Origin of the sequence: Paraburkholderia phymatum, from assembly GCF_040965635.1 — a bacterium.
GTDB lineage: Bacteria > Pseudomonadota > Gammaproteobacteria > Burkholderiales > Burkholderiaceae > Paraburkholderia > Paraburkholderia phymatum_B.
Window position 1 is genome coordinate 570076 of the sequence record NZ_JBFRCH010000001.1, and the last position, 113161, is coordinate 683236.

The 113161-nt window shown below is 64.2% G+C and carries 103 protein-coding genes and 2 pseudogenes (2 of these 105 running past the window's edge); 60 read left to right on the forward strand and 45 right to left on the reverse strand.

Annotation, left to right across the window (positions count from 1 at the left end; genetic code table 11):
• Positions 1-20, reverse strand: partial view of a branched-chain amino acid transaminase gene (locus tag AB4Y32_RS02595; protein ID WP_368719826.1) — the 5' portion only. Its footprint begins 904 nt before the window's first position; only the first 20 of its 924 coding nucleotides appear in the window; the start codon lies at positions 18-20; its stop codon lies off the left edge, out of view.
• 285 nt (positions 21-305) lie between these two features.
• Here AB4Y32_RS02595 and AB4Y32_RS02600 point away from each other — a divergent pair, with 285 nt between their 5' ends.
• The 9 genes from AB4Y32_RS02600 (at position 306) to AB4Y32_RS02640 (ending at position 10025) form a co-directional block, all read left to right on the forward strand.
• Entirely contained in the window at positions 306-1049 is a 744-nt protein-coding gene (locus AB4Y32_RS02600) for an AzlC family ABC transporter permease (protein ID WP_368719827.1), read from the forward strand.
• Positions 1049-1372, forward strand: coding sequence for an AzlD domain-containing protein (locus AB4Y32_RS02605; protein ID WP_368719828.1), 324 nt, complete (start codon positions 1049-1051; stop codon positions 1370-1372). The genes AB4Y32_RS02600 and AB4Y32_RS02605 overlap by 1 nt, the downstream gene beginning before the upstream one ends.
• Positions 1373-1578: 206 nt before the next feature.
• A complete protein-coding gene (locus AB4Y32_RS02610; RefSeq protein WP_368719829.1) occupies positions 1579-2772 on the forward strand; it encodes a phosphoglycerate kinase in 1194 nt (397 codons plus the stop codon).
• A 539-nt stretch (positions 2773-3311) separates the two neighbouring features.
• Complete coding sequence (gene pyk, locus AB4Y32_RS02615; protein ID WP_368719830.1) at positions 3312-4748, forward strand: pyruvate kinase; 1437 nt, start codon at positions 3312-3314, stop codon at positions 4746-4748.
• A 250-nt stretch (positions 4749-4998) separates the two neighbouring features.
• Complete coding sequence (fba, locus tag AB4Y32_RS02620) at positions 4999-6063, forward strand: class II fructose-bisphosphate aldolase (RefSeq protein ID WP_368719831.1); 1065 nt, start codon at positions 4999-5001, stop codon at positions 6061-6063.
• Between the two features lie 165 nt (positions 6064-6228).
• Entirely contained in the window at positions 6229-7119 is an 891-nt protein-coding gene (locus AB4Y32_RS02625; RefSeq protein ID WP_368719832.1) for a phosphoribosylaminoimidazolesuccinocarboxamide synthase, read from the forward strand.
• Positions 7120-7144: 25 nt separating this feature from the next.
• A complete protein-coding gene (purE, locus tag AB4Y32_RS02630) occupies positions 7145-7663 on the forward strand; it encodes a 5-(carboxyamino)imidazole ribonucleotide mutase (protein ID WP_368719833.1) in 519 nt (172 codons plus the stop codon).
• Between the two features lie 97 nt (positions 7664-7760).
• On the forward strand, positions 7761-8969 hold the full coding sequence (locus AB4Y32_RS02635; protein ID WP_368719834.1) for a 5-(carboxyamino)imidazole ribonucleotide synthase: 1209 nt from the start codon (positions 7761-7763) through the stop codon (positions 8967-8969).
• A gap of 12 nt (positions 8970-8981) precedes the next feature.
• Positions 8982-10025, forward strand: a complete 1044-nt coding sequence (locus AB4Y32_RS02640; protein ID WP_368719835.1) for an L-threonylcarbamoyladenylate synthase — start codon at positions 8982-8984, stop codon at positions 10023-10025.
• 208 nt (positions 10026-10233) lie between these two features.
• Here the strand turns inward: AB4Y32_RS02640 and AB4Y32_RS02645 are convergent, their stop codons facing one another.
• The 3 genes and pseudogenes from AB4Y32_RS02645 to dacB form a co-directional block, all read right to left on the reverse strand.
• Entirely contained in the window at positions 10234-11439 is a 1206-nt protein-coding gene (locus AB4Y32_RS02645; protein ID WP_368719836.1) for an SGNH/GDSL hydrolase family protein, read from the reverse strand.
• A 294-nt stretch (positions 11440-11733) separates the two neighbouring features.
• Positions 11734-12186 (reverse strand): annotated as a pseudogene (locus AB4Y32_RS02650) (sterol desaturase family protein); the annotation flags it as partial.
• 225 nt (positions 12187-12411) lie between these two features.
• Positions 12412-14037: a D-alanyl-D-alanine carboxypeptidase/D-alanyl-D-alanine endopeptidase gene (gene dacB, locus AB4Y32_RS02655; RefSeq protein WP_368719837.1), complete on the reverse strand. Its 1626-nt coding sequence runs from the start codon at positions 14035-14037 to the stop codon at positions 12412-12414.
• A gap of 422 nt (positions 14038-14459) precedes the next feature.
• Between dacB and AB4Y32_RS02660 the strand changes: the two genes are divergently transcribed.
• The 6 genes from AB4Y32_RS02660 (at position 14460) to AB4Y32_RS02685 (ending at position 20469) form a co-directional block, all read left to right on the forward strand.
• Entirely contained in the window at positions 14460-15122 is a 663-nt protein-coding gene (locus AB4Y32_RS02660) for a response regulator (RefSeq protein WP_368719838.1), read from the forward strand.
• Positions 15123-15126: 4 nt separating this feature from the next.
• A complete protein-coding gene (locus AB4Y32_RS02665) occupies positions 15127-16428 on the forward strand; it encodes an ATP-binding protein (protein ID WP_368719839.1) in 1302 nt (433 codons plus the stop codon).
• A 114-nt stretch (positions 16429-16542) separates the two neighbouring features.
• Positions 16543-18051, forward strand: a complete 1509-nt coding sequence (locus AB4Y32_RS02670) for a DegQ family serine endoprotease (protein ID WP_368719840.1) — start codon at positions 16543-16545, stop codon at positions 18049-18051.
• Positions 18052-18286: 235 nt separating this feature from the next.
• The gene (locus AB4Y32_RS02675) at positions 18287-18784 is read left to right on the forward strand and encodes a carboxypeptidase regulatory-like domain-containing protein (RefSeq protein ID WP_368719841.1); all 498 of its coding nucleotides are present in this window, start codon (positions 18287-18289) and stop codon (positions 18782-18784) included.
• A gap of 440 nt (positions 18785-19224) precedes the next feature.
• Positions 19225-19689, forward strand: a complete 465-nt coding sequence (locus AB4Y32_RS02680) for a DUF427 domain-containing protein (RefSeq protein WP_368719842.1) — start codon at positions 19225-19227, stop codon at positions 19687-19689.
• A gap of 33 nt (positions 19690-19722) precedes the next feature.
• On the forward strand, positions 19723-20469 hold the full coding sequence (locus AB4Y32_RS02685) for a CoxG family protein (protein ID WP_368719843.1): 747 nt from the start codon (positions 19723-19725) through the stop codon (positions 20467-20469).
• A 51-nt stretch (positions 20470-20520) separates the two neighbouring features.
• Here AB4Y32_RS02685 and AB4Y32_RS02690 read toward each other — a convergent pair whose 3' ends face one another.
• Positions 20521-21573, reverse strand: coding sequence for a helix-turn-helix domain-containing protein (locus tag AB4Y32_RS02690; RefSeq protein ID WP_368719844.1), 1053 nt, complete (start codon positions 21571-21573; stop codon positions 20521-20523).
• A 149-nt stretch (positions 21574-21722) separates the two neighbouring features.
• Here AB4Y32_RS02690 and AB4Y32_RS02695 point away from each other — a divergent pair, with 149 nt between their 5' ends.
• Positions 21723-22352 carry a cysteine hydrolase family protein gene (locus AB4Y32_RS02695; RefSeq protein ID WP_368719845.1) on the forward strand — a complete coding sequence of 210 codons (630 nt, stop codon included), beginning with the start codon at positions 21723-21725 and terminating at the stop codon, positions 22350-22352.
• A gap of 109 nt (positions 22353-22461) precedes the next feature.
• Here AB4Y32_RS02695 and AB4Y32_RS02700 read toward each other — a convergent pair whose 3' ends face one another.
• A complete protein-coding gene (locus tag AB4Y32_RS02700; protein ID WP_368719846.1) occupies positions 22462-23097 on the reverse strand; it encodes a TetR family transcriptional regulator in 636 nt (211 codons plus the stop codon).
• A gap of 426 nt (positions 23098-23523) precedes the next feature.
• Between AB4Y32_RS02700 and AB4Y32_RS02705 the strand changes: the two genes are divergently transcribed.
• The 5 genes from AB4Y32_RS02705 to AB4Y32_RS02725 all read left to right on the forward strand — a co-directional run bounded on the left by AB4Y32_RS02705 (position 23524) and on the right by AB4Y32_RS02725 (position 30641).
• Positions 23524-24774: an efflux RND transporter periplasmic adaptor subunit gene (locus AB4Y32_RS02705; RefSeq protein WP_368719847.1), complete on the forward strand. Its 1251-nt coding sequence runs from the start codon at positions 23524-23526 to the stop codon at positions 24772-24774.
• Between the two features lie 18 nt (positions 24775-24792).
• Positions 24793-27987, forward strand: coding sequence for an efflux RND transporter permease subunit (locus AB4Y32_RS02710; RefSeq protein ID WP_368719848.1), 3195 nt, complete (start codon positions 24793-24795; stop codon positions 27985-27987).
• Positions 27988-27997: 10 nt separating this feature from the next.
• Complete coding sequence (locus tag AB4Y32_RS02715) at positions 27998-29515, forward strand: efflux transporter outer membrane subunit (protein WP_368719849.1); 1518 nt, start codon at positions 27998-28000, stop codon at positions 29513-29515.
• Between the two features lie 236 nt (positions 29516-29751).
• Positions 29752-30090, forward strand: a complete 339-nt coding sequence (locus tag AB4Y32_RS02720; protein WP_368719850.1) for a hypothetical protein — start codon at positions 29752-29754, stop codon at positions 30088-30090.
• A 26-nt stretch (positions 30091-30116) separates the two neighbouring features.
• Positions 30117-30641 (forward strand): helix-turn-helix transcriptional regulator, encoded by a 525-nt coding sequence (locus AB4Y32_RS02725; protein WP_368719851.1) that lies wholly within the window; start codon positions 30117-30119, stop codon positions 30639-30641.
• A 111-nt stretch (positions 30642-30752) separates the two neighbouring features.
• On the opposite strand, the gene AB4Y32_RS02730 is transcribed toward AB4Y32_RS02725, so the two are convergent.
• A complete protein-coding gene (locus AB4Y32_RS02730) occupies positions 30753-32168 on the reverse strand; it encodes a nucleobase:cation symporter-2 family protein (RefSeq protein WP_368719852.1) in 1416 nt (471 codons plus the stop codon).
• Positions 32169-32240: 72 nt separating this feature from the next.
• Here AB4Y32_RS02730 and AB4Y32_RS02735 point away from each other — a divergent pair, with 72 nt between their 5' ends.
• The 4 genes from AB4Y32_RS02735 (at position 32241) to fghA (ending at position 36207) form a co-directional block, all read left to right on the forward strand.
• Positions 32241-32402 carry a hypothetical protein gene (locus AB4Y32_RS02735; protein WP_368719853.1) on the forward strand — a complete coding sequence of 54 codons (162 nt, stop codon included), beginning with the start codon at positions 32241-32243 and terminating at the stop codon, positions 32400-32402.
• A gap of 213 nt (positions 32403-32615) precedes the next feature.
• Positions 32616-34040: a xylulokinase gene (locus tag AB4Y32_RS02740; RefSeq protein ID WP_368719854.1), complete on the forward strand. Its 1425-nt coding sequence runs from the start codon at positions 32616-32618 to the stop codon at positions 34038-34040.
• A 203-nt stretch (positions 34041-34243) separates the two neighbouring features.
• Positions 34244-35350 carry an S-(hydroxymethyl)glutathione dehydrogenase/class III alcohol dehydrogenase gene (locus tag AB4Y32_RS02745; protein ID WP_368719855.1) on the forward strand — a complete coding sequence of 369 codons (1107 nt, stop codon included), beginning with the start codon at positions 34244-34246 and terminating at the stop codon, positions 35348-35350.
• A gap of 11 nt (positions 35351-35361) precedes the next feature.
• Positions 35362-36207, forward strand: a complete 846-nt coding sequence (gene fghA / locus AB4Y32_RS02750) for an S-formylglutathione hydrolase (RefSeq protein ID WP_368719856.1) — start codon at positions 35362-35364, stop codon at positions 36205-36207.
• A 66-nt stretch (positions 36208-36273) separates the two neighbouring features.
• On the opposite strand, the gene AB4Y32_RS02755 is transcribed toward fghA, so the two are convergent.
• Genes AB4Y32_RS02755 through AB4Y32_RS02770 form a run of 4 tightly spaced genes read right to left on the reverse strand, consistent with a single transcriptional unit; the run spans position 36274 to position 39488 of the window.
• Positions 36274-37065 carry a metal ABC transporter permease gene (locus tag AB4Y32_RS02755; protein ID WP_368719857.1) on the reverse strand — a complete coding sequence of 264 codons (792 nt, stop codon included), beginning with the start codon at positions 37063-37065 and terminating at the stop codon, positions 36274-36276.
• Complete coding sequence (locus AB4Y32_RS02760; protein WP_368719858.1) at positions 37058-37999, reverse strand: ABC transporter ATP-binding protein; 942 nt, start codon at positions 37997-37999, stop codon at positions 37058-37060. Before AB4Y32_RS02760 ends, AB4Y32_RS02755 begins: the two co-directional genes overlap by 8 nt.
• Positions 37996-38925 (reverse strand): metal ABC transporter solute-binding protein, encoded by a 930-nt coding sequence (locus AB4Y32_RS02765; protein ID WP_368719859.1) that lies wholly within the window; start codon positions 38923-38925, stop codon positions 37996-37998. Before AB4Y32_RS02765 ends, AB4Y32_RS02760 begins: the two co-directional genes overlap by 4 nt.
• A gap of 53 nt (positions 38926-38978) precedes the next feature.
• The gene (locus AB4Y32_RS02770; protein WP_368719860.1) at positions 38979-39488 is read right to left on the reverse strand and encodes a Fur family transcriptional regulator; all 510 of its coding nucleotides are present in this window, start codon (positions 39486-39488) and stop codon (positions 38979-38981) included.
• Between the two features lie 280 nt (positions 39489-39768).
• On the opposite strand from AB4Y32_RS02770, the gene AB4Y32_RS02775 reads away from it, so the two are divergent.
• The 7 genes from AB4Y32_RS02775 to AB4Y32_RS02805 all read left to right on the forward strand — a co-directional run bounded on the left by AB4Y32_RS02775 (position 39769) and on the right by AB4Y32_RS02805 (position 48021).
• A complete protein-coding gene (locus tag AB4Y32_RS02775) occupies positions 39769-40551 on the forward strand; it encodes an L-iditol 2-dehydrogenase (protein WP_368719861.1) in 783 nt (260 codons plus the stop codon).
• A gap of 93 nt (positions 40552-40644) precedes the next feature.
• Positions 40645-41967, forward strand: a complete 1323-nt coding sequence (locus tag AB4Y32_RS02780; RefSeq protein WP_368719862.1) for a sugar ABC transporter substrate-binding protein — start codon at positions 40645-40647, stop codon at positions 41965-41967.
• A gap of 186 nt (positions 41968-42153) precedes the next feature.
• Positions 42154-43098: a carbohydrate ABC transporter permease gene (locus AB4Y32_RS02785; protein ID WP_368719863.1), complete on the forward strand. Its 945-nt coding sequence runs from the start codon at positions 42154-42156 to the stop codon at positions 43096-43098.
• Entirely contained in the window at positions 43095-43961 is an 867-nt protein-coding gene (locus tag AB4Y32_RS02790) for a carbohydrate ABC transporter permease (RefSeq protein WP_368719864.1), read from the forward strand. Before AB4Y32_RS02785 ends, AB4Y32_RS02790 begins: the two co-directional genes overlap by 4 nt.
• The gene (locus tag AB4Y32_RS02795; protein WP_368719865.1) at positions 43958-44653 is read left to right on the forward strand and encodes an HAD family hydrolase; all 696 of its coding nucleotides are present in this window, start codon (positions 43958-43960) and stop codon (positions 44651-44653) included. The genes AB4Y32_RS02790 and AB4Y32_RS02795 overlap by 4 nt, the downstream gene beginning before the upstream one ends.
• Positions 44654-44807: 154 nt before the next feature.
• Complete coding sequence (locus AB4Y32_RS02800; protein ID WP_368719866.1) at positions 44808-45917, forward strand: ABC transporter ATP-binding protein; 1110 nt, start codon at positions 44808-44810, stop codon at positions 45915-45917.
• Between the two features lie 298 nt (positions 45918-46215).
• Positions 46216-48021: a tetratricopeptide repeat protein gene (locus AB4Y32_RS02805; protein ID WP_368719867.1), complete on the forward strand. Its 1806-nt coding sequence runs from the start codon at positions 46216-46218 to the stop codon at positions 48019-48021.
• A gap of 47 nt (positions 48022-48068) precedes the next feature.
• Here the strand turns inward: AB4Y32_RS02805 and AB4Y32_RS02810 are convergent, their stop codons facing one another.
• The 3 genes from AB4Y32_RS02810 to dalD form a co-directional block, all read right to left on the reverse strand.
• Positions 48069-49046 (reverse strand): sugar-binding transcriptional regulator, encoded by a 978-nt coding sequence (locus tag AB4Y32_RS02810; RefSeq protein WP_368719868.1) that lies wholly within the window; start codon positions 49044-49046, stop codon positions 48069-48071.
• Between the two features lie 111 nt (positions 49047-49157).
• The gene (xylB, locus tag AB4Y32_RS02815; protein ID WP_368719869.1) at positions 49158-50642 is read right to left on the reverse strand and encodes a xylulokinase; all 1485 of its coding nucleotides are present in this window, start codon (positions 50640-50642) and stop codon (positions 49158-49160) included.
• A gap of 287 nt (positions 50643-50929) precedes the next feature.
• Complete coding sequence (gene dalD, locus AB4Y32_RS02820) at positions 50930-52351, reverse strand: D-arabinitol 4-dehydrogenase (protein WP_368719870.1); 1422 nt, start codon at positions 52349-52351, stop codon at positions 50930-50932.
• Between the two features lie 551 nt (positions 52352-52902).
• Between dalD and AB4Y32_RS02825 the strand changes: the two genes are divergently transcribed.
• The 7 genes from AB4Y32_RS02825 (at position 52903) to AB4Y32_RS02855 (ending at position 61060) form a co-directional block, all read left to right on the forward strand.
• Entirely contained in the window at positions 52903-53925 is a 1023-nt protein-coding gene (locus tag AB4Y32_RS02825) for an AraC family transcriptional regulator (protein WP_368719871.1), read from the forward strand.
• Positions 53926-54012: 87 nt separating this feature from the next.
• Entirely contained in the window at positions 54013-54972 is a 960-nt protein-coding gene (locus AB4Y32_RS02830; RefSeq protein ID WP_368719872.1) for an ABC transporter substrate-binding protein, read from the forward strand.
• A 69-nt stretch (positions 54973-55041) separates the two neighbouring features.
• Positions 55042-56577 carry a sugar ABC transporter ATP-binding protein gene (locus AB4Y32_RS02835; RefSeq protein ID WP_368719873.1) on the forward strand — a complete coding sequence of 512 codons (1536 nt, stop codon included), beginning with the start codon at positions 55042-55044 and terminating at the stop codon, positions 56575-56577.
• Positions 56564-57565: an ABC transporter permease gene (locus tag AB4Y32_RS02840; RefSeq protein ID WP_368719874.1), complete on the forward strand. Its 1002-nt coding sequence runs from the start codon at positions 56564-56566 to the stop codon at positions 57563-57565. The genes AB4Y32_RS02835 and AB4Y32_RS02840 overlap by 14 nt, the downstream gene beginning before the upstream one ends.
• A gap of 52 nt (positions 57566-57617) precedes the next feature.
• Positions 57618-58706: an alcohol dehydrogenase catalytic domain-containing protein gene (locus AB4Y32_RS02845; RefSeq protein ID WP_368719875.1), complete on the forward strand. Its 1089-nt coding sequence runs from the start codon at positions 57618-57620 to the stop codon at positions 58704-58706.
• A 72-nt stretch (positions 58707-58778) separates the two neighbouring features.
• On the forward strand, positions 58779-60323 hold the full coding sequence (locus AB4Y32_RS02850; protein WP_368719876.1) for an FGGY-family carbohydrate kinase: 1545 nt from the start codon (positions 58779-58781) through the stop codon (positions 60321-60323).
• Positions 60320-61060, forward strand: a complete 741-nt coding sequence (locus AB4Y32_RS02855; protein ID WP_368719877.1) for an SDR family oxidoreductase — start codon at positions 60320-60322, stop codon at positions 61058-61060. The genes AB4Y32_RS02850 and AB4Y32_RS02855 overlap by 4 nt, the downstream gene beginning before the upstream one ends.
• A 708-nt stretch (positions 61061-61768) precedes the next feature.
• On the opposite strand, the gene kynA is transcribed toward AB4Y32_RS02855, so the two are convergent.
• The 3 genes from kynA to kynB all read right to left on the reverse strand — a co-directional run bounded on the left by kynA (position 61769) and on the right by kynB (position 64676).
• Positions 61769-62713, reverse strand: a complete 945-nt coding sequence (kynA, locus tag AB4Y32_RS02860; RefSeq protein WP_368719878.1) for a tryptophan 2,3-dioxygenase — start codon at positions 62711-62713, stop codon at positions 61769-61771.
• A gap of 9 nt (positions 62714-62722) precedes the next feature.
• Positions 62723-63973 carry a kynureninase gene (gene kynU / locus AB4Y32_RS02865; RefSeq protein ID WP_368719879.1) on the reverse strand — a complete coding sequence of 417 codons (1251 nt, stop codon included), beginning with the start codon at positions 63971-63973 and terminating at the stop codon, positions 62723-62725.
• Between the two features lie 70 nt (positions 63974-64043).
• On the reverse strand, positions 64044-64676 hold the full coding sequence (gene kynB / locus AB4Y32_RS02870) for an arylformamidase (protein WP_368719880.1): 633 nt from the start codon (positions 64674-64676) through the stop codon (positions 64044-64046).
• Positions 64677-64808: 132 nt separating this feature from the next.
• On the opposite strand from kynB, the gene AB4Y32_RS02875 reads away from it, so the two are divergent.
• A complete protein-coding gene (locus AB4Y32_RS02875) occupies positions 64809-65312 on the forward strand; it encodes an Lrp/AsnC family transcriptional regulator (protein ID WP_368719881.1) in 504 nt (167 codons plus the stop codon).
• Positions 65313-65391: 79 nt separating this feature from the next.
• Here AB4Y32_RS02875 and AB4Y32_RS02880 read toward each other — a convergent pair whose 3' ends face one another.
• Positions 65392-65904 (reverse strand): flavin reductase family protein, encoded by a 513-nt coding sequence (locus AB4Y32_RS02880; RefSeq protein ID WP_368719882.1) that lies wholly within the window; start codon positions 65902-65904, stop codon positions 65392-65394.
• Positions 65905-66268: 364 nt separating this feature from the next.
• Here AB4Y32_RS02880 and msrA point away from each other — a divergent pair, with 364 nt between their 5' ends.
• On the forward strand, positions 66269-66820 hold the full coding sequence (gene msrA, locus AB4Y32_RS02885; RefSeq protein ID WP_368719883.1) for a peptide-methionine (S)-S-oxide reductase MsrA: 552 nt from the start codon (positions 66269-66271) through the stop codon (positions 66818-66820).
• Positions 66821-66873: 53 nt separating this feature from the next.
• Here the strand turns inward: msrA and AB4Y32_RS02890 are convergent, their stop codons facing one another.
• From AB4Y32_RS02890 to pdxH, 3 genes are all read right to left on the reverse strand, one after another.
• On the reverse strand, positions 66874-68061 hold the full coding sequence (locus AB4Y32_RS02890) for a DUF72 domain-containing protein (RefSeq protein ID WP_368719884.1): 1188 nt from the start codon (positions 68059-68061) through the stop codon (positions 66874-66876).
• Between the two features lie 109 nt (positions 68062-68170).
• Positions 68171-69385 carry a class I SAM-dependent methyltransferase gene (locus AB4Y32_RS02895; protein ID WP_368719885.1) on the reverse strand — a complete coding sequence of 405 codons (1215 nt, stop codon included), beginning with the start codon at positions 69383-69385 and terminating at the stop codon, positions 68171-68173.
• 184 nt (positions 69386-69569) lie between these two features.
• A complete protein-coding gene (pdxH, locus tag AB4Y32_RS02900) occupies positions 69570-70211 on the reverse strand; it encodes a pyridoxamine 5'-phosphate oxidase (protein ID WP_368719886.1) in 642 nt (213 codons plus the stop codon).
• 209 nt (positions 70212-70420) lie between these two features.
• Between pdxH and tcdA the strand changes: the two genes are divergently transcribed.
• Positions 70421-71299 carry a tRNA cyclic N6-threonylcarbamoyladenosine(37) synthase TcdA gene (gene tcdA, locus AB4Y32_RS02905; protein ID WP_368719887.1) on the forward strand — a complete coding sequence of 293 codons (879 nt, stop codon included), beginning with the start codon at positions 70421-70423 and terminating at the stop codon, positions 71297-71299.
• Between the two features lie 83 nt (positions 71300-71382).
• Here the strand turns inward: tcdA and trxA are convergent, their stop codons facing one another.
• Both trxA and AB4Y32_RS02915 read right to left on the reverse strand, forming a co-directional pair.
• Positions 71383-72231, reverse strand: coding sequence for a thioredoxin (gene trxA / locus AB4Y32_RS02910; protein WP_368719888.1), 849 nt, complete (start codon positions 72229-72231; stop codon positions 71383-71385).
• 122 nt (positions 72232-72353) lie between these two features.
• On the reverse strand, positions 72354-73235 hold the full coding sequence (locus AB4Y32_RS02915; protein WP_368719889.1) for a pirin family protein: 882 nt from the start codon (positions 73233-73235) through the stop codon (positions 72354-72356).
• A gap of 165 nt (positions 73236-73400) precedes the next feature.
• Between AB4Y32_RS02915 and AB4Y32_RS02920 the strand changes: the two genes are divergently transcribed.
• Complete coding sequence (locus AB4Y32_RS02920; RefSeq protein WP_368719890.1) at positions 73401-74282, forward strand: EamA family transporter; 882 nt, start codon at positions 73401-73403, stop codon at positions 74280-74282.
• Positions 74283-74404: 122 nt separating this feature from the next.
• On the opposite strand, the gene AB4Y32_RS02925 is transcribed toward AB4Y32_RS02920, so the two are convergent.
• Positions 74405-75961 (reverse strand): N-acetylmuramoyl-L-alanine amidase, encoded by a 1557-nt coding sequence (locus tag AB4Y32_RS02925; RefSeq protein ID WP_368719891.1) that lies wholly within the window; start codon positions 75959-75961, stop codon positions 74405-74407.
• Positions 75943-76497, reverse strand: coding sequence for a tRNA (adenosine(37)-N6)-threonylcarbamoyltransferase complex ATPase subunit type 1 TsaE (gene tsaE / locus AB4Y32_RS02930; protein ID WP_368719892.1), 555 nt, complete (start codon positions 76495-76497; stop codon positions 75943-75945). Before tsaE ends, AB4Y32_RS02925 begins: the two co-directional genes overlap by 19 nt.
• 17 nt (positions 76498-76514) lie before the next feature.
• On the opposite strand from tsaE, the gene queG reads away from it, so the two are divergent.
• The 3 genes from queG to xerD are packed head-to-tail and all read left to right on the forward strand — an operon-like array spanning position 76515 to position 79263.
• Complete coding sequence (gene queG, locus AB4Y32_RS02935) at positions 76515-77810, forward strand: tRNA epoxyqueuosine(34) reductase QueG (RefSeq protein ID WP_368719893.1); 1296 nt, start codon at positions 76515-76517, stop codon at positions 77808-77810.
• A 38-nt stretch (positions 77811-77848) separates the two neighbouring features.
• Positions 77849-78331: a methylated-DNA--[protein]-cysteine S-methyltransferase gene (locus AB4Y32_RS02940; RefSeq protein WP_368719894.1), complete on the forward strand. Its 483-nt coding sequence runs from the start codon at positions 77849-77851 to the stop codon at positions 78329-78331.
• Positions 78328-79263, forward strand: a complete 936-nt coding sequence (xerD, locus tag AB4Y32_RS02945; RefSeq protein WP_368719895.1) for a site-specific tyrosine recombinase XerD — start codon at positions 78328-78330, stop codon at positions 79261-79263. The genes AB4Y32_RS02940 and xerD overlap by 4 nt, the downstream gene beginning before the upstream one ends.
• 113 nt (positions 79264-79376) lie before the next feature.
• On the opposite strand, the gene AB4Y32_RS02950 is transcribed toward xerD, so the two are convergent.
• Positions 79377-80960, reverse strand: coding sequence for a class I adenylate-forming enzyme family protein (locus tag AB4Y32_RS02950; RefSeq protein WP_439899713.1), 1584 nt, complete (start codon positions 80958-80960; stop codon positions 79377-79379).
• A gap of 152 nt (positions 80961-81112) precedes the next feature.
• Here AB4Y32_RS02950 and ybaK point away from each other — a divergent pair, with 152 nt between their 5' ends.
• Positions 81113-81604 carry a Cys-tRNA(Pro) deacylase gene (gene ybaK / locus AB4Y32_RS02955; RefSeq protein ID WP_368719897.1) on the forward strand — a complete coding sequence of 164 codons (492 nt, stop codon included), beginning with the start codon at positions 81113-81115 and terminating at the stop codon, positions 81602-81604.
• Between the two features lie 121 nt (positions 81605-81725).
• On the forward strand, positions 81726-82367 hold the full coding sequence (plsY, locus tag AB4Y32_RS02960; RefSeq protein ID WP_368719898.1) for a glycerol-3-phosphate 1-O-acyltransferase PlsY: 642 nt from the start codon (positions 81726-81728) through the stop codon (positions 82365-82367).
• A 105-nt stretch (positions 82368-82472) separates the two neighbouring features.
• Here the strand turns inward: plsY and AB4Y32_RS02965 are convergent, their stop codons facing one another.
• Positions 82473-82958 carry a YajQ family cyclic di-GMP-binding protein gene (locus AB4Y32_RS02965; protein WP_087739445.1) on the reverse strand — a complete coding sequence of 162 codons (486 nt, stop codon included), beginning with the start codon at positions 82956-82958 and terminating at the stop codon, positions 82473-82475.
• Positions 82959-83139: 181 nt separating this feature from the next.
• On the opposite strand from AB4Y32_RS02965, the gene murB reads away from it, so the two are divergent.
• Complete coding sequence (gene murB, locus AB4Y32_RS02970) at positions 83140-84180, forward strand: UDP-N-acetylmuramate dehydrogenase (RefSeq protein ID WP_368719899.1); 1041 nt, start codon at positions 83140-83142, stop codon at positions 84178-84180.
• A 96-nt stretch (positions 84181-84276) separates the two neighbouring features.
• Here murB and AB4Y32_RS02975 read toward each other — a convergent pair whose 3' ends face one another.
• The gene (locus AB4Y32_RS02975; RefSeq protein WP_368719900.1) at positions 84277-85503 is read right to left on the reverse strand and encodes an argininosuccinate synthase; all 1227 of its coding nucleotides are present in this window, start codon (positions 85501-85503) and stop codon (positions 84277-84279) included.
• A gap of 166 nt (positions 85504-85669) precedes the next feature.
• On the opposite strand from AB4Y32_RS02975, the gene AB4Y32_RS02980 reads away from it, so the two are divergent.
• Positions 85670-85795, forward strand: a complete 126-nt coding sequence (locus AB4Y32_RS02980; protein ID WP_368719901.1) for a hypothetical protein — start codon at positions 85670-85672, stop codon at positions 85793-85795.
• Positions 85796-85864: 69 nt separating this feature from the next.
• Here the strand turns inward: AB4Y32_RS02980 and argF are convergent, their stop codons facing one another.
• Positions 85865-86794, reverse strand: a complete 930-nt coding sequence (argF, locus tag AB4Y32_RS02985) for an ornithine carbamoyltransferase (protein WP_368719902.1) — start codon at positions 86792-86794, stop codon at positions 85865-85867.
• A 464-nt stretch (positions 86795-87258) separates the two neighbouring features.
• Between argF and AB4Y32_RS02990 the strand changes: the two genes are divergently transcribed.
• Positions 87259-87594, forward strand: a complete 336-nt coding sequence (locus AB4Y32_RS02990) for a DUF3579 domain-containing protein (RefSeq protein WP_368719903.1) — start codon at positions 87259-87261, stop codon at positions 87592-87594.
• A gap of 234 nt (positions 87595-87828) precedes the next feature.
• On the opposite strand, the gene rpsT is transcribed toward AB4Y32_RS02990, so the two are convergent.
• Positions 87829-88107 carry a 30S ribosomal protein S20 gene (rpsT, locus tag AB4Y32_RS02995; protein WP_054916931.1) on the reverse strand — a complete coding sequence of 93 codons (279 nt, stop codon included), beginning with the start codon at positions 88105-88107 and terminating at the stop codon, positions 87829-87831.
• 470 nt (positions 88108-88577) lie between these two features.
• On the opposite strand from rpsT, the gene murJ reads away from it, so the two are divergent.
• Positions 88578-90128 (forward strand): murein biosynthesis integral membrane protein MurJ, encoded by a 1551-nt coding sequence (gene murJ / locus AB4Y32_RS03000; protein WP_368719904.1) that lies wholly within the window; start codon positions 88578-88580, stop codon positions 90126-90128.
• Between the two features lie 5 nt (positions 90129-90133).
• On the forward strand, positions 90134-90976 hold the full coding sequence (locus tag AB4Y32_RS03005; RefSeq protein WP_368719995.1) for a SirB1 family protein: 843 nt from the start codon (positions 90134-90136) through the stop codon (positions 90974-90976).
• A gap of 103 nt (positions 90977-91079) precedes the next feature.
• Here the strand turns inward: AB4Y32_RS03005 and AB4Y32_RS03010 are convergent, their stop codons facing one another.
• From AB4Y32_RS03010 to lpxK, 6 genes are all read right to left on the reverse strand, one after another.
• A complete protein-coding gene (locus AB4Y32_RS03010; RefSeq protein WP_368719905.1) occupies positions 91080-91838 on the reverse strand; it encodes a 3-hydroxyacyl-CoA dehydrogenase in 759 nt (252 codons plus the stop codon).
• A gap of 245 nt (positions 91839-92083) precedes the next feature.
• Positions 92084-92749, reverse strand: a complete 666-nt coding sequence (adk, locus tag AB4Y32_RS03015) for an adenylate kinase (RefSeq protein WP_368719906.1) — start codon at positions 92747-92749, stop codon at positions 92084-92086.
• Positions 92740-92982, reverse strand: coding sequence for a hypothetical protein (locus tag AB4Y32_RS03020; RefSeq protein WP_368719907.1), 243 nt, complete (start codon positions 92980-92982; stop codon positions 92740-92742). Before AB4Y32_RS03020 ends, adk begins: the two co-directional genes overlap by 10 nt.
• 25 nt (positions 92983-93007) lie before the next feature.
• Positions 93008-93811, reverse strand: coding sequence for a 3-deoxy-manno-octulosonate cytidylyltransferase (kdsB, locus tag AB4Y32_RS03025; protein ID WP_368719908.1), 804 nt, complete (start codon positions 93809-93811; stop codon positions 93008-93010).
• Positions 93812-94050: 239 nt separating this feature from the next.
• Positions 94051-94254 (reverse strand): Trm112 family protein, encoded by a 204-nt coding sequence (locus AB4Y32_RS03030; RefSeq protein WP_007180583.1) that lies wholly within the window; start codon positions 94252-94254, stop codon positions 94051-94053.
• Positions 94235-95251 carry a tetraacyldisaccharide 4'-kinase gene (lpxK, locus tag AB4Y32_RS03035; protein ID WP_368719909.1) on the reverse strand — a complete coding sequence of 339 codons (1017 nt, stop codon included), beginning with the start codon at positions 95249-95251 and terminating at the stop codon, positions 94235-94237. Before lpxK ends, AB4Y32_RS03030 begins: the two co-directional genes overlap by 20 nt.
• A 635-nt stretch (positions 95252-95886) precedes the next feature.
• Between lpxK and xseA the strand changes: the two genes are divergently transcribed.
• A complete protein-coding gene (gene xseA / locus AB4Y32_RS03040; protein ID WP_368719910.1) occupies positions 95887-97266 on the forward strand; it encodes an exodeoxyribonuclease VII large subunit in 1380 nt (459 codons plus the stop codon).
• A 206-nt stretch (positions 97267-97472) separates the two neighbouring features.
• Positions 97473-98051, forward strand: a complete 579-nt coding sequence (locus tag AB4Y32_RS03045; RefSeq protein WP_368719911.1) for a superoxide dismutase — start codon at positions 97473-97475, stop codon at positions 98049-98051.
• Between the two features lie 153 nt (positions 98052-98204).
• On the opposite strand, the gene AB4Y32_RS03050 is transcribed toward AB4Y32_RS03045, so the two are convergent.
• Both AB4Y32_RS03050 and AB4Y32_RS03055 read right to left on the reverse strand, forming a co-directional pair.
• Positions 98205-99527, reverse strand: a complete 1323-nt coding sequence (locus AB4Y32_RS03050) for an NYN domain-containing protein (protein ID WP_368719912.1) — start codon at positions 99525-99527, stop codon at positions 98205-98207.
• A gap of 91 nt (positions 99528-99618) precedes the next feature.
• Positions 99619-100218, reverse strand: a complete 600-nt coding sequence (locus AB4Y32_RS03055) for an isochorismatase family protein (RefSeq protein ID WP_368719913.1) — start codon at positions 100216-100218, stop codon at positions 99619-99621.
• A gap of 48 nt (positions 100219-100266) precedes the next feature.
• Between AB4Y32_RS03055 and AB4Y32_RS03060 the strand changes: the two genes are divergently transcribed.
• Positions 100267-100878, forward strand: coding sequence for a TetR family transcriptional regulator (locus AB4Y32_RS03060; RefSeq protein ID WP_368719914.1), 612 nt, complete (start codon positions 100267-100269; stop codon positions 100876-100878).
• A gap of 32 nt (positions 100879-100910) precedes the next feature.
• On the opposite strand, the gene clpP is transcribed toward AB4Y32_RS03060, so the two are convergent.
• Positions 100911-101564 carry an ATP-dependent Clp endopeptidase proteolytic subunit ClpP gene (gene clpP / locus AB4Y32_RS03065; protein WP_368719915.1) on the reverse strand — a complete coding sequence of 218 codons (654 nt, stop codon included), beginning with the start codon at positions 101562-101564 and terminating at the stop codon, positions 100911-100913.
• A 180-nt stretch (positions 101565-101744) separates the two neighbouring features.
• On the opposite strand from clpP, the gene AB4Y32_RS03070 reads away from it, so the two are divergent.
• Positions 101745-102704 carry a sigma-70 family RNA polymerase sigma factor gene (locus AB4Y32_RS03070; RefSeq protein ID WP_368719916.1) on the forward strand — a complete coding sequence of 320 codons (960 nt, stop codon included), beginning with the start codon at positions 101745-101747 and terminating at the stop codon, positions 102702-102704.
• On the opposite strand, the gene AB4Y32_RS03075 is transcribed toward AB4Y32_RS03070, so the two are convergent.
• From AB4Y32_RS03075 to AB4Y32_RS03085, 3 genes and pseudogenes are all read right to left on the reverse strand, one after another.
• On the reverse strand, positions 102660-103931 hold the full coding sequence (locus AB4Y32_RS03075; RefSeq protein ID WP_368719917.1) for an EAL domain-containing protein: 1272 nt from the start codon (positions 103929-103931) through the stop codon (positions 102660-102662). The genes AB4Y32_RS03070 and AB4Y32_RS03075 overlap by 45 nt on opposite strands.
• 364 nt (positions 103932-104295) lie before the next feature.
• Positions 104296-105679, reverse strand: a pseudogene (mdtD, locus tag AB4Y32_RS03080) (multidrug transporter subunit MdtD).
• 232 nt (positions 105680-105911) lie between these two features.
• Complete coding sequence (locus tag AB4Y32_RS03085; RefSeq protein WP_368719918.1) at positions 105912-107324, reverse strand: PLP-dependent aminotransferase family protein; 1413 nt, start codon at positions 107322-107324, stop codon at positions 105912-105914.
• Between the two features lie 185 nt (positions 107325-107509).
• Between AB4Y32_RS03085 and AB4Y32_RS03090 the strand changes: the two genes are divergently transcribed.
• Positions 107510-107830, forward strand: coding sequence for a DUF2917 domain-containing protein (locus AB4Y32_RS03090; RefSeq protein WP_368719919.1), 321 nt, complete (start codon positions 107510-107512; stop codon positions 107828-107830).
• A 40-nt stretch (positions 107831-107870) separates the two neighbouring features.
• Here the strand turns inward: AB4Y32_RS03090 and AB4Y32_RS03095 are convergent, their stop codons facing one another.
• Positions 107871-109061, reverse strand: coding sequence for a citrate/2-methylcitrate synthase (locus AB4Y32_RS03095; protein WP_368719996.1), 1191 nt, complete (start codon positions 109059-109061; stop codon positions 107871-107873).
• Positions 109062-109254: 193 nt separating this feature from the next.
• On the opposite strand from AB4Y32_RS03095, the gene AB4Y32_RS03100 reads away from it, so the two are divergent.
• Positions 109255-110649: a CoA transferase gene (locus AB4Y32_RS03100; protein WP_368719920.1), complete on the forward strand. Its 1395-nt coding sequence runs from the start codon at positions 109255-109257 to the stop codon at positions 110647-110649.
• Between the two features lie 30 nt (positions 110650-110679).
• Here AB4Y32_RS03100 and AB4Y32_RS03105 read toward each other — a convergent pair whose 3' ends face one another.
• Entirely contained in the window at positions 110680-111426 is a 747-nt protein-coding gene (locus AB4Y32_RS03105; protein WP_087739424.1) for a GntR family transcriptional regulator, read from the reverse strand.
• A 176-nt stretch (positions 111427-111602) separates the two neighbouring features.
• Between AB4Y32_RS03105 and AB4Y32_RS03110 the strand changes: the two genes are divergently transcribed.
• The gene (locus tag AB4Y32_RS03110) at positions 111603-112448 is read left to right on the forward strand and encodes an aldo/keto reductase (protein ID WP_368719921.1); all 846 of its coding nucleotides are present in this window, start codon (positions 111603-111605) and stop codon (positions 112446-112448) included.
• A 115-nt stretch (positions 112449-112563) separates the two neighbouring features.
• On the opposite strand, the gene AB4Y32_RS03115 is transcribed toward AB4Y32_RS03110, so the two are convergent.
• Positions 112564-113161 carry the 3' portion of a hypothetical protein gene (locus tag AB4Y32_RS03115; protein WP_368719922.1) on the reverse strand. The gene runs 29 nt beyond the window's last position, so 598 of the gene's 627 nt are visible here — the last part of the coding sequence; the start codon falls outside the window, past its right edge; its stop codon occupies positions 112564-112566.

The window sequence follows — 113161 nt, forward strand, 5'->3', positions numbered from 1 at the left end:
TCGCGGTCGGCCATTGACATACGGTTCTCCAGGCAGTGCGGGTTCGGGTTCTAACGTTCCAACGTGATACGGACTTGTTGTGACGCGCAATGCGCGTGGCGCGCCGACTACACAAAGCGCCGGGGACACGCGGCAAACGCGATATTTTACCGTCATTTGCACAGGCAACGGGCATTCGCGGGCACCCTGGACGCTATAATCCGGCGGTCGCTGAAAAGAAAACCGCATGCGCCAGCGGCTGCCTCACGATCTGGCGCTGACCTCCAGCCGTCGCGGCGTTCATCGCGCCGCATTGCCTTCGCCTCATGCTCTCTCGCCTGTCCGATCTCGATCGCCGTGCCTTCCGTGATGGCATGCGCGCCTACTCGCCGACCTTGATGGCGATCTTCTCCTGGGGCCTCGTGACGGGCATCGCGATGAGCAAATCGGTGATGACGGTGCCGCAATCGCTCGGCATGTCGCTGCTGGTCTATGCGGGCTCGTCGCAACTGGCCGTGCTGCCGCTGATGCTCGCGAAGCTGCCCGTCTGGACCATTCTGCTGACGGCCGCGATGGTCAACACGCGTTTCATCATCTTCAGCGCCGGTCTCGCGCCGCATTTTTCGTATCTGCCGCTGTACCGGCGGCTGCTGGTCGGCTATTTCAACGGCGATGTCATCTATCTGCTGTTCCAGAAGAAGGCCTTCCAGACCGGCTATGTGCCCGGCAAGGAAGCGTATTTCTGGGGCATGGCCGTCTCCAGCTGGCTGTCGTGGCAAGTGTCGTCGATCATCGGCATTCTGCTCGCGAGCCTCTTTCCCGATAACTGGGGCCTGTCGCTCGCGGGCACGCTCGCGCTGATTCCCGTGATGGTGTCGGCGATCTCGTCGCGCTCGACGCTCGCGGCCGTCAGCGTCGCGGGCATCGTCGCGCTGATCGCCTTTGACCTGCCGTACCGGCTCGCGCTGCCGCTCGCCGTCCTGACCGCGATCGTCGCCGGCAGCGCCGCCGATGCGATGGTCGAGCGCGCCGACTTGCGCCGCATTCGCAACAGCACGGAGAACCCGTGATGACCACGCTGCAGATCTGGCTCGCGATCATCGGCATGACGTTTGTCACAGCGCTGACACGCGCGCTGTTTCTGATCGGGGGTGAGCGCACGGTTTTGCCCGAGCGCGCGCAACGGATGCTGCGCTACGCGCCCGCCGCGGCGCTCGCGGCCGTCGTCGTGCCGGACGTGCTGATGACGGACAGCGGCGTGTCCGTCGCGCTGTCGAATCACGAGCTGTACGGCACGCTCGCGGGCCTCGCGTGGTTCCTCTGGCGGCGCACGATGCTGGGCACGATCGTCGTCGGGATGCTGGTGTTCACGGCGTTGCGGCTGATCTTCTGACGCGGCGCACGGATGTTGCGGTGCAATAACCTGTCGGGCCCCACTGGCGCCGCCAAATACCGGGATTCTCGCGCCACGGGTTAGATCGGTCTGTCGATCGGTTAAAATAGCCGTCTCCCGGAACACGCGCGAAGCCGCCGGCACCGTTCGCGAGAGGCCGTTCGCGCAGCGTCCGCACCGCCTTCCAATCAACTCGCATACGAATCATGAAACAGGTATTGCGTCTTTCCGATCTGATCGCCGAAGGCAAGCTATCCGGCAAACGCGTCTTCATCCGCGCCGACCTGAACGTGCCGCAGGACGACGCCGGCAACATCACCGAAGACACCCGCATCCGCGCCTCCGTGCCCGCCATCAAGTCCGCGCTGGACGCGGGCGCGGCCGTCATGGTCACGTCGCACCTCGGCCGCCCGACGGAAGGCGACTTCAAGCCCGAAGATTCGCTCGCGCCCGTCGCGAAGCGCCTGTCCGAACTGCTCGGCCGCGACGTGCCGCTCGTGTCGCAGTGGGTCGAGGACGGCGTGAACGTCGCGCCGGGCCAGGTCGTGCTGCTTGAGAACTGCCGCGTGAACAAGGGCGAAAAGAAGGATTCCGACGAGCTCGCGCAGAAAATGGCGAAGCTCTGCGACGTCTATGTGAACGACGCGTTCGGCACCGCGCATCGCGCCGAAGCGACGACGCACGGCATCGCGAAGTACGCGAGCGTCGCGTGCGCGGGCCCGCTGCTGGCCGCCGAACTCGAAGCGCTCGGCAAGGCGCTCGGCTCGCCGAAGCGTCCGCTCGTGGCGATCGTCGCGGGCTCGAAGGTGTCGACCAAATTGACCATCCTGAAGTCGCTGGCCGACAAAGTCGACCAGCTTATCGTCGGCGGCGGCATCGCGAACACGTTCATGCTCGCGGCCGGTCTGAAGATCGGCAAGTCGCTCGTCGAAGCGGATCTCGTCGATGAAGCGAAGGCGATCATCGAATCGGCGAAGGCACGTGGCGCGTCGGTCCCGATTCCGAGCGACGTGGTCACGGCCAAAGAGTTCTCGCCGACGGCCAAGGCCGAAATCAAGAAGGTCGCCGATGTGCAAGACGACGACATGATTCTCGACATCGGGCCGGAAACGGCGAAGGCGCTCGCGTCGCAGCTGGAGAAGGCGGGCACGATCGTCTGGAACGGCCCCGTCGGCGTGTTCGAGTTCGACCAGTTCGGCAACGGCACGAAGACGCTGGCTGACGCGATCGCGAAGTCGTCGGCGTACTCGATCGCGGGCGGCGGCGACACACTCGCGGCCATCGCGAAGTACGGCATCCACGACAAGATCAGCTATATCTCGACGGGCGGCGGCGCATTCCTCGAGTTCCTCGAGGGCAAGAAGCTGCCTGCCGTCGCAGTGCTGGAATCGCGGGCCTGATAATGGCGACGCGCTCCCCCAACAAGCCTCAGAAGACGCGCAACGCGTCGCGCACGGCAGCGGCAGGGGAGCGCGCAGCGCGCTCCGCAAAAGCGCTGCAACCCGAGGCCGCCGCGCAGGCGGCTTCGCAACCTTGCGGCAACGCGCCAGCGGCAGAGACCGCAGCCATTGCCGCAGACCGCTCAGATCGCCTGGGTCGAGCAGAACAGAATACGGAACCGGCCATCGAAGCCGTCGCGGCGGATACCGCGACAGACGCGCAAGCAGAGGCCGGTTCGAGTGCAACGGTGTCTTCCGCCTCGCACACCGAAGCCGATGATGAGTCTTTGCACGCGTCCGATCAGCCGTCGCCGCAGGTTTATGCGCAGTTTCATGCGCAGTTTAATGATGTCGCAGCAGTCCCCCACGATACGACGCCGGGCCTTCAAGGTTCGAAGGGAACGAACGGCGCACTGCCCCATGTAGCACCTGTCGTTGCGCAGCCTCCGCATCCGACTCCTGACGTTCATCCCAGCGATCTCATCCAAACGAGGAGACTCATGCATCGCGCCACCAAGATTGTCGCAACCATCGGGCCGGCTTCCAGCACGCAGGAAATCCTGCAGCAAATGATCGAAGCGGGCGCCGACGTGGTGCGCCTCAACTTTTCCCACGGCACCGCTGACGATCACCGTCAGCGCGCGGAGTTCGTGCGTGCAGCGGCCCGGCAGGCAGGCCATGAAGTCGGCATCATGGCCGACCTGCAAGGCCCGAAAATCCGCGTCGGCAAATTCGAAAACGGCAAGACCACGCTGGTCGCAGGCAACACCTTCATCCTCGACTCCGACTGCGAGCTCGGCAACGACGAGCGCGTCGGCCTCGACTACAAGGACCTGCCGCGCGACCTGAAGGCCGGCGACACGCTGCTCCTGAACGACGGTCTGATCGTGCTGAGCGTGCAGCGCGTGATCGGCAACGAGATTCACACCGTCGTGAAGATAGGCGGCGACCTGTCGAACAACAAGGGCATCAACCGCCAGGGCGGCGGCCTGACGGCGCCCGCGTTGACCGCGAAGGACATGGAGGATATCCGCACGGCAATGTCGCTGGGCGCGGACTACGTCGCGGTGTCGTTCCCGAAGAACGCGACGGACATGGAAATGGCGCGCCAGCTCGCGAACATCGCGGGCGCGCCGTACGGCATCAAGCCCAAGATGATCGCGAAGATCGAACGCGCCGAAGCGATCCCGGCGCTGCAAGGCATTCTCGAAGCATCGGACGGCATTATGGTCGCGCGCGGCGATCTCGCCGTCGAAGTCGGCAACGCGGCCGTGCCCGCGCTGCAAAAACGCATGATCAAGATGGCGCGCGAGGCGAACAAGTTCGTCATCACGGCCACGCAGATGATGGAATCGATGATCAACGCGCCCGTGCCGACGCGCGCCGAAGTCTCCGACGTCGCGAACGCGGTGCTGGACGGCACGGACGCCGTGATGCTGTCGGCCGAATCGGCGGCGGGCAAGTACCCGGTGCAGACGATCGAAACGATGGCCGCGATCTGCGTCGAAGCGGAAAAGTCCGAGCACGTCGAACTGGACAAGGACTTCCTCGACCGAACCTTCACCCGCATCGACCAGTCGATTGCAATGGGCGCGCTTTTCACGGCGTATCACCTGGGGGCGAAGGCGATCGTCGCGCTGACGGAGTCGGGCTCGACGGCGCTGTGGATGTCGCGTCACTGGACGCACGTTCCCATCTTCGCGCTCACGCCGCGCGAGGGCAGCGAGCGCGCGATGCAGATCTACCGCAACGTGAACCCGCTGCATCTCGACACCAGCAGCGATCGCGACATCGCGCTCCAGCAGGCGCTCGAAGTGGTCGTCGGCAAGGGCTATGCGGCGCGCGGCGACATGGTCGTGCTGACGGTCGGCGAGCCGATGGGCCAGGCGGGCGGCACGAACACGCTGAAGATCGTGCGCGTCGGCGAGCCGGTCTGATTTCCACCGGCACGCCATCCGATCGCCGTAAGAGCGAGCAAATACGAGCCGTCGCGGAACCATGGCGGAACCGCGACGGCGAGCCGAACGGCGCGCGTGAAGCAGAGCGCCGTGTCCCCGGAAGAGAGGCGGCGCACGCAGTTTGGGAAGGGTGCGCTCGGGACACGGTCTGCTTCACGATAAAATTGCATGAAATTGCATAAATAGATGCCGTCGGCACAGGATTCGTTTCAATCTAAGGAGTACATCAATGCCTCTCGTATCAATGCGTCAACTGCTGGACCATGCCGCCGAACACGGTTATGGCCTTCCGGCATTCAACGTAAACAACCTGGAGCAGGTGCAGGCGATCATGGCGGCGGCCGATCAGGTCAACGCGCCCGTGATCATGCAGGCATCGGCAGGCGCGCGTAAGTACGCCGGCGAGCCGTTCCTGCGCCATCTGATCGAAGCGGCCATCGAATCGTATCCGCACATTCCCGTCGTGATGCACCAGGACCACGGCCAGTCGCCGGCAGTCTGCATGGCTGCGATCCGCAGCGGCTTCACGAGCGTGATGATGGACGGCTCGCTCGAAGCCGACGGCAAGACGGTGGCATCGTACGAGTACAACGTCGACGTGTCGCGCAAGGTCGTCGAAGCGGCGCACTCGATCGGCGTGACGGTGGAAGCGGAACTGGGCGTGCTCGGTTCGCTGGAAACGATGAAGGGCGACAAGGAAGACGGCCACGGCGCGGAAGGCACGATGACGCGCGAGCAGCTTCTGACAGACGTCGAGCAGGCAGCGGACTTCGTGAAGCTCACGCAGTGCGACGCACTGGCGATCGCAATCGGCACGTCGCACGGCGCGTACAAGTTCTCGAAGAAGCCGACGGGCGATATCCTGTCGATTCAGCGCATCAAGGAAATTCACCAGCGCATTCCGAACACGCACCTGGTGATGCACGGTTCGTCGTCGGTGCCGCAGGAGCTGCTCGCGGAAATCCGCGAATTCGGCGGCGACATGAAGGAAACCTACGGCGTGCCCGTCGAGGAAATCCAGGAAGGCATTAAGAACGGCGTGCGCAAGATCAACATCGACACCGATCTGCGTCTTGCGATCACGGGCGCGATCCGCCGCTACATGGCGGAGAACCGTTCGAAGTTCGATCCGCGCGACTACCTGAAGCCGGCTCGCGAAGCCGCGAAGAAGGTATGCGTGGACCGTTATCTGGCGTTCGGCTGCGAAGGCCAGGCGTCGAAGATCAAGTCCATCTCGCTGGACAAGATGGCCGAGAAGTACAAGGCGGGCGAGCTCGCGCAAGTCGTCCGCTAAGCGGCAGACGGGCGGGGTTTGCTCCCGCTCGCGCGCCGCACGAGCATCAGGCGCCTGGCCATCTGGCCAGGTTGTCGCCCGATCGCCGTTCCCGCATGATCCGGGGAACGGCGTTTCCCTTTTGTTCCGGGCCGTTTTTCAGCCCCATTTTAGTGAATCACGACGATGTCTACCCTTTACGAATCCACGCTTCGCTCGCTGCAGCTGCTCGGCCGCGGCAAAGTCCGCGACAACTACGCGGTGGGCAACGACCAGTTGCTGATTGTCACGACGGACCGTCTGTCCGCGTTCGACGTGGTCATGGGCGAGCCGATTCCGGGCAAGGGGCGCGTGCTGAACCAGATGGCCAACTTCTGGTTCGACAAGCTCAAGCACGTCGTGCCGAATCATTTGACGGGTGTCGCGCCGGAATCGGTCGTCGCGCCCGATGAAGTCGAGCAGGTGAAGGGCCGCGCGGTCGTCGTGAAGCGCCTCGAGCCGATTCTCGTCGAAGCCGTGGTGCGCGGCTATCTGGCCGGCAGCGGCTGGAAGGACTATCAGGCGACGGGCGCCGTGTGCGGCGTGACGCTGCCCGAGGGCCTGCAAAACGCGCAGAAGCTGCCCGAGCCGATCTTCACGCCGGCCGCGAAGGCCGAGATGGGCCATCACGACGAAAACATCACATACGAAGAGATGGAGCGCCGCATCGGCACCGAACTGTCGGCGACGATCCGCGATATTTCCATCAGCCTGTACAAGGAAGCCGCCGATTACGCGGCGACGCGCGGCATCATCATCGCGGACACGAAGTTCGAATTCGGTCTCGACGACAAGGGCCAGCTCTATCTGATGGACGAAGCGCTGACGGCCGATTCGTCGCGCTTCTGGCCGGCGGATCAATACCAGGTCGGCACGAACCCGCCGTCGTTCGACAAGCAGTTCGTGCGCGACTGGCTCGAAACGCAGCCGTGGAAGAAGGAGCCGCCCGCGCCGAAGCTGCCGGACGACGTCGTCGAGAAGACGGCGCAGAAGTATCAGGAAGCGCTCGAGCGCCTGACGGGCCAGAAGCTCGCCTGAGCACGCACACGGAACAAGCAACATCATGAGTGAAGTTCAGACAGCACATACCCATGACGCGCCGCTCGTCGGCGTGCTGATGGGTTCCAGCTCCGACTGGGAAGTCATGAAGAACGCGGTCGCCATCCTGCAGGAGTTCGGCGTGCCGTACGAAGCGAAGGTCGTCTCCGCGCACCGCATGCCGGACGAAATGTTCGCCTATGCTGAAAGCGCGCGCGAACGCGGCGTGCGCGCGATCATCGCGGGCGCCGGCGGCGCGGCGCATCTGCCGGGCATGCTGGCCGCGAAGACGACGGTGCCCGTGCTCGGCGTGCCCGTGGCCAGCAAGTATCTGAAGGGCGTCGATTCGCTGCACTCGATCGTGCAGATGCCGAAAGGCGTGCCCGTCGCGACGTTCGCGATCGGCGAAGCAGGCGCGGCGAATGCGGCGCTGTTCGCGGTGTCGATGCTGAGCGGCACGTCGCCGGAATATGCGGAGAAGCTCGCCGCTTTCCGCGTGCGCCAGAACGAAGCGGCTCACGCGATGACGCTGCCGCCGCTGTAAGCGCTTCAGATGCGCAGCGGCTAGCCCCCGATGAAGTTCAATGCAGTCCAACGCTTTGACCGGCCGATCCCCACATCGGCCGCGACCGACCACCAAGATGAATCCAGACAACACTCCGGTATCACCGATTCTGCCCGGCGCATGGCTCGGCATGGTCGGTGGCGGCCAGCTCGGCCGCATGTTCTGCTTCGCCGCGCAGGCGATGGGCTATCGCGTCGCCGTCCTCGATCCGGATGAAAACAGTCCGGCAGGCGCCGTCGCGGATCGTCATCTGCGCGCGGCCTATGACGACGAAGCGTCTCTCACCGAACTCGCGCGGCTGTGCGCGGCGGTGTCGACCGAGTTCGAGAACGTGCCGGCGGCGAGTCTCGATTTCCTCGCGCGCACGACGTTCGTGAGCCCGGCAGGGCGCTGCGTGGCCGTCGCACAGGACCGCATCGCGGAGAAGCGCTTCATCGCGTCGTCGGGCGTGCCCGTTGCGCCGCATGTCGTGATCGAATCGTCGGATGCGCTCGCCGCGCTCGACGATGCCGCGCTCGAAGCCGTGCTGCCCGGCATCCTGAAGACGGCCCGGCTCGGATACGACGGCAAGGGCCAGGTGCGCGTCGGCAACGCAGCGGAAGTGCGCGCGGCGCATGCGTCGCTGGGCGGCGTCGCTTGCGTGCTCGAAAAGCGCTTGCCGTTGAAGTTCGAAGTGTCGGCGCTGATCTCGCGCGGCACGAACGGCTCGTCGGCCGTCTATCCGCTCGCGCAGAATACGCATCGCCATGGCGTGCTGTCGCATACGATCGTGCCCGCGCCGGACGCCAACGCGACGCTCGTCGAACAGGCGCAACTGGCCGCGCTGCAGATCGCGGACAAGCTCGGCTATGTCGGCGTGCTGTGCGTCGAGTTCTTCATTCTCGAAGACGGCACGCTGGTCGCGAACGAAATGGCGCCGCGTCCGCACAACTCCGGCCACTACACAGTCGACGCCTGTGCGACGAGCCAGTTCGAGCAGCAGGTGCGCGCGATGACGGGCATGCCGCTCGGCGACACGCGCCAGCATTCGCCCGCCGTCATGCTGAACATCCTTGGCGACGTGTGGTTCCCCGTCAACGCGAAGGGCAAAAGGCCGAGCGCGGCCGTCACGCCGCCGTGGCACGAAGTCGCCGCGATGCCGGAAGCGCGTCTGCATCTGTACGGCAAGGAAGAGGCGCGTCCCGGCCGCAAGATGGGCCACGTGAACTTCACGGCCGCGACGCTTGAACGTGCACGCACGGCGGCCCGCGACTGCGCGCGCCTGCTGCATATCCCGACTAGCTGAGCGGTAGCTGTCATGCCGGATCAAACGAAACCTGCCGACACGGCGTCGCATGTCGGCGCCGACGAGATCGCGTACTCAGCGGCGCTGCTCGATGCAGGACAACTCGTGGCGTTTCCTACGGAGACGGTCTATGGGCTGGGCGGCGATGCGGAAAGTCCCGAGGCGATAGCGCGCATCTACGCCGCGAAGGGCAGGCCGGCGAATCATCCCGTCATCGTGCATCTCGCGCCGAACGGCGATCCGAATTATTGGGTCGAGCAATTGCCGTCCGATGCGCAGCGTTTGATCGACGCATTCTGGCCGGGTCCGCTTACGTTGATTCTCAAGCGCGCCGCACATATTCCGGCTGCGGTGAGCGGCGGTCAGGATTCGGTCGGACTGCGCTGTCCGTCGCATCCTGTCGCACAGGCGTTGCTCGAAGCATTCAGTGCGCTGCGCAACGGACATGGCGGCGTGGCCGCGCCGTCGGCGAACCGCTTCGGGCATGTCAGTCCGACCACCGCGCAACATGTGCGCGACGAGTTCGGCGATGCGATTCATGTGCTCGATGGCGGGTCGTCAGATGTGGGTATCGAATCGACGATCATCGATTTGTCGCGCGGGTTTCCTGCGCTGCTGCGCCCGGGTCACGTGACGCCGCAAGATATCGCCGACGTGCTCGGCGAGATGCCGCGTTTGCCGGACGGAACGGATGCAAGCGCGCCGCGCGCGTCCGGCACGCTGAAGGCGCACTATGCGCCGCGCACGCCGCTCGCGCTGCTGCCGTTCGACGTGCTCGAACCGATGCTGGCCGCGCGCGCGCCCGACGAGCGCGTCGCGCTGGTCGCGCGTGCCTCACGCGCGGGGCGCTGGGCCGACGCGGAAGGCGTGCATTTCGTCGCCGCGCCGGAAGATCCGCATCTCTACGCGCGCGATCTGTACGGCTTGCTGCGAGCGTTGGATCGCGCGAACGTATCGCGCATCCTGATCGAGAAGTTGCCCGATACGATCGAGTGGATCGCCGTCAACGACCGGCTCGGCAGAGCGGCGGCCGCGTTCGAGGCGCACGAGTCCTGACGGCTCAACGGTCCGTCTCCAGCGGTTCATTGCCAGCGCTTCGCGCGCGATGCCCAAAGCCAACGCGCAAGTAAAATTAACGCGCAAGCAAAATTAACGACCAAAAAGACAAAGCCCGACTCACAGAGAGCCGGGCTTTTTCGTATTGAATGGAAGTCCGGGAAGCCGTCAGCGGGAAGCGTGCTCCCGCCAGGCGCCGGATGCCCGCTTACTTGCCCAGACCCGTCGCCGCGATCTGTTGTTCGACGTACGTGGCGAATGCAGCGTACGCGTGGGTTGTCGGATGGAGCTGATCGGCGAAGACATACGACTGGTCCGCGCCCGCGACCGTCAGTGTCTGCGGCGAGCAGAACAGCGACGAGCCGAATTGCTGGCCGTACTGCTGCGCCGTCATGCCGCCGACCAGCACCGACGGGTTCGCCGTCGCATAAGCGGTTGCGTTCTGTTCCATCTGCGTGATGTTGCAACCCGTGCCTGTCGCGTTGGTGAATCCTTGCGACTGATAGCTGCCGAGCAACTGATGCAGCCAGATGAACGAGCTGACCTGAATCACCTTCGTATCGATTCCGGCCGTCTTCAGGCCGTTCGCAACCAGCGCGTTGTATGCGGATACGATGCCCGTGATCAGCGCCGGCAGTTGCGGAGCGTTGTTCGCTGCCGCCTCGCCCGTCGCAAGCGGCGTCAGGCCGATGTCCGGCACATCGACCACGACGACGTGCGTCGCACCGTTCGACAGCGTGGTGCCGACGAGGCCCACGAAGCTCTGAATCGTCGTCTGAAGCTGCGTTCCGACCGCCGTCCCGATGATCAGCTGCTGTTGCTGCACGGTGGTGGCCGTCGCGAGCTGGGTCTGGAGGTTGGTCATGAACTGTGTGTTCTGCAGCAGTTGCAAGATGTCGTTTGCGCCGCCGTTGATCAGCACGAGTTGATTCGAGTTGAAGCTGCCGTGATCCGTCAGGTACTGCGTGACCTGTGACTTGACGGGCACGGTCGTGGCCGCCATGTTGTTAGGCGCGAAGCCGATGCCGACCGGGTTCGCCACATCGGAGCCGCCTTGCGCGTAACCGAAGCCGCCATTGGCCTTCAGCGGCTGGCCGAAGCCGCCGACGTAGGCGGGCGTCAACGTATCGCCGTAATACTCGGCGACCTTCTGCGTCCACACTTCACCGGGGTTCGTCGTGAAGCGCCCGCCGCCGAAGTTCGCAGCGATCACGGGCGAATACGTACCGGCGTCCGACAGACTGTCCCCGAACGACACCACCTGCAGCTTGACCCCACCCGCGGGCGCGCTGCTCGCGTTGTTATTGTTGTTGTCACTGCCGCCGCCGCACGCGACGAGCGTCGCGAATGCTGCGCACGCGACCGCGATCCGTGCGAGGCGCACGATGCCGGCGTTGTTCGATGCTTGCTTCATAAGGTCCTTATCTCCTCGTATGTATTTGGCCTCGAGCGATCCGTCTCTTGAGCCACCTGATGCAGGCAGTGGCCAGCGTCGTGTGGACGCGGCGACGGCTTTGCAAAAACTTTCCTCTGCTATTCGATTCCTGGCGACTAGACGGCCGCATCGTTGTTCTGCCGCGTGTGTCCTGCCGATTCAAAAGCATTCATTGCGCCGCGAAGACTCGCGTGATGCTGCACGGCCCACGCAGGCGGCGCGAGCAGCGCGTTCAGCCGGTTGCGCCAGCCGTGCACACGCAAGACATCTCGCGCCATCGAACGCCAGCGGAACCCAGAAGGCCCACATGCCCGCGACGGGATACATGAGGCTCTGCCGGAACGCCGTCGAGAAGTTCATCCGTTCCGACGAGTGATGCACTACATGCGCGGCCCACAGCCAGCGCACGCGATGGCTGCAGCGATGAAACACGTAGTAGAGCAGGTCCTGCGCGACGAACAGTACGGCGAACGACAACCAGCCCGTGTGCCAGTCGAAGAGACGGTAATGCTCGTAGCACCACGCATAGACGGGAATGACGAACAACCAGGCGAGCTTGTCGGCGCCTTGATGCATCAGCGCGAGCGCGGTGTTGCACGACGTGTCGCGCCAGCTGTAGATGCGCGTTTCGGGATGCGTGCGCCGCACGTGCCACGCTTCCCAGCCGATGCACGCGAGAAAGACCGGCGCCATGGCGAGCAGGAGCAATTCGGCATCGAATTGCATTGACGTCTCCCTCCGAGGGTCCCTGCGGCCTCCTTCAGGAGGCCGGCATTGTCGTTATTGTTTGAATGCGCGTCGTTCGACGAGCGGCGCGCATCGTGTGCGGCTTGCGCGCGATGGTTGCCAGCTTGTGCCTGCTTGTGCTCGTTCGCCGACGCCATTTTCATACTGCCCGACAGCGTACAACGCCTCGCGACGCGCCGCGCAGCGCTTCGCTAGAAGGAATCCTCAGTGAGCGCCGCGCCGCTGAGGGTTTGTCCTGGTCTTGCGGTGGGGCGCCGCGCTGCGTTCCGCAGCGACCGGCGCGGCTGTTTCCGCGAGCATTGTCGAAGGTCCCTGGTACACCCATTCGAGCAGTTCGTCATGCGCGGCGCGCGCCGCTTCCGCATGCGGATCGTTGATCAGGCTGACCACCACGTAGCTCTGTCCATCTGCGGAAGCAACGTAGCCCGCGATCGCGCGCACGTCGCGCAGCGTGCCCGTCTTGATGTGCGCATTGCCGTTGACGGGCTTCGACGTCAGGCGGTTGCGCATCGTGCCGTCCACGCCGACCACGGGCAGCGAATCGACGAACACCTGCGCGACGGGACTCGCGTTCGCGCTTTGCAGCAGATCGGCGAGCGCGAGCGCCGTGATGTGCTCGTTGCGCGAAAGGCCCGAGCCGTTGTCGAGCGACAGGTATTCCATCGGCATCGCGCTGCGACGCAGGAACGATTCGATGGCCGCAGCCGACTTCGCGGGCGTCGCGGGCGGCTTGCTCGTGACGGCGCCGATCGTCAGGAACAGATTGCGCGCCATCGTGTTGTTGCTGAACTTGTTGATGTCGTGAACGATGTCCGACAGCACCGGGCCCTGGTGCGTCGCGACGAGCTTCGCATCGATGGGCACGGCGCCTTCGCGCGTCGTGCCTGTGAACGTGCCGCCCGTCTGCTGCCACAGCGCGAGGAAGCCGCCCGCGAAGAACGTCGTGTGATCGAGCACGGCCACGTTGACGGTGCGCTCGCCACAGCGCAGCGGATAGTCGCCGATGAACGACGCATTGACGACACCATTGGAAGCGGGCGTGACGGCGGGTGTCACGAGCTCGCCGCGGCACGGGCCGCGCGTCGCGCGCAATTCGTTGTCGATCTGCAATTGCGCGAGCGCGGGCAGCACGTCGATCTGCACCTTGCCGTCGTCGTTCGGCGACATCGTGAACGACAACGACTTGAACGCATACAGCAGCGGATCGGGGCCGACGTTGTACGGCGCGTTCACGTCGTCGTCGAACGCGGGCAGGTCGCGCGTCGACGGATCGAAGAAGCGCTTGTCGAGCACGAGCGCGCCGTCGATGCCCATGATGCCCGCCTTGTGGATCTTCTGGACCAGATCGATCAGCTCTTCGGGCACGAGCTTCGGATCGCCCGTTCCCTGGATGTACAGATTGCCGTGCAGCACGCCGTTGCCGTCGACGTCGCCGTGCGCATACGCAGTGGTCTTCCAGCGGTAGTCGGGGCCGAGCATCGAGAGGCCTGCGTAGGTCGTGACGAGCTTCATCGTCGACGCGGGCATCATCGGCTGGCCGGCGTTCAGCGCGAGGACAGGCGTGCGGTCGCCGACCTTTTCGACGACGACGCTGATCGACGACAGCGGCACATGCGCGCGCTGCAAGCCTGCCATGACGGGCGTGGGCAATACCGTGGTGACGTTGACGGCGGGATGCTGCGCTTTCTTGCGCGCCTGCGCGGGCGCGGCGACGGCGAGTGCGGCACAGGCGAACAGCACGACGGCGGCGCGCGAGACCGTCAACGATCTGAAGCGGCGCCCGAGCGAACGGGCATACGACGAAACAGGTGAAACGAAGGCGTGCGGCATGTAGAAGAAATTCGGCGAATGATCAGCGCAAGCCGGTGTCGCGGCGCACGGGCGGACGACGCAAACGCAGCGCGGCAAGCACCATGACAAGCAGCGTGGAACGAACGGCCCGGAAAGGCAAATGCAAGCACCGGCAAGGCGAAAGAGACGGCACGGCCGATGCAAAAGCGCTCATTGTAGAGAGTTGCCGTGACGCCGCGAACAAAAAGATGAGGCGCGTGTCGTGCGGCGCGCAGTTCGGCGTGAGCTCGGTGTATGGCGCGCGCCACGCCGCGTCCTGCGGCGCATCGCGAGGACATGCAGCGCGCATGCACCGGGCATCTATGCAGCGCTCGGGCGCTAGAATGCTGGCATCGGAAGACCATCCCTGAACACAACGGCCGGAACACAACAGCCGGAACAGCCGGAACGGATACAAAGCGATGCGCATACTTCTCGTTGAAGACGACCGGATGATCGCCGAAGGCGTCCGCAAGGCGCTGCGCGGCGAAGGCTTCGCGGTCGACTGGGTGCAGGACGGCGAGTCCGCGTTGAGCGCGGCGGCGGGCGAGCCTTACGATCTCATGCTGCTCGATCTCGGCTTGCCCAAGCGCGACGGCCTCGACGTGTTGCGCACGCTGCGCTCGCGCGGCCATCAGTTGCCCGTGCTGATCGTCACCGCACGCGATGCCGTCGCGGATCGCGTCAAGGGGCTCGACGCCGGCGCCGACGATTACCTCGTCAAGCCGTTCGATCTCGACGAACTCGGCGCGCGGATGCGCGCGCTGATCCGCCGCCAGTCGGGACGCAGCGAATCGACGATACGCCACGGCAATCTGACGCTCGACCCCGCGTCGCATCAGGTAACGCTCGACGGCGCGCCCGTCGCGCTGTCCGCGCGCGAGTTCGCGCTGCTGGCCGCGTTGCTCGCGCGGCCGGGCGCCGTGCTGTCGAAGAGCCAGCTCGAAGAGAAGATGTACGGCTGGGGCGAAGAGATCGGCAGCAATACCGTCGAGGTCTATATCCACGCGCTGCGCAAGAAGCTCGGCGCGGAACTGATACGCAACGTGCGCGGTCTCGGCTACATGATCGCGAAGGAAGCCTGACACGATGCGTTCGATTCGCCGTCAACTGCTGTTCTGGCTGCTTGCTATCGTGTTGCTCGGCGTCGGCATTGCGGGCTGGCTGATCTACCGTCAGGCGCTCGCCGAAGCCAACGAACTGTTCGATTACCAGCTGCAGGAAATCGCCGCCGCGCTGCCCGCCGAACCGTTCTCGCAAGTGCTCAGCTCGCGCGATACGGGCGACGAAGGCATCGTGCTGCAGATCTGGAATCGCAACGGCGTGCTGATGTACTACTCGCATCCGCGCGCGCCGCTCGCGCCGCGCGCCGAACTCGGCTTTTCGACGGAGCGCACCGAGCGCGGCGACTGGCGCGTGTATGGCGCAATCGTCGGCGATAACGTCGTGCAGCTTGCGCAGCCGGTGTCGGTGCGCAACCGGCTCGCGGCGAACGTCGCATTGCGCACGCTGTGGCCGCTGATCGTTCTGCTGCCGCTGTTGGGCGTGGCCGTGTGGGGCGTCGTCGGACGCGGGCTTGCGCCTTTGCGGCGCGTCACGGGCGCGCTTGACACGCGCCACCCCGAGGCGCTCGACCCGCTGCCCGACTCGCGTCTGCCGCTCGAAGTGCAGCCGCTCGTGCGCGCGTTGAACGGCCTGCTCGAACGGCTGGCGGGCGCGCTCGATACGCAAAAGGCCTTCGTCGCCGATGCCGCACATGAATTGCGCACGCCGCTCGCCGCCGTGCAGATTCAGGCGCAACTGGTGGCGCGCGCGCACGACGAAACGGAGCGCCGCGAAGCGCTCGACGATCTGCAAGCGGGCGTCACTCGCGCGACGCGTCTTGCCGAGCAGCTACTGGCGCTCGCGCGCTCTGAACCGGACGGACACGCGGCAACGGCCGCCGTCGATCTCGACGAGCTGGTTCACGAATGCGTGACCGCCTATCTGCCGCTCGCGCACGAGCGCAGCGTCGATCTCGGCATCGAGGCGAGCGAGCCGGCGACCGTCCCCGGCGATGCCGAAGCGCTGCGCGTGATGCTCAACAACCTGATCGACAACGCAACCAAATACACGCCGTGTGGCGGACGCGTCGATGTGTGTTTGCGCGTCGAAAACGGCAGGCCCGTCGTACAGATCGCCGATAGCGGCCCGGGCATTCCACGCGGCGAGCGGGAGCGCGTATTCGACCGTTTCTATCGCGTCGGCGCGGGCGCGAATCGCGCGCGCACCGATGTGTCGGGCAGCGGTCTCGGGCTCGCGATCGTACGGCGTATTGCGTTTCAGCACCACGCGACCGTCTCGCTCGACGATGCGCCCGCCGGCGGTCTGCAAGTCAACGTGCGCTTTTGAATTTGCCGCACGCGCAGGGCTTTCATCCCGTTAGCGTTGTTTAAGATTGATTTAAGCGACGCCACGTACTCTTCGAGACATCAGAGTCCAATCTCTCCCAGTCAGGAGTACGCGATGAAACCAAGAATGCTGACCCGTAGCGCCGTTGCAGCGGCCGTCGTTATTGCCTTGTCGGCAGGCTACGTCGCCGGCCACCGCAACGTACCCGCTCCGCAGGTGATCTCGCCCGCGCAGGCCGCCGCGATGATGCCCGCCGAGGCCGCGGCGAAAACGGGCATTCCCGATTTTTCGGGCCTCGTCGAAACGTATGGTCCCGCTGTCGTCAACATCAGCGCGAAGCACGTCGTGAAGCAGGCATCGATGCGCGGCAACGGCAATGGCAACGGCCAGTTGCCCATCGATCCGAGCGACCCGTTCTATCAGTTCTACCGCCACTTCTTCGGCCAGATGCCGGGCATGCAAGGCCCGAACGGCGGCGACGACGGCGATCAACCGAGCGCGAGCCTCGGTTCCGGCTTTATCGTCAGCGGCGACGGGTACATCCTGACGAACGCGCACGTCGTCGACGGCGCGAACGTCGTCACCGTGAAGCTCACCGACAAACGCGAGTTCAAGGCGAAAGTGATCGGCGCGGACAAGCAGTCGGATGTTGCAGTTCTGAAGATCGACGCGAAGGATCTGCCGACCGTGAAGATCGGCGATCCGCGCGCAAGCAAGGTCGGCCAGTGGGTCGTCGCGATCGGCTCGCCGTATGGCTTCGAGAACACGGTGACGTCGGGCATCATCAGCGCGAAGTCGCGCTCGCTGCCGAACGAGAACTACACGCCGTTCATCCAGACCGACGTGCCCGTGAATCCGGGTAACTCGGGCGGACCGCTCTTCAATCTGCAAGGCGAAGTGATCGGCATCAACTCGATGATCTATTCGCAGACGGGCGGCTTCCAGGGCCTTTCGTTCGCTATCCCGATCAACGAGGCGATCAAGGTCAAGGACGATCTCGTGAAGACGGGTCATGTGAGCCGCGGACGTCTCGGCGTCGCCGTGCAGGGCATGAACCAGACGCTCGCCGATTCGTTCGGCATGAAGAAGCCGCAAGGCGCGCTCGTCAGCTCGGTCGATCCGGGCGGTCCTGCCGCGAAAGGGGGCTTGCAGCCGGGCGACGTGATCCTGTCGGTGAACGGCACGGACGTGACGGATTCGTCGGATCTGCCGTCGCAGATCGCGGGCCTCAAGCCGGGCACGCAAGCCGATGTCAAGGTATGGCGCGACAAGTCGACGAAGGACGTGAAGGTGACGATCGGCTCGCTGTCGGATGCGAAGGTCGCGTCGAACGACGAAAGAGGCCCCGCGCAGATGCAAGGGCGCCTCGGCGTCGCCGTGCGTCCGCTGACGCCGCAGGAGAAGAGCGGCGCATCCGTCTCGCATGGTCTGCTGGTGCAGGATGCGGGCGGCGCGGCGGCCAGCGCGGGCATCCAGCCGGGCGACGTGATTCTGGCCGTCAACGGACGCCCCGTGTCGAACGTCGATCAGCTGAAGCAGGCGGTTTCGGCGGCGGGCAACAGCCTCGCGCTGCTGATCCAGCGCGACAACGCGCAGATCTTCGTGCCCGTCGATCTCGGCTGACGTTCGGATGACAATCGGCTGATGCTGGACTGATGATCGGCTGTGACCGGTAAAAGCTGCCGCTCCTGGAAAAAGGCGGCAGCTTTTTTTCATGCGCGCGCGGTGCGTGCCTGCCGTACGGGCACCGATTTACGGCGCTGCGAGGGAATGTCGGCAATGGCGAACGAACGGGCATACAGCTTGCGTGCGTACGCTCGTCAGGACTGTTTGGGATCGCCAAAAAAGGAGCCACGCAATGATCCATCGTCGTATCGTCGCACGCGCCGTGACGGCCGCGACCGCGACAGTTCTCACGCTCGGCCTCGCAGGCGGCGCCTTCGCGCAGCAGGCGAGCGAAACCTCGGGCGGCAGCACCACCGATAACACGAGCGCGGGCAACATCAACGGCGGCGGCCTGCCGCAGGTTCAGCAGCAGGGCGATGTGGCGTACACGTCGGGCGGCGTCGGTCTCGACGAATCGAAGGCGCTGCTTGCGGCGCAAAGCCAGTGGCCGTTGTCGCTGCGCTTCACGGGCCCCGGTTCCGACTACCTCGCGGACGTCAAGGTGAAGATCGTCGATGCGCACAGCGCCGACGTACTCGACGTGACTTCGCGCGGACCGTACATGCTGGTCAGGCTGCGTCCTGGCCGCTATACCGTGCACGCTTCCTACAAGGATCGCGACCAGTCGAAGGCCGTCACGGTGCCGGCGAGCGGCACGGCCAAGGCGGGCTTCTACTTCGCCACGCAGTAAGCTGGCCGGAGTCGCCCGCAAAGCGCGTCGGGAGCGACGGCAGGCGGGGGCGGGAGACTGTGCAGGCTGTGCAACGCGCGGCCCGACGCATGCCGAAGGGCTTACCTGAGACCGCGCCAAACGCCCCGTCCGAGCGCGGCGTGGGCACGGCGCAACACGTGCGCGCCGGCAATCGCGTCTGCAATCGGTAGAGACCCCATCCCGCCAACGAAGGTTGCGCAATCCGGCTGCGTTTGGTCAATAATGAAGCCACGAACACGCTCGTGGCTTCGTCGTATCGAAGTTCGCCATATCGAAGCGAAGCCCACGCTGCGTGGCCGAGGGAGACGCGCCCCGCAGAATCACAACGAGGCGGCGCGTGCCGCGAGTGCCGGGCTGACGGTTCAGCCATACGGCCAGTCGGACAGGATAAGCACGTGCCCATCAGCGGAGCGGACGACATGAACGATGCCCCAGCTAGCGGAAGCGCCGACGGCGCGGACGGCGCCGATGCCGTACGAGGCGGCCGCTCCGGCGATGCGTCCGGTGGTGCGCCAGCGCACGGCGGGCAAGGGCAGGCGCACCATACGATCCGTATTACGACCAATCGTCACCGGGTGCGCGTGATCCATCAGGGCGTGACATTCGCGGATACGTTCGGCGCGCTCACGCTGAGCGAAACCGGCTATCCCGACGTCTTTTATTTTCCCCGCGCAGACGTGAACATGGCGCGGCTCGAACGATCGACTCATAAATCGCGCTGCCCGTTCAAGGGTGAAGCGTCGTACTTTCATCTTCGCACCGAAGACGAGGTCATCGAAAACGCAGTCTGGTGTTATGAAAACCCGTTAGAAGAGGTCAAGCAGATCACGGGTTATCTGGCGTTTTACGCATCGCGCGTCGACCGCATCGATCAGACATCCTGATCCCGCAGTCGTGCGTATTTCGGGGAGGCTGCCATGGAATTGAACGACGCGTTGAGAGTGCCGCTCGCGCCGTCCGAAGTCTGGGACGCGCTGCAGGATCTCGCGTTGTTGCGCGCGAGTCTCGACAACTGCGAGTCGCTGCGCCGGCTCCAGGGCGGCGAATATCTGCTGACGATGACCGTGCCGCTCGGGCCATTGCGCGCGCACTACCAGATTCGCGCGCATGTCGCGAGCGAGGACGGCCCGGACAGCGACAAGCCGCACCGCACGCTGAATTTCAAGGCGCGCGCGGAGGGCGTCGGCTCGTTGCGCGGCCAGATCGACGTATCGCTGCGCACCGACGATGCGCTTCATTTGCCGGGTCGCGGCCCGAGCACGCGCATCGATTATTCGGTGTGGGCGACCGCGACCGGGCCGCTCTCGGAACTGCCTGCGCGCCAGATCGAAAACGCGCTGCACGAGCTCGCCGACGATTTCTTCACCGAGTTCTGCGCAGTCGTTCAGGCGAAGCACGGCAAAGGACCGAATCGCGCGACGGCCACGCAGGGGCGCCGCCAGCATGTATTTCTGCGGCCGATCAGCCTGAGCGGCGTCGCGCGCCGCGCGCGGCTGCACGACCAGCACCACGGCGGCACGCTGACGGGCCGCGCCGCGCATTCGCTCCTGCACGGCCTGCATCACGAGCACGATCCGCACGTGCTGCCCCACTGGGCATGGGCCGCGATGATTTTCTTCGTCGCGCTGCTGCTCTACATCGCGCGGTACTTCACCCAGGGCTGACGGCCTTCGTGGCTGTCGGCCCGACGAATCGCGGGCCGGGTCTGCCGCACGTCACACGCCGCGAAACTCCCGCCGCCATGCGGACGGCGATGTCCTGAACGCGTCTGTGAAATGCTGGCGAAGCGAAGCCGTCGAGCCGAAGCCCGCCATCCCCGCAATCGATTCGATCGACTCGTCGGTGCTCTCGAGCAATTGCTGCGCGCGGGTAAGCCGTTGCGCGAGCAGCCACGCGCCGACCGTCGTACCCGTCGCGGCCTTGAAGTGACGTGTGAACGTGCGGCGGCTCATCGCCGCACGGCCGGCGAGCGAATCCAGCGTATGCGGCGCGTCGAGCGTACCGTTCACCCAGTCGAGCAGCGCGGCGAGACGATCACCGCGCACGTCGTGCGGTATCGGCTGCTGCACGTATTGCGCCTGTCCTCCCTGACGATGCGGCGGCACGACGAGCCGCCGCGCGACATAGTTCGCGCTTTGCGCGCCGCACAGCTTGCGCACGACGTGCAGACAGCAGTCGAGTCCCGCCGCCGTGCCTGCCGACGTTAGGATGTCGCCGTCGTCGACATACAGGACTTGCGGATCGACCTTCACCTTCGGGAAGCGGCGCGCGAAGTCGCTGGCCCATGCCCAGTGCGTCGTCGCGGGACGCCCGTCGAGCAGGCCCGCGGCGGCGAGCACGAACGCGCCGAGGCACAAGCCGACCAGCTGCGCACCGCGCGAGTGGGCGGCGCGCAATGCGTCGAGCAGCGCTTCGGGCGGATCTTCGTGCGTGTCGCGCCAGGTCGGCACGATGATCGTGTCCGCATCGGCGAGCGCTTCGAGGCCATGCGTCGCGGCGATCGAGAAGCCGGCTGTCGTCGACAGCGGGCCCGGCTCGATCGAACAGACGCGAAAATCGAAAATGGGCACGCCGCCGTCACTGCGGTCCTCGCCGAACACGACGCAAGGCACGGACAGATGAAACGGGCTGATGCCGTCGAACGCGAGCGCGGCGATCACATGCTTGCGCGGCCTTTTCTCCGTGGCGTCGCGGGTGACGGTCCTGACGCGGCGGGGCGTTGAGACCACAGCGTGAGCAAGAGCGGAATGGGAAGCGTGGCGGGCCATTCGCGGCCTCCGGAGCGGAAATTCGGATTGGCCCAATCCTAGCGAAAATTGTCATTCGGGTCACTGTCGCTCGGCGCCCGGAAAGCGAAGAATGCGGGCATCGCGGCTGCAATCGCCAGCCGCCTAACGCCAGCTCAAGGAGACCTGCCATGTCGACGCCCCGTCGCGCCCTGATCGTCATCGACGTCCAGAACGAATACGTCACAGGCGACCTGCCGATCGAATACCCCGACGTGCAGACGTCGCTAGCGAACATCGGCCGGGCAATCGACGCGGCGCGCGCCGCGCGCATTCCCGTTGTCGTCGTGCAGAACCTGACGCCGCCCGGCGCGCCGATCTTCGCGCGCGGAAGCGACGGCGCGGAACTGCATCCCGTGGTGGCGTCGCGGGAGCGCGATCACTTCATCGAGAAAGCGCTGCCGAGCGCGTTCACGAACACGGACCTCGCCGACTGGCTCGCCGCGCGCGACATCGACACGCTGACGGTGGTCGGCTACATGACGCACAACTGCGACGCATCGACGATCAATCACGCGTTGCACATGGGGTTGGCCGTCGAGTTCCTGCACGACGCGACGGGCTCGGTGCCGTACGAGAACAGCGCGGGCTTTGCGAGCGCCGAGGAGATTCATCGCGTGTTCAGCGTCGTGTTGCAGTCGCGCTTCGCGGCGGTGGCGAGCACGCAGCAGTGGATCGTGGCGGTGGAGTCGGGCGGCCAGCTCGAGCGCGGTTCGATCTATGCGTCGAATCAGAAGGCGCGCGCGAGGGCGGCCGTCTGAACGAAATCGAAGTGAACATGAGCCGGCGGCGCGCTCCGGCATTTTCGCAGCCGATCAGGAGCGGTTTTATCCGCCGCCGCCGCGAATGGCCTGTTTGCGGCGCCCGTCCTCAGGCGCCCAGCCGCAGCGCCGGACTGCGCAGCCCATCGATCATGCTTTCGACCATCTGCCGCGCGTAATGGCCGAAGTCCAGCGCTTCGGGCACGAACAGCATGTCGCGCAGCGAGCCGCTTATGAACGCATGCACCATCGACGCGGCGACGGGCACGTTCAGGTCCGCCGGCAGTTGCCCTTTGGAGATCGCGTTGCGCATGGCCACCTGCATGCTGGCGAGACCTTCGCGCATGTTGTTCTGATAGCGCGCCATCACGGGGCCCATTTCCTCGACGAACTCGCACTTGTGAAACAGGATTTCGAACACGCGGCGGCGGTGTGGGTCGTTGGCCGTGTCGCGCAGACACACGGTGCAGATATCGATCAGGCGGCCGAGCGGATCGGCTTCGTTCGGGTCCACCGATGCCGCCTTGAGTTCGTCGAGCGGCAGCAGCACGCGGTCGAACATTACCGTGAAGAGTTCGCCCTTGTTGGCGAAATGCCAGTAGATCGCCCCACGCGTGACGCCCGCCGTCTGCGCGATGTCGGCCAGTGAAGTGCGCGACACGCCTTTCTCAAAAAAGACCTTTTCTGCGGCGTCGAGGATGCGGGTGCGCGTCTCCTGCGCTTCTTCCTTGGTTCTACGGACCATTCGTGTGACCTGCGGGTGATTACGGGGTTTCCCTGGCGTTTTTAAACGTGCGTGATAAAGATCATTTCTCATGCAGGTTATTGCCCGGTCGATCTTTCGGGAGAACGCTTTCTTTCGGGCTGAACGCTCTTTTACGTGCATTCATGAATGTATATATAATAGCACCCCATCGATCGGATAGCTCATGTCGGAGTGAACGGTTAATATCCGTCACTGTTGCCTTTTACAGGTGCCTTGCGCTGTCTCAATTATTGGGCGGCGCGGTGCTGCATTTCCCGGTTTCGCGCATTTCGCAATGGGTGCATCCGCAGGAAACGCATTCGTGAGCGTCCGGTCATGGCGTCGTCGAGACGCCGATGTGCGCAGCCTTCTCCGCAGAGAGATGCACGCACTTTTTCCTTCTCAGTCTTTGACAGAGGTCGCTCCATGCGCGTCGAACGGGTTCCATTCCGCTTACTCACTGCCGCGACGGCTGCCGTAGTGCTGGCAGCATGCGGACAAAAACAATCAGCACCTCCGCCACAAACTCCTGAAGTCGGCGTCGTCACGGTTCAGCCGCAGTCCGTGCCCGTCGTCACCGAGCTGCCGGGCCGCACTAGCGCATTCCTCGTCGCGCAGGTGCGCGCGCGGGTCGACGGCATCGTGCTGCGCCGCGAATTCACGGAAGGCACGCAGGTCAAGGCCGGCCAGCGTCTGTACAAGATCGATCCGGCGCCGTTCATCGCGTCGCTGAACAACGCGAAGGCGTCGCTCGCGAAGGCGCAAGCGAATCTCGCGTCGACGACCGCGCAGGCGAACCGCTACAAGGTGCTCGTCGCGGCGAACGCCGTGTCGAAGCAGGACTACGACAACGCCGTCGCCGCCGAAGGCCAGGCCGCCGCCGATGTCGCGGCAGGCAAGGCCGCCGTCGACACCGCGCAGATCAACCTTGGCTATACGGATGTCGTTTCGCCCGTGGCGGGCCAGGTCGGCATCTCGCAGGTGACGCCGGGCGCGTACGTGCAGGCAAGCCAGGCGACGCTGATGTCGACGGTTCAGCAACTGGACCCCGTCTACGTCGACGTGACGCAGTCGAGCCTCGCAGGACTGAAACTGCGCCGCGAAATCCAGCAGGGCCGTCTGAAGACGAGCGGTCCGAACGCCGCCAAGGTCGAACTGATTCTCGAAGACGGCCGTGTGTATTCGGAGAAGGGCAAGCTGCAGTTCACCGACGTGACCGTCGATCAGTCCACGGGCTCGGTGACGATCCGCGCGATCTTCCCGAACAAGGATCACGTGCTGCTGCCGGGCATGTTCGTGCGCGCGCGAATCGAAGAGGGCATGAACGACAACGCGCTGCTCGTCCCGCAAGTGGGCGTCACGCACGACCAGAAGGGCCAGCCGACGGCGCTCGTGCTCGATAAGGACGACAAGGTCGAGTCGCGAGTGCTGCAGACGTCGGCGACTTATGGCCAGTACTGGGTGGTCGATGGCGGCCTGAATGCGGGTGACCGCGTGATCGTGCAAGGCACCGACAAGGTCCGTCCGGGCGCACAGGCGAAGGGCGTGCCGGCGCAACTGCCGCCGGCATCCGCTGCGTCGGACGCGGCAGCCGCGGGCGCGCAGAGCTCGCCGGCTGCGGGCGGCGCGCAGCCAGCCAGCGGCGCGGCCGCGGCCTCCGCCGCATCGGGCGCGTAATCAAAGGGAGCCTGCTTCATGGCAAAGTTTTTTATCGATCGCCCGATCTTTGCATGGGTGATCGCCATCATTCTGATGCTGGCGGGTCTGGCGTCGATCTTCACGCTGCCGGTCGCGCAATACCCGACGATTGCGCCGCCTGCCGTGCAGGTCAGCGCGACCTATCCGGGCGCATCGGCAAAAACGGTTGAAAACACCGTCACGCAGGTGATCGAGCAGCAGATGAGCGGCCTCGACCACTTGCTGTATCTGTCGTCGACTTCGGACGATTCGGGCACGGCGACCATCACGCTGACGTTCGCGCCCGGCACGAACCCGGACATCGCGCAGGTGCAGGTGCAGAACAAGCTGCAGCTCGCGACGCCGCTCCTGCCGCAAGTGGTGCAGCAGCTCGGCACGAAGGTGACGAAGTCGAGCAGCAGCTTCCTGCTGGTGCTGGCGTTCGTGTCGACGGACGGCAGCATGAGCAAGTACGACCTCGCGAACTATGTCGCGTCGAACGTGCAGGACCCGGTGAGCCGTATCGACGGCGTGGGTACCGTCACGCTGTTCGGCTCGCAGTACGCGATGCGGATCTGGCTCGACGCGCACAAGCTGACCAACTTTGGGCTCACGCCTGTGGATGTCGAAACCGCGTTGCAGGCGCAGAACGTCCAGGTGGCGGGTGGCTCGCTCGGCGGCACGCCGTCGATTCCGGGCCAGCTGTTGCAGGCGACCATCACGGAAGCGACGTTGCTGAACACGCCCGAGCAGTTCGGCAACGTGCTGCTGAAGGTGAACCAGGACGGCTCGCAGGTCCGCATCAAGGACGTTGCGCGCATCGAACTGGGTGGCGAGAACTACAACTTCGACACCAAGTACAACGGTCAGCCGACGGCGGGCTTCGGTATCCAGCTGGCGACGGGCGCGAACGCGCTGGCGACGGCGAAGGCCGTGCGCGACAAGATCGACCAGCTGTCGAAGTACTTCCCGCACGGTCTCGTCGTGAAGTACCCGTACGACACGACGCCGTTCGTGCGCCTGTCGATCGAGGAAGTGGTCAAGACGCTGCTCGAAGGCATCGTGCTGGTGTTCCTCGTGATGTACCTGTTTCTGCAGAACCTGCGCGCAACGCTGATCCCGACGATCGCGGTGCCCGTGGTGCTGCTCGGTACGTTCGCGATCATGAGCGCGGTGGGCTTCTCGATCAATGTGCTGTCGATGTTCGGTCTCGTGCTCGCAATCGGCCTGCTGGTGGACGATGCGATCGTGGTCGTGGAAAACGTCGAGCGGGTGATGTCCGAAGAAGGTCTGTCACCGCGCGATGCAACCCGCAAGGCGATGGGCCAGATCACGGGCGCGCTGGTCGGCGTGGCGCTCGTGCTCTCCGCCGTGTTCGTGCCCGTGGCGTTCTCGGGCGGCTCGGTGGGTGCGATCTATCGGCAGTTCTCGCTGACGATCGTGGCGGCGATGGTGTTGTCCGTGCTGGTCGCGCTCATTCTGACGCCGGCGCTGTGCGCGACGATTCTCAAGCCGATTCCGCAGGGCCATCACGAAGAGAAGAAGGGCTTCTTCGGCTGGTTCAACCGCACCTTCGACAAGAGCCGCGACAAGTACCACACGGGCGTGCACCACGTGATCAAGCGCTCGGGCCGCTGGCTCATCATCTATCTGGTGGTGATCGTCGCCGTGGGTCTGCTGTTCGTGCGTCTGCCGAAGTCGTTCCTGCCGGACGAAGACCAGGGCACGATGTTCGTGCTGGTGCAGACGCCGTCGGGCTCGACGCAGGAAACCACGGCGCGCGCGCTGAAGGACATCTCCGACTATCTGCTGAACGACGAGAAGTCGATCGTCGAATCGACGTTCACGGTGAACGGCTTCAGCTTCGCGGGCCGTGGCCAGAACTCCGGTCTCGTGTTCGTGCGGATGAAGGATTATTCGGAGCGTCAGCATGCGGATCAGAAGGTCCAGGCGCTGGTCGGCCGGATGTTCATGCACTTCTCGACGTACAAGAACGCGACCGTGTACCCGGTGAATCCGCCGTCGATTCCCGAACTCGGCACGGCGTCGGGCTTCGACTTCGAGTTGCAGGACCGCGCGGGTCTCGGTCACCAAAAGCTGATGGAGGCGCGCAACCAGCTGCTCGGCATGGCGTCGAAGGACCCGACGCTCGCACAGGTGCGTCCGAACGGCCTGAACGATACGCCGCAGTTCAAGGTATCGATCGACCAGGAGAAGGCGGCGGCGCTGGGCGTGAACCTCGCGACGATCGACCAGACGTTCTCGATCGCGTGGGCATCGCAGTTCGTCAACAACTTCCTCGATACGGACAGCCGGATCAAGAAGGTGTATCTGCAAGCCGACGCGCCGTTCCGCATGACGCCCGAGAACCTGAGCGACTGGTACGTGCGCAACACGGCGGGCGGGATGGTGCCGTTCACCGCGTTTGCAAGCGGCCAGTGGAGCTACGGCTCGCCGAAGCTCGAGCGCTACAACGGCATTTCTGCGATGGAAATCCAGGGTCAGGCGGCGCCGGGCAAATCGACGGGACAGGCGATGACGGCGATGGAAGCGCTGGCGGCGAAGCTGCCGACGGGTATCGGCTACGAATGGACGGGTCTGTCGTTCCAGGAACGCCAGTCCGGCTCACAGGCGCCGATCCTGTACGGCATCTCGATCCTCGTCGTGTTCCTGTGTCTCGCGGCGCTGTATGAAAGCTGGTCGATTCCGTTCTCGGTGATCATGGTCGTGCCGCTCGGCGTGCTGGGCGCGCTGCTGGCCGCGACGCTGCGCGGACTGGAGAACGACGTGTTCTTCCAGGTCGGTCTGCTGACGACAGTGGGCCTGTCCGCGAAGAACGCGATTCTGATCGTGGAGTTCGCACGCGAGCTGCAGCAGGGCGAAGGCATGGGCCCGATCGAAGCGGCGCTCGAAGCGGCGCGTCTGCGGCTGCGTCCGATCCTGATGACGTCGCTCGCGTTCATACTCGGCGTGCTGCCGCTCGCGATCAGTAACGGCGCGGGCTCGGCGAGCCAGCATGCAATCGGTACAGGCGTGATCGGCGGCATGCTGACGGCGACCTTCCTCGCGATTTTCATGATCCCGATGTTCTTCGTCGTGATTCGCGCGAAGTTCACCGGCGAGAAGGAAGACCCCGACGAGGCGCTGAAACACTACAACGAGCACCATCCGCATGACCCGCAGGGTGGCAGCGGCCCGGGCAACGCCAGCTGAGGACAGTGAGATGCATAAATATTCTTTGATGGCAGTGGCCGTCGCGCTCTTCGCCGCGGGCTGCACGATGGAGCCGAAGTACGAGCGGCCGGCGGCGCCCGTCTCCGGTGCGTTCCCAAGCGACGGCGTCTATGCGACGCAGCCTGCGCCCGGCGCGGGCGCGCGCTCGGCGAACGGCCAGGCGGCCGTCGAAATCGGCTGGCGCGATTTCTTCGTCGATCAGCGGCTGCAACGGCTGATCGATATCGCGCTGAAGAACAACCGCGATCTGCGCGTGTCGGTGCTGAACATCGAGGCTTCGCGCGCGCAGTATCAGATCGCGCGCGCGGCGCTGATGCCGACGCTCGACGCCGTCGCGTCGCAGACGAAGCAGCGCACGCCGAAAGACCTGTCGTTCTTCGGCCGGACGATTTCCAACGAGTACTCGGTCGGACTGAACGCATCGTGGGAAATCGATTTCTTCGGTCGCATCCGCAGCCTGAAGGACCAGGCGCTCGCGCAATATCTGGCGACGGCGCAGGCGCGCAAGGCCGCGGAGATCGCACTGGTCGCTTCCGTCGCGGATCAGTATGTGACAGTGCTCGCCTTTGACGATTCGTTGAAGGTCACGCAGGACACGCTCAAGACCGCGCAAGAGTCCTACCGCATCACGAAGCTGCAGTACGACACCGGTACGGGTTCTGAACTCGATCTGCGTCAGGCTGAGACCGTGGTCGAGCAGGCGACTGCGAATCTGCAGGCGCAGGCGCGTCTGCGGGCACAGGCTGAGAATGCACTCGTGCTGCTCATCGGCGAACCGTTACCGACTGATATGCCGAGCGGACTTGCGCTCAACGACCAGGACCTGCTGACCGACATTCCCGCCGGTCTGCCGTCGGATCTGCTCACGCGTCGTCCCGACATCATGGAGGCCGAGCAGAACCTGCTGGCGGCCAACGCGAACATCGGCGCGGCGCGCGCAGCGTTCTTCCCGAGAGTTTCGCTGACCGGCAACTTCGGCACGCTGAGCCCCACGCTCGGCGGGCTGTTCAAGCCGGGTTCGGCGGCGTGGAGCTTCGCGCCGCAGATCACGCTGCCGATCTTCGAAGGCGGCAAGAACCGCGCAAACCTCGATCTCGCGAACGTCGAGAAGAACATCCAGATCGCGCAGTACGAGAAGACGATCCAGACGGCGTTCCGCGAAGTGGCCGACGGGCTCGCTGCGCGCGGCACGTACGATCAGCAGATCAAGGCGCTCGAACGCGACACGTTCGCGGAACAGCGTCGACTCGATCTGTCGGACCTGCGTTACCGGAACGGCGTCGACAGCTATCTCGCCGTGCTGACCGCGCAGACCGCCCTGTACGACGCGCAGCAGTTGCTGATCACGGCGCGCATGCAGCGTCTGACGAACCTCGTCGATCTGTACAAGGCGCTCGGCGGAGGATGGATCGAGCACGCTGGCGAGCAGCCGCGTCCCGCCGACGCACCCGTCGACTACGGCGCGGCCAGTGCGCCCGTCGCGGCATCGGCTGCGACATCGGGCTGAGTCTCTGGCTGCATCGACAGCAGCCTTTCCCTGCTTCACGCAAAACGCCACGGCATGCCGTGGCGTTTTTTTATTGTCGTCCTACAAACCTCGTCCGGATGGCCAATTCAGGTCTCCAGATCGTTCATGCGCATCGTGAGCCGCTAGTATCGGTATCTGATGGACCGAAACTGACGGTCCATTTTGAAGTTGTCAATTGACAACCATACGGCGGACACAATAAACTGGAGTTGTTCATGAATCGTCGAACTCATTCGAAGAAGGAAGTCGAGTCGGCACTCGGACATGCGGAAGAAAACGGCTGGCGTGTCGTGCCTGGCACGGGTTGCGGGCATGCGTGGGGGCGAATGTATTGTACTTACAACGACAGCGATTGCAGATGTGGCGAGTTTTGCATCATCAGCATCTGGTGCACGCCGCGCAATGCAGTCAGTCACGCCAGAACGTTGCGCCGCATCGTGGAGAATTGCGCGCCGCATCGGCACAAGGTCGTTTCTCTGCGCGTGATTGCCGAAGCGAAAAGGCGCGCGCAGGCGCAACAGCAGCACGGGCAGCAACAAGAGCAACAGGAGTAGTAACCAGGGAAGGACAAGGAGCAAACATGGAATACACCTTCACACTGAAGTACCGTCTGAGCGCTGACGACTGCGATCATGACGACATCGTCGAGCGTCTCGCGGCGCAAGGCTGCGACGATGCAACCGTGGGTGTCGGTCAGCCGGGGCGCCTTGCGGTCGCGTTCGCACGCGAGGCAAAAAGCGCGACGCATGCGCTCGTCAGCGCGCTGAAGGACGTGCGCCGCGCGGTGCCGACGGCACAACTGGTCGAGGCCGCGCCGGATTTCGTCGGGCTGACGGACGTTGCGGAAGTGGCGGGCGTGTCCCGCCAGAACATGCGCAAGCTGATGCAGTCGCATGCCACGGAATTTCCCGCGCCCGTTCATGAGGGCAGCACGTCGCTGTGGCATCTGTCGGACGTGCTCGAATGGATGCACGATCGCGGCGGCTATGACATCGCGCCCGACGTATTCGAAGTGGCGAGATCGGCGAAGCAGATCAATCTGATGAAGGAGGCTCGCGATCTTGAGCCGAAGGTGTCGCGACACTTCAACAACCTGGTCGCTTGAGGCGGGACGAAGGCGTCTGTTCTGCCGTTTGCGTGCGCACGATCGTAGTCATGCGCACGCGTGGGGCGGTGGTTGCTGCCTGGCGCCTGGTGCAGCGTTTTGGCGCGAGGCTTAGTGCACGTCGGCGGCGCGTAGCATTTCGTCGCCGGCGATGGTGTCGTCGTTGCTGCCGCGTCCGTCGAACTCATGCCCGGCGCGGTGAATATCGCGCTTCGCTGCGCGTTCGCCCTTCACGCCGTTGAAGATCAGGTTCAGTACGACAGCCGAAACGGATGCCAGCAGAATCCCGCTGTGCAGCAGCGGCGAGAGTGCGGGCGGGAGCTGCGAGAAGAAGTTCGGCGAGACCACGGGCACGAGACCAAGACCGATGCTCACGGCGACGATAAAGAGGTTGTGATGGTTCTTCACGAAGTCGACTTTCGACAGCACCTTGATGCCGTTGGCGGCCACCATGCCGAACATCACGATGCCCGCGCCACCCAGCACGAAGGCCGGCACCGATGCGACCACCTGCGCCATCTTCGGGAACAGGCCGAGCAGCACGAGGATCACGCCTCCCATCGCGCAGACGAAGCGGCTCTTGATGCCCGTCACGCCGATCAGGCCGACATTCTGCGAGAAGGATGTATGGGGGAAGGAGTTGAAGATGCCGCCGATCAGCGTGCCGAGACCGTCCACACGCAGACCCCGCACGAGCGTCTTCTGGTCGACGGGTCGGTCCACCATGTCGCCGACGGCGAGGAACATCCCCGTCGATTCGATGAACGTGACGAACATCACCGTGACCATCGTCGCGATCGAGAGCGGATCGAAGTGCGGCAGGCCGAAATGGAACGGCATCACGAAGCCGACCCACGGCGCGTTCGTCACGCCATCCATGTTCACGCGACCCAGCAGCGCGGCAATGACGAAGCCCACCACGATGCCGAGCAACACCGAAATATTCGCGATGAAGCCCTTGCCGAACTTGTTGATCAGAAGGATCAGCGTGAGCACGATGAGCGACAGTCCGAGGTAGACCGGGTTGCCGTAATCCGGATTGCCCACTCCGCCCGCGGCCCAGTTGATGCCCACTTCCATCAGCGAAAGACCGATCACGGAGATCACCACGCCAACCACGACGGGAGGGAAAAAGCGCAACAGCTTGCCGATCATCGGCGCGACGACGATGCCGATCACGCCTGCCGCGATCGTCGAGCCGAAGATGTCGAGAATGCCCAGGTTCGGGTTCGTGCCGATCGCGACCATCGGGCCGACTGCGGCGAACGTGCAGCCCATGATGACGGGCAGGCGGATGCCGAAGATCCACAGGCCGAGCGTCTGGATCAGCGTGGCGATGCCGCAGGAAAAGAGGTCGGCGCTGATGAGAAAGGCGATTTGCTCTTTCGGCAGCTTGAGCGCACTGCCGATGATCAGCGGCACGGCAACGGCGCCTGCGTACATCACAAGCACGTGCTGGATGCCGAGCGTCAGCAACTGACCGAAGGGCAGTCGCTCGTCGCACGGATGAACCGTGTTCGAGTGCATCTTGTCTCTCTCCACATCTGGTTTTGGGATGACTCCAAGGTATGCGGGACGAAAAAACGCGACAAGACCACGTTGTTCTATTTCAACCTTTGCCGCGACGATATGCGTGAAACCGATTTGGAACCCACGTCCCATGCGGAATCGGAAGAATCTGGCCGCAACCCTTGTGGCGTGGCGGCTCGCGGGATTTTCGTCAAAGGGGCGCTCAATGGTGACGTATCGGCGGCCATATGATGTGTATTGCGGTTCGCACATAATGCGTTTTCGGGCCGCGTTCTGCCGGGAGCGGGTTAACCCGCGCGGGCGGCCGTCGCGCATGGAAATGGCCGTTCGCAAGCTGTCCCGTTTCGACGCAAGATGTCCCATCTCGACGGAGTGCGGCGTGCCCCGGAAGCGCACGATCATCTTCAACATCCCCTTTCAAACCGCATCTAACCCATCGCATTCATGTCCTTTCTTGGCATCGATCTAGGTACAGGTTCACTGAAACTCGCGATCATCGACGACGAGGGCCGCGAGCAATGCGCGGCGAGCGTCGCGTATTCGATCGATACGCCGCAGCCGGGCTGGGCGGAAATCGATCCGGAGGTCTGGTGGCGCGCGCTCGGCGAAGCGGCTTCGCGCTTGCCGCAGGCTCAGCGCAGCGCCGTTCGGGCGATCGGCTTTTCCGGCCAGATGCACGGCGTCGTGCTGAGCGACGCGCAAGGCAACGCCGTGCGGCCCGCGATGCTCTGGCCCGATACGCGCGCGCTGCCATTGCTCGACGCATGGCCCGCGCCGCAGCCGAACCCCATCGCGCCGGGCATGGCAGGCCCGCTGCTGCGATGGATCGCGCTGCACGAGCCGCAGTCCATGCAAGCGGCTCGCTGGGCCTTGCAGCCGAAAGACTGGCTGCGCTTCAAGCTCGGCGGCGCGATCGCGACCGATCCTTCCGATGCCTGCGCGACAGCGCTCGCCAATCCAGCCGGCATATGGGACCGCGCCTTGCTGGAACGTCTCGGGTTGCCGCTCGACTGGTTCGCGCCGCTCACTGCGTCGTATGCGGCGAGTGGCTCGCTGTCCGACGACGCGGCGCGCGCGCTCGGCTTGCGCGCTGGCATCATGCTTGCCACAGGTGCAGGCGACACGCCTTGCGCCGCGCTCGGCAGTGGCCTCGCGAACGACGGCGACGCGCTGCTCACCACAGGCACGGGTGGACAGATCGTCGTGCTCGCGACGCGAGAGCCGAACGAGGCGCAGGGCCTGCATCGCTATCGGGACGCCTCCGATCACTGGTATCGGATGGCTGCGATGCAGAACGTCGGCGTCGCGCTCGAAGCGGTACGGGGTTGGCTGTCTTACGAATGGTCCGATGCCTATCGCGATGCGTTCGAATCCGGTCCGGCGTCGGGCCTGACGTTCTTGCCTTATCTGACGGGCGAGCGCACGCCTTGGCTCAATCCCTCGGCGCGTGGCGGCTGGCTCGGGCTCACGTTGGGCACATCGCGTGGCGCGATGATGCGGGCTGCGTTCGAAGGCGTCGCGTTTTCGTTGCGCGCGGGGCTCGACGCGATCAGGCAAAGCGGCGCGCAAGTGACGGCGCTGCGTCTCGCGGGTGGCGGTTCCGTCGATGTGCGCTGGCGCCAGTTGCTCGCCGACGCGCTCGAAGTGGAACTGCATGCCGTCGATTGCCCCAACGCGGCGGCGCGCGGCGCGGCGATGCTCGGCGCAATCGCGTGCGGCCATTGGCATGCAAGCGACCTGGCTGCGCTCGCGCCCGCAGCGACGCGCGTCGCTGGACCGCAAAACGATACGGCGCTCGCGTCGCGATACGCACGCTTTATCGATCTGTACGGCCGCGTCGAAGGCTGGTTTGCACCGCCATCCGCCTGAAGCGCGCCACGCGTCGCATGACGACAATCGCGCGACGCGGCGTGCCATGGGCGCGTCGCGATTGTCGGCGATGATGTCCGAAGCGCGGCGCGCGAACATGCGGGACAACCCGGGCCGCAATCGTTCACGGCAGTAGAGAACAGATTCAGATTCAGAGTCAAATTGATGGAACAGTCTTGGCGAACCACAGGAGAGCATTCACGATGAAGACGAAAGCAGCAATCGCATGGAAAGCCGGCGCACCGTTGACGATCGAAGAAGTCGATCTCGAAGGGCCGCGTGCCGGTGAAGTGCTGATCGAAGTGAAGGCGACGGGCATTTGCCACACCGACTACTACACGCTGTCCGGTGCAGATCCCGAGGGCCTCTTCCCGGCCATTCTCGGTCACGAAGGCGCGGGCGTCGTCGTCGATGTGGGGCCGGGCGTCGGCACGCTGAAGAAGGGCGATCACGTGATTCCCCTCTACACGCCCGAGTGCCGCCAGTGCAAGTTCTGCCTCTCGCGCAAGACGAATCTTTGTCAGGCGATCCGCTCGACGCAAGGCAAGGGCCTGATGCCCGATTCGACGTCGCGCTTCTCGCTCGACGGCAAGCCGCTCTATCACTACATGGGCACGTCGACGTTCTCGAACTACATCGTCGTGCCGGAGATTGCCGTCGCAAAGATCCGCGAGGACGCACCGTTCGACAAGGTCTGCTACATCGGCTGCGGCGTGACGACGGGCGTCGGTGCCGTGGTCTATTCAGCGAAGGTGGAGGCGGGCGCGAACGTGGTCGTGTTCGGTCTGGGCGGCATCGGCCTCAATGTGATCCAGGGCGCCAAAATGGTAGGTGCTGACAGGATCATCGGTGTCGACATCAACCCGGGCCGCGTCGAACTGGCGAAGAAGTTCGGCATGACGCACTTCATCAACCCGAAGGAAGTCGAGAACGTCGTCGACCATATCGTGCAGCTCACCGATGGCGGCGCGGACTATTCGTTCGAATGCGTCGGCAATACGACACTGATGCGCCAGGCGCTCGAGTGCACGCACAAGGGCTGGGGCCAGTCGTTCATCATCGGCGTGGCGGCGGCGGGCGAAGAGATCAGCACGCGGCCGTTCCAGCTGGTGACGGGCCGCCAGTGGAAGGGCTCGGCGTTCGGCGGCGCGCGCGGCCGCACCGACGTGCCGAAGATCGTCGACTGGTACATGGAAGGCAAGATCAACATCGACGATCTGATCACGCATCACCTGAAGCTCGACCAGATCAACGAAGGCTTCGACCTGATGAAGAAGGGCGAGTCGATCCGCTCGGTGGTCATCTACTAAAGGAGCGCGCGATGCTCGAACTGATCGAATCGCATGCGTCGTTCGACGGGACGCAGCGTATCTACCGGCATGAGTCGAAGGCGATCGGGCTGCCGATGCGCTTCTCGGTCTTCATGCCGAAAGAGGCGTCGCAGCGGAAGGTGCCGGCGCTTTTCTACCTCGCCGGCCTGACCTGCACCGAAGAGACGTTCCCGATCAAGGCGGGCGCGCAGCGCTTCGCCGCGCAGCATGGCATCGCGCTGATCGCGCCCGATACGAGTCCGCGTGGCGCGGGCGTGCCGGGCGAGAGCGCGTCATGGGACTTCGGCGTCGGCGCGGGATTCTATGTCGACGCGACACAGGAGCAATGGTCGAAGCACTACCGGATGTACTCGTATGTGCGGGACGAACTGCGCGAAACGGTCGTCAAGGAACTGCCCGTCGATGGTGAAAGACTCGGCATCTTCGGTCATTCGATGGGCGGGCACGGCGCGCTGATGCTCGCGCTGCGCAATCCGGACATCTATCGGTCGGTGTCCGCGTTCGCGCCGATTGCCGCGCCGATGCGCTGTCCGTGGGGCGAGAAGGCGTTCAGCGGCTATCTCGGCGCGGATCGCGAGGCGTGGAAGCAGTACGACGCAAGCGAGCTGGTCGGCAGGGCGACACGCAAGTTCGCGCAAGGCATCCTGGTCGATCAGGGCCTCGCCGATCAGTTTCTCGCCGAGCAGCTCAACCCCGACGTGTTCGAGGCCGCCTGCAACGCGGCGGGGCAGCCGCTCACGCTGCGTCGGCATGAAGGCTACGACCACGGCTATTTCTTCATCTCGACATTCATCGAGGATCATCTCGCGCATCACGCGAACGTGTTGCTCGGCTAATCGTCAACGCGTCGAGGCCGCTGGTGCCTGAAGCAAAACGGGGTGGCTTTCAAGCCACCCCGTTTTTTATCTGCGCATATGTTGCGCCATCAGGCTCGCGCCATACACCAGCGCCGCGAGCAACGTGATCCAGAAGCTCGTCGGCCAGTCGGTGTAGAAAGCGAGCGTCACGCCGATCCACGCCTGCGCGAGCGCGAGCAGTGCAGCGACCACGAGCCCGACGGAAAGACGTGTCGACAGGTTTTGCGCCGCCGCCGCCGGTCCGACCATCAATGTAAATACGAGCAGCACGCCGACGATCTGCGTGCATGCGGCCACCGCGAGCGCGGCAATCGCCAGAAACAGCACCGACACGAGCCGCAGCGACACGCCCTTCGCTTCCGCCAGTTCCGGCTGCAAAGATGCGAACAGCAAAGGCCGCATGATTGCCGCCAACGCCAGCAGGCTGACGACGCCGAGCGCCGCGAGCACGGCGAGCGTCGCTGAACTGACGCCGAGCACGTTGCCGAACAGCAAGGCCGTGACCTGCGTCGCGTACGCGGTGAAGAAGTGCAGGAAAAGCAAACCGAAGCCGAGCGCCACCGACAGGATCACGCCGATTGCCACATCGCGGCCCGCGAGTTTTTCGCCGAGCGCGCCCATGCCGACGCCCGCCGCGAGCGTGAAGCCGATCATCCCCCAGATCGGCGAGACGCCGATCAGCACGGCGCCCGTCGCGCCCGTGAAGCCGACGTGCGACAGCGCGTGTCCCGCGAAGGTCTGCCCGCGCATCACGAGGAAGTAGCCGACGATGCCCGACAACACCGCGACAATCCCCGACGCTGCAAAGGCGTTCACCATGAAATCGTATTCAAACATCGTGCGTGTGTCCGTCGCGTGAGGCGTAATCGTGCGCATGTCCGTGGCCGTGCGCGTGGTCATGTGCATGCCCGTGGCTGTGCGGCTCGCCGTGATGATGATCGTCGTCTTCGTGCTCGTGATCGTGCTTCTCGACTTCGACGTCGCCCGACATCACGAAGATACGGCCGTTCACGCGCATCACTTCGATGGTCGAGCCGTAGAGGCGCGAGAGCACCGGCTTCGTGATCACTTCATCGACAGTGCCGAGCGCGGCGACGCCATTGCCGAGATACAGCACGCGATTGAGCGCATGCAGCAGCGGATTCAGCTCGTGCGCGGAGAACAGCACGGCGATGCCGAGTTCCGTCTGCACGCGCTTCACCAGTTCGACGACCGACTTCTGATGATGCGGATCGAGGCTGATCAGCGGCTCGTCGAGCAGCAGCAGGCGCGGATGGCCGAGCAGACATTGCGCGAGCAGCAGCCGTTGCCGTTCGCCGCCCGACAGTTCGGACAACGGCCTTGCAGCCAGCGCGCTGCCGCCCACAAGTTCGAGCACGCGATCGACGTCGGCGCGCGTCTTCGTATCGGCGTGGGGCAGGCCCCAGCGGTGCCCGTCGGCCGCCATCGCGACGAAATCGCGCCCACGCACGCGCCGGCCGGCGAGCGCGCTGCGCGTCTGCGGCATGTAGCCGATCGACGGATTGCCGCGCACCACGGGCTCGCCAAGCACGCGCACCGTGCCGCTTGCAGCGGGGACGAGCCCGAGCACCGAGCGCATCAGCGTCGTCTTGCCCGCGCCGTTCGGTCCGAGCACGCCGATGAACTCGCCCTGATTGATCGTGAAGCTGGTGTCGCGCAGGATCTTGCGGTCGCCGAGTTCGAGCGTCACGCGGTCCAGTTCGAGCACGGGCGCGTTGCCAGGCGATGCGGCGCGGCGAGGCATGTTCATGGGGTCTTTCCTTGGTTCGCGCTGCCGCCGTTGCCTGCGGCGAGTGCGTTTCCGAGCGCATCGAGCTGCGCCAGCATCCATTGCTGGAAGGTCTTGCCGGCGGGTTGCGTCTCGGTGACGCTGAGCGTCGGCACGTGCGATTGCTGCGCGACTTTCAGCATGCGTTTCGTGAGGGCTTCCGTTGCCTGGCTGTTATAGATCAGAATGCGCACGCGTCGCTCGCGAAGATCGCGCTCGAATGCTGCGATGTCCGATGCACTCGCTTCTGTGTCGTTCATCGCGGCAAGCTGAAAGCGCTGGTTACGCATATCGAGTCCGATCGCATCGGACATGTAGCCGAACACCGGCTCGGTTGCCGTCACGCTCGCGTGCGCGTACTGGCTGCGCAGCGCGGCGATCTTGTCGTTCATCGGCTTGAGCGAATCGAGAAACTTCGCGAGGTTCGCATCGTATACGGCCTTGTGCGACGGGTCGGCTGCTGCCAGCGCCGCGCTCACCGCGCGGGCGACGGCGGGCATCGTCGCCGGGTCGTACCACAGATGTGGATTGTCACCGCTCTTTTTGCCGACGAGATCGGCCGCGACGATCACCTTGCGCTTGTCGCTCTTCGACGCGTTCAGCAGCTTCGCCATCCACGGATCGTAATCGGCGCCGTTGTAGACGACAAGGCTCGCGCGCTGCAACGCGCGCGCCGTTTTCGGGCTCGCTTCGAACAGATGCGGGTCCTGGTCGGGATTGCTCAGGATGCTCGTCACGTCGACGCGGTCGCCTCCCAGTTGCTGCACGACGTCGCCATAAAAATTCTCCGCGGCGACCACGGGAATCTTCGCATCCTGAGCATGCGCGGCATGAGTAAATGCGACGGCCATCAGCGTCGAAGCGGCGGCGCGCGTCAGAAACTTCCACATCGGGTTGTTCTTCTTCATATCGGATTGACCTGTGGCTTGAGAGGCGTCGGGTTGAACGAAACGTGCGGGTGTCATGGATGAGCGTGCTTGCACGCCGCGCACAGCCCGCTCAGTTCGACGACCTGGTGATGCACTTCGAAACCGGGTGCGCTGTGCGACAACTGCGCGGCCACGCCGTCGCCGGGGATCTCAACCGTTTCGCCGCACGCTTCGCACATCAGGAACTGGCTCTGATGCGGCTCGCCCATCTGGCAACACGCGAAGTACGCATTCTTCGATTCGATCCGATGCACGAAGCCATGCTCGACGAGAAACTCGAGCACACGGTAGACCGTGGTCGGTGGAACGCGGCCGCGCTGTGGTTCCAGCCCTGCGAGCAGGTCATATGCGCCGACGGGGCGCTCGCTCTGCGCGATCAGCGTATAGACCTGGCGGCGCAGCGTCGTCAGTGCGAGGCCGCGCTCGGCCGCGAGCGCATCGGCGCGGGCCAGCTTGCGCGCGAGCTTGTCGACAGACGGCGCGGCCTGACCGCCGGGACAGGCCGCGTCATGGAAAGCGCGAGCATCGGATGAGCGGGCCATGTCACGACCTCCGGGCAGCATCGGAATGAACGAAGGCGCAATGATATAACGTATCTCGAAAAATTGTCATTGCCCGTTGCAAAGTCATCGCCGATTCTTAGAAAGAAGCGCCTATATCGCGAGCCTTTTGACGCTGCCGCGCTGCACCATCGAAATTGCGCGACGCGCCTTGACATGACCGGACGTGTATCCGATCATTCGATCACAATGAGAGCAATTGCTCGGAAAATGAGCGTTCGCTCATGCTGATTCGAAGAAGCAAACGAACCGGAGACAGGTTGTGACAGCCCGACTGCAAGGCAAAGTGGCGATTCTGACGGGCGCAGCGAGCGGTATCGGCGAGGCGGTGGCCCGCCGCTATCTCGAGGAGGGAGCGCGCTGCGTGCTGGTGGACGTGAAGCCGGCTGGCGAGTTCGCGTACGCGCTGCGCGAAACGGAAGCCGAGCGTGTGCAGACGATCAGCGCGGACGTGACACGCCGTGAAGACATTGCGCGCATCGTCGACGGGACGGTGCAGCGCTTCGGCCAGATCGACATTCTTTTCAACAACGCGGCGCTGTTCGATATGCGCCCGCTGCTCGACGAATCCTGGGACATCTTCGACAAGCTCTTCGCCGTCAACGTGAAGGGCATGTTCTTCCTGATGCAGGCCGTCGCGCAGCGCATGGTCGAGCAGGGACACGGCGGCAAGATCATCAACATGTCGTCGCAGGCGGGCCGCCGCGGCGAGGCGCTCGTGTCGCACTACTGCGCGACCAAGGCTGCCGTGCTGAGCTATACGCAATCGGCCGCGCTGGCGCTCGCGCCTCACAAAATCAACGTGAACGGCATTGCTCCGGGCGTCGTCGATACGCCGATGTGGGATCAGGTCGATGCCCTTTTCGCGCGTTACGAGAACCGGCCGCTCGGCGAGAAGAAGCGTCTCGTCGGTGAAGCGGTGCCGCTGGGCAGGATGGGGCTGCCTGCGGATCTGACGGGGGCGGCGTTGTTCCTCGCATCTTCGGATGCGGATTACATCACCGCGCAAACCCTGAACGTCGACGGCGGCAACTGGATGAGCTGACCGTCATTCATTCACCGGCATCCGATTTCCGGCGTCCTGCGCGCACCCGCCGGCCACGTACCAAAACGCACGTACGAATAAAGGAGACAAATTATGAAGCCCACCTTCAAACCCGCGCTCAATGTGTTCGGCGCCGCGGCGCTCGCGTGCGCCGCGTTCAGCGCGAACGCGGCGACCGTGACGATCGCGACGTTGAACAACCCGGACATGATCGAGCTGAAGAAGCTGTCGCCGGCATTCGAGAAAGCGAATCCCGACATCAAGCTGAACTGGGTGATTCTGGAAGAAAACGTGCTGCGTCAGCGCGCGACGACCGACATCACGACGGGCAGCGGCCAGTTTGACGTGATGACGATCGGCGCCTATGAAACGCCGCAGTGGGGCAAGCGCGGCTGGCTCGCGCCGCTCACGGGCCTGCCCGCCGATTACGACTTGAACGATGTCGTGAAGACGGCGCGCGACGGTCTTTCATACAACGGCACGCTGTACGCGCTGCCGTTCTACGTCGAAAGCTCGATGACGTACTACCGCAAGGATCTGTTCGCGGCGAAGGGCCTGAAGATGCCCGACAACCCGACGTATGACCAGATCGCCCAGTTCGCCGACAAGCTCACCGACAAATCGGCGGGCACCTACGGCATCTGCCTGCGCGGCAAGGCCGGCTGGGGCGAGAACATGGCGTATGTGACGACGCTCGTGAACACGTTCGGCGGCCGTTGGTTCGACGAAAAGTGGAATGCGCAGTTGAAGTCGCCCGAATGGAAAAAAGCCGTCTCGTTCTATACCGACCTGCTGAAGAAGGACGGGCCTCCGGGTGCGAGCTCGAACGGCTTCAACGAGAACCTCACGTTGATGTCGTCGGGCAAGTGCGCGATGTGGATCGACGCGACGGTCGCGGCGGGCATGCTCTACAACAAGCAGCAATCACAGATCTCAGACAAGGTCGGCTTCGCGGCCGCGCCGACCCAGGCGACGCCGAACGGCTCGCATTGGCTGTGGGCATGGGCGCTCGCGATTCCGAAGTCCTCGAAGCAGGCCGATGCCGCGAAGAAGTTCATCACGTGGGCGACGTCGAAGCAGTACATCGAACTCGTCGCGAAGGATGAAGGCTGGGCCTCGGTGCCGCCGGGCACGCGCCAGTCGACGTATGCGCGTCCCGAGTACAAGCAGGCCGCGCCGTTCGCCGACTTCGTGCTGAAGGCCATCGAAACGGCTGACCCGAACCATCCGACGGCCAAGCCGGTGCCGTACACAGGCGTGCAGTTCGTTGGCATCCCTGAGTTCCAGTCGTTCGGCACGGTGGTCGGTCAGAGCATCTCGGGCGCCATCGCGGGCCAGATGTCCGTCGATCAGGCGCTCGCAGCCGGCAACGCGACAGCAGACCGCGCCGTCAAGCAGGCCGGCTACCAGAAATAACGATGAAGTGAAAAGGGGCACGTCGTTTGCGTTTCCCCTGGCGCAAGCGGCGTACCCAGCCCCTAGCCTCGAAACCAGGCCGTAACGATGTAACGCACCGGCTGACTGCGCACCGTCAGCCGGACCCTGGCAGCACAGCGAGTCGCAAGCCCCGCGACCCGCGCACTACCGAAGAGGTGGTCCATCATGCGTCTTCATTTGCGTCTACCCCTCATGCACGCACAACCCCAGCCCCAAACAGAACACGAGCGAGAGGAGCGCAAGGCCGCGCACGCGCGCTGGCTCGTTTCGCCATCCGTAGGCCTCCTCGTGCTGTGGATGACGATACCGCTCGCGATGACGATCTGGTTTTCGTTCTCGCGCTACAACCTGCTGAATCCGGATGAAAAAGGTTTCACGGGTATCGACAACTACAAATTCCTCGCCAGTGATCCTGCATTCGGTCCGTCGATCCTGCACACGCTGCAACTGATCGTCGCCGTGCTGGTCATCACCGTGGTCGGCGGCGTGCTGATGGCGGTGCTGTTCGACCGTAAGTTCTATGGGCAGGGCATTGCGCGGCTGCTCGCGATCGCACCGTTCTTCGTGATGCCGACGGTGAGCGCGCTGATCTGGAAGAACATGATCCTGCACCCGGTATATGGCCTCGTCGCGCAGGGCATGCGTTCGATCGGCCTCACACCCGTCGACTGGTTCGCCGACTATCCGTTGACGGCCGTGATCATCATCGTCGCGTGGCAGTGGCTGCCGTTCGCGTTCCTCATTCTGTTCACGGCGATCCAGTCGCTCGACCAGGAGCAGAAGGAAGCGGCGAAGATCGACGGCGCTGGTCCGTTCTCGATGTTCTTCTTCATCACGCTGCCGCACCTGAGGCGGGCGATCGCCGTGGTCGTGATGATGGAAACCATTTTCCTGCTGTCGATCTTCGCCGAAATCTACACGACGACGGGCGGCGGTCCGGGCAACGCGACGACTAACCTGTCGTACCTGATCTACGCGCTGGGCCTGCAACAGTTCGACGTCGGCCTCGCATCGGCAGGCGGGATTCTCGCCGTGGTGCTCGCGAATATCGTTTCGTTCTTCCTCGTGCGCATGCTCGCGAAGAACCTGAAAGGGGAGTATGAAAAATGAGCCAGGTTGCCGCTACACCCGTTACGACGACTCAGTCGTCGGCCGCTTCGCCGCTCGCCGTCATCCGGCGCAGCATTCCCGGCATCATCGCGTGGCTGCTCGCGTTGCTGCTGTTCTTCCCGATCTTCTGGATGACGATCACGGCATTCAAGACCGAGCAGCAGGCGTACGCGTCGTCGCTCTTCTTCGTGCCGACGCTCGACAGCTTCCGCGAGGTGTTCGCGCGCAGCAATTACTTCGGCTTCGCGTGGAACTCGATCCTGATCTCGGTCGGCGTGACGCTGCTGTGCCTGATCCTCGCCGTGCCGTGTGCGTATGCGATGGCGTTCTTCCCGACCCGACGCACGCAAAAAGTGCTGCTGTGGATGCTGTCGACGAAGATGATGCCGTCCGTCGGCGTGCTGGTGCCGATCTATCTGCTGTGGAAGAACAGCGGACTGCTCGATACCGTCACGGGCCTCGTGATCGTCTATACGCTGATCAATCTCCCGATCGCCGTGTGGATGGCGTTCACGTACTTCGCCGAAATACCGCGCGACATTCTCGAAGCGGGACGCATCGATGGCGCCGCGACGTGGCAGGAGATCGTCTATCTGCTGATGCCGATGGCGCTGCCGGGGCTCGCGTCGACGGCGCTCCTGCTCGTGATTCTGTCGTGGAACGAGGCATTCTGGAGCATCAACCTGTCGAGTTCGAACGCCGCGCCGCTCACTGTATTCATCGCGTCGTATTCGAGCCCTGAAGGCCTGTTCTGGGCGAAGCTGTCGGCGGCGTCGCTGCTGGCCGTCGCTCCTATCCTGATCGTCGGCTGGGTTTCGCAGAAGCAGCTGGTGCGCGGCCTTACGTTCGGGGCGGTCAAGTGACGGATATCAGAACCGACGCGAAGCTGGCTTTGATTTGCGATTGCGACGGCGTGCTGATCGACAGCGAAGCCGTCGCGGCCGCGATGCTCGTGCACGAGCTCGAAGCGCGCTGGCCCGACGCCGACGTGGCGCCCGTCGTGATGCCGTTGCTGGGCTTGCGCATCGAGAGCGTGCTGCAAGGCACGGCGACGCAACTGGGCAAGACGTTGACGCCCACGGACATCGCCGCGATTCGCATCGCAGTCGAAGCCGCAGCCGTGAAGGCGCCGATGGTCGACGGCATCGAGGCGGCGCTCGCGAGCATTCCGCTCACGAAGGCCTGCGCGAGCAACAGCTTTCGCGCGTACGTCGAAGCGGCGCTGGCGCGCACGGGCCTCGTCCGGCATTTCGGCAACCGGCTGTTTTGCGCGGATGCCGTCGCGCAACCGAAGCCCGCGCCCGACGTCTATCTTGCCGCCGCGCGCGGACTGGGCGTGAGCGCCGACGCATGCCTCGTCATCGAGGACAGCGTGACGGGCGTGACGGCGGCGACGGCGGCGGGCATGACGGTGTATGGATTCATCGGCGGCGGCCATGCGAGCGACGAGCAGATCGGCGCGCTGCACCGCGTGGGCGCGCAACAGGTATTCGACGACATGAGGCAATTGCCGGGACTGGTCGCGGACTGGATGCAGCGCATAACGGTCGCGTGAAGATCGCATGAAGGTCGCGTGATGATCGGACGGGCATCGCACGAAGCACGCTTTCCGGCAAAGCGATTGAACGTAGTAGAGAAGCAGCAACTATTTTGCATGGGACGGAAGTAGACGCTAAAGCGCGAACGTCCGTCGACAATGGAGACACATCATGGCAAGCGTAACTCTGCGCAACATCAGAAAGGCCTACGACGACAACGAGGTGATGCGCGACATCAACCTCGACATTCAGGACGGCGAGTTCGTTGTGTTCGTCGGGCCGAGCGGCTGCGGCAAGTCCACGCTGATGCGGATGATCGCCGGCCTCGAAGACATCACGGCCGGCGATCTGCAGATCGACGGCACGCGCATGAACGACGTGCCGCCCGCCAAGCGCGGCATTGCGATGGTGTTCCAGTCGTACGCGCTGTATCCGCATATGACGCTGTACGACAATATGGCGTTCGGCCTCAAGCTCGCGGGCACGAAGAAGCCGGAGATCGACGCCGCCGTGCGCAACGCCGCGAAGATCCTGCACATCGATCATCTGCTCGAACGCAAGCCGAAGCAGCTGTCGGGCGGCCAGCGGCAGCGCGTCGCGATTGGCCGCGCGATCACGCGCAAGCCGAAGGTGTTCCTCTTCGACGAACCGCTGTCGAACCTCGATGCCGCGCTGCGCGTGAAGATGCGCCTCGAATTCGCGCGTCTGCACGACGAGCTCAAGACGACGATGATCTACGTCACGCACGATCAGGTCGAGGCGATGACGCTCGCGGACAAGATCGTCGTGCTGTCGGCGGGCAATCTGGAGCAGGTGGGCAGCCCGAACACGCTGTATCACGCGCCTGCTAACCGCTTTGTCGCGGGCTTCATCGGCTCGCCGAAGATGAACTTCCTCGAAGGCGTCGTGCAGTCGGTGTCGGCGAACGGCGTGCTCGTGAAGTACGAAACGGGCGAGACGCAGCTCGTGCTGGTCGAAGCGGGCCGCGCGAAAGAGGGCGACAAGGTGACGGTCGGCATCCGGCCCGAGCATCTGCATATCGACGTGGCGGACTATGGCGTGTCGGCGCGCATCATGGCCGTCGAATCGCTCGGCGATGCGGCGTATCTGTACGCCGAAAGCAGCGTCGCGCCCGATGGCCTGATCGCGCGCATTCCGCCGCTTGAACGGCACGAGAAAGGCGCGACGATCCGGCTCGGCGCAACGCCCGATCATTGCCATCTGTTCAACAGCGACGGCCAGGCGTTCCAGCGCAAGATCGTCGAGGTGCTTGCGGCCTGATTGAACGAGCCTGGTGCTGAACCAACGCTGTTCGAACGCATAGATACGGGCGCCGTTGTTCCGCTGTTGCCGCAAAGGTGACGGCGGACAACGGCGCCTCGCTTTTGCAGACTCAGACTTATCCGATATTTCCGCGACCTATTCCATATCAAAATTGTGCATCGTCTGACGGGACGCCTGAGGCCAAGCGGCCCGACGCGTTCTGTCGATTTCCCGTCCATCCCCGTCGAATACGCCTCAACGCGATTGCAATCCGAATCGCGCGTGCATGTGCGTGCCGCCGACGACCCGAGACGCCATGCACAACATCCCCGCCTTTCCGCAACAAGAAACCGTTACGACATCGACTGCCGGGAACACGGTCGACAATCCGGTCGAAAATGCGCTTGCGCTTCATCGCGCGGGCCGGTTCGATTGCGCCGAACAGGCATATCGCGCGATTCTGGACGCGCAGCCGTGCGACGCGAGCACGCTCTACATGCTGGGCGTGCTGTACCTGCAGCGCGAGGACATCGAGCGCGCGATCGAACGCTTCGATGCGGCGCTCGCGCTGGACCCGCACGATGCGGATTGCCTGATCGATCGCGGCATCGCGGCCCTCGCGCGCGGCGACGATGAAGGCGCGGAGCGATTCTTCAGCAAGGCCGTCGAGTACGCGCCGCAACATGCGCTGGCGCACAGCAATCTCGGCAAGGTGCGACGGCGCATGGGCAAGGGTGAAGAGGCGCTGGCCAGTTTCCAGCGGGCCGTTGAACTGGAGAGCGATCTCTTCGAAGCGGCGCTCGGCCGTGCGGATCTGCTCGAAGAACTATCGCGTCCGCACGAGGCGGTTGCTGCCTATCAGTATGTGGAGCAATTGGCGCCGCAGGACATGCGGGGGCTGCGCGGACTGGGCGTAACGTTGAACGCGGCGCGCCGGCATACGGAGGCGGCCGACGTTTTTCAACGCGCATTGCAGCAGGAGCCGCACGATATCCACGCGCTGTTCGGCCTCGCATTCGCAACGGATGCGCAACTGAAGTTCGACGACGCGCTTGCGATCTACACTCGCGCGCTGGAGATCGCGCCAGACTCGCCGACGCTGCACAACAACGTGGCCTTCACGCTGACGTGTCTGTCGCGCTACGACGAAGCCGACGATCATCTGCGCCGCGCGATCGAACTCAGTCACGACCTATCCAACGCATACAAACTGCTCGGCATGTCCGAATTGCGGCGCGGGAATTTCCGCCGTGGCTGGTCGTATTACGAGCATCGCAAGACCACGCCGGGCGGCCTGCTCGACTACCCGAAGCTCGGCATGCCCGAATGGCAGGGCGAGCCGATCGGCGGCAAGCGCTTTCTGCTCGCGCGCGAGCAGGGTGCCGGCGATCAGTTGCAGTTCATCCGTTATGCCGATGTGCTGCGCGATCTCGGCGCCACCGTCGACGTGTGGACCAGCAACGAACTGGCGCCTCTCATCTCCCGCATGCCCGGTGTGAACCGCGTGGTGACGAGCCAGCCCGACGGCGGCTACGACTACACCTGCCGCATGATGAGCGTGCCCGCGTGGCTTGCCGACGACACGATCCCGAACGCGGTGCCGTATCTGTCGGCGGATGCGGCGCAGGTCGCCGTCTGGCGCGAGCGGCTCGGGCAAGCTGCGGGCGAGCGCAAGAAGATCGGGCTCGTGTGGGCGGGCAATCCGCAGCACTATCTTGACGTGTACCGTTCGGCGCCTCTCGCGGCGCTCGAATCGCTCGCGTCGGTGCGCGGCCTCGCATGGTTCGCCATGCAGAAGGGCACGGCGGAGGCGCAGCTCGACGGGCTCGCGCATCGCTGGCCGATCTGCGCGCTCGGTCAGCTGCTGAACGACTTCGACGCGACGGCGGCCGTCATCGAGTGTCTGGATCTCGTCATCACCGTCGATACATCCGTTGCGCATCTGGCGGGCGCGCTCGGCAAGCCGGTGTGGGTGATGCTGCCGAAGCAGGCCGACTGGCGCTGGATGATGTCGGGCGAGAACAACCCGTGGTATCCGACTGCGCGTCTTTTCAGGCAGCAGGTGTTAGGCGACTGGACGCCTGTGATCGAATCGCTGCGCAGCGCACTCGAAGCGCCTTGAGCGATTCAGGCGCTCCGATCGCTTCGAGCCGCGCTAGCTTCCTCCCATCAAGCGCGTGACGCGACGGACACATCCGCGCCGTGATTCAGCGCGGTGCGCGCGCACAGCTCGTCGGTGACGAGTCCCGACAGCCAGCCGCCCTTGAGCGCGGCAATCACCGCATCGCGCTTGCGCTCGCCGCCCGCGAAACCGATCACGGGACGCTTCGGCGGCGAATCGAGCCGCAAGCTCGTCACGCGGCGGCCCGTCGGCGATTCGACGCGCGCGCCGTCGGCATCGATGGGCAGGCCGAGCAATTCGGCGACGGCGCCCAGCGACACCAGTTCCTCCACCTCATCCGACGTGATGAAGCCGTCCTCATGGAGCGGACAATGCAAGCCGATATTGCCGATGCCGACGAACGCCACATCCGCCTCGCCCGACAGCGACTCGACGATCCGGTACAGACGGTGATTGCACCACTGCGCGCGTTCCGCTTCGCTGTCGGCGATCAGCGGCGCGGGCAGCAGGAAGTGCTTGCCGCCTGTTTTCTCGGAGATGTGCAGGGCGACGTCGTAGCGGTTCGACGAGCCGTCCTGCGCGATCGCGCCGACCATCGACACGAGCCGATGCTGCGGCCGCTCCAGTTGCGCGACCTGATCGACGACGGCCTTCAGCGTACGCCCGCTGCTCACGGCGACGACCATCGGCCGTTCTTCGCCGAGATAGCGTTCCATCACCTGCGCGCCCGCGACGGCGAGCTTGCGGTCGATCTCTTCGGGGTTGTCGTTGTCGACGGGCACGACTTCGCACATCGACAGCCCGTAGCGCTTCGACAACTGCGCGGCGAGCGACAGGCAGTCCGCAAGCTGATGATCGACGCGCACGCGGATCAGGTTCTTCTCGACGGCGAACGCGACCAGCCGCTGCGCGACGGGCCGCGACACCTGCAGTTTTTCGGCGATCTCGTTCTGCGTATTGCCGGCGACGTAGTAGAGCCACGCGGCGCGCGTCGCGAGATCGAGCTTTTCAGTGGACTTGGGCACGATGGGTTCGCTCAGGATTGCGCCGAAGCGCGTAACACCAGGAAGCCCGCATCGGTCGTTCTGGTGTGCTGCATGCCGTACGCATTCGTCGTAGTGCGCATCACGGACTCACTACGCGGCGTTCGCGTCGCGCGCGGGCGCGAACATCGGCTTCACGTGCCGATACAGCGCGCGATAGCTGGCGAGCCGCTCGCGCAGCACGGCATGACGCCGCGCGTTCGGCGTGAATTCGATTTCGACGGGCGGCTTGGTCAGCACCGTCGACGGATCGCCGCCCGCCGCGAGCCAGCCCAGACGCGCCGCGCCCAGCGCCGCGCCCGTTTCGCCGCCGCCATGCTTGCGCGTCGCCGTGTTCAGCGAATCGGCGAGCAGTTGCGCCCAGTAGTTGCTGCGCGCGCCACCGCCCAAGAGCGACAGCGCGCTCACTTCGGTGCCCGCCGCGCGCAACGCGTCGAGCCCGTCCGTCAGCGCGAGCGTCACGCCTTCGAGCACCGCATAGCCGAGCAGCGCGCGATCGGTCGCGTGCGTCATGCCGAAGAACACGCCTTGCGAATACGGATCGTTGTGCGGCGTGCGCTCGCCGGACAGGTACGGCAGGAAGAGCGGCGCAGTCGCGAGCGCGTCGTCGGGCAGCTTTTCGACTTCGGCGAGCAGCGTCGGCTCATCAGTCGACGTCAGCTTGCAGACCCAGCGCAGGCAGCTTGCAGCCGACAGCACCACGCTCATCTGATGCCAGCGGTCGGGAATCGCATGACAGAACGCGTGCACAGCCGACTCCGGATTCGGCCTGAAGCTGTTGCCGATCACGCACAACACGCCCGACGTGCCGAGCGACACGAAGCCGTCGCCCGGCTGCGTCGCGCCGATGCCGATCGCGCTCGTCGCATTGTCGCCGCCGCCCGCCGCGACCACGACGGGCTCGCGCAAGCCCAGCTCGCGCGCGAGTTCGGGACGCAGCATGCCCGACGGCGCACTGCCTTCCGCGAGACGCGGCATATGCGAGCGATTCAGATCGCAGGCGGCAAGCAGCGTATCGGACCAGTCGCGCCGCGCGACGTCGAGCCATAGCGTGCCCGCTGCATCGGATGGATCGGAGACTTTGTCGCCCGTCAGTTGAAGGCGCAGATAGTCCTTGGGCAGCAGCACGCAGGCCGTCTGCCTGAAGATTTCCGGCTCGTGGCGCGCGACCCACAGCAGCTTGGGCGCGGTGAAGCCGGGCATCGCCAGATTGCCGGCGATGCGATGCAGGTCCGGCGCGCGCCGGTACAGCTCATCGCACTCCTCGACGGCGCGCATGTCGTTCCACAGGATCGCGGGACGCAGCACGCGGTCTTCGTTGTCGAGCAGCACCGCGCCGTGCATCTGTCCCGACAGCCCGATGCCGCGAATCTGCGCGAACTGTTCAGGGTAACGGTCGCGCAATGCGAAGAGGGCGGTGCGCGTGCCTTGCCACCAGTCGGACGGGTTCTGTTCCGACCAGCGCTGATGCGGACGCGAAACGGTGAACGGGGAGCCTGCCGTGCCGATCACGCGTCCGTCGGACGCGAGCAGCAGAACTTTCACTTCGGACGTGCCGAGGTCGATGCCGAGATACATGGGCGCGAAACCTTCGTCGGTAGGAGATGCGCTACTTTAGCCGCATGCCGCTGGCGATGCCATGCGCAATAGACCTGACGCATTGCAGGCTTCGAAAGCGGCGATCAATGGGAACGGCCGCGCGTGGAGGCAGCATCACGCGCGGCCATGCTGTCGTGTGTCGAGCAAGGCGACGTCGACGGCCTCAGCGACTTCGTTCAGCCGAGTTCGGCAAGCCAACTTCAGCCGGCCGAGTTCAGCCGGCCGAGTTCAGCGAGCCAACTTCAGCCGGCCGATATCAGCCAGCTTCAAGCGCCGCGCCTCGCGAGCCACGCATCGACGCGTTCGAGCGCCGCACGCACCACTTTTTCGAGCGAAGCCGTGCCCGCCATGCTGCCCCAGAGCAGACGGTCCGCGCAATAAGCCTGCACCGGATCGGATGCCTTGAAGAAGCCGCGCGCAACGCTCTCGTCCATCACGCCGTCCTGATACGTGTACGTCAACTGGCCGCGCTGCCATCTGTCGAGAAAGCGGAAGAAGAGGGCGGGCAACATCGCCGTCGCGTTCGGCTCGACTTTGCGCTCGAAGCACTCGGACAGCGTCGGCGCGATGAAGCCGGGAATCTTCGAGAAGCCATCGGCGGCGACGCGCTGATTCGTGTCCTGGATATAAGGATTGCCGAAGCGTTCGAGCACGACATCGCGGTACTTCGCGAGATCGAGCGGACTCGGCGTGAGGCAGGGGATCACGTCTTGCGTCACGTAGTCGTGCGCGAACTGGCGGATCTCGGGATCGAGCGTGCCCTCATGGATATACGAGAGACCGGCCAGCGTGCCCGCCCACGCGATGCAGCTGTGCGTTGCATTCAGAATGCGGATCTTCGCCTCCTCATACGGCAGCACCGATTCGACCAGCTCCGCGCCGACCAGCTCCCACGCCGGCCGCCCGGCGACGAAGTGATCCTCGATCACCCATTGGATGAACGATTCGCCCATCACGGGGCACGCGTCGTCGATGCCCGTCGCCGCCTTCACGCGCTCGCGTACATCGGGTGTCGGGCGCGGCGTGATCCGGTCGACCATCGAGTTCGGGCATGCCGTGTTCGCATCGAACCATTGACGCAGCGCGCTCGAGCCGCGCCGCTCCAGGAACTCGGTCATGCCCGCGCGGAAACGCTCTCCGTTGCTGCGCAGGTTGTCGCAGGTCTGCAGCGTGACGGGGCCGGCGCCGCGCTGCATACGCGCTTCGAGAATCGCGGCGAGCGCGCCGTAGATCGTGGTGCGCGCGCCGCTCAGATCGGCGGACAGATCGGGATTCGCCGTGTCGAGCTTGTCGTGTTCGTCGAGGTAGTAGCCGCCTTCCGTCACAGTGAACGCGATGATCCTGCACGCGGGATCGGCGCCCGCTTCGACGAGCCCATCGAGATTCGCCGACCACGGCACCACACGCTTGATCGAGCGGATCGTCTCATAGTCGCGCTTGCCTTGCGGCGTGACGGTTTCGAGCGTGTAGGCGCCGTTTTGCGCGGCCAGCGCATCGGCGACGGCATTCATGTCGCTGCGGATATTGCCGACCGTGAGCGACCAGTGCGTGTCGCCAGGCTGACTCGCTTCGTTGAGCCGGTGCAGATACCACGCCTGATGCGCGCGATGAAACGATCCCGCGCCGATGTGCAGAATCACCTGCGCGCTTGCCTCGTTACTCGCGCCGCTGCTTTGGCCGCTGTTCATGTGCGTCTCCTGTGTCGACCCGGGTTGGCATGTCGACGGGCGTTGGCGCTTTCGCGCTGACTCCCGTTCCGTGCGTTGCCCGGGTCCGATGCTAGTGAAGTCTTATGTGCACGGTCTTTCGCGTGCGTTACTTGGGATAAGTCTAGAAGCTGTCTCTCGGCGGCATGAGCCGACGACTCGAAGCGAAGAGCATTTGCTCTCAACGTGAACTAATGATCGTATCCGGCCGATCGAAAGTCAAGGCGAAGGACGATGCTTTTTTACGGCGAATCGTTGCGCAGCGCGGCGGGACGGGATTTTCAACGGCTCATGCGCTACCCGTCAGACGTTGGAAAGCGGTCGATCGGCCAGCTGTTGCATTGCATCAAATTTGACAGCCAGAAGGCCAGGACTAACCCGAATGCAAAAAAGTATCAGTAGGCGGTCTCATTTCTAGTGGCCGCGACTGCGCTCGGGGTCTAACTTTCGCTACACAAAAGCAATGAACCCGATGGCGCTCGCGCAAGACCTGAACGCAATGCGCCGGACGAAGCAACAGGAGGAGGACCGACGTGCAACCCGATCTCGAACTGGTGAGCGTGCGCCGCGACGAGTCGTTCAAGGCGTGGTATCACGGCTTTCCGTACCGCACGGTGCGCTGGCATTTCCATCCGGAATTCGAAATCCATCTGATCGTCGCGACGACGGGCAAGATGTTCGTCGGCGACTACATCGGCAGTTTCGCGCCGGGCAATCTCGTGCTGATGGGGCCGAACCTGCCGCACAACTGGGTCAGCGAAGTGCCCGAAGGCGTGACGATCGCGCAACGCAATCTCGTCGTGCAGTTCGGCCAGGACTTCGTCGCGCATTGCACTGAGAGCTTCCCTGAATGGCGCACGCTCGAAGCGCTGCTCGCCGATTCACGGCGCGGCGTGTCGTTCGGCGCGCAGACGAGCGCCGCGATCCAGCCGCTCTTCATGGAGCTGCTCGAAGCGCGCGGCCTGCGCCGCATCGTGCTGTTCCTGTCGATGATGGAAATCCTGCTGAACGCGAGCGACCGCGAACTGCTCGCGAGCCCCGCGTATCAGAGCGACCCGACCAGCTATGCGTCGACGCGCATCAACCACGTGCTGTCGTATATCGGCAAGAACCTCGCGTCGGAGCTGCGCGAATCCGATCTCGCGCAACTCGCGGGGCAGAGCGTGAGCGCCTTCTCGCGATACTTCCGCCGCCATACGGGACTGCCGTTCGTGCAGTACGTGAACCGCATGCGCATCAATCTCGCGTGTCAGCTGCTGATGGATGACGAACTGAGCGTCACCGACATCTGCTACAAGGTCGGCTTCAACAACCTGTCGAACTTCAACCGGCAGTTTCTCACGGCGAAGGGCATGGCCCCGTCGAAGTTCCGACGCTTCCAGCAACTGAACGACGCGAGCCGCACCGCTTCCGAAGCCGCGGCGGCGCTCGGCAAGGGCATCGCGAACGCGCCTTCGATCGTTCCCGCCGTGCAGGCGCGCAGCCATGCGCACGCTCAGCCACGCGCCGCGCCCTCGGCGTATCCGCCTCTGGGTTCGCCCGTCGCCACGACATAGAGCACTTCAGCATCACCGACGTTTCACCTGCTCATCGCGCTGCAAACCGCGCGAGGGACGCACTCATCCTCATAAACGGAGACAACCATGACGCACACCACTTCGCACCCTTCGCACCCTTCGCGCACATTGCGCCTGCGTGCCGCGCTGACCTTCGCCGCCGTGATGCTCGGCGCGCCGCTTCTTGCACCGGCGAGCGCGAACGCCGCGCCGCTCAAAATCGGCATGACGTTCCAGGAACTCAACAACCCGTACTTCGTGACGATGCAAAAAGCGCTGAACGATGCGGCCGCATCGATCGGTGCGACGGTCGTCGTCACCGATGCGCATCACGACGTGAGCAAGCAGGTGAGCGACGTCGAAGACATGCTGCAGAAGAAGATCGACATTCTGCTCGTGAATCCGACCGATTCGACGGGTATCCAGTCGGCCGTGACGTCGGCGAAGAAAGCGGGCGCCGTGGTCGTCGCCGTCGATGCGAACGCGAACGGTCCCGTCGATTCGTTCGTCGGCTCGAAGAATTTCGACGCGGGGCAGATGTCGTGCGAGTACCTCGCGAAAGCGATCGGCGGCAGCGGCGAAGTGGCGATTCTGGACGGCATTCCCGTCGTGCCGATTCTCGAACGCGTGCGCGGCTGCAAGGCGGCGCTCTCGAAGTTCCCCAACGTGAAGCTCGTCGATACGCAGAACGGCAAGCAGGAGCGCGCGACCGCGCTGTCCGTCACCGAGAACATGATCCAGGCGCATCCGAACCTGAAGGGCGTCTTCAGCGTGAACGACGGCGGCTCGATGGGCGCATTGTCCGCGATCGAATCGTCGGGTAAGGACATCAAGCTGACGAGCGTCGACGGCGCGCCCGAAGCGATCACCGCGATCCAGAAGCCGAACTCGAAGTTCATCGAAACGTCCGCGCAATTCCCGCGTGATCAGATCCGTCTTGCGATCGGCGTGGCGCTCGCGAAGAAGTGGGGCGCCAATGTGCCGAAGGCGATTCCCGTCGACGTGAAGCTCGTCGACAAGGACAACGCGAAGGGCTTCAGCTGGTAAGCGATGTGTTGCGTATGCAGTGACGCTTGTTTCTTCAAGCAAGCGTCACTGCATGAACAAGGAAACGCGATGGACACGGTTCTCAAACTCGACAACATCACGAAGAGCTTTCCGGGCGTGAAGGCGTTGCAGCGCATTCATCTCGAGATCGCGCGCGGCGAGATTCACGCGCTGCTCGGCGAGAACGGCGCGGGCAAGTCGACGCTGATGAAGATCCTGTGCGGCATCTATCAGCCCGACGACGGCACGATCGTGATCGACGGCGAAGCGCGACACTTTGCGAACTATCACGATGCCGTCGCGGCGGGCGTCGGTATCGTGTTTCAGGAGTTCAGCCTGATTCCGTACCTGAACGCCGTCGAGAACATGTTCCTCGGACGCGAACTGCGCAATCGCTTCGGCATGCTCGATCGCGCGCGGATGCGGCGCGCGGCGGCTGAGATATTCGAGCGACTCGGCGTCGCGATCGATCTGTCCGTGCCGATTCGCGAGTTGTCCGTCGCGCAGCAGCAGTTCGTCGAAATCGGCAAGGCGCTGTCGCTGAACGCGCGCATCCTGATTCTCGACGAACCGACCGCGACGCTCACGCCCGCCGAAGCCGAGCATCTGTTCACGATCATGCGCGACCTGAAGCGGCATGGCGTCGCGATGATTTTCATCTCGCACCACCTCGAAGAGATTTTCGAAGTGTGCGACCGCATCACGGTGCTGCGCGACGGTCAGTATGTCGACATGACGGATGTGGCGAAGACGGATGTCGGCCGGCTCGTCGAGATGATGGTGGGGCGCAAGATCGAAAGCAGCTTTCCGCCGAAGCCCGCGCTGCCCGCCGATGCGAAGGTCGTGCTCGAAGTGAACGCATTGCAGTTGCACAAGGACGGCCACGTGAACCGCTTCACGCTGCGCGAAGGCGAAATACTCGGCTTTGCGGGACTCGTCGGCTCGGGGCGCACGGAGACGGCGCTCGCCGTCATCGGCGCGGATGCGGCGCACGTGAAGGACATTCGCATCAACGGCGCGCCGGCGAATCTGTCCGATCCCGCCGACGCATTGAAATCGGGCATCGGCATCCTGCCCGAAAGCCGCAAGACGGAAGGGCTGATCACGTCGTTCTCGATCAAGCAGAACATCTCGATCAACAACCTCGGCAAGTACCGCACCTCGCGCTTCTTCATCGATCACGGCAGCGAAGCGCGCGCAACCGCGGACATCATGAAGCGCGTCGGCGTAAAGGCACCGACGATGAACACCGAAGTCGTGACGCTGTCGGGCGGCAATCAGCAGAAAGTGGTGATCGCGCGCTGGCTCAATCACCACACCAACATACTGATCTTCGACGAACCGACGCGCGGCATCGACGTCGGCGCGAAAGCGGAAATCTATCTGCTGATGCGCGAACTCACTGCGCGTGGCTACTCGATCATCATGATCTCGTCGGAACTGCCGGAGATCGTCGGCATGTGCGATCGCGTCGCCGTGTTCCGGCAAGGGCGCATCGAAGCGATGCTCGAAGGCGACCAGATCGAATCGAATGCCGTGATGACTTATGCAACCGCTGGTGCAACAGCCGGCACTCGTGGAGCAACACAGCATGAACACGCCTGACACTTCCCCCAAGACATCGACCGTCGCGTCCAATACCCCAGGTGCACCGTTACGCCTGAACTGGTCGAGCATCAAACGCTCGACGCTGTTCTATCCGTTCATCGGTTTGCTCGTCGTGTGCATCGCGATGGTGTTCGCGAGCGACAGCTTTCTGTCGGCAGCGAACCTGGAGAACGTGCTGCGTCAGGTGTCGATCAACGCGATCATCGCAGTCGGCATGACGGCCGTGATCCTGACGGGCGGCATCGACCTGTCCGTCGGTTCCGTGATGGCGCTCTCCGGCACGCTCGCGGCGGGCCTGATGGTGGCGGGGCTCAACGGCGTTGCGGCGATCGCGATCGGCATTGCCGTCGGGCTCGGCTTCGGCTTCGGGAACGGCTTCTTCGTTGCGTTCGCGGGCATGCCGCCCATCATCGTCACGCTCGCGACGATGGGCATTGCGCGCGGCCTCGCGCTGATCTACACGGGCGGCTATCCGATCGACGGCCTGCCCGATTGGGTGAGCTTCTTCGGCAGCGGCAAGGTGTTCGGCATTCAGGCACCCGTGCTGATCATGCTCGTCGTCTATGCGATCGCGTGGCTGCTGCTCGAACGCATGCCGTTCGGACGCTACGTGTACGCGATCGGCGGCAACGAGCAGGCGACGCGTCTTTCCGGCGTGCGCGTCGCTCGCGTGAAGCTGATCGTCTACACGCTTGCGGGGCTCACTTCATCGTTCGCGGCCATCGTGCTCACGTCGCGCTTGATGAGCGGCCAGCCGAATGCAGGCGTCGGCTTCGAGCTCGATGCGATTGCTGCGGTCGTGATGGGTGGCACGTCGATTTCGGGCGGACGCGGCTCGATCATCGGCACGCTGATCGGCGCGCTGCTGCTCGGCGTGCTGAACAACGGGCTCAACATGGTCGGCGTGAATCCATACGTGCAGAACGTGATCAAGGGCGGAATCATTCTGCTCGCGATCTACATCAGCCGCGACCGCAAGAAGTGAATTCCCTTTCCACTCTTTCACCACTCTTCTCCATTCTTCGCAGGGCAATGCAATGACCTCTCAGGACATCACCAAAAGCATGACGGCGATCGTGTGCCACGCGCCGAAGGACTATCGCGTCGAACGCGTGACGAAACCGCAGGCGCGCGCGCATGAACTCGTGATTCGCATCGCGGCATGCGGCATCTGCGCGAGCGACTGCAAATGCCATTCGGGCGCGAAGATGTTCTGGGGCGGCCCGAGCCCGTGGGTCAAGGCGCCTGTGATTCCCGGCCATGAATTCTTCGGCTACGTCGAAGAACTCGGCGAAGGCGCAGCCGAACACTTCGGCGTGAAGAAGGGCGATCGCGTGATTGCCGAGCAGATCGTGCCGTGCGGTAAATGCCGCTACTGCAAGTCCGGCCAGTACTGGATGTGCGAAGTGCACAACATCTTCGGCTTCCAACGCGAGGTTGCGGACGGCGGGATGGCCGAATACATGCGCATTCCGCCGACGGCCATCGTCCACAAGATTCCCGACGGCATCTCGCTCGAAGATGCAGCGATCATCGAGCCGCTTGCGTGCGCGATTCACACGGTCAATCGCGGCGACATCCAGCTGGACGATGTCGTCGTGATTGCGGGCGCGGGGCCGCTCGGTCTGATGATGACGCAAGTCGCGCACCTGAAAACGCCGAAGAAACTCGTCGTCATCGATCTCGTCGACGAGCGTCTCGAACTCGCGCGCGAATACGGCGCGGACGTGACGATCAATCCGAAGAAGGACGATGCGCTCGCCGTCATCCAGTCGTTGACGGAGAACTACGGCTGCGACGTCTACATCGAAACGACGGGCGTGCCTGCAGGCGTGAATCAGGGCATGGACCTCATTCGCAAGCTCGGGCGTTTTGTCGAGTTTTCCGTGTTCGGAGCCGAGACTACAATGGACTGGTCGATCATCGGCGACCGCAAGGAACTCGATGTGCGCGGCGCGCATCTCGGGCCTTACTGCTATCCGATTGCGATCGACCTGCTGGCGCGTGGGCTCGTCACATCGAAAGGCATCGTCACGCATGGCTTCTCTCTCGAAGAATGGAACGAAGCGATCAAGGTCGCGAACTCGCTCGATTCGATCAAGGTGCTGATGAAGCCGGCCCGATAGTCCCGTGCCTGATCCGTCATTCCGAAGGAAAACAGACAGTGCGCGTCGCAAGGACGCGCACACGGAGACACTATGAATTACGTCATCGGCGTCGATATAGGCACGCAGAGCACGAAGGCCGTGCTCGTCGACCAGAACGGCGCAATCGTCGCGCAGCATTCGAGCAGCTATCACCCGGATACGCCGAAGCCGTTGTGGGCAGAGCAGTGGCCGACGGTGTGGATGAAGGCCGTCGTCGAGTGCATTGCGCGCTGTGTCGCGAAAGCGCGCGACGCGGGCGTCGCGTCGAATGCGATCAAGGCCGTGTGCGTGAGCAGCCTGTATGGCGGCTCCGGTATTCCCGTCGATAGCGAAATGAAGCCGTTGTATTCGTGCCTGATCTGGATGGACCGGCGTGCGACGGCTCAGGTCGAGTGGGTGCGCAACAACGTCGATCTCGAACGTCTCCATGCGATCACGGGTAATGGCGTCGACAGCTATTACGGCTATACGAAGATGCTGTGGCTGCGCGAGAACGAGCCGAACGTATGGGCCAATACGCGCTTCTTCCTGCCGCCGAATGCGTACGTGATCTATCTGCTGACGGGCGAAGTGGCCGTCGATCACAGTTCGGCGGGCAACATCGGCGGCGTGTATGACATCGCGAAGCGCGACTGGTCAGATGAAGCGCTCGACATGCTCGGCATTCCCGCCACGATGATGCCCGAGCATCTCGTCGAATCGTCGGAAGTGGTGGGCGGTCTGCTGTCGCAATGGACGGAGCAGCTCGGACTCGAAGCCGGCACGGCGATCGTCGCGGGCGGCGTCGATGCGGCAATGGCTACCTACGCGGCGGGCGTCACGCGCGCGGGCCAGCATGTCGCGATGATCGGCACGAGCATGTGCTGGGGCTATATCAACCAGAGCGTCGATGCGCGGCACGGTCTCGTCAGCATGCCGCATGTATTCAACGGCCAGCACGACATCTATGTGTTCGGCGGTGCGATTACGGCGGGCGCATCGGTGACGTGGTATCGCGAGCAGTTCTGTCAGGCGGAAATCGAAGCGGCGAAGGCGATACCGGATGGCGATCCGCATCAACTGCTCGAAGAAGACGCGGCGCACATACGGGCGGGCTCGGACGGCGTGATGTTCCTGCCGTATCTGATGGGCGAGCGCAGCCCCGTGTGGGACGCGAAGGCGAGCGGCGCGTTCGTCGGCCTGAGTCTTTATCACACGCGCGCGCATCTGTATCGCGCGGTGCTCGAAGGCGTCGCGTTCGCGTTGCAACACAACATCGTCGCGGGGCGCAAGGGCGCGAAGTCGCTCGACGACAAGCTGATCGTCGTCGGCGGCGCGGCGCATTCGGACCTGTGGATGTCGATCATCGCGGACGTCACCGGCTTTCCCGTCTACACGATCGAACAGGAGGTGGAAGCGCCGTTGGGCGCGGCGCTGCTGGCTGCATACGGCGTGAAGCTGATCTCGCAGGAAGCGGCGCGCGGCGGGTGGGTCAGACTCGTCGAGCGTGCGAAACCTGATCTTGCGCGCCAGGCCTTGTACGCGGAGCGCTTTTCCATCTACACGGATCTGTATCCGGCACTGAAGCCCGTCATGCATCGGCTGCAAGCGAAATGAACGCGACCTTCGATTTTTCCGGACGCTCGTACCTCGTGACGGGCGCATCGAGCGGCATCGGCCGCGTGACCGTTGAGCTACTGCGCGCGAGCGGCGCGCAAGTCGTCGCGGCGGCGCGCAACGTCAACGAGCTTGCGAGGCTCGCGGAGGAGACGGGCTGCGAGCCGCTGGTTTTGGATGTCGGCGATGAAGGTGCGATTGATGACGCGCTCGGGTCGCTCGATGTCGTCTTCGACGGTCTCGTGAATTGTGCCGGCACGACGGTGCTCGAACGCGCGATCGATACGACGGCGGCGAGCTTCGACAGCGTGATGAACGTGAACGCGCGCGGCGCGGCGCTGGTCGCGCGACATGTGGCGCGCGGGATGATCGATGCGAAGCGGTCGGGCAGCATCGTCAACGTGTCGAGCCAGGCGGCGCTCGTCGGACTCGACGATCATCTGAGCTACTGCGCGTCTAAGGCGGCGATGGATGCGATCACACGTGTGCTGTGCGTCGAGCTTGGGCCGCATGACATACGTGTGAACAGCGTGAATCCGACCGTGACCTTGACGCCGATGGCCGTGAAGGCGTGGAGCGAACCGGCGAAACGCGATCCCGCATTGCAGGCGATTCCGTTGAAGCGTTTCGCGCAGCCGCGCGAGGTGGCCGAGCCGATTTTGTTTTTGCTAAGCGATGCGGCTTCGATGATCAGCGGCGTGACGTTGCCGATCGATGGTGGGTATACGGCGAGGTGATGCTGTTGGGGTTTTTGCATTTATCGCTGGCATCCGCGATGCGCCTCGCGGCGCGGGCGTTGCCCCTGTGCGGGGCTGCACCTACTTTTCTTTGCAGCGGCAAAGAAAAGTAGGCAAAAGAAAGCCGCTCACACCGCTAATGCTCTGTACTACCCACGTGCTCTCAACGTCCCCATACTTCAGCCGGCAGCGTGTTGGCCTATGTTCCTTGCCAACGTACTACTAAGCGCCACACCCGCTTCATGCCCCTGCGTTGCGGCCCGCGACATCGAATATTCCCACGCCCCTTTGCGGCAAACTGTGTGTAGGCATTCGCGCCGCGCAGGAAACCCTCGCTACGCGATGCGGCTCAAGTGCGGGCATTGCCCTGTACGGTACGGCAACCTCCATTCACTACCGACATGCGGCGCGGAAACGTTCGATACGCTTGGCCGTGCCACACGTGCATGTAGTGGGTGAGGCGTTTAGCCGGAGCATTGGCAACGAACGCAAGCAAGCACGCTATCGCGCGAACTATCGGGACGTTAAGAGCCCGTGGATAAACGTCAAGCACTGGCGGTGTGAGCGGCTTTCTTCTGCCTACTCTTCTTTGCCGCGGCAAAGAAGAGTAGGTGCCGCCCCGCACAGGGGCAACGCTAGCGCCGCGAGGCGCAAACGCGGATGCCAGCAGCAAGCCATAAAAACCAAAACAAGCCGTCGCAGACAAAATCACAAAACAGTCCGCACATGCCACAACTCAGGAAACAGCACCACGTCCAGCATTTTCCGCAGATATGGCGCACCGCTGGTACCACCCGTACCCTGCTTGAACCCGATGATGCGCTCGACGGTAGTCACATGCCGAAACCGCCACTGCCGAAAGGCATCCTCAAGATCGACGAGTTCTTCCGCCATCTCGTACAGATCCCAATGCTGCGACGGATTGCGATACACCTCGAGCCACGCCGCTTCGACTGACGGATCGTGCCGCGTCGGCTGTGTCCAGTCGCGATCGAGCCGCGACGGATCGATCGCGAAACCGCGCCGCGCAAGCAGACGGATCACTTCGTCGTAGAACGACGGCGCTTCGAGCGCCGCCTTCACTTCGGCAAACACGTCGGGGTGATGCGCATGGGGCTTGAGCATCTGCTCGTTCTTGTTGCCGAGCATGAACTCAAGCTCGCGATACTGATACGACTGAAACCCCGACGAGCTGCCGAGGAACGGCCGCATCGACGTGTATTCCGATGGCGTCATCGTCGACAGTACGTTCCAGGCCTGCACGAGCTGCTCGAGAATCCGCGACACGCGCGCAAGCATCTTGAACGCGGGCGGCAATTCATCGCGATGCACGCACGCGAGCGCCGCACGCAATTCGTACAGCGCGAGCTTCATCCACAATTCGCTCGTCTGATGCTGGATGATGAACAGCATCTCGTTGTGATCGGGCGAAAGCGGATGCTGCGCATGCAGGATCGCGCCGAGCGACAGATAGTCGCCATAGCTCATCGACTTCGAGAAATCGAACTGCGCGTCGTGCCAGCCTTTGTCTTCGTCGGCGGCCATGTGCGACGCGTGCCCGCTGTGATCGGGGTGCGCCGTCTGCGTACCGCCGTGTCCGAACGGACAGCCTTGTGCCGGCTTCTCTTCCATCATCTTCATGTGATCGGTCATCGTCTTTCCTCAGGTCACGGCGCCGCGAGCGGCAAATTCGGGCGCACGCCAGGTCTCATGCGCAAGCACGTCGCGCAGATGCTCGACGGCATCCCACACATCGACATAGCGCGTGTACAGCGGCGTAAAGCCGAAACGCAGCACATGCGGCTCGCGATAATCGCCGATCACGCCGCGCGCGATCAGCGCCTGCATCACTTCATAGCCGTGCGGATGCTCGAAGCTCGCATGCGAGCCGCGCTGCGAATGCGCGCGCGGCGTCACGAGCTTGAGCGGAAACTCGTTGCAGCGAGTTTCGACCAGCTCGATGAAGAGATCGGTCAGCGCGAGCGATTTCTTGCGGATCGCCTGCATGTCGGTTTGCAGGAACACGTCGAGCCCGCATTCGACGAGCGCCATCGACACCATCGGCTGCGTGCCGCACAGGAAGCGGCCGATGCCGTCGTCGGCGGCGAACGTCGGGTCCATCGCGAACGGCGCGCGATGACCCCACCAGCCCGACAGCGGCTGTTCGAAGTCGCTCTGACGGCGATGCGGCACCCACGCGAACGCGGGCGAGCCCGGGCCGCCGTTCAGGTACTTGTACGTGCAGCCGACGGCGCAATCCGCGCCGACGCCGTTCAGGTCGACGGGCACGGCGCCCGCCGAGTGCGCGAGATCCCACAGCGCGAGCGCGCCCTGCTGATGGATCAGCTGCGTGAGCGCGGCCATGTCGTGCATGTAGCCCGTGCGATAGTTGACGTGCGTGATCATCGCGACGGCGACATCGTCGGTGATCGCGGCGGGCAGCTCGGACGGATCGTCGACGAGGCGCAGTTCATAGCCGCGATCCAGCTGCTTGATCAGCCCTTGCGCGATATACAGATCGGTCGGGAAATTCGAGCGCTCCGACACGATCACGCGGCGCTTCGGGTCGCGATTGTCCTGCATGCGCAGCGCCGCCGACAGCACCTTGAAGAGGTTGATCGAAATCGTATCGGTGACGACGACTTCGTTGTGCGCCGCGCCGATCAGCGGCGCGAGCTTGTTGCCGAGGCGCTGCGGCAGCGAGAACCAGCCGGCCGTGTTCCAGCTGCGGATGAGTCCTTGCGTCCATTCGGCGCCGATCACCGTCTGCGCGCGCTGCGCGGCCGCGGCGGGCGGCACGCCGAGCGAATTGCCGTCCAGATAGATGACGCCCGGCGCGAGCGCGAACTGGTCGCGCAAGGGCGCGAGCGGATCGGCTGCGTCGAGCGCGAGTGCTTCGTCACGTTGATTCATGATGGTTCGGTTGGGTTGATCGAAAGAGTGTGTCGAGGCGCGAGGCCGTCGGTTGTCGTCAGGCTTGTCGTCACGCTGGCAATGCTCGCAGCACGGCGCGTACCGGGCTCGCGTCGAGCGACGTCAACTTGAGCGGCAGCGCGATCAGTTCGTAGTCGCCCGCTTCCACTGCGTCGAGCACGATGCCTTCGAGAATCGCCATTCGATGCGCGCGTATGCGGCGGTGCGCGTCCATCGTCTTCGACTCCTGCGGATCGAGCGACGGCGTGTCGATGCCGATCAGCTTCACGCCGCGCGCGGCGAGCAGATCGATCGTGTCGGGCGCAACGGCGCAGAAGCCGCTGTCCCAGGCGGTCGTCGGCGCCGCGCGATAGGTGCGCAGCAGCACGCGCGGCGGCACGCCGTCGAGCGATGCCGCGACGTGCTCGGGCGTCACCAGCGGCTTCGCGCCGATGCAATGAATCACGCGGCAGCGGCCCAGATATGCGTCGAGCGGCACCGCGCCGATCGCCGCGCCTTCAGCGTCGTAGTGAAGCGGCGCGTCAGTGTGCGCGCCCGTGTGCGGCGAGATCGTCAGCCGTGCGACGTTGACGGGCGAACCCGCCTCCATCCGCCACACGCGCTCGATGCCGACGGGTGTGTCGCCCGGCCAGACGGGCGTCGCCGTATCGACGGCGGGCGTGATATCCCAAAGCATCTCCATGCGCCTGTCATGTCGTTGTATGTCCATCCTTGGATGATAGGCGGCATGAAATGAAATGTGCTTGCTAAAAAAACTGTTTATTTCGACCCCTTTGGAACATAATTTGAGGCAAACGGGAAAGGGAGACCGAAAATGAACGCGATCTCACTCGACGCCACCGATTGCCGTATCTTGACGGTGCTGCAGCACGAAGGACGAATCAGCAATCTCGATCTGGCGGAGCGGATCTCGCTTTCGCCGTCGGCGTGTCTACGCCGTTTGCGACTGCTCGAAGAGCAGGGCGTGATCGAGCGTTATCGCGCGTGTCTGAACCGCGAAGTGCTCGGCTTCGAACTGGAAGCGTTCGTGCAGGTATCGATGCGCAACGACCAGGAAAACTGGCACGAGCGCTTCGCCGAAGCGCTGCGCGACTGGCCGGAAGTGGTCGGCGCGTTCGTCGTGACGGGGGAGACGCACTATCTGCTGCGCGTGCTCGCCCACAATCTCAAGCACTATTCGGATTTCGTGCTCGGCCGGCTCTACAAGGCGCCGGGCGTGATGGACATCCGCTCGAACATCGTTCTGCAGACGCTCAAGGAGGATTCGGGCGTCCCGGTGTCGCTGGTGACGGACGCGAAGGTGCAATCGCACGGATAGCGGCGCAGGCGGCGGAAACTTCGCGCGGAAAGCCTGCGAAGTCTTCTTTCCCGCGCCCCCGCTGAAATGACGCAATCCGTTAGCCCAGCGGCTTCAGCCCATGGAAATCGCCGTTCTGAAACACGAGCGGCTGGACCCTGCCGGCGCTGTCATGGATGCCGCAGCGCTCCACTTCGCCGACGAAAATGACGTGGTCGCCTTCCTGGTAGCGGCTGCGGTTATGGCATTCGAACCATGCGAGCGCGCCATCGAGCACGGGCATGCCCGTGTCGCCCGCCGCATGCGAGACGCCTTCGAAACGGTCGCCCTTGACGGTCGCGAAGCGCTTGCACAAATCGAGTTGCGACGCGGCCAGCACATTGACGACATAATGACTGTTCGCCTGGAACACGGACATCGACGCCGAACGCGTCGCGAGACTCCACAGCACGAGCGGCGGCGTCAGCGAGACGGAATTGAACGAACTGGCCGTAATGCCGATCAGCGCGCCGGACGGCGCGCGCGTCGTGATGACGGTGACGCCCGTCGCGAACTGGCCGAGTGCGCGACGAAAGGTGGCATCGTCGAAATTGGGCGGGGCGGCGCGTTTCATCGCGTGAGGCATTCCGGCGAACGGACCGCTTGATGAAGCGACCAGATGGAGAAAATCGGTTTGAAGGTCATGTAGAAATTCGGCGAATTGTCCCAATTTTAACTGCAATCGCAGAGGGCCTGGCGCCGCGGGCGGTCGGCGTGGCAGCGCAGTCTGCCGTCGCGCGCCGGGGCTTGCGCCTGATGTCACGAATCGCGCATGGTATGGATGGTGCGTGCGTCACGTGCTGAACAGAAGGGCGGTGCCGTACGAGCGCCCCGCCAGCCGGATGCGATGAAGCATCGGGTTTCAAGGTGACTGTGGCGAGTCAGCCCGTTCCGCGCTTCGACGCGGACGGCGCGGCGAGCCAATCCAAGGAGCGAACATGAGTCAGTCGGTCGAGACCGCCACGTTGGGCGGCGGATGTTTCTGGTGTCTTGAGGCGGTGTTTCTGGGCGTCGATGGGGTGACGTCGGTGGAGTCAGGCTATGCAGGCGGGCAGGTCGAAAGCCCGTCGTACGAACAGGTGTGCGACGGCGACACGGGGCACGCGGAAGTCGTCAAGGTCGAGTTCGATTCGGCGCGCATCAGCTACCGCGAGGTTCTGGATATTTTCTTCGCGATCCACGATCCGACGCAGCTCAACCGTCAAGGCAACGATGTCGGCACGCAGTACCGGTCGGTGATCTTCGCGCACTCGGATGCGCAGCGCGAGACGGCCTTGCAGGCGATCCGCGAGATCGGCGCGGAAGGCATCTACGACGGTCAGATCGTCACGCAGGTGCTGCCGCTCGGCGGCAACTACTGGCCCGCCGAGGCGTATCACCAGAACTACTTCGCGCAGCATCCGGATCAGGGCTATTGCGCGTTCGTCGTCGCGCCGAAGGTGGCGAAGTTCCGCCAGAAGTTCGCTCATCGGATCAAGGCGGGCGCCTGATCCTTAAGCGCGCCAAGGCGCGTTTTTAACATTGCGCGTGTGCAGTGCGGGCCTCAGGCGGCCTGCTCTGCGTTTTTGCTGCTCAGCCAGGCGGCCTGTGCCGCGTTTTCCCTTTGCGCATTGCGAAGCCGCTCGCAGGCAGCCGCGATCTGCGCCGCAAGCTTCACGCACGTCAGCGGCGCCGAGCCTTCGGCCTTGTTGTTCGCGGCGATCAGCACCGGCTGGCCGGCGATCGCGTAGCGCGCTGCGAGTTCGGCGAGCGCCGTGCGCGTTTGCGGATCTTCGTCGACGAGCTTGTCGAACGGCTCGTACTTCGCTTTCGCCTGTTCGTACTTGAAGCCGCCATGCAGGCTCCAGCGCACGATCAGCGGACCCGACGGCGCGTCGTCGAGCATCGCGAGAGCGGCCGCCTGGCGCGAAGCATCGGGCATCCGTGCATGAATGCCGACGCAGTAGCGCACGCCCGCCGCCTTCAGCGCGCGGATGAGGCGCGGCGTCAAAAGGCACGCGTCGCGGATTTCGACGGCATAGCAGGTGTCGCCTTCGAGCGGCGGCAGCGCCGACAGGAACGCCGCCAGCCGTTCGATGAAGAGCGCAGGCTGCGCGAGCATTTCATCCGGCAGCGGCGAGAACTGGAACACGAGCGCGCCTGCCTTCTTGCCGAGACCGTCGATGCACGGGCGCACGAATTCGTCGATGGCCAGTTGCGCGTTCAGAAAGCAGGGATTCTCCGACACCGGCTCGCCGCGCTCGGCGCGCACGGTCGCATCGGTGACGAGCGCGGGCGCCTTCACGATGAAGCGGAAGTCGTCCGGCACCTGCTGCGCGTAGCGCAGATAGTCGGTGAGCGTGAGCGGCGCATAGAACGAGCGGTCGATGCTCACCGTGCGCAGCAGCGGATGCGCGCCGTATGCCGCGAGGCCATCGCGCGACAGCTTGCTGTTGCTGTAATCGTCGCCGTAGACGATGCCCTTCCAACCCGGAAACGACCACGTCGACGTGCCCAGATGCACGTGCGACGGCAGCTGGCTCGCGAGTTCGACGATATCGGCGGACGGCTGCGCGGCGAGCACATCACGGGCGCGGCGCTTTTTCGGCGCCGCGCCCGTCTGCGCGGAGGATGTGTCGGAAGCGGTATCGGATGCCGCCGTGGGCGGCGAAGCGTCGGCGGCAGGCGTTTCGCCGACGGGGTTGCCGAACATGTCGAGTTGCGCGGAGTGCTCCGGCGTTTCTTCTTTCATCGATGCGTTGCGAGAGAGAGTGCGCTGATGTGAACCGCGCCTGCTTCGGGCCGACCCGGCGGAACAGGCATGCCGCGCTAGCCGGTTCGAAACGGAATGCTGCGCGATTCTACAGCGCCTTCTCGTACATGTAGCGGCGCGACCACGGCAGCGTCTTCGCGCTGCGTCCCGCCCTGCGGCACACGACCTGAAAGATCGATACGTCGTCGTGCTCGAACGCGTACGCGCAGCCCGCGAGGTACACACGCCAGATACGGAACTTCTCGTCGTCGACGAGCTTCTTCGCTTCTTCCGCGTTTGCCTCGAAGTTTTCCGTCCAGATTTCGAGCGTGTGGGCATAGTGGCGGCGCAGGCTCTCGACGTCGATCGCTTCGAGCCCGCCGCGCTGCATCGATTCGAGCGCGAGGCTGATATGCGGCAGCTCGCCGTCGGGGAACACGTATCTGTCGATGAATTCGCCGCCGCCGAGAGCCGTTTCGCCGCTGTCGGAGTCGGTCGACGTGATGCCGTGATTCATCGCGATGCCGTCGTCCGTGAGCAGATCGTGAATCTTCTGGAAGTACGTCGGCAGATTCTTGCGGCCCACGTGCTCGAACATGCCAACGCTCGTGACGCGGTCGAACTGGCCTTCGATATCGCGGTAGTCCTGCAGACGGATTTCAATCTGGCCTTCGAGGCCTGCGGCTTTCACGCGCCGCGTCGCGAGATCGAACTGGTTCTGCGACAGCGTCACGCCCACGCACTTCGCGCCGAACTTCTGCGCCGCGCGCAGCACGAGCGCGCCCCAGCCGCAGCCGATGTCGAGCAGACGCTGGCCCGGCTGCACCTGGATCTTCGTGAGGATGTGATCGATCTTCTTGATCTGCGCGGCGGCGAGATCTTCGTCGCCGCTCTCGAAGTACGCGCACGAATACACCATGTTCTCGTCGAGCCACAGCTTGTAGAACTCGTTCGAGACGTCGTAGTGATACTGGATCGCTTTCTTGTCGGACGTTTTCGTGTGATTGAAATAGCGCCGCACGCGGGCGAGCTTGCTGGCGCTCGTCACCGTGCTGCGCGCAAGCGAATAGCCGATGTTGATGATGTCCGACAGCTTGCCTTCGATGTCGATCTTGCCCTTCACGTAGGCCTCGCCCAGATTGTCGAGGCTCGGTTCGAGCAGGAGGGGCAGCGCGGAAGCGCTATTCACTTTCAGCGTGACCTGCGGCGCCGCGAACGTGCCGAAGTCGTGTTGCTGGCCATCCCACAGCACGAGGCGCGCCGGAATGTTGGCCTTCGTTTTTACTTCTTCTACCCACTGCGCCAGCTTCTTCTCCCAGAACATGTGATCTCTCCGTGTCCAATGAATCAAAGCAAAGCTTGTCGGATCGCAGTGCGCTGCGCGTGCCTCCCCGGTCCGCGTTAGTCGCGCATTCGAACGTCGGGCAGCGCGCGATCCAGCCGTCCGCGCATTGCGCCGCCGTCGCGCATCGGATTCGCGACGGCGCGCGGGCCGGCCTTTCGACGAGTCAGGGCGACAGACGGGCGATAGTCCAGTCGGCGCCGCCGCTGCTGCGCGTGTAGAGCAGCCGGTCGTGCAAACGCGATGGCCGTCCTTGCCAGAATTCGATCGCATCGGGGATCAGCCGGTAGCCGCCCCAGTGCGGCGGACGCGGCGGGTTCTCTCCGTATTGTGCGCTGAATTCACGTTCGCGCGCTTCCAGAAGCGCACGGCTTTCAATCACCTTGCTCTGGTCCGACGCCCATGCGCCAATGCGCGAGCCGAGCGGCCGCGACGCGTAGTACGCGTCGCTTTCCGCATCGCTCGTCTTGACGACGGTGCCTTCGATGCGCACCTGGCGTTCGAGTTCGATCCAGTAGAAGAGAAGGCTTGCGTGCGGGTTCTTCGCGAGCTCGCGGCCCTTGCGGCTTTCGTAGTTCGTGAAAAAGACGAAGCCGCGTTCGTCGACACCCTTGATGAGCACGATGCGTGCCGAAGGCCGGCCGCGCGCGTCGACCGTCGCGAGTGTCATCGTGTTCGGCTCGGGCAGTTGCGCATCGACTGCCTGTTTGAACCACTTGTCGAACTGATGGAACGGATTGGGATCGACATCGGCGATGTCGAGAGAACCGAGCGAATAGTTTTTGCGGAGGTCGGCAAGAGTGCTCATATTTTTATGCAAGCGCTACAGTGGGGCCAGTATAGCGAAGGACGCGAATCTCTGTCTTGAGTCCTGTCGTACCGATGGCTCGAGCGCGAAGAGGCGACGGCGCACGTTGGGCGCTTGCGGGCGCGATCAGGCAAAATACGGGCTTGGATGCATGCGGATATCCGCGCGATATCGGCACGCACACGCCTGAATTCGCCAAGCCACACATCATGTCCACCTCTCTCGTCACCGAGCAATCCGATCTTACTACCGACCACACCACGCACGAAACGCACCATACGCACGATGCGGCCGACCGCGCGCGACGCTTCGGAGGCGTCGCGCGTCTGTATGGCGCGGATGGGCTGGCGGCGTTCGAGCGCGCGCATGTCGCCGTGATCGGCATTGGCGGCGTCGGGTCGTGGGCGGCGGAAGCGCTCGCGCGCACGGCGATCGGCAGGATCACGCTGATCGATCTCGACAACGTGGCCGAGAGCAACACGAACCGGCAGATTCACGCGCTCGACGGCAACTACGGCAAGCCGAAGGTCGACGCGATGGCCGAGCGCATCAGGCTGATCGATCCGCAATGCGATGTGCGCGTGATCGAAGATTTCATCGAGCCGGATAGCTTCGACGCGGTGCTGGGCGGCGGCTTCGACTATGTGATCGACGCGATCGACAGCGTGCGCACGAAGACGGCGCTGATCGCATGGTGCGCCGGGCACAAGCAGTCTTTGATTACGGTTGGTGGCGCAGGCGGGCAACTCGACCCGACGCGCATTCGCATCGACGATCTCGCGCTCACCATTCAGGACCCGCTGCTGTCGAAAGTGCGTGGCCAGTTGCGCAAGCAGCACGGCTTTCCGCGCGGGCCGAAAGCGAAGTTCAAGGTGAGCGCCGTGTATTCGGACGAGCCGCTGATCTACCCGGAAGCGGCCGTCTGCGATATCGACGAAGAGGCTGAGCACATCACGACGTCGCCCGGTCATCATGGGCCCGTGGGCCTGAACTGCGCGGGCTTCGGATCGAGCGTGTGCGTAACGGCGAGCTTCGGGTTTGCCGCCGTGTCGCATGTGTTGCGAGCGCTCGCGAAGCAGGGGGCCTGAGGCGAATCTCTTGCATCAACGAAAAACGCGGCCATGTGGCCGCGTTTTTTTCATGCTGCATCGGAAACGAACGATCCGCGCGATCAGTTCAGCGACGCGCTCAGCCTGCGCCGCCACTTCGACACCAGTTCCGGCTGATGCGCGGCAAGGTCGAACACCGACAGCATCGTCTTGCGGCCGATGTCGTCGCGGAACGTGCGGTCGCGCTGCACGATCGCGAGCAGATGCTCGAGCGCCGGATCGTACTTGCGCCGCGCGATGAGCGCGCTCGCGAGGTCGAAACGCGCTTCGAGGTCGTCGGGATTGTCGGCGACGCGGGCTTCGAGCGCATCCGTGGGCGGCAGGTCGGCGGCGGCGTCGACGGCATCGAGCCGCGTCTTGATCGCGTTGTAGCGCGCGTCGATGCCCTGCGTCGTTTTCGGCGACAGCAGATCGTTTTCCTTCTGCGCTTCCTCGACGCGATGGTCTTCGAGCAGCAGTTCCATCAGATCGAGCCGCGCTTCGTCGTAGCCCGGATCGAATGCAAGCGCCGCCTTCAGCGCGTCGTACGCATCTTCACGGCGGCCTTCGGAGACGGCCACGGCCGCTTCGGCGCGCGCCGCTTCCGCGCTGTCGGGCACGAGGCGGTCGAGAAACTGGCGCAACTGGCCTTCCGCGAGCACGCCGATGAACTGATCGACGGGGCGTCCGTCCGCGAAGGCGACGACGTGCGGAATGCTGCGAACCTGGAAGTGCGCGGCCAGTTCCTGGTTCTCGTCGACGTTCACCTTCACGAGACGCCATTTGCCTTCGTACTCGGCTTCGAGCTTTTCGAGCATCGGGCCGAGCGTCTTGCACGGTCCGCACCACGGCGCCCAGAAGTCGACCAGTACGGGCGTGAGCATCGATGCGCTGATGACGTCCTTTTCGAAGGTGGCGAGTGTGGTGTCCATTGCGATCTCTTCCTGAATCTGTACTTGAAGTAAATAGGGGCGGCCGGCGCGGTTTCAACGCGCGTCGTCGATTCGTCTGGTTTCAGGTGCTTTCGGCGTCGCCCCTGCCGATGCTTGCGAGTCTAGCGCGGCTTGCGCTCCGGCAACGGAATCCATTCCGTCTCGCCCGGCACCTTGCCCATTTCCTGATTCGTCCAGGCGGCCTTTGCGCGCTCGATCTTCTCGCGCGAACTGGAAACGAAATTCCATTCGATGAAGCGTTCGCCGTCGAGTTTCTCGCCGCCGAGCAGCATCACCGTCGCGCCTTTTGCGCTCGCGAGCGTGACGGTTTCGCCGGGCGCGAGCACGGCCATCTGTTCGGCTTCGAGTGGCTGGCCGTCGAGCGACAGATCGCCGTCGACGAGGTACACGCCGCGCTCGTCGTGCTCCGGTTCGAGCGCAAGCGCGCTGCCGGGCGAAAAGTGCGCGGCAGCATACAGCGTGCCCGAGAACGTGCGCGAGGGTGCCGTCTGGCCGAACGACGAGCCCGCGATGATGCGCAAGATGACGCCGTTTCGCTCGATCTCGGGCAGCGTCGAGCCGGGATGGTGTTCGAACGACGGCTCGGCGTCCTCGTCGGCGAGCGGCAGCGCGATCCAGGTCTGGATGCCGTGCACTGTCGAGCCGTTCGCGCGTTCCGGTTCGGGCGTGCGCTCCGAATGCACGATGCCACGGCCGGCCGTCATCCAGTTGACGTCGCCGGGGACGATCCTCTGTTCGGAACCGAGGCTGTCGCGATGCATGATCGCGCCTTCGAACAGATAGGTGACGGTCGCGAGGCCGATATGCGGATGCGGACGCACGTCGAGTCCTGTTCCTGCGGGCAGCGTCGCGGGGCCCATGTGGTCGAAGAAGATGAACGGACCGATGAGACGCGCGGCCATCGCGGGCAGCACGCGCCGTACGGCCAGATTGCCGATGTCGCGGACGTGGGGCTTGAGAACCGCTTTGATCGATGAGGGCATGAAGGGGCTCGATGGGGGGACAGGGCAGGTCATTCTACTGCCCATGCCGGCAGGCTGCGCGCGAGGGATTGCGTGACGAGGGCACGCGTCTGGCAAAGCAGAAGATGCCTTTGCCGCCGCTCCGCTAAACTCTTTTCTTTCAGAACAAGTAGAAGAGGAGTCCAGATGTCGCCGAAAGACCTGCTGCTGGCGCTGGTCGTCGTTCTCGCGTGGGGCGTGAATTTTGTGGTGATCAAGGTCGGCCTGCACGGCGTGCCGCCGATGCTGCTCGGCGGGCTGCGCTTCACGCTCGCCGCGATTCCCGCCGTGTTCTTCATCAGGCGGCCGAAGATGCCCTGGCGCTGGCTCATTGCATATGGCGCGACGATCTCGCTCGGCCAGTTCGCGTTCCTGTTCTCGGCGATGTACGTCGGCATGCCCGCCGGTCTCGCGTCGCTCGTGTTGCAGGCGCAGGCGTTCTTCACACTTGGGTTCGCCGCGCTGTTCCTGCACGAACGCTTTCGCGCGCAGAACGTGCTCGGTCTCGTGATCGCGGCGATCGGGCTCGCGGTGATCGGCATGCAGGGCGGCCACGCGATGACGCTCACCGGCTTCATCCTCACGCTGTGCGCCGCCGTGATGTGGGCGCTCGGCAATATCGTCACGAAGAAGGTCGGCAAGGTCGATCTGGTCGGGCTCGTCGTGTGGGGCAGTCTCGTTCCGCCCGTGCCGTTCTTCGCGCTGTCGTATCTGCTCGAAGGGCCGCAGCGCATCGAGGCGGCATTGACGGGCATCGGCATGTCGTCGGTGTTCGCGATCGTCTACCTCGCGTTCGTCGCGACGCTGCTCGGCTATGTGCTGTGGAGTCGCCTGCTGTCGCGTTATCCGGCGGGGCAGGTCGCGCCGTTCTCGTTGCTCGTGCCGATCATCGGGCTCGCGTCGGCGTCGGTGCTGCTCGGCGAGTCGCTGTCGGCCGCGCAGATCGGCGGCGCGGCGCTCGTGATGGCGGGCCTTGCCGTCAACGTGTTCGGCGGCTGGGTCGTGCAAAGACTTGCGCCTGCGCGTTGATCCGTGTTGTTCTGCATTGGTCCGCGTTGACCTTCGGTGACGCGTAAAACGGCAACGGCCGCACTTCGCAGTGCGGCCGTTTTGCTTTGCTTGCAGCGCGGGTTTCGCGGAAAGCCTGGGCCTCAGGTCATCCGGCTCTTCGCGAGCGGCGGGTTCGCCGCAAAGTAGCGCTTGATGCCGCTCAGGATCGCGTTCGCCATCTTCTCGCGATACGCGTCGTCGTTCAGACGGCGCTCCTCGTCCGGGTTGCTGATGAACGCGGTCTCGACGAGGATCGACGGAATGTCGGGCGCCTTCAGCACGGCGAAGCCCGCCTGTTCGACGCTGCCCTTGTGCAGCTTGTTGATCCCGCCGATTTCCTTCAGCACGAACGTGCCATAGCGCATCGAGTCGCGGATCTGCGCCGTCGTCGACATATCGAACAGCGCGCGGTTCACGCTCGCATCGGCGGACTTGATGTTGATGCCGCCGATCTGATCCGACGAGTTTTCCTTGTTCGCCATCCAGCGCGCGGCCGCGCTCGACGCGCCATGCTCCGACAGCGCGAACACCGACGAACCGCTTGCTTCCGGCGTCGTGAACGCGTCGGCGTGAATCGACACGAACAGGTCCGCGCCGACGCGCCGCGCCTTCTGCACGCGCACGTTGAGCGGCACGAAGAAGTCGGCGTCGCGCGTCATCATCGCCCGCATGTTCGGCTGCGCGTCGATCTTTGCGCGCAGCTTCTTCGCGATGTCGAGCGCGACGTGCTTCTCGTAAGTGCCGCTGCCGCCGATCGCGCCGGGGTCTTCGCCGCCGTGGCCGGGATCGATCGCGACCGTCAGCAGGCGCACTGTCGTGCTGCCCTTCTTCGGCGTGGTGAACTTGTACGTGTCGTCGCCGTTGTCGGCGTCGTTGTCCGTATCGTTGTCGTTGTTGCGCGCGATGACGGGCGGCGCGGGCGCCGGCGTGGGCTTCGACGGCGTGTGCGGCGCCGGCGCCGCATGCGCGGGCGGACGCGGCGCCGGCGCAGGAGCCGAAGACGAAGGCGCGTTGTTCTGCGCGTACTTCTCGAAGAAGGCGTCGCTGTTGTCGGCAGGCGGCGTGGTCGGGCCGCTCAGCGTCGCGGCGGGCGGCGATGACTGTTCGTTGAGCTTGTCGAGTTGCTGCTGCTTGCGCTCCGTCTGCGCGAGCAGGTCCATCAGCGGATCGGGCGCGACGGCGGGGTACAGGTCGAACACGAGACGGTACTTGTACGTGCCGACGGGCGGCAGCGTGAACACCTGCGGTTTCACCGAGCCCTTCAGGTCGAATACCATCCGCACCACATGCGGCTGGTACTGACCGACGCGCACCGATTGAATCTGCGGATCGTTCGGCGCGATCTTCGAGACGAGATCCTTCAGCGCCTGATCGAGGTCGAGACCGTTCAGATCGACCACCAGCCGATCGGGCCCTTGCAGCATCTGCTGCGTGTTCTGCAGCGGCTGATCGGACTCGATGGTCACGCGCGTGTAGTCGCGCGCGGGCCACACGCGCACGCCGAGCACCGACGACGCCCACGCGAAACGAGGAGCGGCAAGCCCGAGGACGAGCGTGGACGCGCCCGCGCGAAGAATCTGCCGGCGACGCCAGTTATGCGTCGCCGTGGCCGCCGATTCGATTGAGCGGAACGGTTTGATCAACATCTTTCGAGACATGCCTTTCCTGATTCGCTGTACGCCCGGGCGACCAGCCTGCGGCCATCGCCGTCGACGTCGAGCGAGAACACGAGATCCGGCACGCCTAGCAGACTGCCCGCGCGTTGCGGCCATTCGACGAGGCAGATTGCGCCGCTGTCGAAGTACTCGCGAAAGCCTGCATCGGCCCATTCGGCCGGATCGTTGAAGCGGTAAAGATCGAAGTGATACAGCTCGAGTTCCCCATCCGGCCGTTCGACCGCATAAGGCTCGACGAGCGTATAGGTCGGGCTGCGCACGCGGCCCGTGTGTCCGAGGGCGCGCAACGTGGCGCGGACGAGTGTCGTCTTGCCGGCGCCCAGGTCGCCGAAGAGCTGCACCTGAAGACCGTCGAATGCTAGGTCGCCCGACACGCTGCTTGCGTTGCGCACGCCGTCGATTGCATGCGCGAAGCGTTCGCCGAATGCCATCGTGGCGGCTTCGTCCGCGAGCGCGAAATGGCGCTCCAGCAGGACGGCAGCGGACGATTGATTCGCGAGACGGGATTGATCGGGCATTCTCGTAAAATGGCGTTATGAACCAGAGCCAGCAGCACCCCAACGCTTCGTCGGAGCAACATCGGGAGCGACGTCCCGACGCGCATTCGCCACCCCGTGCGGCGAACGACGAAGCACCCGCCACGCGTCATTACGATGAAGCGCAACTGGCGGCGCTTGCGTCGCGTATCCGGAGCTGGGCACGCGAACTGGATTTCGGCGCAGTCGGCATCAGCGATATCGACCTGTCGAACGCCGAAGCGGGCCTTGCTGCATGGCTCGACGCGGGTTGCCACGGCGAGATGGATTATATGGCCAAACATGGGATGAAACGTGCGCGGCCAGCCGAGCTTGTGGCCGGAACGCGACGCGTGATTTCCGTGCGCATGGACTATTTGCCCGCGCATTTGCGTCGTTCTTCGGATGCGCGAAAGGATGATGAAAGTGCGAGCGCGGACTCTCGAAGCGTTCAGCACGACTGGCGACTGGAAGAGCGCGCGCGTCTCGACGATCCGTCGGCGGCTGTCGTGTCGATCTACGCGCGCGGCCGCGACTATCACAAGGTGATGCGCAACCGTCTGCAGCAACTGGCCGGGCGGATCGAAGCGGAAGTCGGCCCGTATGGCCATCGCGTGTTCACCGATTCAGCGCCCGTGCTCGAAGTCGAGCTTGCGCAGAAGGCGGGCACGGGCTGGCGCGGCAAGCATACGTTGCTGCTGCAACGCGATGCGGGGTCGCTGTTTTTCCTCGGCGAGATCTTCGTCGATCTGCCGTTGCCGACGGATGCCGAGACGGCCCCCGAGCGCGCGCCCGAAACGCCGGGCGCGCATTGCGGCAGTTGTGCGCGCTGCATCGGCGCATGTCCGACAGGGGCGATCGTCGGACCGTATCAGGTCGATGCGCGGCGCTGCATTTCCTATCTGACGATCGAACTGAAGGGCAGTATTCCCCAGGACTTGCGGCCGCTGATCGGCAATCGTGTGTATGGCTGCGACGATTGCCAGCTTGTGTGTCCATGGAACAAGTTCGCGCAGGCCGCGCCTGTCGACGACTTCGATGTGCGTCATGGACTGGATCGCGCGTCGCTCGTCGAGCTGTTCGGCTGGAGCGCAGAAGACTTCGACACGCGCATGCAGGGCAGCGCGATCCGCCGCATCGGCTATGAATGCTGGCTGCGCAATCTCGCCGTCGGCATGGGCAATGCGCTGCGGGCCTCGCCGCAGAGTATTTCCGCCGACGCGCGCGCCGCCATTGTCGACGCGCTGCGCAAGCGTGCCGGCGATCCATCGCCGCTCGTGCGCGAGCATGTCGAGTGGGCGCTGGAAGCGGCTTAGCAGCGTTGAATGGACCTTCCGATAGAGGTGAGCACATCATGTTCGATGCAGTGATCGATGCGCCGTTCGGCAAGATCGGCTTGCGAGTGCAGCGCGGGCCCGATGGCGAGACCGTGCGCGAAATCGTCTATCTGCCTGATTCGGTGGCGAACGTCGAGCCGCAGTCGCCGCTCGCGAAGCAGGCCGTCGAGCAGATCGAGCAATATCTGCGGCGCGCGTCCGCGACCTTCGATCTGCCGCTCGCCGATATCGGCACGCCTTTTCAGCGGCGCGTGTGGCAAGCGATCTGCGAGATTCCGCCGGGGGCGGTGCGGACCTACGGGCAGCTCGCGAAGAGCATCGGCAGCGTGCCGCGCGCCGTCGGCCAGGCGTGCGGATCGAACTTCTTTCCGATCGTGATTCCCTGTCATCGCGTGGTGGCGTCGGGCGGCATCGGTGGCTTTGCGCATACGGGCGGCGAGGGCTACTATCGCAACGTCAAACGATGGCTGCTGAAACACGAGGGCGTACCCTACGCATGACTGATGTGCTGACCGAAGACGCGCGTCCCGCGTCGCCTCTGCTGCTGACGAGCGGTGCGTCGATCGACGCGTTCTGCGACGCACTGTGGCTCGAACACGGCCTCGCGCGCAACACGCTCGATGCGTACCGGCGCGACTTGCGGCTCTTCTCCGAATGGCTCGCGGATAAGCGCGATGCGTCGCTGGATACGGCGAGCGAAGCCGATCTGACGGCCTACAGCGCCGCGCGCACGAAGGACAAGTCGACGTCGGCGAACCGGCGTCTGTCCGTGTTCCGCCGCTACTACGCGTGGGCCGTGCGCGAGCATCGCGCGGCGGCCGACCCGACGCTGCGCATCCGCTCGGCGAAACAGCCGCCGCGCTTTCCGTCGACGCTGACGGAAGCGCAGGTCGAAGCGCTGCTGGGCGCGCCGGACGTGACGATGCGGCTGGGCTTGCGCGATCGCACGATGCTCGAGCTGATGTACGCAAGCGGCTTGCGTGTCAGCGAACTCGTGACGCTGAAGACGGTGGAAGTCGGCTTGAACGAGGGCGTCGTGCGCGTGATGGGCAAAGGCTCGAAGGAGCGTCTGATTCCGTTTGGCGAGGAGGCGCATGGGTGGATCGAGCGCTATCTGCGCGAATCGCGGCCCGCGCTGCTCGGCCAGCGTTCCGCCGATGCGCTGTTCGTCACCGCGCGCGCCGAAGGCATGACGCGCCAGCAGTTCTGGAACATCATCAAGCGCCACGCGATGACGGCGCACATTCATGCGCCGCTGTCGCCGCATACGCTGCGTCATGCGTTCGCGACGCATCTGCTGAACCACGGCGCGGACTTGCGCGTCGTGCAGCTGCTGCTCGGCCACACCGATATCTCGACGACGCAAATCTACACGCACGTCGCACGCGAGCGCCTCAAGACGCTGCACGCGGCGCATCATCCGCGCGGGTGATCGCTTTCTTGCTGATGACTTTTCTTGTGGCTGACTTTCTTGCAGCTGAGTTTCCTTGCGGCTGACCTTATCGCGCTGCTGACCCCATCGCACTGCTGACCTTATCGCGCGATTCACACGAGATCGCGCAGCCGATGCTTGAGAATCTTGCCCGTCGACGCGGCGGGCAGCGCCGCTAGCACCCTGATTTCGGCGGGACGCTTATACGGCGCGAGCCGCGTTTCGCACCATTCGGCGAGGTTCGCGGGTGTCGTCGTGGCGCCGCCGATCAGCTCGACGAAGGCCACCACTTCTTCGTTGCCTTCCACCGCGCGCCCGATCACCGCGGACTGCACGACGTCGGGATGCGCGTTCAGCGCCTGTTCGACTTCTGCCGGATAGACGTTGAAGCCCGAGCGGATGATCAGCTCCTTGCTGCGCCCGGCGATATGCAGCGCGCCGTCCGCATCCTGGCGCGCGAGATCGCCCGTCTTGAGCCAGCCGTCTCCGGTGACAGCGGCTTGCGTCTGCTGCGGGCTGCGGTAGTAGCCGAGCATCACGTTCGGTCCGCGCACCCACAGTTCGCCGACTTCGCCTTGCGCGACATCCACTCCATTTATGCCGACGAAGCGCACCTCGATGCCCGGGATCGGCTGGCCGACGGAGCAATCGGCGCGCGGCATGTCGATAATCGTTTGCGAGACGGTCGGGCTGCTCTCGGTCATCCCATAGCCGTTGTGAAGCGTGACGCCATACACGGCTTCGACGCGCGCCTTCAACGCGGCGTCGAGCGGTGAGCCGCCCGAGTACGCAAAACGCAGTTGCGGCGCGGACCATGGCAACCCGTTCGCTTGCAGGTATTCGAGCAGCTTCGCGTGCATCGCGGGCACGCCCTGGAAGATCGACACGCGTTCTTCGGCGAGCGCGTGGCACACGGCTTCAGGCGAGAAGCGCGGCGCGAGCCTGAGCGTCGCGCCCGCATACAGGCTGCCGAGGCACACGGACGCAAGCCCGTACACATGCGAGACGGGCAGCACGGCGTAGACGACATCATCCGCATTGACGCGCCTGAGCGTGCTCGACATTGCGGCGATAAACAGCAGGTTGCGATGCGACAGCATCACGCCCTTCGGCGCGCCCGTCGTGCCCGTGGTGTAGATCAGCGCGGCGCATTGACGGTCCGAGTCGGCTTCGACGGGCTCCACTTGCGCTTCGTCGTCGATCGCGCAGGACCACGCGCCGATGTCGATATCGATGCCGTGCGCGGGCTTCGCGCCATGGCGTTCGGCGTGCTGCCGCGCATCGGGCGATGCGTCGACGGCATACGCGACGACGCGCGGCTTCGCGTGCGCGCGGATCGCATCGAGTTCGGCCGCCGACAGCCGCGCGTTCGACACCAGCGCCCACGCATCGAGCTTCGCGGCCGCGAACAGCAGCACGATCTGCGCGATGCTGTTTTCCGCGACGATCATCACGCGGTCGCCGGCGCGCACGCCTTGCTCGTCCAGCAGCGCGGCGACGGCCTCCACGGCTTGCGCGAGTTGCGCGCGCGTGAGTCGCCGTTCGTCTTCGATCAGCGCGGCACGCTGCGGATCACGCGTGGCAATCAGCGCCGGAATATCGGCGATGCGCGCGGGGAGCGAGGCGAGCAGGGCGGCGGCATCAACGGACTGCGCCACATCTCCTGCGACGGCAGACGACTGCGGGGCTGGCTTCAACGATCTCTCCTTGATGGACGATCCGTGCGCCTGAATCTGCTGCATGCCGCTGCGCCGGAAGGTTTTTGAACGAGCGTGCCATAATCCGCAGACGCGCACAATTGGCCATCCGGCAAATGGTCGTTGCGTCGCGCGGACATTACAATGCGCCGATGATCAAATCCAGACACGTCTCCGAAACCCCCGCCACGCAGTTCTTGCGCCGTCATCAGGTCGAGTTCGGCGAGCATCCGTACGACTATGTCGACCACGGCGGCACGAGCGAATCGTCGCGGCAGCTTGGCGTCGACGAGCATCACGTCGTCAAGACGCTCGTGATGGAGGACGAACAGGCCAAACCGATGATCGTGCTGATGCACGGCGATCGCACCGTGTCGACGAAGAACCTCGCGCGGCAGATCGGCGCGAAACGTGTCGAGCCGTGCAAGCCGGAAGTCGCGAGCCGGCATTCGGGTTATCTGATCGGCGGCACGTCGCCGTTCGGCACGAAGAAAGCGATGCCCGTGTACGTCGAATCGACCATACTCGAACTGGACAGGATATTGATCAACGGTGGGCGGCGCGGCTTTCTCGTCAGCATCGCGCCGGGCGTGCTGACGTCGCTGCTGTCCGCGAAGCCGGTGCAGTGCGCAAGCGTCGATTGACGCGCGCATCTGTATCTGTAAAAGCGAGTGAAGGCTTCGGTAGAATGTGCGCCGTTGCGCCTGCGCCGCCAGGAGACCCGCGCCGCTCGCTGCGCTTTCCAATACTGATAAGAGTTTCAACATGGAAAACCTGATTGTCGCCGTCGTGGCTTATCTGATCGGCTCGGTATCGTTTGCCGTGATCGTCAGCGCCGCGATGGGACTCGCCGATCCGCGCTCATACGGCTCGAAGAACCCCGGCGCCACGAATGTGCTGCGTAGCGGCAACAAGAAGGCCGCGATTATCACGCTGGTCGGTGACGCGTTCAAAGGCTGGATAGCCGTGTGGCTCACCGGGCATTTCTCGGCACGTTTCGGACTCGACGACACGTCCGTCGCGATTGCCGCGATCGCCGTTTTTCTCGGCCACCTCTATCCCGTCTACTTTCGCTTCAAGGGCGGCAAGGGCGTCGCGACGGCGGCGGGCGTGCTGCTCGCGATCAATCCCGTTCTTGGCGTCGCGACGCTGCTGACCTGGCTGATCGTCGCGTTCTTCACGCGCTATTCGTCGCTTGCTGCGCTGTGCTCGGCCATTTTCGCGCCGCTGTTCGACGGCTTTCTGTTCGGAGCGAACGTGATTGCGCTGGCGATCGTCGCGATGAGCGCGCTTCTGATCTGGCGTCACCGCGCGAACATCGCGAAGCTGGTGGCAGGGCAGGAAAGCCGCATCGGCGACAAGAAGAAAGCGGAGGCGGGTACTCGGCCAGCATCGCACAAGCATTGAATTTGCAACAGCGGCGAGGCCGTATCGCCGCTTTTTGCTCGAGCCGTATCTCGAGCGATCAAGCGATGGACATGCGCCGTCCGGCGGACGGCGCATGCCGGCACATCAGTCGCGGAAGTTGTTGAAGTCGAGCGGCGTATCGGTCACGTCCTTGCGCAGCAGCGCGATCACGCTTTGCAGATCGTCGCGCTTCGTGCCCGACACGCGCACCGCATCGCCCTGAATGCTCGCCTGAACCTTGATCTTGCTGTCCTTCACGAGCTTGACGATTTTCTTCGCGAGATCGCCGGACACGCCCTTCTTCACAGTGACGACCTGCTTGACCTTGTCGCCGCCGATCTTCTCGATCTTGCCATAGTCGAGGAAGCGCACGTCCACGCTGCGCTTCGCCATTTTCGACACGAGCACGTCCTTCACCTGGCCGAGCTTGAACTCGTCGTCGGCGTACGCGGTGAGCTCGCGCTCCTTCTGCTCGACGCGGGCGTCCGAGCCCTTGAAGTCGAAGCGCGTCGAGATTTCCTTGTTGGACTGCTCGACGGCGTTCTTCACCTCGATCATGTTGGCTTCGCAGACGACGTCAAACGATGGCATTGCATTCTCCCATTTGTATCGAGCGGTGGCGCCCCGCCTAACGCCAGGCGGCCGCGCGCGACGCACTCGCTATAATCACGAACCGGTGTCATTTTACCGACCCCTTTCCCTTTTGCCCAAGGCTCGCGAACCGATTGCGCCGTACCGTTCGCGCTATGCCGGGCGCTTGCCAGAACACCTGATGTCCGAGTCCGATCTGCTCCCGTTCGTCGCCGGCTTCCCGCTGAAGTCGCGCAACACCTTTGGCTTCGATGTGCGCGCGCGTCTCGCATGCCATATCGAAAGCGAGGCGCAGCTGCTTGCGGCCGTGCGCGATCCGCGCGTGGCCGGCTTGCGGCGCCTCGTGCTGGGCGGCGGCAGCAACGTCGTGTTGACGGGCGATTTCGACGGCCTCGTGCTGCTGATCGGGCTGCGCGGCCGCAAGCTGGTCCGCGAGGACGCCGATGCGTGGTACGTCGAAGCCGCTGCGGGCGAGAACTGGCACGACTTCGTTTCGTGGACGCTCGCAGAGGGCGTGCCTGGCCTCGAAAATCTTGCGCTGATTCCGGGCACGGTCGGCGCGGCGCCGATCCAGAACATCGGCGCGTACGGGCTGGAAATGTGCGAGCGCTTTGCGTCGCTGCGCGCAATCGAGCTCGCGACGGGCGAGACAGTCGAATTCGATGCCGACGATTGCCGTTTCGGCTATCGCGACAGCTTTTTCAAGCAGGAAGGGCGCGACCGTTTCGTGATCACGTCGGTGACGTTCAGATTGCCGAAAGCGTGGACGCCGCGTGCCGGTTATGCCGATATCGCGCGCGAGCTTGCCGCCTGTGGCCTCGGCGATGCGGCGCCGACGCCACAGGCGATCTTCGATGCCGTCGTCGCCGTGCGCCGCGCGAAGCTGCCCGATCCGCTCGCGCTCGGCAACGCGGGGAGCTTCTTCAAGAATCCCGTTATCGACGCCGCGCAGTTCGACGTCTTGCTCGCGAAGGAGCCGGAGATCGTCTCGTATCGGCAGACGGATGGACGTGTGAAGCTCGCGGCGGGCTGGCTGATCGACCGCTGCGGCTGGAAGGGGCGCGCGATGGGCGCGGCGGGCGTGCATGAGCGTCAGGCACTCGTACTCGTGAATCACGGCGGCGCGAGCGGGGCGCAAGTGCTGGCGCTCGCGAAAGCGATCCAGCAGGACGTGGCGCAGCGTTTCGGCGTCGAGCTGGAGGCCGAGCCGGTTTGTCTTTGAGTTCGAACGGCTTCGCTCGGACGCGAGCCTGAGCGAGCATAAAAAAGCGCCGGGTTTGAACCCCGGCGCTTTGTTTTTGCAGCAGCGTTCTATCGCTTAGCCGCGCTTGCGGCGTGCGTTTTCAGCGATACGCATACGCAGCGCGTTCAGCTTGATGAAGCCGCCGGCATCGGCCTGGTTGTAGGCGCCGCCGTCGTCGTCGAACGTCGCGATGGTCTTGTCGAACAGCGTCTCCTTCGAGTCGCGCGCGACGACCGACACGCTGCCCTTGTACAGCTTCACGCGCACCCAGCCGTTGACCTTCTCCTGCGTGTGGTCGATCAGCACCTGAATTGCGCGGCGCTCCGGGCTCCACCAGTAGCCGTTGTAGATCAGCGAAGCGTAGCGGGCCATCAGGTCGTCCTTCAGGTGCGCGACTTCACGGTCGAGCGTGATCGATTCGATGCCGCGGTGCGCCTTCAGCATGATCGTGCCGCCCGGCGTTTCATAGCAGCCGCGCGACTTCATGCCGACGTAGCGGTTCTCGACGAGATCCAGACGGCCGATGCCGTGCTTGCCGCCGAGGCGGTTCAGCTCGGTCAGCACTTCGGCGGGCGACGTGCGCTTGCCGTTCAGCGCGACGGGGTCGCCGTGCTCGTACTCGACGTCGAGGTATTCAGGCTGATCCGGCGCTTCTTCCGGCGACACCGTCCAGCGCCACATTTCCGGTTCGGCTTCCGCCTTCGGGTCTTCGAGGTGACGGCCTTCGAACGAAATGTGCAGCAGGTTCGCGTCCATCGAATACGGCGCGCCGCCTTGCTTGTGCTTCATTTCGATGGGAATGCCGGCTTTTTCTGCATACGCGAGCAGCTTTTCACGCGACAGCAGGTCCCATTCGCGCCACGGGGCGATCACCTTGATGCCCGGCTCCAACGCGTAGTAGCCGAGCTCGAAGCGCACCTGGTCGTTGCCCTTGCCCGTCGCGCCATGCGATACGGCCTGCGCGCCGCTTGCGCGCGCGATTTCGATCTGACGCTTCGCGATCAACGGACGCGCGATCGACGTGCCGAGCAGATACTCGCCTTCGTAGATCGTGTTCGCGCGAAACATCGGGAACACGAAGTCGCGCACGAATTCTTCGCGCAGGTCTTCGATATAGACGTTTTCCGGCTTGATGCCGAGTTGCAGCGCTTTCTTGCGAGCCGGTTCCAGTTCTTCGCCCTGGCCGATATCGGCCGTGAACGTGACGACTTCGGCGTCGTAGTTGTCCTGCAACCACTTCAGGATGACGGAGGTGTCGAGACCGCCCGAATAGGCGAGCACGACTTTGTTGATATCGCTCATGGTGAACTCGTAGCTGGGAGAACTGAGCGCGTCGGCCGGTCCGGCGCGCGGAAAAACCATATTTTGACACTAAACCGCCACACGTCCCGCGATTTCGGGTGCGACGGCCGATGAACCGAGGCATTTTCGCTGGGCGAGGCGCCTCGCTGGGGAGGCGGCGCGGGACATGGCCGATGCCGCGTTTCTGCTTGCCGCCTGTCTTCCGCCGGTTTGCTGCCCGGCTTTTTATCTGCGTATCGAGTTGAACTGCGGAATTGAACTGCGTATCGAGTTGAACCGCGTGCTGCTTTGAACTGCGTGTCGCGTTGAACCGCTTGCCGCCAGATCGCTCCGGCGGCTTGTGCTGCGTTCGCCCGGTTGCCTAGTGATTCAGCTTGCCGAGCAGCAGAAATTCCATCAGAGCCTTCTGCACGTGCAGACGGTTTTCCGCTTCGTCCCACACGACACTCTGCGGCCCGTCGATCACTTCCGCGCTCACTTCCTCGCCGCGGTGCGCGGGCAGGCAGTGCATGAAGAGGGCATCCTTGTTCGCGCGCGACATCATGTCGGCATCGACGCACCAGTCGGCGAACGCCTTCTTGCGCGCTTCGTTTTCGGCTTCGAAGCCCATGCTGGTCCACACGTCCGTCGTGACGAGATCGGCGCGCCTGCAGGCTTCGTTCGGATCGTCGAATTCTTCGTAGAACGGCGCGCTTTCCGGCGCGACCAGTCCATGGTCGAGCTTGTAGCCGGGCGGTGTGGACAGGCGCAGCTTGAAACCGAGGATCTGCGCGGCTTCGATCCACGTATAGAGCATGTTGTTCGCGTCCCCGACCCAGGCGACCGTCTTGCCGCGAATCGGGCCGCGATGCTCGTAGTACGTGAAGATATCGGCGAGCACCTGGCACGGGTGGTATTCGTTCGTGAGACCGTTGATGACGGGCACGCGCGAATTTTCGGCGAAGCGCTGGATGATGTCCTGGCCGAACGTGCGGATCATGATGATGTCGACCATCCGCGAGATGACCTGCGCTGCGTCTTCGATCGGCTCGCCGCGGCCAAGCTGCGTGTCGCGCGTGCTCATGAAGACGGCGTGACCGCCCAGCTGGAAGATGCCCGCTTCGAACGACAGACGCGTGCGCGTCGAGTTCTTCTCGAAGATCATCGCGAGCGTGCGGTCGTGCAGCGGATGATACGTCTCATAGTTCTTGAACTTGCGCTTCAGGATACGGGCGCGTTCGAGCACGTACTCGTAGTCTTCCAGCGAGAAATCGTTGAACTGCAGATAGTGGCGGATTGTCTTGGAGGTCATGAAACAAATACGGCGGATTCACCCGGGCGAAATTGCCGGACTGGGCCGCCGTCGTTTGTGGTAACTCAATGCAGCATAAAGGATTTTGAATGTTTTGACGAGTCGGCCAAAAGGCATGGGCAATGCGTCGGAACGCGCAAAGGACTGTTCCAGAGTGCCTGTGTGCAGTGCGGAAAAACCCTGGCTGCGCTATAATCTCAGAGTTTTCTCAAAGCCCGGCGGGCAGGCTTAACGCTTGCAGGACACGGCTCTCGCACAATCCGGTATGCGCCGTACCGTGCGCCATCTGATCGCTGCCCGAAGCGCCCTCGCTGGCTCGCTGCGGCGGCGGGACTCCAGGGCTCGATGCAGGATTCACTGTGGGTTCCGGTGGTCGCGAGACGTGTTTGAACGGCTTTTTCAGGCAGGCATCTTTCGCCGGCCGTCACGGGCAGTTCACCGGGCAGTCACACAGGGTTTCGTACATGGCCGATACACCCCCAACCGAGTATTTCATTCAAGGCATCACGTCGTCTGGGCGAAAGTTTCGTCCGAGCGACTGGTCGGAGCGACTGGCGGGCGTGATGTCGTGTTTTGGTCCGGGCGCGAAAGGGCCCAACGCCCGTCTTCAGTATTCCCATTACGTGCGTCCGACGATGATCGGCGACCTGAAGTGCGTGATTCTCGATTCGCGGCTGCGGGACATCGAGCCGATGGCTTTCGACTTCGTGATGAATTTCGCCAAGGACAACGATCTGATCGTCACCGAGGCGTGCGAGCTTCCGCCGGAGCATGAGGCGCAAAAAGCGCCGTCGCGTTGAGTCTGGCGCCGCGTCCGAACGGCATCGGCGGCATGCCGGATGAGCAATGGAACCCGCATCGGCGGGTTTTTTTGTGCCCGCGTTTGCATCGGCTCCGCGCAGCCATTGATCGAAGCGCGACGTATGGCGCGATGCGCAGCAGGGCGAAAAACAAAAAAGCCCGCGATGGCGGGCTTTGATGACGCAGCGGAAACAGGAAGCAGCTCGCGCGAGCGAGCTGCCGGATTCGATAATTTACTGCGCTGCGGGCGCTTGCAGACCCTTGATGGCTGCAGCGAGGCGGCTCTTATGACGAGCTGCCTTGTTCTTGTGAACGATTTTCTTGTCGGCAATGATGTCCAGCGTCTTTGCCGATGCCTTGAAGATTTCAGCAGCTTGTGCTGCGTCGCCGGCTTCGATTGCCTTGCGGACAGCCTTGACAGCCGTGCGGTACTTCGAGCGCAGCGCCGAGTTGTGCGAGTTTGCCTTGGCGGCTTGACGGGCGCGCTTGCGTGCTTGTGCGGAGTTAGCCATGACGGTTCCTTATCCTGTTCCTGTTTCCAGTGCCTGCCTTTGACGGCGGCGGGCGCTGCTTTTAGATCGAACCCCTGAGAGCGATTGCCCAAGGGCGCAAATAGACAAACAACTGAGAACTACGTGAAATCCCGCTCGTTCCGACTCCGATGGAGTACGGCACAAAGGTGAGCGAGCTTCGAAACGGGCGATTATAGCAACAAAATCAGACACGTGGCAACCGCGTGCAGTCCAGGCCTCGCTGGCTCACGAGCGCTGCCCGGCGGCGCGTGCGCCAGCGAAGGCCCATTCGGTGTCGTGTGCTGGCGGCCTGGCGAGCCCCGCGACGGCTCGAAACACGCCAATCTCCCCACAAATTCGCCGTCGAACCGAACGTACTTCGCGCAAAGCGGTCCCATTCGGTCCCGATTACGAGGAATCTCACCCTGTCATGCTGACCGCCCTGGACGCACCCGTATAATGAGCGCCCCATGAATCTATTCCGAGCCCTGCTGACGGTCAGCGGCTTCACGCTGCTTTCGCGCGTGACCGGACTGGCCCGCGAGACCCTGATCGCCCGCGCATTCGGTGCGAGCCAGTACACCGATGCGTTCTACGTCGCTTTCCGAATCCCGAATCTGCTGCGCCGGATTTCCGCCGAGGGTGCGTTCTCGCAAGCCTTCGTGCCGATCCTCGCCGAGTTCAAGAACCAGAAGGGCCACGACGCGACGAAAGCGCTCGTCGATGCGACCTCGACGGTGCTCGCCTGGGCGCTGGCGATTCTCTCCCTGCTGGGCGTGGCGGGCGCGACGTGGGTCGTGTTCGTGGTGGCGTCCGGTTTGCGCAGCGACGGCCAGGCATTCACGCTGGCCGTGTCGATGACGCGGATCATGTTCCCTTACATCGTGTTCATTTCGCTGACGTCGCTGGCGTCGGGCGTGCTGAACACGTACAAGAACTTCTCGCTGCCCGCGTTCGCGCCCGTGCTGCTGAACGTGGCGTTCATCGTCGCGGCAGTGTTCGTCGCGCCGCACATGAAGGTGCCCGTTTACGCGCTCGCGTGGGCGGTGATCGCGGGCGGCGTCGCGCAGTTCGTCGTGCAGTTGCCAGGCCTGAAGAAGATCGACATGATCCCGCGCATCGGGCTCGATCCGTTGAAAGCGATCGCGCATCGCGGCGTGAAGCGCGTACTCGCGAAGATGGTGCCGGCGATGTTCGCGGTGTCGGTTGCGCAGATCAGCCTCATCATCAACACGAACATCGCGTCGCACATCGGGCCTGGCGCCGTGTCGTGGATCAACTATGCGGACCGCCTGATGGAGTTCCCGACCGCGCTGCTCGGCGTCGCGCTCGGCACGATCCTGCTGCCGAGCCTGTCGAAGGCGCACGTCGATGCCGACGCGCACGAGTACTCGTCGCTGCTCGACTGGGGCTTGCGCGTGACGTTCCTGCTCGCGGCACCGAGCGCAATCGCGCTGTTCTTCTTCGCCGAGCCGCTCACGGCGACACTCTTCCACTACGGCAAATTCGACGGCAACGCGGTCGTGATGGTGGGGCGCGCGCTGGCTGCGTACGGCATCGGCTTGATCGGCCTCATTCTGATCAAGATCCTCGCGCCCGGCTTCTATGCGAAGCAGGACATCAAGACGCCCGTGAAGATCGGCGTCTTCGTGCTGGTCGTCACGCAGTTGAGCAACTACGTGTTCGTGCCGATCTTCGCGCATGCGGGGCTGACGCTGTCGGTCGGGCTCGGCGCTTGCGTCAATGCGCTGTGCCTTTTCATCGGCTTGCGGCGTCGCGGCATCTATATGCCGTCGTCGGGCTGGACGGTGTTCTTCGTGCAGATGATCGGCGCGTGTCTCGTGCTGGCAGGCGTCATGCACTGGTTCGCGATCAGCTTCGACTGGATCGGCATGCATGCGCAGCCCGTGCGGCGCATGGTGCTGCTCGCAGCGTGCCTGGTGCTGTTTGCCGCGCTATATTTCGGTATGCTGTGGTTGATGGGCTTCAAGTACGCGTATTTCAAAAGGCGAGTGAAGTGATCACGATGACGCGGGTTCTCGATTATTTCAGCGCGCTCGTCGCCGAAGACGATGGGTTTCCGCTCACGGAAGCGGCGCTGTCGCTCGCGCAGGACGCCTATCCCGACCTCGATCTGCAAGCGGCGCTTGCGGAGATAGACGAACTCGCGCTGCGCGTCAAACGCCGCATTCCCGACGACGCCGACATCCAGCAGCGCGTCGGCATTCTCAATCGCTACTTCTTCCGCGAACTCGGCTTCGCGGCGAACGTCAACGACTACTACGATCCCGACAACAGCCACCTGAACATGGTGCTCAAGCGCCGGCGCGGCATTCCGATCTCGCTCGCGGTGCTGTATCTGGAGATGGCGTCGCAGATCGATATTCCAGTGCGCGGCGTGTCGTTTCCCGGGCATTTCCTGTTGCGCGTCACGCTGCCCGAAGGCGACGCGATGATCGACCCGACCACGGGCCATCCGCTGACGGAACACGAGATGGTCGAGATGCTCGAGCCTTATGTCGCGAAGGCGGGTGAATCGGTGGGCCGCGCGCTGCGCATGCTACTGCAGCCGGCTACGCGCCGCGAGATCGTCGCGCGCATGCTGCGCAACCTGAAAGCGACGTATCTGCAGACGGAACGTTGGCAGCGGCTGCTCGCCGTGCAGCAGCGTCTCGTGATCCTGTTGCCGGAGAACATCGAGGAAGTCCGCGATCGCGGCTTCGCATATGCGCGGCTGGATTACCTGCGGCCCGCGCTGGAGGATCTCGAACGCTATCTCGACGACAGGCCTGATGCCGAAGACGCAACGGTCGTCGAATCGCAGCTGAGCGAATTGCGGCAGCGCACGCAGCACGACGATCGCGATTGATCGACTGACGCGTCGCTCCGACCCAAACGAAAACGCCTGCGCAGAACATGCGCAGGCGTTTTTCATTGCAGCGGTCACCGTTCGTGTACGGCGCGCGTTGCGCTCACTTGGGCTGCATGCGGATCGCGCCGTCGAGACGGATCACTTCGCCGTTCAACATCGGGTTGTCGAAGATCTGCTTGACGAGCATCGCGTACTCGTTCGGCTTGCCGAGACGCGAGGGGAACGGCACCATCGCGCCGAGCGCGTCCTGCACTTCCTGCGGCATGCCGAGCAGCATCGGCGTTTCGAAGATGCCGGGCGCGATCGTCATTACGCGGATCGCGTTGCGCGACAGATCGCGTGCGATCGGCAGCGTCATGCCCGCGACGCCTGCCTTCGACGCCGCATACGCAGCCTGGCCGATCTGTCCGTCGAACGCGGCCACGGATGCCGTGTTGACGATCACGCCCCGTTCGCCGAGCGCATTCGGCTCGTGCTTCGACATTTCGGCGGCCGCGAGGCGAATCATGTTGAACGTGCCGACGAGGTTGATCGAGATCGTGCGCGCGAACGAGTGCAGCGGATGCGGGCCGTCCTTGCCGACCGTTTTCATCGCGGGCGCGACACCCGCGCAGTTGACGAGACCGCGCAGTGTGCCGAGCTTCGTCGCCGCTTCGACAGCCAGCACCGCATCGTCCTCACGGCTCACGTCGCACTTGACGAACACGCCGCGCAGTTCCTGCGCGAGCGCATCGCCCGCTTCGTGATTCAGGTCCGCGAGCACGACCTTGCCGCCGCTTTCCGCGATCATGCGCGCCGTCGCGGCGCCGAGCCCCGATGCGCCGCCCGTGATCAGAAACACGTTGTCCTTGATGTCCATGTCTTCTCCTTGATTGGATGCGTTGATCGCGTGATTCGAATATTTATCGCTGAACGATTTTAACGGCTCGACCCGACGCGTCAAACCACGCAAAACGGCAATGGCTGTCACGCGTGCGTCGATTTCCGATGCGTCCGCTCAGTGCTCCGAATGAGCAGCGACGTCGACGAGCAAAGCGCAATGCCAAACAAAAAACCCGCCGTGAGAGGCGGGTTCTTCGTGTCTTGCATGGCGAAGCGTGCTGTTTACTTCAGAGCGTCGAACACGCGTGCGCGGATTTCATCGACGGAGCCGAGGCCCGAAATGCGGCGGTATTGCGGCGCCTTCAGCGAGGTCGACGCGTCGCCTTTCTGCGCCCAGTCGTTGTAGTAGTCGATCAGCGGCTTCGTCTGCGCGACGTACACGTCGAGGCGCTTCTTCACCGTCTCTTCCTTGTCGTCGTCGCGCTGGATCAGCGGCTCGCCCGTCACGTCGTCGGTGCCCTCAACCTTCGGCGGATTGAACTTCACGTGATACGTGCGGCCCGAAGCCGGGTGCGTGCGGCGGCCGCTCATGCGCGTGATGATCTCGTCGAACGGGACATCGATTTCGAGCACGTAGTCGATGGGCACGCCCGCCTGCTTCATCGCTTCCGCCTGCGGAATCGTGCGCGGGAAGCCGTCGAACAGATAGCCGTTCGCGCAGTCAGGCTGTTGCAGACGTTCCTTGACGAGGTTGATGATGAGTTCGTCGGTGACGAGCTCACCCGCATCCATATAGCGCTTCGCTTCGATGCCGAGCGGCGTGCCCGCTTTGACGGCGGCGCGCAGCATATCGCCCGTCGAGATTTGCGGAATGCCGAACTTCTCCTTGATGAAGTTCGCCTGGGTGCCCTTGCCCGCGCCAGGAGCGCCCAACAGGATCAAACGCATTTGATTATCTCCAGATCTATGTCAATTCTGTGCGGCGCGCCGCGCGCTGTTTGCGGCAGTCTGCGCTCTTGATTTTTTTCTTGCACGCTGGTTCCGTCGGGCAGGTCTTCGCTGCGGGCTTCGCGCAGCACGTCATACACGGCGCTGCGAAACAAACGACAGAACAAGCGGCTTAAAACTACGGGCGAATGGCGATATCGATTGATGCGCACCGATATCGGAGTGAATCGCATGAACGACCGATTATGCCATGGCTTTTTACACAGACGACTCAAAAAACGCCTGTACGCGGGCAAGATCTTCCGGTGTGTCGACGCCCGGCAGTGGCGCGTCCTGCGTGACGAGGACGGCGATGCGCTCGCCGTGCCACATCGCGCGCAACTGTTCGAGGGCCTCCGCCTGTTCGATTGGTGAAATCGACAAGCTCGGGTAAGTACGGAGAAACTTCGCGCGATACGCATACAGCCCGATATGCCGGTAGACGGTGGCGGGCGCGGATGGCGCGGGCATCTGCGCGACGTTCGGCCAGTGCGGCTGGTACGCGTCGCGGGCCCACGGAATGGGCGCGCGCGAGAAATACAGCGCGACGCCGCGCGCGTCCAGCACCACTTTGACCACGTTCGGATTGAACACGTCCGCCGGCTCGTGGATCGGATGCGCGGCCGTTGCGATCGCGCAGCCGTCCGTGGCCGCGAGATGCGAAGCCACGCCACGCACCAGCGCGGGGTCGATCAGCGGCTCGTCGCCCTGCACGTTGACGACGATCGTGTCGTCGTTCCAGCCGTAGTGCGACGCGACCTCCGCGAGACGGTCCGTGCCCGACGGATGATCGGCGCGCGTCATCATCGCGTCGATGCCGTGCGCGCGTGCGACGTCGAACACCGATTGCGCATCGGTGGCGACAAGCACGCGCTGCGCGCCCGATTCGAGCGCGCGCTCCGCGACACGCACAACCATCGGCTTGCCGCCGATATCGGCGAGCGGCTTGTTCGGCAGGCGCGTCGACGCAAGCCGAGCCGGAACCACGGCGATGAAGGGCGGAGTGTGCTGGGTATCGGTCATCGGTGGAGCGGCGCCGTGTTGGGCTCGACTTGAAGGAGGCTGGAAAGGGGCTCAGCGTAAATGGGCCAGCGGAAAAGGCAAACCTGAAGCGGCCAGCATAAGGCCCGAAGCGCCGGGAAAAAAGCGCCGCCATGATCGGCGGCGCGTTTGGGTTCGATGCTTTCGCTTGCCGTCAGCGAACGACGGCGTGTCCGTTGCACAACTCATCGCGCGTCATCGGCGCGGAGTCGGCACTCGAATCACGCAACCGAGCCGGGATTCAGATCGACGGGCGTCCCTTCGACCGTCTGACGCGCTTCGTCGACGAGCATCACGGGGATGCCGTCGCGAATCGGATAGGCGAGCTTGTCTGCGTTGCAGATCAACTCTTGCGCGGCGCGATCGTAGCTGAGCGGGCCCTTGCAGATCGGGCAGACGAGGATTTCAAGCAGGCGAGCGTCCACGGACTTTCTCCACAACAAGTGCAATGAGGCGATGATCGAGCGTGGCTTCGACGGGAACGACCCACAGCCGCGCGTCATGCCAGGACGCCAATTTTACCGCATCCTTTTCGGTGATCAGGATGGCGTCGGCGTCCACGTCGACGAACGGATTCGCGCTGAACGCGTAGTGATCGGGCAGCGCACGCGTCTCGGGCGTGAGGCCCGCCGCGCGCAGCGTCGCGAAGAACCGTTCCGGCGCGCCGATGCCTGCGGCGGCCAGCACGCGCTCGCCCGCGAACTGCGCGAGCGGGCGGCGCAGGCGCGGATTGTCGAGATGCCAGGCGTCTCCGGGCGCAAGCTCCAGCGAGAACGTATTCGGCCACGGCGGCAGCGCGCGGTCGTACGGATTGTTGATCAGCGTCGCGTCACGCTTGCGCGACAGCGGCTCGCGCAACGGACCGGCGGGCAGCAGAAAGCCATTGCCGCCGAGGCGATGATCGAACACGACGATCTCCGCGTCGCGCTCGAGCCGGTAGTGTTGCAGGCCGTCGTCGCTGACGATCATGTCGACATCGCGATGCGCGCGGCACAACGCCTCGGCGGCTGCCACGCGGTCGGGACATACGAAGACGGGCGCGCCCGTGCGGCGCGCGATCAGCAGCGGTTCGTCGCCCGCTTGCGTTGCATTCGAAGTCGGCGTGACGAGCGTCGGCAGCTTGACCTTCGCACCGTAGCCACGCGACACGACGCCCGGCGTGAAGCCCGCGCTGCGCAATGCCTGCACGAGCGCGATCACGGTCGGCGTCTTGCCCGTGCCGCCGACCGTCACGTTGCCCACGACGACGACAGGCACGCGAACGCGCACCGACTTCAGCCAGCCGAGCGAGTACGCGGCGCGGCGCGCGAGCGCGATCGCGCCGAAGACGCACGCGAACGGCGTCATCGCCCAGGCGAGCGCGCCGCGCTGCTGCCACTCGCGCGCGATCCGCGCTTCGATGCGGGACGCGAGTTCGCTCATCGGAAGCAAGCCGGCCGGCGCGGCGCGTCAGACAGGGCGGACAGTGCGGACATCAACGGGCATCTCCGGGCGGTCGGCTGCACCGACGGTTGAAGGACAAGGACGAAGGGAACAACGAAACGCGGACGACAAAAGTGGCGACAGCAATGTGGCAACGGCGAAGCGGCGACGGCGGATCAGCCGCGGGACGACGCAAGCACCAGAATAGAAGTGCACGGGACGAACCATCCCGATCGGGCGCACATCATCGACCAGATTCCGCCGGAACCCGGCACTCTAGCGCGCGAGCGGCGTCGGCTGCAAGTCGGGACGGCCTTCGTGCGCGGGACAGGCGCCGCTCATGCTCGATCCATAACCTGTGGATAACTTTGTGGAGAACGTGCCTTGCAAACTGTTGGAAAGGCCGTGGTGCAAGCCTCGGATCGGCGAGCGGGAACTCTCGCCAACAAAAAAATGGTTAAAAATCATAAGGTTGGGTGGTATCAAGTGGGCTCGTGAGCACTTTCGCGCCGCCAAACCCAGGTCCTCCCGACATGTGGACACTTTTAACAATCCGGCTAAAGTCGCTCACGAGGTGCTGGACCTGACTGGCCGATCGGTCTATCGTCTGTCCCGCCTGTTCACACATTCCTCGCATGAATTCCGAAAGTCCTTTCTCGTCAGCCGCCGGAGCGGGCGGCGATGCTGTCGTTCCCGTATCGGTGCTCAACCGTGCAATCGGGACCATGCTCGAACGCACGTTTCCTCTCGTCTGGGTATCCGGCGAAGTGTCGAACTTCACGCGTGCCGCCAGCGGGCACTGGTACTTCTCGATCAAGGACGCGCAGGCGCAGATGCGCTGCGTGATGTTCCGCGGCCGCGCGCAGTACGCCGAGTTCACCCCGCGCGAAGGCGACAAGATCGAAGTGCGCGCGCTCGTCACGATGTATGAGCCGCGCGGCGAGCTTCAGTTGAATGTCGAAGCCGTGCGCCGTACGGGACAAGGCCGGCTGTACGAAGCGTTTCTGCGTCTGAAGGCGCAACTCGAAGCCGAAGGCCTGTTCGACGCGCAACGCAAACGGGCGTTGCCCGCACATCCGCGCTCGATCGGCATCGTCACGTCGTTGCAGGCGGCCGCGTTGCGCGACGTGCTGACGACGCTCGCACGCCGCGCCCCGCATATTCCCGTGATCGTCTATCCGGCGCCCGTGCAGGGCGCGGGCGTGGGCGCGAAGCTGGCCGCGATGGTCGAGACAGCGAGCCGGCGGCGCGAAGTGGATGCGCTGATCGTCTGTCGAGGCGGCGGCTCGATCGAGGACCTGTGGGCCTTCAACGAAGAAGTGCTCGCGCGTGCGATTGCGGCGAGCGAGGTGCCCGTCGTGAGCGGCGTCGGTCACGAAACCGACTTCACGATCGCCGACTTCGCCGCTGACGTTCGCGCGCCGACGCCGACAGGCGCCGCCGAACTCGTCAGTCCGCAGCGCGTGCTGCTGCTGCGCGATCTCGATCATCGGCATGCATCGCTTGCGCGCGGCTTCGGCCGCATGATGGAGCGCCGCGCGCAACAACTCGACTGGCTCGCTCGCCGTCTCGTGTCGCCCGCTGAAAGGCTCGCGCGGCAACGCACGCATCTTCAGCAGCTGTGCGCGCGTCTCGCATCGGCGGGCGCGCGGCCCGTGCGCGATGCGCGCGCGCGTTTCGCGCTCGTGCAGATGCGCTGGCAGCGCTGGCGCCCCGATCTCTCTCAGCATCGCGCAACCGTGAATGGGCTCGGCGAACGGCTGGAGCGCGCATTGTTGCGTCAGCATGAAAGACACCTTGCCCGAGTGGAAACACTTGCCGCGCGGCTCGAAGTATTGAGTCCGCAGCGCACGCTCGAGCGCGGTTACGCTGCACTGCTCGACGCGCAAAGCGGACGAGCGGTGCGTGCGCCATCCGCATTGAAGCCCGGCCGGCGCGTGACGCTTCATCTCGCGGAAGGCTCTGCGGACATTGCACTTTCGGACGTCCAGCCGCGTCTTACGGATGGCTTTTGATGTGCGTTGGGCACAGTACTTTTGACCTTCGTATGACGTGTGAAAACGCGTTGTGCAAGCATTAATTACGCTGACCGCGCAGCGCGTTTTCGCAACGAACGCCATAAAGGGCTTGTGTTTGCGGGGTTATTCCAAGTCGCCTACAATCGAGTGCTCCACAGCGTTATCCGCAGACTCCCCATAAACAGATACAAAGGAATAGCACCATGGAACATACGCTCCCGCCGCTGCCTTTCGCAAAGAACGCGCTCGCTCCGCACATGTCGGAAGAGACGCTTGAATTTCACTATGGCAAGCATCACCAGACCTATGTGACGAACCTGAACAATCTGATCAAGGGTACCGAGTTCGAGAAGCTGTCGCTGGAAGAGATCGTCAAGAAGTCGTCGGGCGGTGTCTTCAACAACTCCGCACAAGTGTGGAACCACACGTTCTTCTGGAACAGCCTGTCGCCGCAAGGCGGTGGCGCGCCGAAGGGCAAGCTGGCGGACGCGATCAACGCGAAGTGGGGCTCCTTCGACAAGTTCAAGGAAGAATTCACGAAGACGGCAGTCGGCACGTTCGGCTCGGGCTGGGCCTGGCTGGTGAAGAAGGCTGACGGTTCGCTCGACCTGGTGTCGACCAGCAACGCCGCAACGCCGCTGACCACGGACGCGAAGCCGCTGGTCACGATCGACGTGTGGGAACACGCGTACTACATCGACTATCGCAACGCACGTCCGAAGTTCGTCGAAGCGTACTGGAACATCGTGAACTGGGATTTCGCTGAAAAGAACTTTGCGTAAGTTCTGCTTCTTTCGCTGGACCTGAGTTTCAGTAGTTGCTAGAAAAAAAGCCCTCGTTTCGAGGGCTTTTTGTTTCCGATGCGCCAAACGTGTGGCGCATTTAGTTAGTCGTCCGGATCGGATGCGGAGCGCGAGCGACGACGACAACACCGCTCAACCGGCGTCGCCGCTCGGCTCGGTTTTGCGCGGGCGGCGGCTTCGCGTCGTCGATTTGCGGGGCGTCTTTTTGGCGGGTGGAGCCCCGGCTGCGTGAGGTTCGGCGTCGGGCGTAGAGGCTTGTGGCTCTGTTGGTGCAACGTGTTCGGTAACGGGTGGCGCATCGGCAGGAAGGGCTGATCCCGCATCCGTATCGACAGCATCCGTTCGCTCAGTCTTCGCCTTGCTCGCTTTCCTGGCCTTCTTTGCCGCAGGCTTGCGTGTGCCCCGGCCCTTGCGGCGTGTACCGTTCCTCTCGCTGTCCGCGTGCTCGTGCTGCGTCACGGCTGCCTGCTCGACGGCTACCACGTCTTCGCCGGTCAGGCTATCCTCTTCACGCGTTTCAACCGCGTCATCCGTTTCCGCCATTGCGGCGGTTGTGGGCATCGCGGTCCATTCGTCACCTGTGTCGCGCGAACTCGCGATATCGCTCGTGCTGACAACGGCGCTCGCGCTGCGATACACGAACGTGCCCGACTTCTCGTCGCGGCCCACTTCCAGCAGCCCGCGCGATTGCGCCTCTTCCAGCAGATTGCCGAATGCGCGGAAACCGTAGTACGACTCGTTGAAGTCGGGCTTGCGGCGCTTGATCGCATCCTTCAGCGCCGACGCCCAGATCTTGCCGCTGTCGCCGCGTTCCGACGCGAGCGCATCGAAAGTATGCACGGCAAACTCGATGGCCTTCGTCTTGCGCGCTTCCAGATCTTCCTTGCGCTTCTCGCTATCGGACGCGCGCTTCATCGCCTGTTGTGCGGCCTGTTGCGCAGCCTTCGCGGTCTCGCGCTTCGCGGCGGCGCGCTGGCTCTCGCGCACCAGATCGTCGTAGAAGATGAACTCGTCGCAATTGGCGGTGAGCAGATCCGACGTCGAACGCTGCACGCCGACGCCGATCACCTGCTTCGCGTTCTCGCGCAGTTTCGACACGAGCGGCGAGAAATCCGAGTCGCCGCTGATGATGACGAACGTGTTGACGTGCGATTTCGTATAGCAGAGGTCGAGCGCATCGACGACAAGCCGGATATCCGCCGAGTTCTTGCCGGACTGCCGCACGTGCGGAATTTCGATCAGCTCGAAGTTCGCTTCGTGCATCGCGGCCTTGAAACCCTTGTAGCGGTCCCAGTCGCAGTACGCCTTCTTCACGACGATGCTGCCCTTCAGCAGCAGCCGTTCGAGAACCAGCTTGATGTCGAATTTCTCGTATTTCGCATCGCGCACGCCGAGCGCGACGTTTTCGAAATCGCAGAACAGCGCCATGCTGACGGTATCCTGGGATGACGCCATGTATGTCTCCAATGAAATTCAGGCACGATCGTCTCATACAACGCGGCGTTGATCGAGTGCTTGCACGATGACCAGCCTGCGCGCAAGGCTATCAGGCGCCGCCGAACGAGCCCGTTTCGGCGACCGCGCCAATGAATTCCTCTGTCGAACGCACGAAGCCCATGCGCGGAAAGATATGCTCGACGGGAAAGCGATGCACGTCGCCGGAAAAGCTCGACATCGCGTCTTCGATGAAGACCAGTTCGTAGCCGCGATCGAAGGCTGCGCGGGCGGTCGACTCGACGCCGAAGTTCGTCGCAATGCCGGTCAGCACAATCGTTCGGATGCCACGGCGACGCAATTGCTGTTCCAGATCGGTGCCGTAGAACGCGCCCCATTGGCGCTTCGTTACGATCACGTCGCCAGATTGCACGTTGCATTCGGGCACCAGCTCCGACGCTTGCGGCGGCGGGGCGGGCGCGTCGCGCGGACGCAGCGGCGCGTCGGCGGGCAGCGACAGCAGTTGCGGAATATCGACGCGCACGAACACGACCGTGCCGCCCGCCGCGCGCAGCGCATCGGCGGCGCGCAGGGAACGCGCGACCACGTCGGCGGCCGAATGCGGCTCCAGTTGCCGTCCGACGTTGCTGTGCTGCAAATCGATCAACACGATCGCCGTGCTGCGCGGGTCGATGGAAAGCGCTTGCGCCATGTGTCACCTATATGTGAGGATGTGCTCATATCATGATACGACAGAAATATGAGTCTGGCCTCAGATAATCCGAAAGTGCGGCGCGTGCCGCAGCAGGAGCGCGCGGCGAAGCGCGTCGATGCGCTGCTCGACGCAGCGGGTGAAGTGATCGCGGAACGCGGCTTCGAGGCCGCGACGATGACGGCCATCGCCGAGCGCGCGGGCACGTCGATCGGCGCGGTCTATCAATACTTTCCGAACAAGCACGCGCTCGTTCTTGCGCTGCGCACGCGTTACGGCAACGAAATGGATGCGCAATGGAGCGCGCTTGGCGAGGCGGCTCAGGCGTGGAGCGTCGATGAACTCGTCGAGCGGCTGTTCGCGCTGATGGTCGAGTTCATGGCGGCGCGGCCCGCCTATCTGCCGTTGCTGTCGGTATCGTTGAATTTCCGGCGCGATGCCGCCGCGCGCAACCGCTTGCGCGGCAAGTTCGCCGAACTGTTTCAACGCTACAGTCCGGCGCTCCCGGACGACGACGCGTTTCGCGTCGCCGAAGTCACGTTGCAGGTCGTGAAGAGCCTGAGCCCCCTGTACGCGGCAGCGAAGCCTAAAGAGCGCAAGCCGCTCGTCGACGAGTACAAGACGGTCGTCTCGTCATACCTGGCCGCGCGGCTGCGCTAAGGCACGTCACATTGGCACGTCACGTCGGCGCGTCACATCGCGCGATGCGCGGCGTCGATCACGCTCGCTTCACGCGTCGCGAGCACGTCATCGATCAGGCCATACGTCTTCGCCGCATCCGCCGACATGAAATTGTCACGATCGGTGTCCTTCTCGATCTGCGCGACGCTCTGGCCCGTGCGCTGCGCGAGCACTGCGTTCAGGCGCTCGCGCAAGTACAGCACTTCCTTCGCCTGGATCTCGATGTCCGACGCGGTGCCCTGTCCGCCGCCCGAAGGCTGATGAATCATGATGCGCGCGTTAGGCAGCGCAAAGCGCTTGCCGGGCGCGCCCGCCGCGAGCAGGAACGTGCCCATGCTGGCCGCGAAGCCGGTGCAGAGCGTCGAGACATCGGGCTTGATGAACTGCATCGTGTCGAAGATCGCGAGTCCGTCATAGACCGAGCCGCCCGGCGAGTTGATGTAAAAAGAAATATCCTTGTCAGGGTTCTCCGATTCGAGGAACAGCAACTGCGCGACGATCAGGCTCGCCGACTGTTCGTTGACCGGGCCGACCAGAAATACGATCCGTTCCCGCAACAGGCGCGAATAGATGTCGTACGCGCGCTCGCCGCGGCTCGATTGCTCGATGACGGTCGGCACGAGATTGAATCCGGAGTACGTCGGTGAAATGAAATGACGGTGCATGCGTTCCTCGCTGATGGGCTCGTGTGTGCGAAAGGACCGCGCCGTTGCGCGGCTCCCATCGCAAGACGCGAAAGCGCGGGCGCGCGTGACAGAAGAATTTTCGCGTCCGCGTGTCACATCGCAGGCGGTTGGTCCGTCTAGCCGATGAGAACTGATGGGAACGCACGAGGAGTGGCATGCATGGACCAGACAGCACAAGACAAGCCGGCGCAGTTCGAAGCGGTGCGCGCAAAGCTCTTCGCGCTTGCGTACCGGATGCTGGGCAGCCGCGCGGAAGCAGAAGACATCGTGCAGGACGCCTGGCTCAAGTGGCACGCCGCCGACGCCAGCGAACTGCGCTCATCCGCTGCGTGGCTCACGACGGTGACGACGCGTCTCGCGATCGACCGCTTGCGTCATCTGCAGACGGAACGCGCGACGCACTCGGGCGGCTGGCTGCCGGACCCGTGGCTCGATGGGCTTGCGCCGTCGGCGGAAGATCTCGCGTTGCAGGCGGTGCAGATGTCGTACGGCGTGATGCTGCTGCTCGAGCGCCTGAAGCCCGAGGAGCGCGCCGCGTTCGTGCTGCATGAGGCATTCGATTGCGACTACGCGGAGATCGCGAAGATTCTCGCGAAGACGCCCGCCCATTGCCGGCAGATCGTGCATCGCGCGAAAACGCGCTTGCGGCGCGAAGGTGTGCCGGCGAAGCACGCCGATCCCGCCGCGCATGCGCGCATCGTCGAGCGCTTGCGGGCGGCGATGGAAGCGCAGGACCGCGTGGCGCTCGTGCGGCTCTTCTGTGAGGTGCCGAGCGTGGTCAGCGATGCATCCGAGCTGGTCGATGCCGTCGCGTCGGCGGAACAAGCGGCGGCCACGCTGGCGATGCGCGGCAACGGCGATCAGATGGAAACGGTGTCGATGAACGGCGCGCACGCGGTGGCGCTGATGCGCGACGGCGAGATCGATACGCTGCTCGACATTTCGATCGGCGAGGACGAGCGCATCGTTGCGTTGCGCATCGTGACGGGCGCGCTGCGGCTCGCGCCCGCTGCGCGCGTGTTCGGACGCGCGGCGATCTTGCGGCTCTTGCAACCGATCAGCAGCCAGGCCGCGTCAGTTACGATGCGCAGCCACTTCCCAGTTGATATCCACGCATAACACCTGCAAGCCGCGCGCGGTCTCCGCCGCGATCGACGCCGTCACGCACAGGTGCGCCTCGTTGATCGACAGATAAGGCGGCGTCAGATGCACCTGACCCGGCGCGCGCACGGCCTGGATGAAATACGGACGACGTTCCCAGCTTGCGCCTTCCGAATGCATGAGCGGCCGGAACCGCTTCGCGCGCTGCGACGCGCGGCCCGGCGGCGAGACGTTGTCGCCGATCTGGCGGCCCGAGCCGTCGAGCAGGAAACAGCGCGCCGTCTCGCGCAACGTGAGGAGCGGCGCGGTCGCATTGGCCATCGTTTCGCCTTCGACGAGCTGCGTGCTCGCCGCTTCCAATGCCGTGACGAACGGCGCGAGCCGCTCGGCCTGCGCACGCTCTCGCTCGCCCACGCGCTGACGCAACGCCGCCGATAGCTCATCCATGAGCTTCACTGTCGCCTGGCGCGCCAAGGGCTCGACGCTCGGCGCCGCGAAGAACGTGCCCTGCACGAAATCGACATTGCATTCGAGCGCGATCAGTGCATCGCGCTCGGTGGAGAGGCCGCCCATCAGCACCAGTTGTCCCGACTCATGCAGCATCGACACGATGCCGGGCAGCACGCGCTCGATATGCGAATGCTCGGTGGCCTGCGCGAGGATGCAGCGGTCGAGCGTGACGATATCGGGCCGCAGGTTCCACACGCGGTCGATGTTCGAATGCTTCGCGCCGAAGCCGTCGAGCGCGATCAGAAAACCGGATTTGCGCAGCGCGTCGATGATTTCGGCGAAGCGGGTCGTTTCGCCGCCCGAATGCTCGGAGACTTCGAGCACCACGCGCTGTGGCGGCAGGCCGAGCGCCTTCAGGCCCGCGAGCAGCGCGTCGCCGTAGCTCGTGTCCATCAGCGCGGCGGGATGCAGGCTCAGGAAGAGCCATTCGTCGTGGCTGTCGAACGCGTTGAAGTTGCCCAGATGCAGCGACTCCGCGAGACGCCCGAGTTCGAGCAGATCGCCACGGCGTGCTGCCTGCGTAAAGACTTCCGCCGACGGCACCTGCCTGCCGTTTTCATCGTGTGCGCGCAGCGACGCGTGATAGCCGATCGCGCGTCGATGCGAAACCGAAAAAACAGGCTGAAACACGCTGAAAACCGTGTAGCCGCCATACCGGACGGTGCGGCGCGAGCCTTCGTCGCCCGCGACGGGGCGCATCTGGAAGCCGGGAGGATCGAGTTCGATCATGCTCATCGTGTCGGTCATCGGTAGAAATGCGAGGCAAGCCGCGCGTATTGCGCGGACAGGTCGAGTTTACAGGATAGGCCAGCAAGAAACATGCGCAGAACGAAATGCCGCGGCCATTTGCGGCTGAATCGCGTTGATCGCGCTCGTGCGTCGCGCGTTCCTTCGGGGCGTGCGTGGGTTCGTGCTTCGGGTCTTGCTTCGGGTGTTGCTTCGGCTCTTGCTTCGGCTCTTGCTTCGAATTGTGCGCCGGGAACGCGTCCACTGCATGCGCGCGGCGCGCAAAGCGCACATCGATGGTGCGGCGCGCGCCCCGTAAAGGTTCCGATGGTTGCGACGAATCATGCGCGCCCCGTTTGGGACCGTGCCGCAATCACGTGCGTTCCTGCGGATCGGCGCGCTTCGCGGGCTGCCGGATGTCGGCCGACAACTGCGCGAAGATCCATGACGTCGCGGCCGTGATCAGGCCGACGCACAGGAACGTCGCGTGAAAGGCGGGCAGCGAGTTCGCAGCCGTCACGCGCGGGATGATGCCCGTGAATGTCGTCAGCAGCGCGCCCGCGACGGTGACGCCGAGACTCATCGCGAGCATCTGCACGAGCGAGAAGAGACTGTTGCCGCTGCTCGCGCCGCCCGTGCCGAGGTCTTTCAGCGTCAGCGTGTTCATCGCGGTGAACTGCATCGAGTTGACGCCGCCGAAGAACGCGAGCTGCGCGAGGCGCAGCCACAGCGGCTGATGCACGCTCGTCAGCGAGAAGCTCGCCATCGCGAGACCGACGAGCACCGTGTTCGACACGAGCACGCGCCGGTAGCCGTACTTCATGATGAGGTTCGTGACGAGGCGCTTCGACGACATGCCGGCAGCAGCGACGGGCAGCATCATCAGGCCGGCTTCGAATGCGCTGTAGCCGAGGCTCACCTGCAACAGCAGCGGAATCAGATACGGCATCGCGCCGCTGCCGATGCGCGCGAACAGATTGCCGAGCAGGCCGACGCTGAAGGTGTGGATCTTGAAGAGATCAAGCGAGAAGATAGGGTTCGCTGCGCGCACCGCATGCAATCCGTAGGCGACGAAGCAGCCGAGCGAAAGAATCAGCAGCATCAGCACCGTTGCATGCTGAATGGAAAACTCGGTGCGTCCGTCGAGCGCCATCGAGATCGACACCATCCCGACGATCAGCAGCACATAGCCTTTGATATCGAACGGCGCGGTGTCGGGATTGCGGCTGTCGGGCATGAAGACGAATGTCGCGATCACGCCCGCGATGCCGACAGGCACGTTGATCAGAAAGATCCAGTGCCACGACGCGATCTTGACGAGCCAGCCGCCGAGCGTCGGTCCGATCAGCGGGCCGATCAGGCCCGGAATCGCGACGAACGACAGCGCGGGCAGATAGCGTTCGGCGGGAAATACGCGCAACACCGCGAGGCGCCCGACGGGCAGCAGCATCGCGCCGCCCACGCCCTGCAGCACGCGATAGATCACCAGTTGCGTGAGCGTATGCGCGTTCGCGCACAGCAGCGAGCCGACCGTGAAGATCAGGATCGCGCTCATGAACACGCGCCGCGTGCAGCTTGTCCGCGAGCCAGCCTGAGACGGGAATCATCACGGCCATCGTCAGCGAATACGCGATCACGACTGATTGCATGCGCAACGGCAGTTCGCCGAGGCTCGTGGCCATCGCGGGCAACGCGGTGTTGACGATCGTCGAATCGAGCGTCTGCATGAAGAAGCCCGTCGCGACGATCCACAACATTACCGACAGCGAGCGGGCTGTGGGCGCGGTTCGAGCAGCGCGATGGGCGGCGGCTGGTCTCGATTCGGTCGATTCGGACATGAACGCTAGGCAGGACGGCTGGGTGGGGGGAGCCCACATTCTAAGGAAAAAGCGCCGTGCCCGTATGACGTGGCCGCACGAGCAAAAAGCACGCAGGCCGTGAGCAAAAGGCACGCAGGCACAGGGAGCAAGCTGCGCGCCTCGCCATTCCTCATGGCTTCAGTTGCGCCGCTGCCTCGAAGAATGACCGCGCGCGCGGATCGTTCGCGAACGCGGCGTTGATGCGTATCCACGGACTCGTTTCCGCGTTCGGGCGGAAGTAGCTGCCGGGCGCAACGGTCACGCCGAGCGGCGCGCCGCATTCGACCAGCTGCTGCGCATCGTCGACATGCGGCACGCGCGCCCACACGAACTTGCCGCCGAGCGGATTTTCGAATACCTGCCAGCCGCTCATCTCCAGTGTCTGCACTGTCGCGCCGAGCGCATCGCGCATGCGCCGGCGCAATCTTTCGAGATGCTTGCGATACATCCCGCGTTCGAGCAGCGCGACGGTCACGGCTTCGGCGAAACGCGATCCACCGATGCTCGTCAGCATCTTGATGTCGGCGAGATCCTTGATCGTTGCGTGGTCCGCGATCACATAGCCGATGCGTAGCGATGACGACAGCGTCTTCGACAGGCCGCCGATGTAGATCACGTGTTCGAGCTGATCGAGCGTCGCGAGGCGATCGGTCGGCTCCGCCTGGAAGTCCGCGTAGATGTCGTCTTCGAGAATCTTGAAGCCGTGCTCGCGCGCCAGTTGCAGCAGACGGAACGCGACGGGCGGCGCGACCGTCGTGCCCGTCGGGTTGTGAAACACCGAGTTGATGAAGAAGAGCTTCGGCCGATGCTGCTGCAACTGCGCCTGCAACACATCGAGATCGGGCCCTGTACGCGTGCGGGGAATGCCGACGAGACTCACGCCATGCAGCTTCAGCAGGCCGTTGAAATTGTAGTAGCCGGGGTCTTCGACGAAGATCGTATCGCCGGGCTTCAGCATGTAGCGCATCAGCAGATCCATCGCCTGGCTCGCGCCGATCGTGATGAGGATCTGCGACGCGTCCGCTTCGATGCCGAGCTGCGCGACGCGCCCTTGCAGATGCTCGCGCAGCGCGGCGTTGCCGAGCGGCGTGGCGTAGTCGATCATGCTCGCGCCGTCAGTGCGTGACACGTAGCGGATTGCCTGCGCGAGGCTGTCCATGTCGCGCCACGCTTCGGGGATGAAGCCGCTGCCGAGCTTCAGCGATTCGCCGGGATGATTGAACTGCTGAAGGATGTGCACCGATTCTTCCTCGGCGCGGCGCGGATCGGATGCGCCCTGACACGCCATCGACGCGCGATGCCGCTCCGCCACATAAAAGCCCGAGCCGGGACGCGAATCCAGATAGCCGAGCGACACGAGCCGGTCGTACGCCTCGATCACGGGAAAGCGGCTGATGTCGTTATCGGAAGCGAACTGGCGGATCGACGGCAGCCGCGCGCCCGGATGCGCGGTGCGCGAGCGTATCCATTCCTGCACGCCGCTCACGATCTGCTCGGTGAGCGGCACGCCGTTGTCGCGGTTCAGTTCGATGTCGAGCTTCATGGCGTGTCTTCCTTCGCGCTTCGTCCTTCGTTGTGACGGTGCGTCTGTCACGGTCGAAGCGCCGGCAACTGTCAGGTTTTCTGACTGTACAGTTCTTTGGAAACTGTTCAGTACTGTGCATGTGTCAGCCATCATCGCACGCCAATAATGGATGCAAGCGAAAAAGCTTTTCAAGGAGCACTGCGATGCGTGAAATCCGTACTTTCGAACTCGAGCACGGCGAGCCGGCGAGCGCCTGGCGGGTCGCGCAGCCGCTCGCAGTGAACGTGCTGGCGGGCGAACTGTGGCTGACGGTCGAAGGCGATGCCGAGGACTATTGGCTCGCGCCGGGCGAGTCGTTCGAACTGAAGCGCGGCGCCGTCGCGTGGTTGAGCGCGGGAAGCGAAGGCGCGCGGCTGTCGCTGACGGTTGCTGGCGGCGGGCGCGAGATGGGCGACACGCTGCGCGTTCAACGGCAGCGCGCGATGCGCTGGACGTGGATGCCGCGCTGGCTGCTTGCGGCCTGATGTGCGGTTTCAGGTTTGCAATTCGCGCTATAGAGCGCCGTCAGTCCGCTTCATACGCGCCGATATACCTCGCGCGCGGACGGATCAGGCGGCCGTCGCTGGTCTGCTCGATCGCGTGCGCGATCCAGCCTGTCACGCGGCCCACTGCGAACAGCGTGAAGGCCGCTCCGGCAGGCAGGCCGAGCACGCGCTCGATGGCCGCGAGCGCGTAGTCGACGGTCGGCTCCGCGCCCGTCGTCTCGCGCGCGGCGCGCGCAAGCCTTTGCACTTCGGCCAGCGACGAGCGCGCCGGCGCGCATTGCCCGAGCAGATCGAGCAGCAGACGCGCACGCGGATCGCCCTCCGGATACAGCGGATGACCGAAGCCCGACAGCGCCGGACCCGGCGCGCCGTGCTCCGAATGCGCTAACCGCGTGGCGAGATAGCGGTCGAGATCGGCGGCGCGCTCGGCTTCGTCGAACAACGCGGCGATGCGTGACGTTTCTCCGCCGTGCCGAGGTCCCGACAGCGCCGCGAGTCCGCCCGCGACGGCGCCGAACAGATGCGTGCCCGTCGACGTGATGCAGCGCACCGTGAACGTCGACGCATTCAGTTCGTGATCCGCGCAGGCAACGAGCGCCGCGCGCAGCAGGTTGGTCTGCGCGCGATTGCGCACGCCCCACGCGCTCGCGAGCTGCTTGTGCAGCGGTTCGTTCGATGGCGCGGCGGAGATCATCGCACCCGCCAGCAGACGGATCAGCGAGCAGGCATTGTCGAGTTGCGCATCGCGGCCGAGCGCCCAGACGCGCGGCATCTGCGCGGCGGCTGCGGGCAGCAGCACCAGCGCGCGGTCGAGCGGCGCGCTGTCGCTCCACAGCTTCAGCCACGCCGACCATTGCGCGGCGGCGAGCGGCGCGGCAGGCGCATCGGCGATGCGCCGCGCGCTGCATTCCCACAGCAGCGCCGCGACTTCCTCCAGCGTGGCCGTGCGCGCCAGTTCGATCGCGTCGCGGCCCCGGTACAGCAGCTTGCCGTCCGCGATCAGCGTGATCGACGATTCGAGCACGGGCACGCCCCAGTCCAACACCTTCTGCGCGACCTTGCCCGCGCGCTTGCCGTCTTCCTTGCGGCGCGCGAGACGCCGGACTTCGTCCGCGTCGTAGAGACGCCGCTTGCTGTCCGCATCGGGCGTCGAGCGCAACATGCCCCGGCTGACGTACGCATAGAGCGTCGTGACGCTGATGCCGAGCATCGCGGCGGCCTCATCGGCGGACAGGTGGCGCGGAGCGGACGTCGCCTGGGTCCTCACTTGGGTCCTTACTTGCGTCATAACGGAGCGCGAAAGCCAAAGAAAACGATATATGTTGATTATATGAATCAAGATTGATCATGGCGAGCGGCAAATCTAGACTGAGTGACGCCTTCTTTCCGGATGCCCGCTCATCATGACGCCCCAGCTCGCTCTCGATCACCTGTGGTCCGTTGCCGGTTGCGATCCGGCCTTGCTCAATTACGCTGCCATCGACGGCAATGACCCGGCGCTGCCTTCCGTGTTCCGCGTCGGGACGCTCGCGAGCGCATCGATTGCCGCGATGGGGCTGGCCGCCGCCGAATGCTTCAGGCTGCGCACGGGCCGCATGCAGCGCGTCGAGGTGAGCGTGCGGCGCGCGCTCGTCGCGTTTCGCAGCGAGCGTTATCTACGCGTCAACGATGGCCTGCCGCCCGAGTTGCGCCATCCCGTCACGCGTTTTTACTCGACGCGCGATGGCCGCTGGGTCCAGTTGCACACGAATTTTCCGCACCATCTGCAAGGCGTGCTGAAGGTGCTCGGCTGCGACGGCGATCCGGGCGCCGTCGCCGAAGCGATACGCGGCTGGGACGGTGCGAAGCTCGACCAGACGCTCGCCGACGCCGGCCTGTGCGCCGCGCTGATCCGCTCGCCGCGCGAATGGGCGGCGCTCGACCAGGCGAAGGCGATTGCGAATCTGCCGCTCTTCGAAATCGAACGGATCGGCGACGCGCCGCCAGAAGCGCCCGGCCGTGACGCGGCGCAGCGGCCGCTGAGCGGAACGCGCGTGCTCGATCTGTCGCGGATCATCGCGGGACCCGTGGCGGGGCGTGCGCTCGCGCAGCATGGCGCGGACGTCTTGCTGATCAACGGGCCTCATCTGCCGAACATCGCGCCGCTCGTCATCGATAACGGCCGAGGCAAGCGCTCGGCGACGCTCGATCTGCGCGAGTCCGCCGCGCGCGAGCAGTTGCACGCGCTCGCCGCCGATGCCGATGTGTTCCTTCAGGCGTACCGGCCCGGCTCGCTCGCCGCGCGCGGCTTCGCGCCCGAAGCGCTCGCGCGGATTAGGCCGGGCATCGTCTGCGTGTCGATTTCCGCGTATGGGCACGCGGGTCCGTGGGCGACGCGGCGCGGCTTCGACAGCCTCGTGCAGTCGGCGAGCGGCATCGCGTACACGGAGAGCCGCGCGGCGGGCGTCGAAGGGCCGAAGCATCTGCCGTGTCAGGCGCTCGATCACGCGACGGGCTATCTCGCCGCGTTCTGCGCGATGGTCGCGCTCGCGCGCCGCGCGCATGAGGGCGGCAGTTGGCACGTGCGGCTGTCGCTTGCGCAGACGGGACGCTGGCTGCAATCGATGGGACAGCTCGAGGACGGCTGGCGCGCGCCCGACTTGACCTACGACGACGTGCAGGACTGTCTGCATGAAGTCGACTCGCCGTTCGGCCGCGTGCGCGCGGCGGCGCCCGCCGAGCAGATGTCGGAGACGCCAGCGTTCCATGCGCGGCCGCCCGTGCCGATCGGCACCGATCCGGCGCGCTGGGAGGACTGAGCCTCGGCGATCGGCCGAAGCCGACGCGCGCTACTTGCGCAATTCGGCGACGAAATCGTAGTAGTCGTTGCGGCAGTAGGTGTCGGTGAGTTCGATCGCGCGCTGGTCCGCCGTGTAGCCGACGCGCGTGATCAGCAGCAGCGCTTCGTTCGGCGCGATGCTCATCTGCTGCGCGATCTCGTCGCTCGCGTTGACCGCGCGAAAGTGCTGCAACGCGCGCACGATCGTCAGGCCGCGCTGTTCGAGATACGTGTACAGCGAATCGCCGATGGCCTGCGGATCGGGAATGATCGAAGCGGGGAACGTCGAGTTTTCGACGGCCATCACGATGCCGTCCGCGAGACGCAAGCGGCGCAAGCGCGTCACGGCGGCAGCGGGCGACAGCCCGAGCTGGATCACTTCATCGCGATTGGCGGGCACGATCTCGCGCGAGAGCCACTGCGAGCTTGGCGTGAAGCCGCGCCGTCGCAGCATTTCGCTGAAGCTCGACAGGCGCGACAGCGGGTCTTCGTAGCGCGGCGTGATGAAGCTGCCCGCGCCTTGCGAACGGCGGATCAGCCCCTGTTCGACGAGCAGCGCGATTGCCTTGCGCGCGGTGATCCGCGATACGCCGAGCGCTTCCGACAACACGCGCTCCGACGGCAGCGCTTCGCCTGCGTTCCAGCGGTTCTCGTGGATCGCGTTGCCGAGCTTGCGGGCCAGCTGAAGATACAGCGGAGTGTCGTTTTCCGGGTCCGGGCGCAGGTCGCGCCAGCGGTCTTCCGAGGCTGGATTCATGTGACGGACGCAAGAAGGGCAAGCGGCAATTCTATGACATTGGCGCGCTGCGTTATAGCGGGGTTTTGCCGGGACCCCGATGCGTTTCGCGATCAGACGCTACACTCGTTGCATAGCCGATGCGTGACATGCAGTGATGCGCGCATCGACATCACATCATCTGCGAGGAGTCGAACATGACGAACGACATCGCCAGCGTGACGCTGCCCGACGGCGAGCGCATTCCGAAGCTGGGGCAGGGCACGTGGGAGATGGGCGAGCATCCGTCGCGCCGCAAGGCCGAAATCGAGGCGCTGCGTGGCGGCATCGAACTGGGCATGACGTTGATCGATACGGCTGAAATGTACGGCGAAGGCGCGACGGAATCGCTATTGGGCGAGGCGTTGCACGGCTTGCGCGACGATGTGTTTCTCGTCAGCAAGGTCTATCCGCACAACGCGAGCAAACGCGGCGTGCAGCATGCGTGCGAACAGTCGTTGATGCGCCTGAAGACGGATCGCATCGATCTGTATCTGCTGCACTGGCGCGGATCGGTGCCGCTCGAGGAGACGGTCGCCGGCTTCGAAGCGCTGCGCCGCGACGGCAAGATACGTCATTGGGGAGTGAGCAACTTCGACGTCGACGATATGGAAGAGCTCGTCGCCGTTCCTCATGGCGACGCGTGCGCGACCAATCAGATTCTCTACAACGTCGCGCGGCGCGGGCCGGAGTTCGACCTGTTCCCCTGGCTCGCGGCGCGCAAGATGCCAGCGATGGCGTATAGCCCCGTCGATCACGCGCGGCTGCCGAAGCGCTCGCCACTCGACGATATCGCCGATGCGCACGGCGCATCCGTGATTCAGGTGGCGCTCGCGTGGGTGCTGCGGCAGCCTGACGTGTTCGCGATTCCGAAATCCGGGCGCATCGAGCATGTGCGCGACAACGCCCGCGCGCTCGAACTTCGCCTTTCCGCCCATGACCTCGCCGCTATCGACGCGCACTTTCGTCCGCCGAGAGGCAAGCGGCCGCTTGAAATGCTTTGAGCGTGAGATGCGTTGGGCTTGCGTGCGGTGGGTCGGGTGATTCGCAAGCCGTCGTGCGTGTGATGTTTTGATTGGCCCATGGCTTTGCGGTGACGTACGTGGGATCGGAACGTCACTACCGACGCGGGCCGCGGAGCGTCGGCAAGTTGCGTGATGGCCGTCGTGGGGGAACAGCGCGGGGCGCCGTCCGTTGGGTCCTAGTGTCCGTTGCCACCGCCTTGACCGCCGCCTGAGCCAGAGCCGCCACCATAGCCGCCGCCTTTACCGAAACCACCCGCGCCAAATCCTCCCCCAAAGCCGCCGCCGAAACCTCCGAAGCCGCCACTGCCGAAACCGCCTCCGCCGAAGCCGCCGCTCGGGCCGCTAGGGCCGCTAGGGCCACTTGGGCCGCCATGCCCGCCGCCACAACCGCAGCCGCCATTGCCTCCTCCACTACCTCCACCATTGCCGCCGCCACTTCCACCGCCACCGCCACCGCCACCACCACCAGTTCCACCGCCGCCACTTCCACCGCCGCCACTTCCACCACCACCACTTCCACCACCATTCCCACTTCCACCACCCGAGCCACCGAAACCACCACCGCCCGAATTGCCACTCGGACCTGCCGCAGCGCCGCCACCAGAGCTGCCACCAAAACCGCCGCCACCACTCCCACCACCCGCACCACTACCGCCCGACGAAGCCCCAGCCGAACCCGAAGCGCCGGCCGC

Bases quoted from the DNA above. Each gene is read 5' to 3' on its own strand.
- AB4Y32_RS02600 (WP_368719827.1), top strand. From the start codon at position 306: ATGCTCTCTCGCCTGTCCGATCTCGATCGCCGTGCCTTCCGTGATGGC.
- AB4Y32_RS02605 (WP_368719828.1), top strand. From the start codon at position 1,049: ATGACCACGCTGCAGATCTGGCTCGCGATCATCGGCATGACGTTTGTC.
- AB4Y32_RS02610 (WP_368719829.1), top strand. From the start codon at position 1,579: ATGAAACAGGTATTGCGTCTTTCCGATCTGATCGCCGAAGGCAAGCTA.
- pyk (WP_368719830.1), top strand. From the start codon at position 3,312: ATGCATCGCGCCACCAAGATTGTCGCAACCATCGGGCCGGCTTCCAGC.
- fba (WP_368719831.1), top strand. From the start codon at position 4,999: ATGCCTCTCGTATCAATGCGTCAACTGCTGGACCATGCCGCCGAACAC.
- AB4Y32_RS02625 (WP_368719832.1), top strand. From the start codon at position 6,229: ATGTCTACCCTTTACGAATCCACGCTTCGCTCGCTGCAGCTGCTCGGC.
- purE (WP_368719833.1), top strand. From the start codon at position 7,145: ATGAGTGAAGTTCAGACAGCACATACCCATGACGCGCCGCTCGTCGGC.
- AB4Y32_RS02635 (WP_368719834.1), top strand. From the start codon at position 7,761: ATGAATCCAGACAACACTCCGGTATCACCGATTCTGCCCGGCGCATGG.
- AB4Y32_RS02640 (WP_368719835.1), top strand. From the start codon at position 8,982: ATGCCGGATCAAACGAAACCTGCCGACACGGCGTCGCATGTCGGCGCC.
- AB4Y32_RS02645 (WP_368719836.1), bottom strand. From the start codon at position 11,439: ATGAAGCAAGCATCGAACAACGCCGGCATCGTGCGCCTCGCACGGATC.
- dacB (WP_368719837.1), bottom strand. From the start codon at position 14,037: ATGCCGCACGCCTTCGTTTCACCTGTTTCGTCGTATGCCCGTTCGCTC.
- AB4Y32_RS02660 (WP_368719838.1), top strand. From the start codon at position 14,460: ATGCGCATACTTCTCGTTGAAGACGACCGGATGATCGCCGAAGGCGTC.
- AB4Y32_RS02665 (WP_368719839.1), top strand. From the start codon at position 15,127: ATGCGTTCGATTCGCCGTCAACTGCTGTTCTGGCTGCTTGCTATCGTG.
- AB4Y32_RS02670 (WP_368719840.1), top strand. From the start codon at position 16,543: ATGAAACCAAGAATGCTGACCCGTAGCGCCGTTGCAGCGGCCGTCGTT.
- AB4Y32_RS02675 (WP_368719841.1), top strand. From the start codon at position 18,287: ATGATCCATCGTCGTATCGTCGCACGCGCCGTGACGGCCGCGACCGCG.
- AB4Y32_RS02680 (WP_368719842.1), top strand. From the start codon at position 19,225: ATGAACGATGCCCCAGCTAGCGGAAGCGCCGACGGCGCGGACGGCGCC.
- AB4Y32_RS02685 (WP_368719843.1), top strand. From the start codon at position 19,723: ATGGAATTGAACGACGCGTTGAGAGTGCCGCTCGCGCCGTCCGAAGTC.
- AB4Y32_RS02690 (WP_368719844.1), bottom strand. From the start codon at position 21,573: ATGGCCCGCCACGCTTCCCATTCCGCTCTTGCTCACGCTGTGGTCTCA.
- AB4Y32_RS02695 (WP_368719845.1), top strand. From the start codon at position 21,723: ATGTCGACGCCCCGTCGCGCCCTGATCGTCATCGACGTCCAGAACGAA.
- AB4Y32_RS02700 (WP_368719846.1), bottom strand. From the start codon at position 23,097: ATGGTCCGTAGAACCAAGGAAGAAGCGCAGGAGACGCGCACCCGCATC.
- AB4Y32_RS02705 (WP_368719847.1), top strand. From the start codon at position 23,524: ATGCGCGTCGAACGGGTTCCATTCCGCTTACTCACTGCCGCGACGGCT.
- AB4Y32_RS02710 (WP_368719848.1), top strand. From the start codon at position 24,793: ATGGCAAAGTTTTTTATCGATCGCCCGATCTTTGCATGGGTGATCGCC.
- AB4Y32_RS02715 (WP_368719849.1), top strand. From the start codon at position 27,998: ATGCATAAATATTCTTTGATGGCAGTGGCCGTCGCGCTCTTCGCCGCG.
- AB4Y32_RS02720 (WP_368719850.1), top strand. From the start codon at position 29,752: ATGAATCGTCGAACTCATTCGAAGAAGGAAGTCGAGTCGGCACTCGGA.
- AB4Y32_RS02725 (WP_368719851.1), top strand. From the start codon at position 30,117: ATGGAATACACCTTCACACTGAAGTACCGTCTGAGCGCTGACGACTGC.
- AB4Y32_RS02730 (WP_368719852.1), bottom strand. From the start codon at position 32,168: ATGCACTCGAACACGGTTCATCCGTGCGACGAGCGACTGCCCTTCGGT.
- AB4Y32_RS02740 (WP_368719854.1), top strand. From the start codon at position 32,616: ATGTCCTTTCTTGGCATCGATCTAGGTACAGGTTCACTGAAACTCGCG.
- AB4Y32_RS02745 (WP_368719855.1), top strand. From the start codon at position 34,244: ATGAAGACGAAAGCAGCAATCGCATGGAAAGCCGGCGCACCGTTGACG.
- fghA (WP_368719856.1), top strand. From the start codon at position 35,362: ATGCTCGAACTGATCGAATCGCATGCGTCGTTCGACGGGACGCAGCGT.
- AB4Y32_RS02755 (WP_368719857.1), bottom strand. From the start codon at position 37,065: ATGTTTGAATACGATTTCATGGTGAACGCCTTTGCAGCGTCGGGGATT.
- AB4Y32_RS02760 (WP_368719858.1), bottom strand. From the start codon at position 37,999: ATGAACATGCCTCGCCGCGCCGCATCGCCTGGCAACGCGCCCGTGCTC.
- AB4Y32_RS02765 (WP_368719859.1), bottom strand. From the start codon at position 38,925: ATGAAGAAGAACAACCCGATGTGGAAGTTTCTGACGCGCGCCGCCGCT.
- AB4Y32_RS02770 (WP_368719860.1), bottom strand. From the start codon at position 39,488: ATGGCCCGCTCATCCGATGCTCGCGCTTTCCATGACGCGGCCTGTCCC.
- AB4Y32_RS02780 (WP_368719862.1), top strand. From the start codon at position 40,645: ATGAAGCCCACCTTCAAACCCGCGCTCAATGTGTTCGGCGCCGCGGCG.
- AB4Y32_RS02785 (WP_368719863.1), top strand. From the start codon at position 42,154: ATGCGTCTTCATTTGCGTCTACCCCTCATGCACGCACAACCCCAGCCC.
- AB4Y32_RS02790 (WP_368719864.1), top strand. From the start codon at position 43,095: ATGAGCCAGGTTGCCGCTACACCCGTTACGACGACTCAGTCGTCGGCC.
- AB4Y32_RS02800 (WP_368719866.1), top strand. From the start codon at position 44,808: ATGGCAAGCGTAACTCTGCGCAACATCAGAAAGGCCTACGACGACAAC.
- AB4Y32_RS02805 (WP_368719867.1), top strand. From the start codon at position 46,216: ATGCACAACATCCCCGCCTTTCCGCAACAAGAAACCGTTACGACATCG.
- xylB (WP_368719869.1), bottom strand. From the start codon at position 50,642: ATGTATCTCGGCATCGACCTCGGCACGTCCGAAGTGAAAGTTCTGCTG.
- dalD (WP_368719870.1), bottom strand. From the start codon at position 52,351: ATGAACAGCGGCCAAAGCAGCGGCGCGAGTAACGAGGCAAGCGCGCAG.
- AB4Y32_RS02830 (WP_368719872.1), top strand. From the start codon at position 54,013: ATGACGCACACCACTTCGCACCCTTCGCACCCTTCGCGCACATTGCGC.
- AB4Y32_RS02835 (WP_368719873.1), top strand. From the start codon at position 55,042: ATGGACACGGTTCTCAAACTCGACAACATCACGAAGAGCTTTCCGGGC.
- AB4Y32_RS02840 (WP_368719874.1), top strand. From the start codon at position 56,564: ATGAACACGCCTGACACTTCCCCCAAGACATCGACCGTCGCGTCCAAT.
- AB4Y32_RS02845 (WP_368719875.1), top strand. From the start codon at position 57,618: ATGACCTCTCAGGACATCACCAAAAGCATGACGGCGATCGTGTGCCAC.
- AB4Y32_RS02850 (WP_368719876.1), top strand. From the start codon at position 58,779: ATGAATTACGTCATCGGCGTCGATATAGGCACGCAGAGCACGAAGGCC.
- AB4Y32_RS02855 (WP_368719877.1), top strand. From the start codon at position 60,320: ATGAACGCGACCTTCGATTTTTCCGGACGCTCGTACCTCGTGACGGGC.
- kynA (WP_368719878.1), bottom strand. From the start codon at position 62,713: ATGACCGATCACATGAAGATGATGGAAGAGAAGCCGGCACAAGGCTGT.
- kynU (WP_368719879.1), bottom strand. From the start codon at position 63,973: ATGAATCAACGTGACGAAGCACTCGCGCTCGACGCAGCCGATCCGCTC.
- kynB (WP_368719880.1), bottom strand. From the start codon at position 64,676: ATGGAGATGCTTTGGGATATCACGCCCGCCGTCGATACGGCGACGCCC.
- AB4Y32_RS02875 (WP_368719881.1), top strand. From the start codon at position 64,809: ATGAACGCGATCTCACTCGACGCCACCGATTGCCGTATCTTGACGGTG.
- AB4Y32_RS02880 (WP_368719882.1), bottom strand. From the start codon at position 65,904: ATGAAACGCGCCGCCCCGCCCAATTTCGACGATGCCACCTTTCGTCGC.
- msrA (WP_368719883.1), top strand. From the start codon at position 66,269: ATGAGTCAGTCGGTCGAGACCGCCACGTTGGGCGGCGGATGTTTCTGG.
- AB4Y32_RS02890 (WP_368719884.1), bottom strand. From the start codon at position 68,061: ATGAAAGAAGAAACGCCGGAGCACTCCGCGCAACTCGACATGTTCGGC.
- AB4Y32_RS02895 (WP_368719885.1), bottom strand. From the start codon at position 69,385: ATGTTCTGGGAGAAGAAGCTGGCGCAGTGGGTAGAAGAAGTAAAAACG.
- pdxH (WP_368719886.1), bottom strand. From the start codon at position 70,211: ATGAGCACTCTTGCCGACCTCCGCAAAAACTATTCGCTCGGTTCTCTC.
- tcdA (WP_368719887.1), top strand. From the start codon at position 70,421: ATGTCCACCTCTCTCGTCACCGAGCAATCCGATCTTACTACCGACCAC.
- trxA (WP_368719888.1), bottom strand. From the start codon at position 72,231: ATGGACACCACACTCGCCACCTTCGAAAAGGACGTCATCAGCGCATCG.
- AB4Y32_RS02915 (WP_368719889.1), bottom strand. From the start codon at position 73,235: ATGCCCTCATCGATCAAAGCGGTTCTCAAGCCCCACGTCCGCGACATC.
- AB4Y32_RS02920 (WP_368719890.1), top strand. From the start codon at position 73,401: ATGTCGCCGAAAGACCTGCTGCTGGCGCTGGTCGTCGTTCTCGCGTGG.
- AB4Y32_RS02925 (WP_368719891.1), bottom strand. From the start codon at position 75,961: ATGTCTCGAAAGATGTTGATCAAACCGTTCCGCTCAATCGAATCGGCG.
- tsaE (WP_368719892.1), bottom strand. From the start codon at position 76,497: ATGCCCGATCAATCCCGTCTCGCGAATCAATCGTCCGCTGCCGTCCTG.
- queG (WP_368719893.1), top strand. From the start codon at position 76,515: ATGAACCAGAGCCAGCAGCACCCCAACGCTTCGTCGGAGCAACATCGG.
- AB4Y32_RS02940 (WP_368719894.1), top strand. From the start codon at position 77,849: ATGTTCGATGCAGTGATCGATGCGCCGTTCGGCAAGATCGGCTTGCGA.
- xerD (WP_368719895.1), top strand. From the start codon at position 78,328: ATGACTGATGTGCTGACCGAAGACGCGCGTCCCGCGTCGCCTCTGCTG.
- ybaK (WP_368719897.1), top strand. From the start codon at position 81,113: ATGATCAAATCCAGACACGTCTCCGAAACCCCCGCCACGCAGTTCTTG.
- plsY (WP_368719898.1), top strand. From the start codon at position 81,726: ATGGAAAACCTGATTGTCGCCGTCGTGGCTTATCTGATCGGCTCGGTA.
- AB4Y32_RS02965 (WP_087739445.1), bottom strand. From the start codon at position 82,958: ATGCCATCGTTTGACGTCGTCTGCGAAGCCAACATGATCGAGGTGAAG.
- murB (WP_368719899.1), top strand. From the start codon at position 83,140: ATGTCCGAGTCCGATCTGCTCCCGTTCGTCGCCGGCTTCCCGCTGAAG.
- AB4Y32_RS02975 (WP_368719900.1), bottom strand. From the start codon at position 85,503: ATGAGCGATATCAACAAAGTCGTGCTCGCCTATTCGGGCGGTCTCGAC.
- AB4Y32_RS02980 (WP_368719901.1), top strand. From the start codon at position 85,670: ATGGCCGATGCCGCGTTTCTGCTTGCCGCCTGTCTTCCGCCGGTTTGC.
- argF (WP_368719902.1), bottom strand. From the start codon at position 86,794: ATGACCTCCAAGACAATCCGCCACTATCTGCAGTTCAACGATTTCTCG.
- AB4Y32_RS02990 (WP_368719903.1), top strand. From the start codon at position 87,259: ATGGCCGATACACCCCCAACCGAGTATTTCATTCAAGGCATCACGTCG.
- rpsT (WP_054916931.1), bottom strand. From the start codon at position 88,107: ATGGCTAACTCCGCACAAGCACGCAAGCGCGCCCGTCAAGCCGCCAAG.
- murJ (WP_368719904.1), top strand. From the start codon at position 88,578: ATGAATCTATTCCGAGCCCTGCTGACGGTCAGCGGCTTCACGCTGCTT.
- AB4Y32_RS03005 (WP_368719995.1), top strand. From the start codon at position 90,134: ATGACGCGGGTTCTCGATTATTTCAGCGCGCTCGTCGCCGAAGACGAT.
- AB4Y32_RS03010 (WP_368719905.1), bottom strand. From the start codon at position 91,838: ATGGACATCAAGGACAACGTGTTTCTGATCACGGGCGGCGCATCGGGG.
- adk (WP_368719906.1), bottom strand. From the start codon at position 92,749: ATGCGTTTGATCCTGTTGGGCGCTCCTGGCGCGGGCAAGGGCACCCAG.
- AB4Y32_RS03020 (WP_368719907.1), bottom strand. From the start codon at position 92,982: ATGCGATTCACTCCGATATCGGTGCGCATCAATCGATATCGCCATTCG.
- kdsB (WP_368719908.1), bottom strand. From the start codon at position 93,811: ATGACCGATACCCAGCACACTCCGCCCTTCATCGCCGTGGTTCCGGCT.
- lpxK (WP_368719909.1), bottom strand. From the start codon at position 95,251: ATGAGCGAACTCGCGTCCCGCATCGAAGCGCGGATCGCGCGCGAGTGG.
- xseA (WP_368719910.1), top strand. From the start codon at position 95,887: ATGAATTCCGAAAGTCCTTTCTCGTCAGCCGCCGGAGCGGGCGGCGAT.
- AB4Y32_RS03045 (WP_368719911.1), top strand. From the start codon at position 97,473: ATGGAACATACGCTCCCGCCGCTGCCTTTCGCAAAGAACGCGCTCGCT.
- AB4Y32_RS03050 (WP_368719912.1), bottom strand. From the start codon at position 99,527: ATGGCGTCATCCCAGGATACCGTCAGCATGGCGCTGTTCTGCGATTTC.
- AB4Y32_RS03055 (WP_368719913.1), bottom strand. From the start codon at position 100,218: ATGGCGCAAGCGCTTTCCATCGACCCGCGCAGCACGGCGATCGTGTTG.
- AB4Y32_RS03060 (WP_368719914.1), top strand. From the start codon at position 100,267: ATGAGTCTGGCCTCAGATAATCCGAAAGTGCGGCGCGTGCCGCAGCAG.
- clpP (WP_368719915.1), bottom strand. From the start codon at position 101,564: ATGCACCGTCATTTCATTTCACCGACGTACTCCGGATTCAATCTCGTG.
- AB4Y32_RS03070 (WP_368719916.1), top strand. From the start codon at position 101,745: ATGGACCAGACAGCACAAGACAAGCCGGCGCAGTTCGAAGCGGTGCGC.
- AB4Y32_RS03075 (WP_368719917.1), bottom strand. From the start codon at position 103,931: ATGAGCATGATCGAACTCGATCCTCCCGGCTTCCAGATGCGCCCCGTC.
- AB4Y32_RS03085 (WP_368719918.1), bottom strand. From the start codon at position 107,324: ATGAAGCTCGACATCGAACTGAACCGCGACAACGGCGTGCCGCTCACC.
- AB4Y32_RS03090 (WP_368719919.1), top strand. From the start codon at position 107,510: ATGCGTGAAATCCGTACTTTCGAACTCGAGCACGGCGAGCCGGCGAGC.
- AB4Y32_RS03095 (WP_368719996.1), bottom strand. From the start codon at position 109,061: ATGCTCGGCATCAGCGTCACGACGCTCTATGCGTACGTCAGCCGGGGC.
- AB4Y32_RS03100 (WP_368719920.1), top strand. From the start codon at position 109,255: ATGACGCCCCAGCTCGCTCTCGATCACCTGTGGTCCGTTGCCGGTTGC.
- AB4Y32_RS03105 (WP_087739424.1), bottom strand. From the start codon at position 111,426: ATGAATCCAGCCTCGGAAGACCGCTGGCGCGACCTGCGCCCGGACCCG.
- AB4Y32_RS03110 (WP_368719921.1), top strand. From the start codon at position 111,603: ATGACGAACGACATCGCCAGCGTGACGCTGCCCGACGGCGAGCGCATT.